General features: G+C 67.9%; 109 protein-coding genes and 2 pseudogenes (1 of these 111 running past the window's edge). 45 read left to right on the top strand and 66 right to left on the bottom strand.

What is annotated here, in order from left to right; all coding sequences use genetic code 11:
* Positions 1–40: 40 nt before the first annotated feature.
* Positions 41–2,413, bottom strand: a complete 2,373-nt coding sequence (locus M8859_RS16490) for a lysylphosphatidylglycerol synthase transmembrane domain-containing protein (RefSeq protein WP_159923442.1) — start codon at positions 2,411–2,413, stop codon at positions 41–43.
* Positions 2,414–2,651: 238 nt separating this feature from the next.
* Here M8859_RS16490 and M8859_RS16485 point away from each other — a divergent pair, with 238 nt between their 5' ends.
* The 3 genes and pseudogenes from M8859_RS16485 to M8859_RS16475 form a co-directional block, all read left to right on the top strand.
* Positions 2,652–3,551, top strand: coding sequence for a polysaccharide deacetylase family protein (locus M8859_RS16485; protein WP_159923440.1), 900 nt, complete (start codon positions 2,652–2,654; stop codon positions 3,549–3,551).
* Positions 3,552–3,571: 20 nt separating this feature from the next.
* Positions 3,572–3,706, top strand: coding sequence for an SDR family NAD(P)-dependent oxidoreductase (locus M8859_RS16480; RefSeq protein ID WP_249644492.1), 135 nt, complete (start codon positions 3,572–3,574; stop codon positions 3,704–3,706).
* A gap of 18 nt (positions 3,707–3,724) precedes the next feature.
* Positions 3,725–4,438, top strand: a pseudogene (locus M8859_RS16475) (SDR family NAD(P)-dependent oxidoreductase); the annotation flags it as partial.
* A gap of 12 nt (positions 4,439–4,450) precedes the next feature.
* Here M8859_RS16475 and M8859_RS16470 read toward each other — a convergent pair.
* Together M8859_RS16470 and M8859_RS16465 are read right to left on the bottom strand one after the other, a co-directional pair.
* Positions 4,451–5,221 (bottom strand): SDR family NAD(P)-dependent oxidoreductase, encoded by a 771-nt coding sequence (locus M8859_RS16470; RefSeq protein ID WP_249644490.1) that lies wholly within the window; start codon positions 5,219–5,221, stop codon positions 4,451–4,453.
* Positions 5,208–5,999 (bottom strand): 2OG-Fe(II) oxygenase family protein, encoded by a 792-nt coding sequence (locus tag M8859_RS16465; RefSeq protein WP_195069910.1) that lies wholly within the window; start codon positions 5,997–5,999, stop codon positions 5,208–5,210. The genes M8859_RS16470 and M8859_RS16465 overlap by 14 nt, the downstream gene beginning before the upstream one ends.
* An 83-nt stretch (positions 6,000–6,082) precedes the next feature.
* Between M8859_RS16465 and M8859_RS16460 the strand changes: the two genes are divergently transcribed.
* Entirely contained in the window at positions 6,083–6,682 is a 600-nt protein-coding gene (locus tag M8859_RS16460) for a GDSL-type esterase/lipase family protein (RefSeq protein ID WP_195069911.1), read from the top strand.
* Between the two features lie 141 nt (positions 6,683–6,823).
* Here M8859_RS16460 and M8859_RS16455 read toward each other — a convergent pair whose 3' ends face one another.
* Positions 6,824–8,314 (bottom strand): ABC1 kinase family protein, encoded by a 1,491-nt coding sequence (locus tag M8859_RS16455; RefSeq protein WP_249644489.1) that lies wholly within the window; start codon positions 8,312–8,314, stop codon positions 6,824–6,826.
* Between the two features lie 105 nt (positions 8,315–8,419).
* On the opposite strand from M8859_RS16455, the gene M8859_RS16450 reads away from it, so the two are divergent.
* Positions 8,420–9,196, top strand: coding sequence for a GntR family transcriptional regulator (locus M8859_RS16450; RefSeq protein ID WP_195069912.1), 777 nt, complete (start codon positions 8,420–8,422; stop codon positions 9,194–9,196).
* 340 nt (positions 9,197–9,536) lie between these two features.
* Here the strand turns inward: M8859_RS16450 and M8859_RS16445 are convergent, their stop codons facing one another.
* From M8859_RS16445 to M8859_RS16425, 5 genes are all read right to left on the bottom strand, one after another.
* Positions 9,537–10,661, bottom strand: coding sequence for an NAD(P)H-dependent flavin oxidoreductase (locus tag M8859_RS16445; protein WP_195069913.1), 1,125 nt, complete (start codon positions 10,659–10,661; stop codon positions 9,537–9,539).
* A gap of 218 nt (positions 10,662–10,879) precedes the next feature.
* Positions 10,880–12,220 (bottom strand): WS/DGAT/MGAT family O-acyltransferase, encoded by a 1,341-nt coding sequence (locus tag M8859_RS16440; RefSeq protein ID WP_249644488.1) that lies wholly within the window; start codon positions 12,218–12,220, stop codon positions 10,880–10,882.
* Between the two features lie 133 nt (positions 12,221–12,353).
* The gene (locus M8859_RS16435; RefSeq protein ID WP_249644487.1) at positions 12,354–13,019 is read right to left on the bottom strand and encodes a class I SAM-dependent methyltransferase; all 666 of its coding nucleotides are present in this window, start codon (positions 13,017–13,019) and stop codon (positions 12,354–12,356) included.
* 21 nt (positions 13,020–13,040) lie between these two features.
* A complete protein-coding gene (locus M8859_RS16430) occupies positions 13,041–13,478 on the bottom strand; it encodes a nuclear transport factor 2 family protein (RefSeq protein ID WP_249644486.1) in 438 nt (145 codons plus the stop codon).
* Positions 13,479–13,554: 76 nt separating this feature from the next.
* On the bottom strand, positions 13,555–14,472 hold the full coding sequence (locus M8859_RS16425) for a DMT family transporter (protein ID WP_249644485.1): 918 nt from the start codon (positions 14,470–14,472) through the stop codon (positions 13,555–13,557).
* 236 nt (positions 14,473–14,708) lie between these two features.
* On the opposite strand from M8859_RS16425, the gene M8859_RS37270 reads away from it, so the two are divergent.
* Positions 14,709–15,938, top strand: a complete 1,230-nt coding sequence (locus tag M8859_RS37270) for a phthiocerol/phthiodiolone dimycocerosyl transferase family protein (RefSeq protein WP_223519571.1) — start codon at positions 14,709–14,711, stop codon at positions 15,936–15,938.
* A gap of 175 nt (positions 15,939–16,113) precedes the next feature.
* On the opposite strand, the gene M8859_RS16415 is transcribed toward M8859_RS37270, so the two are convergent.
* The 7 genes from M8859_RS16415 to rpsF all read right to left on the bottom strand — a co-directional run bounded on the left by M8859_RS16415 (position 16,114) and on the right by rpsF (position 23,426).
* Positions 16,114–17,784: a cutinase family protein gene (locus M8859_RS16415; protein WP_195069918.1), complete on the bottom strand. Its 1,671-nt coding sequence runs from the start codon at positions 17,782–17,784 to the stop codon at positions 16,114–16,116.
* Between the two features lie 202 nt (positions 17,785–17,986).
* The gene (locus tag M8859_RS16410) at positions 17,987–19,594 is read right to left on the bottom strand and encodes an L-type lectin family protein (RefSeq protein WP_195069919.1); all 1,608 of its coding nucleotides are present in this window, start codon (positions 19,592–19,594) and stop codon (positions 17,987–17,989) included.
* Between the two features lie 123 nt (positions 19,595–19,717).
* Positions 19,718–21,100: a replicative DNA helicase gene (gene dnaB, locus M8859_RS16405; RefSeq protein ID WP_159923420.1), complete on the bottom strand. Its 1,383-nt coding sequence runs from the start codon at positions 21,098–21,100 to the stop codon at positions 19,718–19,720.
* Between the two features lie 628 nt (positions 21,101–21,728).
* Positions 21,729–22,181, bottom strand: coding sequence for a 50S ribosomal protein L9 (gene rplI, locus M8859_RS16400; protein ID WP_159923418.1), 453 nt, complete (start codon positions 22,179–22,181; stop codon positions 21,729–21,731).
* 17 nt (positions 22,182–22,198) lie between these two features.
* Positions 22,199–22,450, bottom strand: a complete 252-nt coding sequence (gene rpsR / locus M8859_RS16395; RefSeq protein WP_043700357.1) for a 30S ribosomal protein S18 — start codon at positions 22,448–22,450, stop codon at positions 22,199–22,201.
* Between the two features lie 57 nt (positions 22,451–22,507).
* Entirely contained in the window at positions 22,508–23,050 is a 543-nt protein-coding gene (locus M8859_RS16390) for a single-stranded DNA-binding protein (protein ID WP_159923416.1), read from the bottom strand.
* An 88-nt stretch (positions 23,051–23,138) separates the two neighbouring features.
* The gene (gene rpsF / locus M8859_RS16385) at positions 23,139–23,426 is read right to left on the bottom strand and encodes a 30S ribosomal protein S6 (RefSeq protein ID WP_039803204.1); all 288 of its coding nucleotides are present in this window, start codon (positions 23,424–23,426) and stop codon (positions 23,139–23,141) included.
* Between the two features lie 216 nt (positions 23,427–23,642).
* On the opposite strand from rpsF, the gene M8859_RS16380 reads away from it, so the two are divergent.
* On the top strand, positions 23,643–25,034 hold the full coding sequence (locus tag M8859_RS16380; protein WP_195069920.1) for a glycosyltransferase family protein: 1,392 nt from the start codon (positions 23,643–23,645) through the stop codon (positions 25,032–25,034).
* Here the strand turns inward: M8859_RS16380 and M8859_RS16375 are convergent.
* Positions 25,031–25,564 carry a CGNR zinc finger domain-containing protein gene (locus M8859_RS16375; protein ID WP_159923412.1) on the bottom strand — a complete coding sequence of 178 codons (534 nt, stop codon included), beginning with the start codon at positions 25,562–25,564 and terminating at the stop codon, positions 25,031–25,033. The genes M8859_RS16380 and M8859_RS16375 overlap by 4 nt on opposite strands.
* Positions 25,565–25,647: 83 nt before the next feature.
* Here M8859_RS16375 and M8859_RS16370 point away from each other — a divergent pair, with 83 nt between their 5' ends.
* Positions 25,648–26,547: a DMT family transporter gene (locus tag M8859_RS16370; RefSeq protein ID WP_249644484.1), complete on the top strand. Its 900-nt coding sequence runs from the start codon at positions 25,648–25,650 to the stop codon at positions 26,545–26,547.
* A gap of 1 nt (position 26,548) precedes the next feature.
* On the opposite strand, the gene M8859_RS16365 is transcribed toward M8859_RS16370, so the two are convergent.
* From M8859_RS16365 to M8859_RS16355, 3 genes are all read right to left on the bottom strand, one after another.
* Positions 26,549–27,172, bottom strand: coding sequence for a TerD family protein (locus M8859_RS16365; RefSeq protein WP_159923410.1), 624 nt, complete (start codon positions 27,170–27,172; stop codon positions 26,549–26,551).
* A gap of 92 nt (positions 27,173–27,264) precedes the next feature.
* A complete protein-coding gene (locus M8859_RS16360; RefSeq protein WP_159923618.1) occupies positions 27,265–28,365 on the bottom strand; it encodes a DUF475 domain-containing protein in 1,101 nt (366 codons plus the stop codon).
* Between the two features lie 158 nt (positions 28,366–28,523).
* Positions 28,524–29,099: a TerD family protein gene (locus M8859_RS16355; RefSeq protein ID WP_159923408.1), complete on the bottom strand. Its 576-nt coding sequence runs from the start codon at positions 29,097–29,099 to the stop codon at positions 28,524–28,526.
* Positions 29,100–29,244: 145 nt separating this feature from the next.
* Between M8859_RS16355 and M8859_RS16350 the strand changes: the two genes are divergently transcribed.
* Genes M8859_RS16350 through M8859_RS16330 form a run of 5 tightly spaced genes read left to right on the top strand, consistent with a single transcriptional unit; the run spans position 29,245 to position 35,119 of the window.
* Complete coding sequence (locus tag M8859_RS16350) at positions 29,245–30,462, top strand: hypothetical protein (RefSeq protein WP_223519557.1); 1,218 nt, start codon at positions 29,245–29,247, stop codon at positions 30,460–30,462.
* Between the two features lie 13 nt (positions 30,463–30,475).
* Complete coding sequence (locus M8859_RS16345; protein ID WP_195069922.1) at positions 30,476–31,690, top strand: HpcH/HpaI aldolase/citrate lyase family protein; 1,215 nt, start codon at positions 30,476–30,478, stop codon at positions 31,688–31,690.
* Positions 31,687–33,135, top strand: coding sequence for a phosphoribosyltransferase domain-containing protein (locus M8859_RS16340; RefSeq protein ID WP_249644483.1), 1,449 nt, complete (start codon positions 31,687–31,689; stop codon positions 33,133–33,135). Before M8859_RS16345 ends, M8859_RS16340 begins: the two co-directional genes overlap by 4 nt.
* 20 nt (positions 33,136–33,155) lie before the next feature.
* A complete protein-coding gene (locus M8859_RS16335; protein ID WP_283779763.1) occupies positions 33,156–34,271 on the top strand; it encodes a cysteine protease StiP family protein in 1,116 nt (371 codons plus the stop codon).
* A 59-nt stretch (positions 34,272–34,330) separates the two neighbouring features.
* A complete protein-coding gene (locus M8859_RS16330; protein WP_159923402.1) occupies positions 34,331–35,119 on the top strand; it encodes an HAD family hydrolase in 789 nt (262 codons plus the stop codon).
* Here the strand turns inward: M8859_RS16330 and M8859_RS16325 are convergent.
* The 3 genes from M8859_RS16325 to M8859_RS16315 form a co-directional block, all read right to left on the bottom strand.
* A complete protein-coding gene (locus M8859_RS16325) occupies positions 35,091–35,660 on the bottom strand; it encodes a class IV adenylate cyclase (RefSeq protein ID WP_249644481.1) in 570 nt (189 codons plus the stop codon). The two genes, M8859_RS16330 and M8859_RS16325, sit on opposite strands and share 29 nt — an antisense overlap.
* Positions 35,657–36,235, bottom strand: a complete 579-nt coding sequence (locus M8859_RS16320; protein ID WP_159923398.1) for an XRE family transcriptional regulator — start codon at positions 36,233–36,235, stop codon at positions 35,657–35,659. Before M8859_RS16320 ends, M8859_RS16325 begins: the two co-directional genes overlap by 4 nt.
* 590 nt (positions 36,236–36,825) lie before the next feature.
* On the bottom strand, positions 36,826–37,224 hold the full coding sequence (locus M8859_RS16315; RefSeq protein ID WP_159923396.1) for a MerR family transcriptional regulator: 399 nt from the start codon (positions 37,222–37,224) through the stop codon (positions 36,826–36,828).
* Positions 37,225–37,271: 47 nt separating this feature from the next.
* Here M8859_RS16315 and M8859_RS16310 point away from each other — a divergent pair, with 47 nt between their 5' ends.
* Complete coding sequence (locus M8859_RS16310; RefSeq protein WP_159923394.1) at positions 37,272–38,069, top strand: MBL fold metallo-hydrolase; 798 nt, start codon at positions 37,272–37,274, stop codon at positions 38,067–38,069.
* A 7-nt stretch (positions 38,070–38,076) separates the two neighbouring features.
* On the opposite strand, the gene M8859_RS16305 is transcribed toward M8859_RS16310, so the two are convergent.
* The 4 genes from M8859_RS16305 to M8859_RS16290 all read right to left on the bottom strand — a co-directional run bounded on the left by M8859_RS16305 (position 38,077) and on the right by M8859_RS16290 (position 41,219).
* Positions 38,077–38,925: a hypothetical protein gene (locus tag M8859_RS16305; protein WP_159923392.1), complete on the bottom strand. Its 849-nt coding sequence runs from the start codon at positions 38,923–38,925 to the stop codon at positions 38,077–38,079.
* 187 nt (positions 38,926–39,112) lie between these two features.
* Positions 39,113–39,877, bottom strand: a complete 765-nt coding sequence (locus M8859_RS16300) for an AIM24 family protein (protein ID WP_159923390.1) — start codon at positions 39,875–39,877, stop codon at positions 39,113–39,115.
* Between the two features lie 8 nt (positions 39,878–39,885).
* Positions 39,886–40,587: an AIM24 family protein gene (locus M8859_RS16295; RefSeq protein ID WP_159923388.1), complete on the bottom strand. Its 702-nt coding sequence runs from the start codon at positions 40,585–40,587 to the stop codon at positions 39,886–39,888.
* Positions 40,588–40,595: 8 nt separating this feature from the next.
* Complete coding sequence (locus M8859_RS16290; RefSeq protein ID WP_195069978.1) at positions 40,596–41,219, bottom strand: AIM24 family protein; 624 nt, start codon at positions 41,217–41,219, stop codon at positions 40,596–40,598.
* Between the two features lie 180 nt (positions 41,220–41,399).
* Here M8859_RS16290 and M8859_RS16285 point away from each other — a divergent pair, with 180 nt between their 5' ends.
* Together M8859_RS16285 and M8859_RS16280 are read left to right on the top strand one after the other, a co-directional pair.
* Positions 41,400–42,812, top strand: coding sequence for a TerD family protein (locus M8859_RS16285; protein WP_249644480.1), 1,413 nt, complete (start codon positions 41,400–41,402; stop codon positions 42,810–42,812).
* A gap of 28 nt (positions 42,813–42,840) precedes the next feature.
* Complete coding sequence (locus M8859_RS16280; protein WP_195069926.1) at positions 42,841–44,418, top strand: TerD family protein; 1,578 nt, start codon at positions 42,841–42,843, stop codon at positions 44,416–44,418.
* A gap of 25 nt (positions 44,419–44,443) precedes the next feature.
* On the opposite strand, the gene M8859_RS16275 is transcribed toward M8859_RS16280, so the two are convergent.
* From M8859_RS16275 to M8859_RS16265, 3 genes are all read right to left on the bottom strand, one after another.
* The gene (locus M8859_RS16275) at positions 44,444–46,132 is read right to left on the bottom strand and encodes a glycosyltransferase family 87 protein (RefSeq protein ID WP_195069927.1); all 1,689 of its coding nucleotides are present in this window, start codon (positions 46,130–46,132) and stop codon (positions 44,444–44,446) included.
* A gap of 150 nt (positions 46,133–46,282) precedes the next feature.
* Positions 46,283–48,475, bottom strand: a complete 2,193-nt coding sequence (locus M8859_RS16270; RefSeq protein WP_159923610.1) for a transglycosylase domain-containing protein — start codon at positions 48,473–48,475, stop codon at positions 46,283–46,285.
* Positions 48,476–49,187: 712 nt separating this feature from the next.
* Positions 49,188–49,607, bottom strand: coding sequence for a DUF5318 domain-containing protein (locus M8859_RS16265; protein WP_043734321.1), 420 nt, complete (start codon positions 49,605–49,607; stop codon positions 49,188–49,190).
* Positions 49,608–49,720: 113 nt separating this feature from the next.
* Here M8859_RS16265 and M8859_RS16255 point away from each other — a divergent pair, with 113 nt between their 5' ends.
* The 4 genes from M8859_RS16255 to M8859_RS16240 all read left to right on the top strand — a co-directional run bounded on the left by M8859_RS16255 (position 49,721) and on the right by M8859_RS16240 (position 53,396).
* Positions 49,721–50,833 carry a DUF1707 SHOCT-like domain-containing protein gene (locus tag M8859_RS16255; protein ID WP_308221204.1) on the top strand — a complete coding sequence of 371 codons (1,113 nt, stop codon included), beginning with the start codon at positions 49,721–49,723 and terminating at the stop codon, positions 50,831–50,833.
* Between the two features lie 4 nt (positions 50,834–50,837).
* Positions 50,838–51,635 (top strand): DUF1707 SHOCT-like domain-containing protein, encoded by a 798-nt coding sequence (locus M8859_RS16250; RefSeq protein WP_159923382.1) that lies wholly within the window; start codon positions 50,838–50,840, stop codon positions 51,633–51,635.
* Between the two features lie 110 nt (positions 51,636–51,745).
* A complete protein-coding gene (locus M8859_RS16245) occupies positions 51,746–52,303 on the top strand; it encodes a PadR family transcriptional regulator (RefSeq protein WP_039803160.1) in 558 nt (185 codons plus the stop codon).
* Positions 52,296–53,396 carry an inositol-3-phosphate synthase gene (locus M8859_RS16240; RefSeq protein WP_195069928.1) on the top strand — a complete coding sequence of 367 codons (1,101 nt, stop codon included), beginning with the start codon at positions 52,296–52,298 and terminating at the stop codon, positions 53,394–53,396. The genes M8859_RS16245 and M8859_RS16240 overlap by 8 nt, the downstream gene beginning before the upstream one ends.
* Positions 53,397–53,458: 62 nt before the next feature.
* Here the strand turns inward: M8859_RS16240 and M8859_RS16235 are convergent, their stop codons facing one another.
* The 8 genes from M8859_RS16235 to M8859_RS16200 all read right to left on the bottom strand — a co-directional run bounded on the left by M8859_RS16235 (position 53,459) and on the right by M8859_RS16200 (position 60,900).
* Positions 53,459–53,728: a type II toxin-antitoxin system RelE family toxin gene (locus M8859_RS16235; RefSeq protein WP_159923378.1), complete on the bottom strand. Its 270-nt coding sequence runs from the start codon at positions 53,726–53,728 to the stop codon at positions 53,459–53,461.
* A complete protein-coding gene (locus M8859_RS16230) occupies positions 53,725–53,982 on the bottom strand; it encodes a type II toxin-antitoxin system Phd/YefM family antitoxin (protein ID WP_159923376.1) in 258 nt (85 codons plus the stop codon). Before M8859_RS16230 ends, M8859_RS16235 begins: the two co-directional genes overlap by 4 nt.
* A 40-nt stretch (positions 53,983–54,022) precedes the next feature.
* Positions 54,023–54,448 carry a GyrI-like domain-containing protein gene (locus tag M8859_RS16225; RefSeq protein WP_159923374.1) on the bottom strand — a complete coding sequence of 142 codons (426 nt, stop codon included), beginning with the start codon at positions 54,446–54,448 and terminating at the stop codon, positions 54,023–54,025.
* A gap of 9 nt (positions 54,449–54,457) precedes the next feature.
* Entirely contained in the window at positions 54,458–54,916 is a 459-nt protein-coding gene (locus tag M8859_RS16220) for a GyrI-like domain-containing protein (RefSeq protein WP_043734309.1), read from the bottom strand.
* Positions 54,917–55,167: 251 nt separating this feature from the next.
* Positions 55,168–57,444 (bottom strand): transglycosylase domain-containing protein, encoded by a 2,277-nt coding sequence (locus M8859_RS16215; RefSeq protein ID WP_195069930.1) that lies wholly within the window; start codon positions 57,442–57,444, stop codon positions 55,168–55,170.
* A 186-nt stretch (positions 57,445–57,630) separates the two neighbouring features.
* Positions 57,631–58,524: a carbohydrate ABC transporter permease gene (locus M8859_RS16210; RefSeq protein WP_249644479.1), complete on the bottom strand. Its 894-nt coding sequence runs from the start codon at positions 58,522–58,524 to the stop codon at positions 57,631–57,633.
* Complete coding sequence (locus tag M8859_RS16205; protein WP_370523786.1) at positions 58,524–59,501, bottom strand: carbohydrate ABC transporter permease; 978 nt, start codon at positions 59,499–59,501, stop codon at positions 58,524–58,526. The genes M8859_RS16210 and M8859_RS16205 overlap by 1 nt, the downstream gene beginning before the upstream one ends.
* Positions 59,502–59,598: 97 nt before the next feature.
* Positions 59,599–60,900, bottom strand: a complete 1,302-nt coding sequence (locus tag M8859_RS16200) for an ABC transporter substrate-binding protein (protein WP_159923368.1) — start codon at positions 60,898–60,900, stop codon at positions 59,599–59,601.
* 121 nt (positions 60,901–61,021) lie between these two features.
* On the opposite strand from M8859_RS16200, the gene M8859_RS16195 reads away from it, so the two are divergent.
* Both M8859_RS16195 and M8859_RS16190 read left to right on the top strand, forming a co-directional pair.
* A complete protein-coding gene (locus M8859_RS16195) occupies positions 61,022–61,897 on the top strand; it encodes a DUF2786 domain-containing protein (protein ID WP_249644478.1) in 876 nt (291 codons plus the stop codon).
* Positions 61,898–62,006: 109 nt separating this feature from the next.
* Positions 62,007–62,519, top strand: coding sequence for a TIGR04338 family metallohydrolase (locus M8859_RS16190; RefSeq protein ID WP_159923366.1), 513 nt, complete (start codon positions 62,007–62,009; stop codon positions 62,517–62,519).
* 120 nt (positions 62,520–62,639) lie between these two features.
* Here M8859_RS16190 and M8859_RS16185 read toward each other — a convergent pair whose 3' ends face one another.
* Positions 62,640–63,623: an o-succinylbenzoate synthase gene (locus M8859_RS16185; protein WP_195069932.1), complete on the bottom strand. Its 984-nt coding sequence runs from the start codon at positions 63,621–63,623 to the stop codon at positions 62,640–62,642.
* Between the two features lie 104 nt (positions 63,624–63,727).
* On the opposite strand from M8859_RS16185, the gene M8859_RS16180 reads away from it, so the two are divergent.
* Positions 63,728–64,129, top strand: a complete 402-nt coding sequence (locus M8859_RS16180; RefSeq protein ID WP_195069933.1) for a hypothetical protein — start codon at positions 63,728–63,730, stop codon at positions 64,127–64,129.
* Between the two features lie 45 nt (positions 64,130–64,174).
* Positions 64,175–64,513 carry a hypothetical protein gene (locus M8859_RS16175; RefSeq protein WP_249644477.1) on the top strand — a complete coding sequence of 113 codons (339 nt, stop codon included), beginning with the start codon at positions 64,175–64,177 and terminating at the stop codon, positions 64,511–64,513.
* Between the two features lie 38 nt (positions 64,514–64,551).
* Here M8859_RS16175 and M8859_RS16170 read toward each other — a convergent pair whose 3' ends face one another.
* Entirely contained in the window at positions 64,552–65,721 is a 1,170-nt protein-coding gene (locus M8859_RS16170; RefSeq protein ID WP_195069935.1) for a thiolase family protein, read from the bottom strand.
* Between the two features lie 98 nt (positions 65,722–65,819).
* Between M8859_RS16170 and M8859_RS16165 the strand changes: the two genes are divergently transcribed.
* Positions 65,820–66,380, top strand: a complete 561-nt coding sequence (locus M8859_RS16165; RefSeq protein WP_195069936.1) for a winged helix-turn-helix transcriptional regulator — start codon at positions 65,820–65,822, stop codon at positions 66,378–66,380.
* 57 nt (positions 66,381–66,437) lie between these two features.
* On the opposite strand, the gene M8859_RS16160 is transcribed toward M8859_RS16165, so the two are convergent.
* The 3 genes from M8859_RS16160 to M8859_RS16150 form a co-directional block, all read right to left on the bottom strand.
* Positions 66,438–67,517: an ABC transporter ATP-binding protein gene (locus tag M8859_RS16160; RefSeq protein WP_249644476.1), complete on the bottom strand. Its 1,080-nt coding sequence runs from the start codon at positions 67,515–67,517 to the stop codon at positions 66,438–66,440.
* A gap of 91 nt (positions 67,518–67,608) precedes the next feature.
* Positions 67,609–68,595: a phosphotriesterase family protein gene (locus M8859_RS16155; RefSeq protein ID WP_195069937.1), complete on the bottom strand. Its 987-nt coding sequence runs from the start codon at positions 68,593–68,595 to the stop codon at positions 67,609–67,611.
* Positions 68,596–68,726: 131 nt separating this feature from the next.
* Positions 68,727–69,980, bottom strand: coding sequence for a PucR family transcriptional regulator (locus tag M8859_RS16150; RefSeq protein WP_159923350.1), 1,254 nt, complete (start codon positions 69,978–69,980; stop codon positions 68,727–68,729).
* Positions 69,981–70,135: 155 nt separating this feature from the next.
* On the opposite strand from M8859_RS16150, the gene M8859_RS16145 reads away from it, so the two are divergent.
* The 6 genes from M8859_RS16145 to M8859_RS16120 all read left to right on the top strand — a co-directional run bounded on the left by M8859_RS16145 (position 70,136) and on the right by M8859_RS16120 (position 75,373).
* Positions 70,136–70,930 (top strand): LLM class F420-dependent oxidoreductase, encoded by a 795-nt coding sequence (locus tag M8859_RS16145; RefSeq protein WP_195069749.1) that lies wholly within the window; start codon positions 70,136–70,138, stop codon positions 70,928–70,930.
* A 149-nt stretch (positions 70,931–71,079) separates the two neighbouring features.
* A complete protein-coding gene (locus M8859_RS16140; RefSeq protein ID WP_159923346.1) occupies positions 71,080–72,876 on the top strand; it encodes an ABC transporter substrate-binding protein/permease in 1,797 nt (598 codons plus the stop codon).
* Positions 72,877–73,602: an amino acid ABC transporter ATP-binding protein gene (locus M8859_RS16135; RefSeq protein WP_159923344.1), complete on the top strand. Its 726-nt coding sequence runs from the start codon at positions 72,877–72,879 to the stop codon at positions 73,600–73,602. It abuts the gene before it with no gap.
* 100 nt (positions 73,603–73,702) lie between these two features.
* A complete protein-coding gene (locus M8859_RS16130) occupies positions 73,703–73,999 on the top strand; it encodes a hypothetical protein (protein WP_159923342.1) in 297 nt (98 codons plus the stop codon).
* A 33-nt stretch (positions 74,000–74,032) separates the two neighbouring features.
* The gene (locus M8859_RS16125) at positions 74,033–74,872 is read left to right on the top strand and encodes an alpha/beta fold hydrolase (protein ID WP_249644475.1); all 840 of its coding nucleotides are present in this window, start codon (positions 74,033–74,035) and stop codon (positions 74,870–74,872) included.
* A gap of 96 nt (positions 74,873–74,968) precedes the next feature.
* A complete protein-coding gene (locus tag M8859_RS16120; protein WP_159923338.1) occupies positions 74,969–75,373 on the top strand; it encodes a nitroreductase family deazaflavin-dependent oxidoreductase in 405 nt (134 codons plus the stop codon).
* A 35-nt stretch (positions 75,374–75,408) separates the two neighbouring features.
* Here M8859_RS16120 and M8859_RS16115 read toward each other — a convergent pair whose 3' ends face one another.
* The 5 genes from M8859_RS16115 to M8859_RS16095 form a co-directional block, all read right to left on the bottom strand.
* The gene (locus M8859_RS16115) at positions 75,409–75,666 is read right to left on the bottom strand and encodes a hypothetical protein (protein WP_159923336.1); all 258 of its coding nucleotides are present in this window, start codon (positions 75,664–75,666) and stop codon (positions 75,409–75,411) included.
* 219 nt (positions 75,667–75,885) lie between these two features.
* Entirely contained in the window at positions 75,886–77,142 is a 1,257-nt protein-coding gene (locus M8859_RS16110) for a CHAT domain-containing protein (RefSeq protein ID WP_249644474.1), read from the bottom strand.
* Positions 77,139–78,665 (bottom strand): tetratricopeptide repeat protein, encoded by a 1,527-nt coding sequence (locus tag M8859_RS16105; RefSeq protein ID WP_249644473.1) that lies wholly within the window; start codon positions 78,663–78,665, stop codon positions 77,139–77,141. Before M8859_RS16105 ends, M8859_RS16110 begins: the two co-directional genes overlap by 4 nt.
* Position 78,666: 1 nt before the next feature.
* The gene (locus M8859_RS16100; RefSeq protein ID WP_236565404.1) at positions 78,667–79,689 is read right to left on the bottom strand and encodes a hypothetical protein; all 1,023 of its coding nucleotides are present in this window, start codon (positions 79,687–79,689) and stop codon (positions 78,667–78,669) included.
* Complete coding sequence (locus M8859_RS16095; RefSeq protein WP_249644507.1) at positions 79,689–81,056, bottom strand: hypothetical protein; 1,368 nt, start codon at positions 81,054–81,056, stop codon at positions 79,689–79,691. The genes M8859_RS16100 and M8859_RS16095 overlap by 1 nt, the downstream gene beginning before the upstream one ends.
* A 240-nt stretch (positions 81,057–81,296) precedes the next feature.
* Here M8859_RS16095 and M8859_RS16090 point away from each other — a divergent pair, with 240 nt between their 5' ends.
* Positions 81,297–81,800: a DUF8020 domain-containing protein gene (locus M8859_RS16090; protein WP_159923331.1), complete on the top strand. Its 504-nt coding sequence runs from the start codon at positions 81,297–81,299 to the stop codon at positions 81,798–81,800.
* A 327-nt stretch (positions 81,801–82,127) separates the two neighbouring features.
* Here the strand turns inward: M8859_RS16090 and M8859_RS16085 are convergent, their stop codons facing one another.
* Positions 82,128–83,522 carry an MFS transporter gene (locus tag M8859_RS16085; protein ID WP_249644472.1) on the bottom strand — a complete coding sequence of 465 codons (1,395 nt, stop codon included), beginning with the start codon at positions 83,520–83,522 and terminating at the stop codon, positions 82,128–82,130.
* 398 nt (positions 83,523–83,920) lie between these two features.
* Between M8859_RS16085 and M8859_RS16080 the strand changes: the two genes are divergently transcribed.
* The 3 genes from M8859_RS16080 to M8859_RS16070 all read left to right on the top strand — a co-directional run bounded on the left by M8859_RS16080 (position 83,921) and on the right by M8859_RS16070 (position 87,649).
* Positions 83,921–84,451, top strand: a complete 531-nt coding sequence (locus tag M8859_RS16080) for a lipoprotein LpqH (RefSeq protein WP_159923329.1) — start codon at positions 83,921–83,923, stop codon at positions 84,449–84,451.
* A gap of 97 nt (positions 84,452–84,548) precedes the next feature.
* The gene (locus M8859_RS16075) at positions 84,549–85,349 is read left to right on the top strand and encodes a hypothetical protein (RefSeq protein WP_159923327.1); all 801 of its coding nucleotides are present in this window, start codon (positions 84,549–84,551) and stop codon (positions 85,347–85,349) included.
* A 233-nt stretch (positions 85,350–85,582) separates the two neighbouring features.
* Complete coding sequence (locus tag M8859_RS16070) at positions 85,583–87,649, top strand: PhoX family protein (protein WP_249644471.1); 2,067 nt, start codon at positions 85,583–85,585, stop codon at positions 87,647–87,649.
* A gap of 77 nt (positions 87,650–87,726) precedes the next feature.
* Here the strand turns inward: M8859_RS16070 and M8859_RS16065 are convergent, their stop codons facing one another.
* Both M8859_RS16065 and ggh read right to left on the bottom strand, forming a co-directional pair.
* Entirely contained in the window at positions 87,727–88,476 is a 750-nt protein-coding gene (locus M8859_RS16065; RefSeq protein ID WP_159923323.1) for a glycoside hydrolase family 25 protein, read from the bottom strand.
* 83 nt (positions 88,477–88,559) lie between these two features.
* On the bottom strand, positions 88,560–89,897 hold the full coding sequence (gene ggh / locus M8859_RS16060; RefSeq protein WP_249644470.1) for a glucosylglycerate hydrolase: 1,338 nt from the start codon (positions 89,895–89,897) through the stop codon (positions 88,560–88,562).
* Positions 89,898–90,124: 227 nt separating this feature from the next.
* Here ggh and M8859_RS16055 point away from each other — a divergent pair, with 227 nt between their 5' ends.
* Positions 90,125–90,814, top strand: a complete 690-nt coding sequence (locus tag M8859_RS16055; protein WP_159923319.1) for an SDR family oxidoreductase — start codon at positions 90,125–90,127, stop codon at positions 90,812–90,814.
* A 213-nt stretch (positions 90,815–91,027) separates the two neighbouring features.
* Here M8859_RS16055 and leuS read toward each other — a convergent pair whose 3' ends face one another.
* A complete protein-coding gene (gene leuS, locus M8859_RS16050; protein ID WP_249644469.1) occupies positions 91,028–93,874 on the bottom strand; it encodes a leucine--tRNA ligase in 2,847 nt (948 codons plus the stop codon).
* A gap of 162 nt (positions 93,875–94,036) precedes the next feature.
* Between leuS and M8859_RS16045 the strand changes: the two genes are divergently transcribed.
* Positions 94,037–94,444: an SdpI family protein gene (locus tag M8859_RS16045; RefSeq protein ID WP_159923315.1), complete on the top strand. Its 408-nt coding sequence runs from the start codon at positions 94,037–94,039 to the stop codon at positions 94,442–94,444.
* 42 nt (positions 94,445–94,486) lie between these two features.
* Here the strand turns inward: M8859_RS16045 and M8859_RS16040 are convergent, their stop codons facing one another.
* The 5 genes from M8859_RS16040 to M8859_RS16020 all read right to left on the bottom strand — a co-directional run bounded on the left by M8859_RS16040 (position 94,487) and on the right by M8859_RS16020 (position 99,468).
* On the bottom strand, positions 94,487–94,876 hold the full coding sequence (locus M8859_RS16040) for a cupin domain-containing protein (RefSeq protein WP_236565402.1): 390 nt from the start codon (positions 94,874–94,876) through the stop codon (positions 94,487–94,489).
* Positions 94,877–94,978: 102 nt separating this feature from the next.
* On the bottom strand, positions 94,979–96,013 hold the full coding sequence (locus M8859_RS16035; RefSeq protein ID WP_159923313.1) for an aminotransferase class I/II-fold pyridoxal phosphate-dependent enzyme: 1,035 nt from the start codon (positions 96,011–96,013) through the stop codon (positions 94,979–94,981).
* The gene (locus tag M8859_RS16030) at positions 96,010–97,032 is read right to left on the bottom strand and encodes a 3-oxoacyl-ACP synthase III family protein (protein WP_159923594.1); all 1,023 of its coding nucleotides are present in this window, start codon (positions 97,030–97,032) and stop codon (positions 96,010–96,012) included. Before M8859_RS16030 ends, M8859_RS16035 begins: the two co-directional genes overlap by 4 nt.
* A 31-nt stretch (positions 97,033–97,063) precedes the next feature.
* Positions 97,064–97,723 carry an SRPBCC family protein gene (locus tag M8859_RS16025; RefSeq protein WP_159923311.1) on the bottom strand — a complete coding sequence of 220 codons (660 nt, stop codon included), beginning with the start codon at positions 97,721–97,723 and terminating at the stop codon, positions 97,064–97,066.
* Between the two features lie 56 nt (positions 97,724–97,779).
* Positions 97,780–99,468, bottom strand: a complete 1,689-nt coding sequence (locus tag M8859_RS16020; protein WP_159923309.1) for a thiamine pyrophosphate-binding protein — start codon at positions 99,466–99,468, stop codon at positions 97,780–97,782.
* Between the two features lie 138 nt (positions 99,469–99,606).
* On the opposite strand from M8859_RS16020, the gene M8859_RS16015 reads away from it, so the two are divergent.
* A complete protein-coding gene (locus M8859_RS16015) occupies positions 99,607–100,137 on the top strand; it encodes an EXLDI protein (RefSeq protein WP_159923307.1) in 531 nt (176 codons plus the stop codon).
* Between the two features lie 76 nt (positions 100,138–100,213).
* On the opposite strand, the gene M8859_RS16010 is transcribed toward M8859_RS16015, so the two are convergent.
* The 3 genes from M8859_RS16010 to M8859_RS16000 all read right to left on the bottom strand — a co-directional run bounded on the left by M8859_RS16010 (position 100,214) and on the right by M8859_RS16000 (position 102,261).
* On the bottom strand, positions 100,214–100,951 hold the full coding sequence (locus tag M8859_RS16010) for an anti-sigma factor family protein (protein WP_159923305.1): 738 nt from the start codon (positions 100,949–100,951) through the stop codon (positions 100,214–100,216).
* A complete protein-coding gene (locus M8859_RS16005; RefSeq protein WP_159923592.1) occupies positions 100,948–101,463 on the bottom strand; it encodes a sigma-70 family RNA polymerase sigma factor in 516 nt (171 codons plus the stop codon). Before M8859_RS16005 ends, M8859_RS16010 begins: the two co-directional genes overlap by 4 nt.
* Before the next feature lie 153 nt (positions 101,464–101,616).
* Complete coding sequence (locus M8859_RS16000) at positions 101,617–102,261, bottom strand: YqgE/AlgH family protein (RefSeq protein WP_195069742.1); 645 nt, start codon at positions 102,259–102,261, stop codon at positions 101,617–101,619.
* Between the two features lie 136 nt (positions 102,262–102,397).
* Here M8859_RS16000 and M8859_RS15995 point away from each other — a divergent pair, with 136 nt between their 5' ends.
* Complete coding sequence (locus M8859_RS15995; protein ID WP_159923301.1) at positions 102,398–103,159, top strand: lysophospholipid acyltransferase family protein; 762 nt, start codon at positions 102,398–102,400, stop codon at positions 103,157–103,159.
* A gap of 4 nt (positions 103,160–103,163) precedes the next feature.
* On the opposite strand, the gene M8859_RS15990 is transcribed toward M8859_RS15995, so the two are convergent.
* Positions 103,164–103,475: a GNAT family N-acetyltransferase gene (locus M8859_RS15990; RefSeq protein WP_159923299.1), complete on the bottom strand. Its 312-nt coding sequence runs from the start codon at positions 103,473–103,475 to the stop codon at positions 103,164–103,166.
* A 157-nt stretch (positions 103,476–103,632) separates the two neighbouring features.
* Here M8859_RS15990 and M8859_RS15985 point away from each other — a divergent pair, with 157 nt between their 5' ends.
* Positions 103,633–105,222, top strand: coding sequence for an alpha/beta fold hydrolase (locus tag M8859_RS15985; RefSeq protein ID WP_249644468.1), 1,590 nt, complete (start codon positions 103,633–103,635; stop codon positions 105,220–105,222).
* A 269-nt stretch (positions 105,223–105,491) separates the two neighbouring features.
* Entirely contained in the window at positions 105,492–106,616 is a 1,125-nt protein-coding gene (locus M8859_RS15980; RefSeq protein WP_195069741.1) for a glycerate kinase, read from the top strand.
* Here the strand turns inward: M8859_RS15980 and M8859_RS15975 are convergent.
* Complete coding sequence (locus M8859_RS15975; RefSeq protein ID WP_195069740.1) at positions 106,613–106,969, bottom strand: winged helix-turn-helix transcriptional regulator; 357 nt, start codon at positions 106,967–106,969, stop codon at positions 106,613–106,615. The genes M8859_RS15980 and M8859_RS15975 overlap by 4 nt on opposite strands.
* Positions 106,970–107,076: 107 nt before the next feature.
* Here M8859_RS15975 and M8859_RS15970 point away from each other — a divergent pair.
* The 3 genes and pseudogenes from M8859_RS15970 to M8859_RS15960 all read left to right on the top strand — a co-directional run.
* Positions 107,077–107,985 (top strand): annotated as a pseudogene (locus M8859_RS15970) (NAD(P)-dependent oxidoreductase); the annotation flags it as partial.
* Positions 107,986–108,135: 150 nt separating this feature from the next.
* Positions 108,136–108,945 (top strand): ArsR/SmtB family transcription factor, encoded by an 810-nt coding sequence (locus M8859_RS15965; protein ID WP_195069738.1) that lies wholly within the window; start codon positions 108,136–108,138, stop codon positions 108,943–108,945.
* Positions 108,946–109,061: 116 nt separating this feature from the next.
* A complete protein-coding gene (locus M8859_RS15960) occupies positions 109,062–109,508 on the top strand; it encodes a nitroreductase family deazaflavin-dependent oxidoreductase (RefSeq protein ID WP_159923287.1) in 447 nt (148 codons plus the stop codon).
* Positions 109,509–109,510: 2 nt separating this feature from the next.
* On the opposite strand, the gene aroQ is transcribed toward M8859_RS15960, so the two are convergent.
* Positions 109,511–109,966: a type II 3-dehydroquinate dehydratase gene (aroQ, locus tag M8859_RS15955; RefSeq protein WP_159923285.1), complete on the bottom strand. Its 456-nt coding sequence runs from the start codon at positions 109,964–109,966 to the stop codon at positions 109,511–109,513.
* 24 nt (positions 109,967–109,990) lie between these two features.
* Positions 109,991–110,641, bottom strand: a complete 651-nt coding sequence (abmR, locus tag M8859_RS15950) for an ATP-binding transcription factor AbmR (protein ID WP_249644467.1) — start codon at positions 110,639–110,641, stop codon at positions 109,991–109,993.
* A 418-nt stretch (positions 110,642–111,059) separates the two neighbouring features.
* Here abmR and M8859_RS15945 point away from each other — a divergent pair, with 418 nt between their 5' ends.
* Positions 111,060–112,697, top strand: a complete 1,638-nt coding sequence (locus M8859_RS15945; protein ID WP_159923590.1) for an NTF2-like N-terminal transpeptidase domain-containing protein — start codon at positions 111,060–111,062, stop codon at positions 112,695–112,697.
* On the opposite strand, the gene M8859_RS15940 is transcribed toward M8859_RS15945, so the two are convergent.
* The gene (locus tag M8859_RS15940) at positions 112,698–113,069 is read right to left on the bottom strand and encodes a DUF3054 domain-containing protein (RefSeq protein ID WP_159923281.1); all 372 of its coding nucleotides are present in this window, start codon (positions 113,067–113,069) and stop codon (positions 112,698–112,700) included.
* A 60-nt stretch (positions 113,070–113,129) separates the two neighbouring features.
* On the bottom strand, positions 113,130–113,827 hold the 3' portion of the coding sequence (locus M8859_RS15935) for a lysylphosphatidylglycerol synthase transmembrane domain-containing protein (protein WP_159923279.1). 391 nt of this gene lie beyond the right edge of the window; the window shows 698 of its 1,089 coding nt (coding positions 392–1,089); its start codon lies off the right edge, out of view — the gene reads right to left on this strand; the stop codon is at positions 113,130–113,132.

The following is a 113,827-nucleotide window of genomic DNA, read 5'->3' as shown; positions in this document are numbered from 1 at the left end:
GCGTGGTCGGGCGAGCCCGTCCACGCGCGGGGCGGCTCGCTCAGATCAGATCCTTCTTCGCCATCCAGCGCATGGTGGCCCAGCCGCAGAACACCGGAAGCCAGCAGGTCAGCACGCGATACAGCAGCACGGAGGGCACCGCGATGTTCGCCGGCAGGCCGAAGGCGGCCAGACCACCGATCAGCGCGGCCTCGACCGCGCCGACGCCGCCCGGGGTCGGCGCAGCCGAGGCCAGGGTGCCGCCGATCATGGTGACGATGGTGACGGTGATGAAGGTGGTACCGCCGCCGAACGCCTCCACACTCGCCCACAACGCGCCGGCCATGCCGAGGGTGATCGCCGCGCAGCCGAGCACGATCACCGCCGACCGTTTGGGGTCGCGGGCGAGGTCGGCGAGCTCGCCGAGCACTTCCTGCAGTTGCGGCCGCACCGCGTTGTTCAGCCAGCGGCGCAGTTTCGGCACGAACATGAACGTGCCGACGATGCCGACGCCGACACCGGCCGCCAGATACAGCACCGTGGCGTCGGGGACGAAGTGCGAGAGATCCGTCGAGGTACCGGCCAGGATGCTGAACGCGAGGAGCAGGCTGACGTGGGTGATCACCTGTACGGCCTGTTGCAGCGCCACCGCGGCCGTGGCACGCACCGCGCCCACGCCTGCCTTCTGCAGGAAGCGCACGCTCAGCGCCAGCCCTCCGACCCGCGCGGGGGTGGTCGTCGCGGCGAAGGTGTTGGCGACCTGCATGATCACCAGGTTGCGGAAGCTCACCGCACCGGAGGCACAGGCCCACAGCGCCGCCGCCGCGCCGACATAGGTCAACGCCGAGACCGCGAGCCCGAACCACGCCCACCACCAGTTCGCCGTTCGCAACTGGGTGAAGAAGGTCGGCACCGCGCTGATGAACGGGTAGGCGACATACACCAGCGCGATCAGCAGCACCAGCTGGATGATCTGGTTCCGGGAGAACCGGGTGATCTGCTCGGCTTCGATCCGATCCTGCCCGGTCTGCTTGCGTACCTCGTCGCGTGCGTCCGACAGCGCGGCCTTCCATCCGGGGACCGCCTTGCGGATCCCGGTCGGTATGGCCGACTTGGTCAATCGGCTCGCCGCGGCGAGCACCCGCGCGGCGCCGAGGGTTTCGATAGCCGCGCGCACCGCGGGCTCCTTGCCGAACGTCGCGGTGGTCGTCACCAGCAGCTGGGCGATATCGGATTGCAGCTGCGGGTCCGAGGCTCCGTACTCGGCGTTGCCGAAGCCGCAGAACAGCGTGACCCCGTCCTCGACGCGGATGTCGATCGGTCGCAGGTCGCCGTGCGAGATCTGTTTCCGGTGCAAGGTGTCGAGCGCTCGCCACACGCCCGGCAGCACCTCGGCGGGCTGTTCGGTGAGGGGCTTGCCCCGGGGCCGGGTGCGCGCGTACAACATCCAGCCACGGGAGAGCGCGGCTACCGCGACGGGGCTACCGCTGCCCAGACCGAGTTCGCCGACCGCGATCGCCATGAGTGCGCGGTGCTCGACCACCCGGTACATGGAGCCGTGAATGGCAGCGGTCTCACTGGAGCGGAACGTCAGCCAGCGCCACAACTGTCGCAGCGCGCCGAAGCTGCGCTGGTTCTTACCGAACATCTCGATGACCAGCTCACGCTCCGGGCCCTCGGTGGCGGCGGCGAGCAGCAACGGCCCGCGCCCCGCCGGATGCACCACGGTGAACGCGGTGACCGTGTGGCCGCGTCCGGCCAGCACCCGAACGGCGGCGTCGAGTGGCACCTCCAGCGCGGGCGTGCCGACCACCAGCACGATCACCGCGCCGACCAGCCAGCCGACCGCCAGGCCGAACATCGCCCGCGCGGGCACGACGGTGCTGACCACGAGGTGGATCGGCGCGAAGGCCAGCAGCAGGAACCACAGCCAGCGGCGCGGCCGGATGGGCAGCCACGGGCTGGCGACGGTGAGCATCGCGGCGATCATCGCGATCCAGCGCGGATCGTCCAGGAACTGGGACAGGAAGGTGTCCAGCCGGTCCGGCACCTGCAGATGCCATTTCGGCGCGGACAGCCCGGTGCCGGTGATGGATAGCAGCAGTCCGGCGACGGCCCCGGCCGCGGCATAGCCGGCGAGCAGCTTCCACTGCCTGCCGATGATCAGCTCGATCAAGATCGCGAACGGCAACGCGAGAATCGCCATGCCGTAGACCAGATACACCAGGTTCGACTGGTCCGGATTGAGGAAACCGACGATGTTGGAGACCGAGCGCTCCAAATCCAGCCACTCCGGGCGGGTGATCAGCGACGCCGCGATCACGACCGCCACCCAGATCGCCGCCAGGACGACGCGGACGATATCGCTCGTCCGGCGGATCAGCGGCTGCAGCAAGCTCCCCGTGACCGGGATCTCCCGCCCGTCCACTCGCATGCTTCCCAGCCTCTCCGGGTTTCAGGCCGTACCGGTTAGGGTGGCGCGGGACCCGCGTTCCGGTGCTCCTCCGCCTCTCCGGCACTTCAGGCCGTACCGGTTTGTAGGTTCGCTGCACGATACCGGCCGATAGACACGACGACGCGCCGGTGGTGGCGTGTATCGCTCAGCGGATGTGCCCTATATCACTATCTTCCAGGTTGATCCTCACACCAGTGTCAAGTTCGAGCATGAGGGCATGGACAACGAACTTTTCCACTACAGCCCGATCGTCGACCGCCCGCCGCTGCGGTGGCCCGGCGACGCTCGTGTCGCGTTCTATGTGGGGCTCAACGTCGAGCACTATCAGGTGGACCGTCCGTCGACGAGCATCTTTCCCGGCACCGCCGGGCTCGCGCCCGACCCGCTGAACTACGGCTGGCGGGATTACGGACCGCGAGTCGGCATCTGGCGGGTGATCGAAGTCCTCGACCGGCACGGCGTCCGTGCCAGCGCGCTGCTCAATTCCGATGTCGTCGAACACAATCCGCAGATCGTGGCGGCCGGTGTGCGTCGGAACTGGGCGTGGGTCGCGCACGGGAAGAACAACTCGATCTTCCAGGCCGACCTTCCGGTGGACGAGGAGCGGGCGTATCTCACCGACGTGGTCGCGACCATCGAACAGGCGACCAGCAGCAGGCCGCGCGGCTGGATGGGGCCCGCGCTCACCGAGTCCTTCCAGACCCCGGCGCTGCTGGCCGAACTCGGCCTCGGCTACGTGCTCGACTGGACCAACGACGACCAGCCTTATCCGCTGTCGGTACCCGGCCTGCTCAGCGTCCCCTACTCGGTGGAACTCAACGACAACACGCTTTTCCTGGGCAAGGCCACCAGTGGACCGGACTTCGTGCGGATCGTCCGCGATCAACTCGACCAGCTCTACGCCGAGTCGGCCGACAGCGGCCGGGTCATGGCGTTGGCCCTGCACCCGTTCGTGATCGGGCAGGCGTTCCGGATCAAATACCTCGATCAGGCGCTCGACTACGTGGCGAATCACCCAGGGGTATGGCTGACGACCAGCGACGAGATCGCCGAGCACTGCTCGGGCGCGTCGGTGCTTGCCGAATACACGCGAGCCGAAGACGATCGGGTCAGGTAAACGATGCTCGGGAGGCAGGAATGGCAGCGCAGGACCAGCTACAGCAGGACCTGACCGGAAAGACAGTGGTGGTGACCGGCGCCAGCTCGGGCATCGGCGCGGCGGCGGCGCAGCGGCTCGCGGCGCGCGGGGCCACCGTCGCGGTCGTCGGCTGATCGCCGGAGCGGACGGCCGAGGTGGCGGCGAAGGCGGGCGCGCAGCCGTTCGTAGCAGACTTCGCCCGGCTCGACGACGTGCGCAAGCTGGCCGATCAGCTGCTCGACCGCTACCCCAGGATCGATGTGCTGGCCAACAACGCCGGCGGCGCGTGGCCCAAGCGCACCGTCACCGACGACGGCAACGAACTCACCTTCCAGGTCAACCACCTGGCGCCGTTCCTGCTGACCAACCTGCTGCTGGAGCGCTTGACCCAGGCGCAGGCCAGGGTGGTCAACACCGCGAGCATGACCTACCGGATGGCCGAGCTGAACCTCGACACGGCGAACGCGGCGACGGGCTCGTTCAGCCAGCTCGGCGCGTACGGCGCATCCAAACTGGCGAACATCCTGTTCACCAGGGAATTGGCCCGCCGCACGGAGGGCACCGGACTCACCACCGCGGCCTTCCATCCCGGTGTGGTCGCCACCCACGTCTACGACAACGCCCCCTTCGGCCTCGGCTGGTTCATCCGGTCTCCCCTGGCGCGCCCGTTCTTCATCCGCCCGGACAAGGGCGCCGAGCCGCTGGTGCACCTGGCCACCACCGCCGACGGCGCGGCGATCAACGGCCGGTACTTCCACCGCTTCGAACTGGAGGCGCCGAGCAACAAGCAGGCGGTCGACGCCGATCTCGCGCGGCGATTGTGGACGCTGTCCGAGCAGGCCACCGGGCTCGCGTCGAGCGAATAATCGGCATACGGCTTACGTTTCGGCGTCGGCGAGCCGCAGGGAGACGCTGTCGGCTCGGTCCGGGTCGACGCCGACCCCGTACACGCCGCCGGACCGGTCGCCCGCGTCGAGCTCGACGATCGCGCGGGCGACTCGCTCGGTGGGGACCAGCACGGGAAAAGTGGTGGGCGCGATCGCGTTCACGCGCACGCCGAACTCGGCGAACTCGGCGGCGAGGTTGCGGGTGAGCTGATCGAGCGCGGCTTTCGACGCGGAGTACAAGGTCTGCCCCGGATAGACCTCCGACCCGGAAATGCTCGATACGTTGACGATGTTGCGGTTGCGCGCGCGATTCTCCTGGCCCGCGTGCAACCAGCACCGCTGCGCCAGCCGTGTCGAAAAACGCAGCGGCACGGCGACGTTCAGGGTGAAGTGAGGATCGAAGTCGTCCAGCGCCGCGTCGCCGTCGACGATGCCGCGCGGATGCAGCCGGACGTGCGCGGCGTTGTTCACCAGCAAGTCGACCCGGCCGAACCGGGCCAGTGCCAGGTCAACCACCCGTTCCACCTCGCCGGGCTGGGTCAGATCCGACCGGACCACGAAGACGCGCGAATCGTTCTCTGGAACGGGCGCGTCCGGCGCGAGCGGATCGACGTACCACTCCAGCTGTGACGGCACCGCGGGTGTGCGCGTGCGGCACACGGCGACGATGTCGTAGTCGCGATAGTAGGCCTGGCAGAAGGCGTCGCCCAGGGTGCCGCTCGCCCCGGTCAGCAGGCAGACGCGGCGTTCACCAGTGGACAATCTTGTCTCCTCCCCAGCGCCGTTCGGCGTCCGCCCTGGTGCGATGCACCCACATCACCACACTGTTGCGATCTCGGACATTGTTACCCGCGAAGGTGTGCCAGCTGCGCGGGGTGACTTCGAACAGCACGAGCGAATTGTCCAGCGGTGGCACGAGGGTTACCGACGGCAGCGCGGCCGCCTCGGCGACGTGGTCGTACAGCGCGGTCTCGCCGCCATCGCCCGGCTGCCATCCCGGATTGCCCAGATAGAACAGCACCGCGACGGCCCGCACGGTCTCGCGCGCGCGGACGCCGGGCGCTCGCGCTCCGGTCTTGGTGTCGACCGTGCCGTCGGGCAGGCGCACTTCGTCCCGGCCTGGTGGCGGCCCGGGGAACCAGGCCGGATTGAGGTCGTTGTGCGACCAGCCGAACGGGCTGCCCGGCCCGTGATGGTGCACCGACCCCTCGACGTCGCCGGTCGTGTCGACTCCGCCGAGCCGGGCGACCAGGTCGTGCCATTCACGCGAGCTGAACAGCGCCATCGGGCCGTCGCGCAGGTCGGCCAATCGGATGCCGTCGGCGCTGTAACCGTCGGCGACGGAACCGAACAGCTGCGGGCTCTCCCGGCGAACCCGCTCCAGCTCGTCGGCCAACCGCTGATAGAACTCGGGAACGAATACGTCGCGGGCGTACACGTGCGGAAACGGTCGGCTGCGGCGAATCCAACGTCGATGGGCGAACAACTCCGCGAACCACTGCGGAACCGGCGCTGCGCGCTCCGAGTCGGTTGTCACCATTGCTCCCTCCCGGTCGAACCTCGTGATCATATTGGCCGCACCCGGTACGCGCGGGCCGGTCTCCGCGTTGCGAGGATCGTGCGATGAGCCGTGATCTGCGTGTGTGTTTCGTCGGGGATTCGTTCGTCGCCGGTGTCGGCGACCCGCGCTGCCTGGGCTGGGCAGGCCGGCTCGCGTCCGCGGCGCACGCGGAGGGCGTGCCGCTGACCGCCTACAACTTGGGGGTGCGCAGGCAGACCTCGAGCGAGATCCTGGAGCGCTTCGGCGCAGAATGCGCGTCCCGGCTGCCGGAGGGCACGGACGGCAGGGTCGTGCTGTCGTTCGGCGTGAACGACGCAATATACGAAAACGGCGGCCCGCGGGTGAGCCCCGAGGAGTCGGTGGCCAACCTGCTCGCGCTGCACGGGCAGGCGGCCGAGCGGCACTGGCCCATCTTGATGGTCGCCCCGCCGCCGATCGCGGACGACGAGCACAACGCCCGCACCGCCGCGCTGGAGGAGCGGTTCTCGCGGGCATGCGCCGTTTCGGACGTGCCCTTTGTGCGCGTGCACGAGGCGTTGCGCGACAACACGGTGTGGGCCGCCGAGGTACGCGCGGGCGACGGTGCACATCCCGGGGCCAGGGGCTACGACGAGATCACCGCGCTGATCGCGCCACACTGGCGTGAGTGGTTGTCTCGGTGACGTGCCTGTTTCCGGGTGCCTCACGGATTCGTTCGAGCCAGAACGTGACTTCTGTCTGGGACAGCGAGCTGCCTACGGCTGGGTTCGCAGGAGTCCGATGGTCAGCATATCGAATGAGCTTGCGGGCCTGGCGGATCGGGCTCAACTGACCGGCATGCCGCCGTTGCCCGCCTCGGCCCGCCGCTTGCGCGCTGTGTCCAGGTCTACCGTCACCGGAAGGGTCGCCGGTGCTTCGTCCGGGGTGAACGCCTCGCCCAATTCCGGTAGCCAGCGGACGATCTCGTCGCGAAAAGGCCCTTCGGTCTCCAGTTGACCGAGCACTCCCACCAGGGTGAGGAACGAGCGAGCGAACGGCGTGAAGTAGGCGGGCATGGTCATCTGACGGACCACATTGGTCAGGCGAGGGTTCGTGGTGCGCAACACTTGCCGGCGCAGCCAGCGCGTGGTGAGCCGGTAGGTGGCGTGCCGTAGCGGTTCACCGCAGGGTGTGATCGCGGCGTAGAGCGCCTCGCTGTCGAGGTCCCGTCCGGTTTCCACGAAACCGTGCCTGCGCGTGGCCGCGGCCAATTCGCCGGGCCCGCCTCGGAAGATCGCCTTGCAGCATTCGAGCGTCAGCTCGTCGAAGCCCGCGGGCGGCCAAGCGCAGCACGCGCCGAAATCGACTACGCCGAGCCGTCCGTCGGGCAGCACCCGGAAGTTGCCCGGGTGCGGATCGGCGTACAGCAGACCGTGACGGCCCCATCCGGAGGTCACGAAACGGACCATGAGCATGCCGACCCGGTCGCGCTCTGCCCGTGTGCCGGAAGCGACGATGCGCGGCACCGGGGTGCCGTCGATCCATTCGCTGATCAGTACGTCGCCCTGCTGTGCGACGACATTCGGGACGAAGAAGTCCGGATCGTCGGCGTAGGCGGCGGCGAAAGCTCGCTGATGGGTTGCCTCCGCCGCGTAGTCGAGCTCGCCGGTCACCGACGCGCAGATCGCCTCGGTCACCGCCTTCACGTCCGCGCCGGGCAGGAATACCGCTGCCAGATAGGAGATCCGGCGCAGCTGATCCAGATCGCGCGCCACCGCCTGCCTGCCGCCGGGGTACATCACCTTGACCGCGACCGGCCTGCCGTCGTGCCAGACCGCGCGGTGCACCTGCCCGAGCGAGGCCGCGGCGGCGCGCCGATCGTCGAATTCGCGGAAGCGGGAACGCCAATCCGCGCCCATGCTTTCGGCCATGGCGGCATGCACCATGTGCGGCAGCATGGCGGGCGCGGCGTCCTGCAGCCTGCTGAGCGCGATCCGGTACGGCTCCGCAACGTCCGGCGGCAGGGCCAGCTCGTAGATGGCCAGTAGCTGCCCCAGCTTCGCGGCACACCCTTTCAGCTCGCCGAGCACCTCGAAAATGTGCTGGGCGGTGCGGAGCTGGATGTCGCGATTGACTTCTTCGGCCGATCTGCCGAGTGCCCTCTTGCCGACCCCCGCGGCCTGTCGCCCGGCCAACGCCATCGGCAGCGCGGCGAGTTTCGCGCCGCGAACAGCGCTGTGAACAGGAGGTTTGCCATGAGAACGCGACGCGAAAAGCCGGGATCGCTTGCCCGTGGACCCCTCCTCGGGGCGCTCTCCGATGGGCCGGATGGTCATGCCTCACCTCACAGTCGCGCGCACAAGTGTGACACAGATGCAGTACCGGACAGTAGGGCTTAGACTGTCTGGGACGTATTCGAAAGTAGTCGAAAGGTGACTTCGATGGGTTCCCAGACGGTGGTCGCCGACGTTGCCGACGAGCTGGCGCGCCGGGTTGCCGCGGGGGAATATCAGCCAGGGGATCTCATGCCGTCGGTGCGTCAGGTCGCCGAGGAATTCGACATGAACCGCGCGACCGCGCAGCTGACTCTCGGCCGGCTGGAGTCGTACGGCTTCGTCGAAGCCCGGCGCGGCAAGGGATTCACGATTCGTGACGTCCGGGAGACCGGCGGGATGGACGTGTACCGCCACCTGTTCCGTTTCTCGATTCCCATGCCGGACATCGCGATAGAGATGTTCCGCGACATCGTGGACGTCGAGCGCAATCTCGTGCTCGAAACGCTGCTCGCCTACACCGGTGGCGAACAACGGATCGATTCGGCCGAACTGAAGGCCGCCATCGATGAACTCGAATCGATTGCTCGGCAAGATGTTCCCGACTTGCGGCAGCTTTTGGCGCTCGAGGTCGCGCTGGTGCGCAGATTGCTGACCGTGCTCGGTCTCCCTATGCAGCGCGCGATCTTGAACTCGATCGGCGAGATGGTGCTCGAGGTGCCGGAAGCGGTCGATGCGTATTTCGCGGGCGCACCAGACCTGCACGTTTTGATCTGGCGGGCGCTGGCCGCCGTGTGGGATTCCGGCGCCGGGCCCAGCGATGCTCAGCTGGCGCTGTTCGAGGATCTGTTCGGCATGTACCACGAGAAGGTCATCGCGCGGTTCGAGGAATCGGTGGCAGGGATCGGGGACCGCGCCGCCGAATCCCACGCCGCCACCGCCTAGTTTTCGTACACTGCACAATTCGTCTGGGACAGATGTGGGAGCTCGTTCTCGGTCAGGTCTCCTCAGCGCGCCGAAGCGCGAGAGTGCGCAGCCTCGGCCGCAGCAGCCTGCCCCAGACAGTTTGGGTCTCCAGTGTGTGATGTGGTGGGCATGCGTATAGCGGAGACGGACTGCCGAGGCCGATACCGGTCGAGATGAATCCGACTCAGAGGCAAGCAATCACAGCGCGCGCCGCACGACGATGCGGCGTACGCTCGTGTGCCTTCCGAGTGACCGGGATCCGGCCGGTGGGATGCCGCGCGGCCGATCCGCACGGCATCATCGACGTGCGAGCGCGAGCTCAGGCCCCGCCGTTGAGCTTGTCGAGGCGCTCGCACGCCTCGACATACTCCTGGATCAGCCGGTTCACCACGTCGGCGGAGCGTTCCACCCGGTTCATCATGCCGACGATCTGGCCGACCGGATTGAAGTTGACGTCCTTGGCGGCCTCGGGATAACGATGGCCGCGCTTCACGCCGTCCAACGCGACCATCATCTGCAACGGCATCGGCAGCGGGTCGGGAGTGTCGGCCTGCTCCCACGCGTCGGTCCAATCGTTGCGCAGCATGCGGGCGGGCTTACCCGTCCAGGCGCGCGAGCGAACGGTGTCGTGGCTGGTGGCTTCGATGTAGCTCTGCATCTGCGCGGGGGGGACGTTGGCCTCCTCGACGGTCAACCACACCGAACCGGTCCACGCGCCCGCGGCGCCCATCGCCATCGCGGCGGCCACCTGACGACCGTTGCCGATACCACCGGCGGCGAGCACCGGTAGATCGCCGACGGCATCTATGACCTGCGGCCACAGCACCAGCGAGGACACCTCGCCGCAGTGGCCGCCGCCCTCGGTGCCCTGGCAGACCACGAAGTCCAGACCCGCGCGCTTGTGGTTGAGCGCGTGCTTGACCGATCCGCACAGCGCGCCGATCAGCCTGCCGGAATCCTGCACCTGCTTGACGACGTCCTCGGGCGGTGTGCCCAGGGCGTTGGCGACCAGCTTGGCCTTCGGATGCCGGAGAATCACCTCCACCTGCGGCCCCGCCGTGGTGGCGGTCCAGCCGAGCAGTTGGTTGTGGTGCTCGCCGTCCGGCAGCTTGGGCACGCCGTGGTCGGCGAGGATCTTCTCCGCGAAGTCGCGATGATCCTGCGGGACCATCTCGGCGAGTTTGGCTTCCAGTTCCTCGGGAGTCAGGCCATCGATGCCCTTGCCTTCGTACTTGGAGGGGATCACCAGGTCGACGCCGTACACGCCCTGCACATGCTCGTCCAGCCAGGCCAGCTCGACCTCGAGCTGTTCGGCGGTAAAGCCGACGGCGCCGAGCACGCCGAGTCCGCCCGCGTTGCTGACCGCAGCCGCCACGTCGCGGCAGTGGGTGAAGGCGAAGATGGGGAATTCGATCCCGAGCCGTTCGCAGATTTCGGTTCGCATGGCGTGCTGGTCTCCCTAACTGCTCCGCCGCGAACGGCGCGGCGCAGATGTACTAGAACGAGTTGCATAAGTGACGCTCGGCGCGGCGCGGCCGCTGCGCGTCGAGTCCACCGCGAGCCGCAGATATCGCCATGAAGCGGCCGCGGCTTCCTCGACTGGCCTTCGCACCATGCATCGACAGTAACACGTTCTAGTTTTCTGCGGAATGCGCTGCTGAGTCAGGGGGTGGCCCGCTCCAGTTCGGCAAGGGACTGCTCCAGGTGATCGAGCAAGCGGGGCAGCTGCGGAACACTGCGGCGGCAGCCGACCAGGCCGAAATCGAGATTGCCCGCGTTGGAGGTCAGCGTGATGTTCACCGCCTGGCCGTCGAACGGGATGGACAGCGGGTAGCTCGCGTCGAGGCGCGCACCGTTCCAGTACATGGGTTCGCGCGGTCCCGGCACGTTCGAGATGACGAGGTTGAAGGTGGGATTCGTCCAGGGAATCAGCGCGGGCACGAGGTTGAGGGCCAGCGGGCTGAGCATCAGCGCGGACAGCGCCATCGTCTGGTTGCACGACAACGTGCGGTAGACGTCCTTCCCGTCCCGCATCGACGCGCTGACCACCTGCAGGCGCTCCAGCGGATCGGCGATATCGGTGCCGAGGTTGCACAGCACCGCCCCCACCTTCACGCCGTTGGTCTCGTCGTCCTCGGCGCGCAGCGACATCGGCACCATCGCGATCAACGGTTTGTCGGGCAACGCGTCCCGTTCGATCAGGTACCGCCGCAGTGCGCCCGCCGACATGGTGAGCACCACATCGTTGAGCGTCGAGCCGGTTGCCTTCTTGACCTGCTCCAGCCGCTCCAACGGCCAGGATCGGACGGCCGAGCGGCGCGCGCCGCCGATGGGCACGTTGAACATGGTGCGTGGGGCGGCGAACGGCAAGGTCAGCTGCTGGCGCACCAGGGCCGTACGCGCCGCGCGCAGCAGCGACGCGCCGGACGACGCCGCGGAGATCAGATTCCGCGCCGTACCGCCCGAGCCGGACCCGGCCCTGCGCTTTTCCCGTGGCAGGTGCCACGGCACCCGTGTCGCGGTGGAGGACGGATCGCTGGTCAGCGTGCGCCGCAGAAGGCGTTGCGCGGAGATGCCGTCGATCAAGGCGTGATGCATTTTGGAATACAGCGCGAACCTGCCATCGGCGAGGCCCTCGATCAGATGGAACTCCCACAGCGGGCGATGCCGGTCGAGCAAGTTGCTGTGCAACCCGGACGCCAGCTCGACGATTTGGTCCATGCGGCCCGGACCGGGCACGGCCAGCCGCCGCACGTGATAGGCGAGTTCCACGTCCTCGGCATACGTCCAAGCCATCTGCGGTGATCCGAAGATCGTCGCTGGATGCTTGCGAAAGACCCGATCCACGTCGGTGTTGCGCAATAGTTCCTCGTGGACTTGCGCGGCGAAGTCCTTCCCCGCCTGCTCCGGCGGCTCGAACAATTGCAGCGAACCGACGTGCATCGGCTGTTCGCGGGATTCGGCGAGCAAGAAGACGGAATCGACCGGCGCGATGAATTCCATGATGAGTCGCCCCCTGACGACATGGTGAAGAGTTCGGATTTCAGATCGACCACGTTGTCGGCGGGCCCGCGCAGCCATGAAACCGCCGCGACACGACAAACCTACCCGGACGGAATGAACCGCGTTCGGCGAATCACCGATCCTTCGAAGCCAGCAGGTAGGCCTGCCCGAACCGCTCCTCGGGACGCGGCTCGCGCACCATGCGAGCGATCATGGTGAACCCGGCGGCGCCGAGCAGACGCGCGAGGCATGTGGGCGCCCACCGATAGGCGCGAGTCACCTTGTGGTCGAAGGCTTCCACCGTGTCGGGCAAGTCGGCCGCCTGGAAAGCCAGCAACACGTGCCCTTTGCTCGCGAGTACCCGATGGAACTCGCCTAACACATGCGGCACGCGTTCCGGCGGGGTGTGGATCAACGAATACCAAGCCACTATGCCGCCGAGGGTTTCATTGCCCATCGGTAGCTGCTCGAGGGAACCTTGCTCGAACGAAAGCTGTGGGTATTGCGCGCGGGCCAGCTCGATCATGCGCGGCGAGAGATCGATGCCGAACACCTCCGCCCCCAGCGACGCCAGATGAGCGGTGATCCGACCCGGCCCGCAACCGAGATCGGCGATCGGTCCGGACCCGTTGTCGGCCACCGATTCCGCGAACACGGCCAGCATCGCCCGGTCGAGCGGTTGGCCGGCGAGTTGATGCCGGACAAGGTCGGTGTAGAGGTCGGCCACCTCGTCGTACGCGGTACGGGTGGCGGTCACATCGGCGAGTTCGTCTGCGAAGTCTTCGTTCGAGTCCAGCACTCCGAACAGCGTATTACGTACTCATCCCACCGGATCGAATGCCTGGGCGACGGCGAGACTGTCCTCGTAGACGTGGTGCCGGATGACCAGGCCATCCCGCACCGTCAGGTGCAGCGCGAACCGCGCGCGGTAAGCACGCCCGGTGCGGCGCGCGGTCTGCCGGATCTCCCCGAGCGCCACGGCGTCGGCGCCGTCGACGAGCACGCCGTCGACGGTGGTGGCCACCTCCTCCGGCACATGATGTTCGGCGATCGAGCGGAAATGCTCCGCGGCGTCGGCCCGGGTCGAACGGTGCCGGATCCAGGGCGTCGCCGCGCGGCCGTGCTCAGCCTCCGGCCAATCCAGCCGCCAATCGACTTCTTCGGCGTACATCTCGGCGATGGCTTCCGGATCGCCGGAACCGATCCGCCGCAACAACTCTTCGACCACCATTCGCGTGGTCGGCGTGGTGACTGACACTGCCGGGTCCTTTCGGGCAACGCCGCGCAATCGTGCGGCACGCATTCATTCTCAGCGCGCACGCGCTTCGTGGCGATTACCTCTCGGGTAATGGAACGGCTGCCTCCGGCGCGGCTGCCGCGGTCGATTCCTCGAGCGCCCGCCGGTCGCGCCCCCCTGCGGTGCCCAGCACCGAACCGAGGATGACCAGCGGAAAGCCGATCGCCATGCCCGCGGTCAGCGGCTCGTCGAGCGCCGTGACGCCGAGCAGGATCGCCACCGCGGGATTGAGGTAGGTGATCACCGTCGCGCGCGCCGGGCCGACCTCGGCGATCAGCGCGAAGAAGAACAGGAACGCCACGGCCGTGCAGATCACCGCGAGGCCGAGTACCGACCAGGCCGAATCGGCGGTGATGTGCGACGGCCACCGCAGGCCCGCGAACGGCGCGTAGATCACCGCGGCCAGCAGCAGCGAGCCGGTCACCACACCGAGCGGAGGCAGGTCGGCCAGCGCCCGGTCGATCACGATGGGGCCCACCGCGTATCCGATCGTGGTCAGGCCGATCGCGGCGATCGCCGCCGGATTCCCCAGGTCGACGTCCAGGCCGACGAGCGCGGCGACACCCGCGAACCCGACGAGCAGGCCGGTGATCCGGCGTGCGTCGAACCGGTCGTGGCCGAGCACGGTCACGATCACCACGGCGATCAGCGGCACCGCGGCGATCAGCAAGCCGACGGTCGAGCTGTTCAGCGTGGTCTCGGCGTACCCGATCAGCAACCACGGACCGCTGATCTCCACCAAGGTGTAGAGCAGCAGCGGCCGCCACCGCCGCAACACCGGGACCAGCACGCCGGAATACAGCGCGACCGGCGCGAGCAGCAGGCCGCCGATCAGCGTGCGGCCGAACGCGACCACGATCGGGTCGAGGTCCTCCACCGCGATGCGGATCATCGCGTACGGCACGCCCCAGATAACGCCCATCGCCAGGAACAGCGCCCACCCGCGGCGCGTCATCGCGCGACCGCCGTTCGGCGCGGGCCGACGACCGGCTCGGTGCCGGATCGAAGCCGCTCGGATCGCGACATACTCCCCTCCCTTTCGACCACTCGGAGCTTATCCACGGGACCGACAGATCCGGTTCCCGCTTGTGACAAGTCCGGTCGCTGTCCCGTTCGCCCGATTTCGGCGAATAGTGCGCGCGGGCAAGATGTTCGGGCTAGTCTCGCCGGGAGCGAAGGGAATGCATCATCGTGGTCGACGTCATCCGCCGGCTTGCCCCGAGCGAGGAAATGTTCGCCGCGGGCGAGGTCTTCATCGGTTATTCGGCACGGGTATGCGGCCGGTTGGACCTGCGGGCGTTGACGGCCGCCTTCGAGGCCGTCTCCCGGGCGCATCCCATCCTGCGCGCCCGCATCGAGTCCTCGGAACAAGGCGGTCACGTCTTCGCCGTAACGGATGCCACGCCCGAGATCTTCGTCGCCGACGCCGACCCCGAATTCGCGCTCACCGGCGCCAAATTCGACCAGCGCGGAGGCGTTTGCGGGCTGTGCGTGGTGCGCGACGGCGATACCGCGAGCGTCACGCTCATGATCCATCACAGCGTCGCCGACGCCTATCACGCGTTCGTCATCGTCACCGAGCTCTGGACCGGGTATCGGGACGCGGTCGGCGGTGGTACCCCCGAACTGCCGGTGCACGCCTTTCCCGACCCAGTGGAGCACCTGCTGGCGGCGCGAGGCATCGAGAAGATGGCTTTGCCCGGCTCTGTGCCGCCCGGCGAAGCCCCCGCCGCCGCGTCGGTTCCGCAGCCGCGCGACGACGACTACCCGATCCTGCGCACCACCCGGTGCCGACTCAGCCAGGAAGAGACCGCGGCGCTGGTCGCACTCGGACATCGAGAGAACGTCACGGTGCACGGCCTGGTGTCGGCGGCGCTGTTGCGTACCGAAGCCGAGATTCGCGAACTACCGCTGACGGGGCTGCTCTACCTGTACTCCGTCGACCTGCGCGGCAGGGTGAGCCCCGAAATCGACGCCACCGAAGGGACGAACGTCCTCGGCTTCGCCAACTACCTGTCACCGGAATCGGAGGTGACATTGGTGGAGTCGGCGCGCGGCATCAGCGAAGCTCTGCACGCCGGATTGGCCGCGGGCATCGTGCAACGCACGCCCTTGAGCATCCCCGACATGGCTGCCGCACCCAGGCCCGCCCTGCCCGGCGTCGTCATCGCGACCAACTGGGGCACCATCCCGCCGCTACCCGAGCACGACGGGCTGCGCGTCGACGACTTCCACTCCACCATGCTCGCGAAACCGGACCTGACCGGCCGCCGCCCCCAGCAACCGGGCGGCGGCACCTGCGTGATCAGCACCTTCGCCGGACGGCTGAGCGTGGAGATCCACCACCCAGAAGAATTCGCCGATCTCCAACAGCGCCGCGTCGAAGTGCTGGCCCGCCACCTGCGCGACGCCATCGCCTGACGTGTGACTCTGTCCGCCGTTCGGCAAGCACGGCGACGGCCCCAGTCGGATCACCACTCGCCGAAGCGATGGCGCGGCTGCGCTGTCGAGCAGTCAGAACACGCGCCGACTGCGGCTCGTCCGACCGAACGCCGTCGGCCGCGATCACGTTTCGCGATCGCGGCCGACGGGTCGATCAATTCGTTGTTCGCGCGGTCGTACTGGTGGTCGGTGCCGCGAATTGCGTGGTCGTCGTCGGCGGTTCGATGGTGGTGGTGGGCGCCGTGGTCTGCACCGGCGACGCGACCGGAGACGGAGCCGGCGGCGTGGTGACCACCGGTGACGAGGTAGCGCTCGGGGCGCTCGACGACGGGACCGTCGTCGTCGGCCGGTCAGCGGCATCGGTCGTCATGGGAGCGGTGCTGGTGGTCGTCGGTGACGTGGTCTTCACGGGTTCCGTCGTCGGGACCGCCGAGGAAGTCTCCACCGCCTTGTACACGGCCGCGAGATCCGCCTCTTGCGGCTTGGACGTCGGGTCGACCTGCTTACCGGCCTGCGCCTGCTTCGCCAGGTGGGTGAGCCAGGCAGCCGCGTACTCCGCGGACGTCAGCGGCTTGCCCGCGGCAGGGTCGGCGTCGTGCCAGTAGTCGAAGTGGTGACCGCTGTGGTTGGGTCCGAGCGTGAGGTTGTACGGGTCGCTCAGAATCACGGGAATCGTGTTCTGGTTCGTGACGATCAGACCGATGATCTCATTGAGCACCTTCTGCGGCAGGTAGGCCAGCGGTGACATTTCGCTGGTCGAAATCGAGTCCGCCTTCGCAGGGGTCTTCGTCTCACCCGGCTTGTACGCCGGATCCGACACTCGCAGCAGCACTTCCAAGAACGTCTCGTCACTCTGCATCCAGTTCGGCTGCGACTGGATATCGGCGAACGCCGCCAGCGCGATCCGGCTGAGCGCCACAGCGACGTCCTGCCCGGTCGCAGGCGTGAGCCCGTCTCGTTCCAGCGCGTCGACGTTCAACTGCCTGCCCACGTTGACCACCAACTGCAGAAGTGAGATGTTCTCCGGGGCCGCGCAGGTGAGGTCTCCGTCGGAGCAGAACGACGCGATCTTGCCGTTCAGTGCGCCGAAGTCACCGCTGGTCCCCTGCACCGCACCTTGTCCGGGTACCGGTTTCCTGCCGTTCTGATACTGCTGGTCGAAGCCATCGGGGTTGCCGAACGGGTCCTTGGATCCGGGGAACGGCCCGTCTCCGGCCGAGCGGCCCGAATCGGCGAGGATGACGACACCTACGACGTCGGCCGGATCGACGATTCCGTATGCACCGTCCTGACCGGCCTCCTGATGGCCGATCTTCATCGCGACACGGCGCACGACGTCGGCGCCCTCGCTGTATCCGACGATCGAGAACTTGGTGTCGGGGCAAGCCTGCGAGATCTCCCGCATCACCTGCTCGGTGTTCGCGACACCGGCGTTGACGGCGTCTTCGTAGGTGGCCATGTTCGCCGGATACGCGATGTACACCGCGGCGTACGCGCCGGGTTCGACATCGTCGGCCGGTGCGTTGACGACCGGATCCACCCATTCACTGCTGTGGTCACCCGACAGCGCGGCGGGCAACGGATCACCGTTGGCGTCCACGAGCATTTTCGTGGTCCCCGCCACAGGAGTGTCGTTGCGTCCGGCCACCGAGATGGTCACCATGTCGTGGCATTCCGTCACGGACGTGGTGAGCTGCGTATCCCTGGTTTCCGGCGTAGATGTCAGTGCCAACGAGGCGGCGACCACCGCCGCCACCCCCAGCACTGCCGGTGCGGCAGCAGCCGAAGCTATGCGATGCCGCGCGAAGAGCTCGCGAAGAGCCATGTCCTGATCCCCATTCCATACACGACAAAAGTGGACGGACAAGCCCCCCGACGGGCCATACGTCACCGAGGACGTCGTGGTCGGGTCCGCGAGCGTTACTGGGGACGGAATCGAGCCAGCGGACGGCGACTCTCCTGAGCACGCATTCCGCGCATGGCAAGACCGCTGCCTCATATGAGGCAGCGGTCTTGTGTGGCGTCTCCTATGGGCGGGTTACTTCGGTGGCGTGGAGGTTGCGCAGGGTGCCGTCACCGGCCTCGTACTGGGACGGGTAGAGCAGTTGCACGGACACAGGCAGCGGCGTGCCGGGCTCGATCGTGTGGGTGTCGTCCGGCGCAGCGATGACGACGGATCCGTCGGTTCCGTCCTTGATCACCTTGTACCACTGAGTCTGCTGAGGATTGATGCGGGTTCCGGGCGGTACGTCGAAGCGGATCTCCCACCACACCACCCGCTGCTCGTGGGCGGCCAGCGTGAGCTCGTAGCTGATGATCCACCCCTGCGCGTCCTCTGGCCACGTCTGGGCCCACTGCCCCATGATCACGGGCATGACGGTGACGGGAGGCCGATCGACCTCGGTGGTGACCGAGCCGGAGTGCTGCTTGGCGGTATTGGCCCGGGACGGGGAGGTGATCAGGCTGGTGCAGGTGAGCCTGCCCTCGTACTGCGGGTCGATGGTGCCTGCCAGGTTGATGATCGCCTTGCCACCCTTGGGCAGGTCGATCGGCACGTGCAAGCCGTTCCGGACCGAACCGGGGCCGCAGACGGCACCGTTCTCGGCCTGGCAGGTCAGCTCCAGGTCGGTCAGCTCCGTCGGGACAGCGCCCTGCAGCATGGCGTCGGGGGCGTCGTTGGGGCCGAGATTCTGTACGCCGATGGTGTAGGCGATCCGGTGGCCCGATTGCGCCGTCTGTGGGCCGCTCATCTGCAGCGGCATTTCCGCGGGCAGGGTCACCTTGAGGTTCTTGATCCGGTGAGACGCGGTCGCGCTGCCCGTTCCGGCCGCGAAGCCCAGCTTGAAGGTCTCCGGCACGGGTGGCTGACCGGCAGCGCCTGCGAGATCGAAGTTGTCGATCAACACGGTGCCGTTGGGGTTGGCTTTGTGGGCATGGCGAACGGTCAGTCGGCCGCCGATGATGGAGATCTGGATGTGAGCGCCGTGCTCCCACGACCCGCGGAATCCGCCCGGTACCTGAACGCCGGTGAGCCAGCGGAACCCCTCCCGCAGGCTGCCGGCTCCGCGTACCCCGACGGTATTGGGTCGTTGCGCGCCGCCTTCCGTACCGGCGAGCGGCGTGCCGAAATTCCCGAAGTTGTCGAAGCCGACGCCCACGAACCCGGCTGTGACTCCCGGCGCGACGATGTGCGTCGGTGACGACTTCGTGCAGGAGTAGCCGAGCGCAGCGCCGAGACCGCCGGGCTGCGTCGTGTGCGCGCCGTCGATCACGTAGACGCTGAAGCCGTCGCCGAACGTGGCTCCTCCCTCACAGGAGTAGTCGAAGTCGATGGTGACGCCGAGCGTGGACGAGAACGGCTGATCGAGAAACGCCGTCCCGGCCTGGGAATTGGCGTTGGGCGTGAGCTCCAGGCTGCCGCCGCTCAGCCGCGCGCTGCCCAGCAACTGCCAGTGCGGGTTGGTCACGGTGTCCTGGGTGAACGATTCGACGATCGGGAACTGTGCTTGCTGGATGGTGACAGGCGCATACGTCGTCATAGTCGAATCCTCCTCGGCCGATATGCCATGGATGGGTGATCGCGCCACGCAGATTTGACCGGTACTGCGCAATGGAGTTAACGCATTCGATCTCACCGAAACCAGGGTCCGGAATCCCGCGCATCTTGATGCGGAACCGCTACATAACTGCAGCTGAGATGAGTTGTGCGGAAATATGAAGGAGGATCGGACCCTACAATAGCTGCTTTGCTGCTGCCGTCAGCCGCGTGCCATATCCACGAAGCGCGACAAATGCAGCTGGTGTGCGACGGTGATCGTCGCGGTAGGGCCGTTACGGTGCTTCCCCAAGATCAGGTCGGCCTCACCGCCGCGCGGGTCGTCGCGCTCGAAGGCATCGGGCCGATGCAACAGGATGACCATATCGGCATCCTGTTCCAAACTCCCGGACTCGCGGAGATCGGACACCATGGGGCGCTTGTCGGTTCGCTGTTCGGGACCGCGGTTGAGCTGGCTGATCGCGACGACGGGAACTTCGAGTTCCTTGGCCAGGAGCTTCAAATTGCGGGAGAAATCCGAGACTTCCTGCTGGCGGGATTCGACCTTCTTACCGGAGGTCATCAGCTGGAGGTAGTCCACCACAACGAGTTTGAGGTCGTGGCGTTGCTTGAGACGCCGCGCTTTGGCCCGGATCTCCATCATGGTCAGGTTCGGCGAATCGTCCACGAACAACGGCGCCTCGCTGATCTCACTCATCCGCCGCGCCAGCTTGGTCCAGTCGTCGTCGCTCATCCGCCCGGAGCGCATATCCCCGAGCTTGATCTTCGCCTCCGCCGACAACAACCGCATGACGATCTCGGTACGACTCATCTCCAACGAGAAAATGACACTCGCCAAGCCATGCTTGATCGAGCAACTACGCATGAAATCCATTCCTAGGGTCGATTTGCCAACCCCAGGCCGGGCCGCGACGATGATCATCTGGCCCGGGTGCAGGCCGTTGGTGATCTCGTCGAGTTCGGTGAAACCGGTGGGGACGCCGAGGGAGATGCCGCCGCGGCTGGCGATGGAGTCGATCTCGTCCATCGTGGGCTGGAGCAGTTCTTCGAGGGGGAGGAAGTCTTCGCTGGTGCGGCGTTCGGTGACTTCGTAGACCTCGGCTTGCGCGCGGTCGACCACCTCGGCGATGTCATGGCCGTCGGCGCCCGCGTAGCCGTACTGGACGATGCGAGTGCCTGCCTCCACGAGGCGGCGCAGAATGGCTTTTTCCGCAACGATTTCCGCGTAGTAGCTGGCGTTGGCCGCGGTGGGCACAGTCTGTGTGAGGGTGACCAGATAGGGCGCGCCGCCGATGCGCTTGAGCTCGCCACGCCGGTCCAGGCCCGCGGCGACGGTTACCGGGTCGGCGGGCTCCCCGCGCCCGTAGAGATCGAGGATCGTGTCGTAGACAGCCTGGTGGGCGGGACGGTAGAAATCGCCGGGACGAATCACCTCGACGACGTCGGCGATGGCGTCCTTGCTCAACAGCATGCCGCCGAGCACCGACTGCTCGGCCGCCATGTCGTGCGGAGGCTGGCGGCCGAAGTCTTCGCCGGGGGGTTCGGGCGGGAATCCCGTATGCCCGCGGTCATCGGTGGTTGTCACCAGACTCGACCGTCCTCTCTACCCCACGACCGGGTTTCACCCCGTTGACTCGTTCTACTCCCGGGCACCGACACGTTCACCGAAGCCGCTGACCAGGGCTCCAGCTACCGACGTGGCACCCATCCGTGCACGCGGTCGGGACCGGTCCGCGCACGGCGATGCGACGAACCTAGGCGACTCAGCGGGCGTGTACCAAACCGAGGTGTGCACACAGCTGTGGATAACTTGGGGAGAGTTCACCCAACGGTGTGCACCCCCTGTGTACAACTTGGGGAAAACCCAGGTGGGCAGCCTCGAATACGCAGATAGATAGCGACTTCCGCGTTCATCCCCGTGTGGATTAATGAAGTACCGGCGTGTCGGCCAAGTTGAACAGCCGGGCGTGTTGGGTTAACAGCACGTGAGCCACTTATGGCTTGAATCACATTGCGGGCGGTCGGTTCGGTCGGTAGTCCACAGGCTGGGAAATGAAGTACCGGCGCGGAGTGTGGCGAGGCCCAGATTGTCCCGAATAGCGCCGTCTAATGTTTGGCAAACAATTGGCTATCAATCGGTTCCGGGTAGCAGGGCACAGCCGAAGACCACTCCCATCCGAAAGAGGGGAGCGGTCCTCGACGTAATGCCTGGATCAGGCGGCGGTGACCGTGAGGTCGAACTTCGCCACCACATCCGGGTGCAGGTGCACCACGATGGCGTGCTTGCCGGTCGTCTTGATGTGCGCCTTCGGCAGCTCGATGCTGCGCTTGTCGACGACGGGGCCACCCGCCGCCTTGACGGCCGCGGCGACGTCCGACTGGGTCACCGAGCCGAACAGCTTGCCGGTGCCCGCGGTCTTGACCGCCAGCGAGACCGACTCCAGGCCCTCGAGGGCCTGCTTCAGTTCGTTGGCGTGGTCCAGGTCGCGGACCCGACGGGCTTCCTGCGCCCGGCGGATGCCCTCGACCTGCTTCTGCGCGCCACGGCTGGCCACGATCGCCAGGCCGCGCGGCAGCAGGTAGTTGCGGCCGTAGCCGTCCTTGACCTCCACGGTGTCGCCGGGGGCACCGAGGTTGTCCACATCAGCAGTCAGAATCAACTTCATTTGCGTGCTCCCCTTTCTCAGCGAGCCGTCGACACGTAAGGCAGCAGCGCGACCTCACGCGAGTTCTTGACCGCAACCGCGACATCGCGCTGGTGCTGCACGCAGTTGCCGGTGACGCGGCGGGCGCGGATCTTGCCGCGGTCGCTGACGTACTTGCGCAGCAACGCCGTGTCCTTGTAATCGATCGTGACAGTTCCGGTCTTGCTCTCCTTGCAGAACGAGCAAGCCTTCTTCTTGAGCACCTTTTCGCGCGCGGGCGCTTTAGGCATGGTCTTGTACTCCGTAATCAGTGATGGCCCTATTCGAGCGGGCCGTTGTGGCCGTTCTCAGAACGGCGGTTCGTCATCCATGCGGCCGCCGCCCCCGAAGGAGCCGGCCGCGGGCGCACTGCCCCAAGGGTCGTCCTCGGCACCGCCGGAACGCCCACCGCTACCACCGGAGGAGGCGTAGTTGCCACCGCTGCCGGACCCGGACCCGGCCCCGAAGCCGCCGCCACCGCTGCCGCGACTGGTCTTGTTGACCTTCGCGGTGGCGTAGCGCAGCGAGGGACCGACCTCGTCGACCTCGAGCTCGACGACCGTGCGCTTCTCACCCTCGCGGGTTTCGTAGGAGCGCTGCTTGAGTCGTCCGCTCACGATGACACGGGAACCTCTGGTCAGGCTTTCGGCGACATTCTCGGCGGCCTCGCGCCAGATATTGCAGCGCAGGAACAGCGCTTCGCCGTCTTTCCATTCGTTCGAATTACGGTCGAACACCCGAGGGGTCGACGCGACGGTGAAATTCGCCACCGCCGCTCCCGCCGGTGTGAATCGAAGCTCCGGGTCGGCCGTCAGATTGCCGATGACCGTGATGACCGTGTCGCCTGCCATGTGGTTCCTCCTGCTCGGTGTGCAGTCCGCGTCTCGCTGTTGCGCTAGAGCCTAGGCACAGGCTCCGACGCAAACGAGGGTTGCCGGACTACTTGTCGTGGCGCAGAACCTTGGTGCGCAGCACCGACTCGTTGAGACCGAGCTGGCGGTCGAGTTCGCTCACGGTGGCGGGCTCGGCGGTCAGATCGACCACGGCATAGATGCCCTCGGCGTGCTTGGCGATCTCGTAGGCGAGCCGGCGGCGGCCCCAGATGTCGACCTTGTCGATCTTGCCGCCTTCGGTGCGAACGACACTGAGCAGGTTGTCCAGCGACGGACCAACAGTGCGCTCGTCCAGGCTCGGATCGAGAATGACCATCACTTCGTAATGACGCACGGACCAATCACCTCCTGTGGACTAGGAAACGGCCACGGACGGTCCGTGGCAGGAGGGTTCGTTGCGTCAGCAACCCGAACAGGCTACATGAGCGGCGCCTGAGCAGTGAAATCGCCCCGGGCCGGGCGCCCGTGGGCGCGTGAGGTCGGTCCTGGAGTTCGCATTCGTAGGGAGGGAATGGAGGCACGGCCGAGCGGGTCCGCTTAGGGTGGATCCATGCCGACCGGACCCGCCGCCAGCGACCTGCCCGCGGGCGGTGTGCGACGCCGCGCGGCGCTGGCCGCGGTGGTGGTCTTGCTCTGTGGTCTCGTTCTGGCGCTGGCGTACGCGAACAAGGCGCGGTGTGCGGGGGAGCCGTTCGATCGAGACGGTCGCAGCACGGCATTCGACGCCATCAAGGATTCGGACGTCTGCTACTCGGACATCCAGTACCTCTGGCTCGGCAGAGACATCAACGAGCACGTCTTCCCATATGTGAGTGGCGGCATCACCGGCGACGGCGCCCTGGTCGGCGGCGCGGTGGAATACCCGGTGCTCAGCGGCGTGCTGATGTGGCTCGGCGCGGTCGGAGCGGACAACGACGCCGATTTCCTGCGGTACTCCGCGCTGCTGCTGGCGCCCTTCGCGCTGCTGACCGCGTGGATGCTGGCTCGCCTGGCCGGAGGCGCCGCCCTGCTGTGGGCGGCCGGACCTCCGCTGGTGCTGTATGCCTTCCACAACTGGGAACTGCCGGTCGTCTGCACGGCGGTGGCGGCCGTCTACGTGATGGCGGCGCTGACGCGCTACTCCGTGCGTACCAGGGGAATCGTGGCCGCAGTGCTGCTCGGCCTCGGGTTCTGTCTCAAGCTGTACCCGGGAATCTTCGTGTTGCCGCTGCTGGCGTATGTGCTCACCGGAGGCGACGAACGCGACCCGGAACAGCCCGACGGCGGGCTCGACGTCCGTGGCGCTCTGCTCACCGCGGCCGCGGCGATCGGCACCGTCGTCGCGGTGAACCTGCCGTTCGCGGTGGTGGGTTACGAGGGCTGGCGCGCGTCGATCACCTTCCAGCAATTGCGTCAGGCCGATATCACCACGAATTCCATCTGGTATTGGGGACTGCGGCCGATGTTCGGGCCGGACGCGCACAGCGAGGCGGCGTTCCAGCAGGTGGTCTCGGTCGCCTCGCCGCTGCTGGTGCTCGCGGCGTTCGCGTTGGCCATGTGGCTGGGCTGGAAGCGTTACCTGAGGACCGGGGTGTTCGGGTGGGTCGGGGTGAGCGGGGCGATGCTGTGTGGGTTCCTGCTGTTCCACAAGGTGCATTCGCCGCAGTACACCTTGTGGCTGGTGCCGTTCCTGGTGCTGCTCGAGGTGCCCTGGTGGTTGATCGGCAGCTATCTCGTCGCCGACGCGGCCATCGGGGTGGGGGTCTTCCGCTACTTCTACTCGATGGGTTCGGGCACCTCGGTAGAGGTGATGGAGAACGTCGTCCAATTCGGTGTGTGGGGGCGCGCGAGCCTGCTGATCGTGCTGTTCTTCGTGTTCTTGTGGGCGTGGCCGCGCGGTTACCGCGCGAGGTCGCGCCCGGCGTCGCGGTCCGACCCGCGCAATCTGGTGCCGGTGGTCTAAGGGCCACCGTGCCGGGCCCGGAAGGCGGCGCTCTTGGCGCGGTTACCGCACAGCGTCATGTCGCACCAGCGGCGGGAGCCGCCCCGGGAGGTGTCCACGTACAGCCGGGTGCACGCGGGTCTGCCGCACTCCTTGATCAGTGCCGTGCTGCCCAGTAACTCGATCGCGGACCGGGCGACGGCGGCCAAGGCCGCGTCGGCGTCGCCGCGGCGGCTGACGCTGCCGTCGGCGCGCAGGCTGATCGAGGGCGGTGCGCCGTCGGCGAAATCGTTGACGGTCCGGCGGTCGGTGTCGGTGCAGGGGTTCCCCTGTGCGGCGGCGAGCGCTGCGCGATAGACCGCCTCGCGGAGGCGCACCGCCCGCGCGAGGGTGCCGGCGTCACTATGCGGGGGATGGTCGAGCAGGCCCGCGGCGACGATCCAGTCGGCGAGCGCGGCGGGAGCGACGAGGACGTCATCGAACGTGGTCGAGCGCGCCTTGACAGTGCCCGCGAAGTCCAAAGCGAGGTTGCCGCTCACGAAGGTGAACATCCTCTCATGCTAACCGCCTTGACAGGTTAGTCTGTCGACTGTCACCGTGATAACCACCCGAGGTGGTTATTCAGGGAGGCGCTGTGCAGAGTCGATTCGCGATGGTGGCAACGCAGCCGCTGTTCGTCGTGCTGTGGAGCAGTGCCTTCGTCGCCGGTGTGATCGGAGTCGGCGCCGCGCCGCCGCTACTGGTGTTGTTCGCACGCTTCGCCATCGCCGGAGTGCTGCTCGCGGCCTACGCTCTCGCGACCCGGGTCACCTGGCCGCGGGGCAACCAGCTGCGCCACGTGTTCGTCGCCGGGTTGTCGGTGCAGATGGTCCAGTTCGGCGCCTTCTACACGGCGATGGCCGAGCATGTCCCGGCGGCGGTGATCGCGTTGGTCCAGGGCTTGAATCCGGTGGTCATCGCGCTGTGCGCCGGACTGATCGGCGAGACCGTCACGATGCGGCAGTGGTTCGGCTTCGGCATCGGCGGAATCGGCGTAGCACTGGCCGTGTTCGACCAATCCCACTTCTCCGTGCTCGGGTTGCTGTTGTGCGTCGTGGGGCTGCTCGGCCTGAGCATCGGCACCGTGTACCAGAAGCGGTTCACGCCCACGGTCGATCCCCGCGCTTCCACGGCGCTGCACGTGGTGGTCAGCGCGCCGATCGCGGGAGCGCTGGCCTGGCTGTCGGGCCAAGTGCACGTGTCGGACGCGGGCCGGTTCGCCGGTTCGCTCACCTGGATGGTCCTGGTGAACTCCGTCGCCGCGTTCCTGCTGCTCAACGCCATGCTGCGCCGGTGGGACGCGACCAGGGTGGGCAAGCTGTTCTTCGCGACGCCGGCGGTGACCGCGATCCTCGCGTGGCTGCTGATCGATCAGCCGTTGCGTCTGCTGACGGTCGCCGGGCTCGGCATCGGCTTGATCGGCCTGGTGTTCGCCGCACGCACCCCAGTGCGGTCGAGGGTCGCGGCGGATGAGCCCGTGGCCGCGGCGCGCTGACCTATTTGCGCCCGCTCTGCCACTGCATGCCCCATTGGTAGGCCTGGTCGAGTTCGCGCTGGGCACCGTGTACGTAATGCACTTCCCGGTGCACGGTGATGCCTGCCCCCTGGTTCTGCAGCAGGGCGATCGCGCATGAGCGAGCGCCGTCCACCGGTGAATCGAGGCGGACCTCGATCTGCGGACCCGAGGTGGGGTAGAGCGTCACCACGCCGTCGGCTGCCGCCCAGTTGGGCACACCGTCGTAGATGAGGGCGAAGATCAGGATGCGCCGGAACAGTTCGGGCCGGGCGAGGTTGATGTGCATGTTCTCGCCCGTCGTGGCGGAACCGCTGCGATCGTCGCCGTCCAGCTCGATGTACGGCTCGACCTCCAGTGCGCCGAAATTCCGGCCGATCGCCTGGACGACGCCTTTGGCGCCGTTGGCGAGTTCGTAGAGACAGCCGAGGTCCAGGTCGACGGGCTTGGAGCGGCGAAAGAACCCTTTGGATCCGCTCGACCAGTTCAGGTTGACCCGCATGGTGCCCTGCTGCTCACCCGGCTTGGTCAGGTTGATGCTCGGCGTCGCCTTCGACAGGGTCACCTTGGACAGGTTCGCGCCGCCGGGGTTGTTGCCGATCGCCATGGCGATCCCCCTCCGTGGAAACGAGAGCGGCAGCGGCCATCCCTCGGGATGGGGCCGCTGCCGCAACGGGTCTTTCGGCTGCTTGCCGGGAATCAGCCTACCGGCGTCGGTTCCCGTTCGCTGTCCAGTTCTTCTTCCTCCGCACCACGGTTGCGGACGATGCTGGTGATGAACGCCGCACCGATGAACGCGACGCCGATGAGGCCGGTGACGAGCTCGTTGACGTGCACCCCGATCGAGATCAGCAGGATCGCCGCCAGCGCACCGATCGCCCAGTGCGCGCCGTGCTCGAGGTAGACGTACTCCGACAGGGTGCCCTTGCGGACCAGGTACACCGTGATGGACCGGACGAACATGGCGCCGATCAGGCCCAGGCCGAGCGCGATGATGATCGGGTCGGAGGTGATGGCGAACGCGCCGATCACGCCGTCGAAGGAGAACGACGCGTCGAGCACCTCGAGGTACAGGAACAGGAAGAAGCCCGCTTTACCGGTGGCCTTGGCCAGCTTGGAGGGACCGCCTTCGGTGTACTCCTCGGTGTGGAACATCGAGCCCAGACCGTCCACCGCGATGTAGGTGATCATGCCGAGCAGGCCCGCCGCCAGCACGGTCGAACGGTGCGCCTCGTCGGCGAGGAATTCCGCGGTGAGGATCAGGCCGCCGCCCGCGACGACCACCGAGAGCATGTCCAACTTGCCCGCCTTGGCCAGCGGCCGCTCCAGCCAGGACAGCCAGGTGACTTCGCGCTCCTCGAAGATGAAGTTGAGGAACAGCAGCGCCAGGAACATGCCGCCGAACGCCGCGATCTGCGGGTGCGCGTCGGTGAGCAGTTTCTCGTAGCTCGGGCTGCCGTCCGGGAAGGTGAGGGCGTCGTCCGGGGGCGGGTTGAGGGCCAGGTCGAAGGCTTCCACGGGATTCAGGCCCGCCGTGATCCACACGATGGCCAGCGGAAAGACCAGCCGCATGCCGAACACGGCGATCAACACGCCGATCGTGAGGAAGATCCGTTGCCAGAAGGCACTCATGCGTTCGAGCACGGTGGCGTTGATCACGGCGTTGTCGAACGACAGCGACACCTCGAGGATGCCGAGGATGACGACGAGCGCGAGGGCGGTCGGTCCGCCGTACAACACCGCCACGACCAGGGAGACCGCCGTGACGAGGAAGGACATGCCGAATATGCGCAGGACCACGCTGGGACCTTTCATGAAGTGAAAACGAGGCGGCGACGTTTGCTACCAGCGTGGCTGCTGGATCGCCGGTTGTCCAACGCTGCCCCCGGGCGCCGGCATGTCAGGGTCGCACGACGAAGGGGGCCCGTCGCCGGGCCCCCTGCGAACAGCGAGGTTCCTCAGACGTTCACACCGTAGTCACGGGCGATGCCGGCCAGCCCGGAGGCGTAGCCCTGGCCGATCGCGCGGAACTTCCACTCCGCACCGTTACGGTACAGCTCGCCGAAGACCATGGCGGTCTCGGTCGAGGCGTCTTCGGTGAGGTCGTAGCGGGCCAGTTCCTCGCCGTTGCTGCGGTCCACGACGCGGATGTAGGCGTTGCGGACCTGTCCGAAGGACTGCGACCGGGAGTCGGCGTCGTAGATCGAGACCGGGAAGAAGATGCTCTCGATCGTGGGCGGGGTGTTCGTCAGGTCGACGTTGATGACCTCGTCGTCGCCCTCACCTTCGCCCGTCCGGTTGTCGCCGACGTGCTCGATCGCGCCCTCGGGGGAACGCAGGTTGTTGAAGAAGACGAAGTGCTGGTCGGACAGGACCTTCTTGTCCGCGCCGGTCGCGATGGCGCTGGCGTCGAGGTCGAAGTCGGTGCCGGTGGTGGTCCGCACATCCCACCCGAGGCCGACTGCAACAGCAGTGAGGTTAGGCGCCGCCTTGGTCAGCGAGACATTGCCGCCCTTGGACAAACTGACACCCATGCGGGATTCCCTTTCAATAGTCCGTCATTGGTTCCCAGCATGTCCGAATCGCCGGGTACGCCTTACGACAGTAGTAGGTTTCCGCGAACTTGCGTAGGAACCGGCGTAACCCTCGCCGAACAGGAAGATCTCCTACCATCGGGGCGTGGCTGGCCGGAGGCGCGGATGGTTCCGTTCGTCGGGAAACGACGAGTGGATCGAGCACGCCCGCGCTAGGCTGGCCTCCGCGTTTCTCGACATGGACCGGCGCCAGAGCGCGTCCGACGCGGCGGTGCACGCAGCCGATCAGGTTTTCCCCCAGCGAGGGTCGGGCGCGCGCTGGGAACCGGTGCGCCGCGGATGCTATGCCGCCGGGGAGGCGTACCTGACGCTGAGCGCGGAATTGGAGACCGCGCAGCACGGCGGCCCGCCGATACCGCAGGGACAGCAGCGCGTCGACGCCGTGGTACGGCAACTGGCCGAGGCGGCGCGCGCGGTCGACGAGTTCTATCGCGGTGACCAGATCCGGCTGGAGGAGGCGGTCGCCGTGCTCGGGGCGGTGCCGCGGTTGGCTCAGCAGGTGAAGAGCGCCGCGGCCGGCGTGCGCGCCCAGGCCGCCGAATCGGAGTTCGCGAACTATCCCTCGGTGCGTGAACGTGCCACCGCGGTCGATGAGGCGCTGGTCACATTGGAGGCGACAAGTTCCGCCACGCCCGCGGGCACGGTGCGGGAGGCGGCGAATCGGCTGGAGGCGGCCACCAAGGAGTTGGCGGATGCGTTGGCGCAAGCTCCATCTCGCGCCGCGGCCGCAAACACCGCGATCTCCTCGGTGACAACCCGGCTTGCCGCCGTCCGGACCAGGGCGGAAGGAGTTCCGCCCGCGTTCTCGGCGCTGCTGCGCGAGTTCAATGCTGCGAGTTCGGCCGATCTGGCTAACAATGAGCGGGAAAGCCAGCGAGCCATCGAGGCCGCGGACGCGGCCCTGGGCAGGGCGCGTGCGGCGGCGGCAGAGAACAATCCGGAGTTTGCACTTGATCTGACCACCTCCGCGCGCGGGTTCCTCACCGAGGCCGAGCAGCGGGTCGACGCCGTCACCAAGCGGCTCACTTTGCTGCGTGCGATCCGGTCCGACCCGCAAGAACACGCCAAGGCCGTACGATTCCGGCTGCGGGACGCGCAGATGCTCGCGGTGAGCCGCGGGCTGGTCGCCGAATGGGGTTCGGTGCTCGACGCGCAAGCAGTACGGATCGACCGAATCAGCGAAACACTGTCGGGGCGTCACCCCGACTACTGGGCCTATGTGGCGGAATTGGATGCCGTCACCGACTTCATAGCCGGGGTAGTGGATCGAATGAGAAAACAAGCAGGACCACGACGAGAATGAGGATGGGGCAACGATGACCGCAGGCATCGCCGTCCAGCAGGAGGTTTCCCTGCGGAAGCGAATGCCGCTGCGCCACTTCCGGCAGTTGCACGGCCCAGAGGCGAGGCGACTCTTCCACCGGCAGCCCGAGCCGTTCGGCGACGACCACACCGACCGCGAGCTACTCGCGATCGGGCTCGGCGCGACGCTGTACGCGCCCGCGACCAGGCCGGACCTCGCGCTGACCATCGGCAGGCGCGCCGGGCACGGTGTGTGTTCGATGGTGATCGACCTCGAGGACGCGGTGGCCGATCACGAGGTGGAGTACGCCAAGCAGCAGACCGTCGCCGCGCTGGATCTGCTCGCCGACAGCCACGACGCCAACCCCCTGTTGTTCGTGCGGGTGCGCGACGCGGACACGATCACCGAGCTCATCGAGCAGCTCGGACGGGGCGCCAAGGTGTTGACCGGCTTCGTGTTCCCGAAGTTCGACAGCGTCACCGGACCGAAGTACCTCAACGCGCTGAACATCGCGGCCCAGCGGGTGGACCGACCGCTGTACGGGATGCCGGTGCTGGAGTCGCCGGGGCTGGTGCATCGGGAGACCCGCGATTACGAGCTCACCCAGATCGCGGCGCTGCTGGCCGCGCACCGGGAGCGGGTGCTCGCGGTGCGGGTCGGCGCGACCGACATGTGCTCGACGTTCGGCATCCGGCGCGACCGCGACCTGACCATCTACGACGTGCGCGTGGTCGCCGATGTCATCGCCGACATCGTGAACTACCTGGGACGTGCGGACGGAACGGGGTTCATCATCACCGGGCCGGTGTGGGAGTACTTCGCCGACCACGAACGGATGTTCCGGCCGCTGCTGCGGACCGCGCCGTTCGAGGAATCCGACGCGGTGCCGTTCCGGCAGTACCTGGTCAGCCGCGACCTCGACGGCTTGCTGCGGGAGATCACGCTGGACCGGGCCAACGGCATTCAGGGCAAGACGGTGATCCATCCGTCGCACGTGGCCGCCGTGCACGCGCTGTCGGTGGTGACGCACGAGGAGTACTCGGACGCGCTGGACATCCTCCGGGAGGACGCAGGGGGCGTGGCGGCCTCCGGCTACCGGAACAAGATGAACGAGATGCGGCCGCATCGCAGCTGGGCGCGCCAGACCCTGTTGCGCGCGCGAGTCTTCGGAGTGGCGAACAAGGGAGTGTCCTTCGTGGATCTGCTGACGGCGTTGGTCACCGTATGAGCCGGACCGGCACCGAACTGGGTAACAACGAGATACCTTGGGCGACAAGAAATTTGGGCATCGATCTGCATCACGATCCGGTGCGTGAACGTGATTCGGATCGGCTGCGTTCGGCGCGATTGCCGATCACGGCCCTGGTGCAGCCGGGCGTTCGCCGCAACAATCGGCGCCGGGCGCACCTGCTGGTGTCCACCGTGCTCGGCAAGCACCTGCCCACCGATCCGCGGGTCGTGCTCGGGGCGGGCGATCACCTGGGCGATCTGGTGCGCGCGGTGCTCGGGGACCGCGAAGCCGTCGTGCTCGGGTTCGCCGAGACCGCGACGGGGCTGGGTCACTGTGTGGCGGCCCGGATCGGCGCGAGCTGCTATCTCCATTCGACCCGGCGCGAGGTGCCGCACGCGCAGACGCTCGCCGGATTCGAGGAAGGGCATTCGCACGCCACCTCGCACCTGCTGCAACCCGCACCCGCGGAGGTCTTCGTCAACGATCTGCCGCTGGTGCTGGTCGACGACGAGATCTCGACCGGCGCCACCGCGCTCGATGCGGTGCGCGCGCTGCACGCCTTCTCGCCCCGCACCCATTACGTGCTCGCGTCGCTGGTCGATCTGCGCGATGGCGCCGACCGTGCCGAATTCGACGCCGCCGCCGAGCGACTCGGGGCCCGGATCGACACGGTCTGCCTCGCCACCGGCCGGGCGTCGCTGCCCGAAGGGCTGGTCGAAGCGGTCGGCGCACTTCCCGAACCACGGCTCAATCCGACAGCCGGGCATATCGGTTCGTTCCAGCGGGTCGAACTGCCCTGGCCCGCTTCGGTCCCGGAGGGCGGCAGGCACGGCATCCTCGCCTCCGACACCGAAGCGTTCGAGGCGGCGCTGCTGGAGGCGGGCGAGGTGCTCTCCGCCCGGCTCGGCGCCGAATTCCCGGGCCGGGCCGCCATCGTGCTCGGGCACGAAGAGCTGATGTATCTGCCACTTCGGTTGGCGGCGCTGCTCGCCGAGTCGGGGACACCCACGCGCTTCCAGACCACCACGCGATCACCCGCGTACGTGCTGGACGAGCCGGGGTATCCGCTGCGGCGGGGGTTCCGGTTCATCGCACCCGAGCCGGGTGATACCGCCCCCCGCTATCTGTACAACGCGCATTGGCCGGCGGATTCGCTCGACCTGTTCGAGGCGGACCTGGCGGGGCTCGACGAATCGTTCGCCGATCCGGCTCCGGAGGGTGGCGATGTCGTCGCCACGAGTGATGCGGTGGCGGGCGAGCGTGCGGCGAATCCGGTGCTCGTCGTCGTGGTCGATTCGCCTGCCGACACCGCGGCGTTGACGGCGGAGAACGGGCTGGTCGACGTGCTGACCGCCTCCGGGGCGGACGTGCTGCTCGCGGCACTGCGGGAGGCCGACCCGCGGCGGCTGCACGCCGAACGCGCGGAGGTGAGCCGGGCGTGACGAGTACCAGAGTAGGGGCGCTGCCCACTCCGCTACATGGCCCGGAATTCGGCTCCTACGCGGCCGATGAGGTTTCCTGGCTGCTGAAGAACTTGTCGAACGTCGATCTCGAGGCCGACGTCGCCGAGCGGGAACGGAAGATCCAGGCCGGGAAGGCGCACTACGCGGAGTCGCTGCCGATCGAGTATCAGCCGGACGAGTCGTATCGGTCGCTGTTCGACGAGGTGCTCGCCGAAAGCGCCGAACGGCTCGCGCTGGCCGTGGCGACCGTGTCCGAACTGGTCGTCGCCGAACGGGGCGATGACGTCGTCCTGGTGTCGCTGGCGCGAGCCGGCACGCCGGTCGGCATTCTGATGCGCCGTTGGCTGCGTGCGCGGCGCCCGGATCTCGAGGTGCCGCACTACGCGGTGTCGATCGTGCGAGATCGGGGCATCGACACGGTGGCGCTGGACTACCTGGCCGAACATCACGATCCGTCCTCCGTCGTGTTCGTGGACGGGTGGACGGGCAAGGGCGCGATCACCCGCGAGTTGACCGAGGCGCTGGAGGCCTACCACGCGGCCGGTGGTCCGCGCTTCGACGACGAGTTGGTTGTGCTGGCCGACCCTGGCCACTGCGTGCGCACCTACGGCACCCGCGACGATTTCCTGATCGCCTCGGCCTGCCTGAACTCGACGGTCTCCGGCTTGATCTCGCGCACCGTCCTCAACGACACCCTGATCGGCCCAGGCGATTTCCATGGCGCCAAGTTCTACCGTGAGTTGGCCGGTGACGACGTGTCCGCGCGTCTGCTGGACACCGTGAGCGGCGCTTTCGGTGCGATCCGCGATCGGGTGCCCGCCGAAGTGGCCGCGATCCGCGCGAGTGACCGCACGCCCACCTGGACCGGGTGGGCATCGGTGGAACAGGTGCGCGAGCAGTACGGCATTTCCAGCGTGAACTTCGTGAAGCCCGGCGTCGGCGAGACCACGCGGGTGCTGCTGCGGCGGGTGCCGTGGCGGGTGCTGGTGCGCGAGGCGGACGCACCGGAGCACGCGCACATCCGGATGCTGGCCGCCGCCCGGGGTGTCCCCGTCGAAGTCGTCGCCGACCTGGCATATTCATGCATGGGATTGATCAAGGACGTGCAGCAGTGAACCTATCTCCGAGAACACACCGAAGACGTGCGCTGATCGCCACCGACCTGGACCGGACGATGATCTACTCGCGTAACGCCTTCAGCACCACCGCCGAGGTGCCGACGGTCTGCGTGGAGCATCTGGAAGGCGCGCCGCTGTCGTTCATGACCACCACCGCGGCGCTGCGGATGCAGACCCTGACCGAACCCGCCGCCGTCATTCCCACCACCACCCGCACCATCAAACAATTCGGGCGCATTCGCCTGCCCGGGGCGCCGTGGCGTTACGCGATCACCAGCAACGGCGGAAACATCCTGGTCGACGGCGTCCCCGACCTGAGCTGGCGCATCGATATCGACGCCAAGGTGCGCGCGGGCGGCGCCACTCTCTCCGAGGTGAGCAAGGAACTGCACGCCCGCATCGATGACTCGTGGGTCACCAAGTTCCGCGTGGCCGACCACCTGTTCTGCTACCTGGTGGTGAAGCCCAAAGACATCCCCGAGGGATTCTTGGCCGAGTGGGACGACTGGTGCCGTCCACGCGGCTGGTCGGCCTCCCAACAGGGCCGCAAGATCTACACCATGCCGCAGGCGGTCTGCAAGAGCCGCGCGGTCTCCGAGGTGCGCAAACGTCTCTGGGACAGCGGGGAACTCGCCGACTCCGCGCGCACGCTCGCCGCGGGCGACGGCGCTCTCGACGCCGAAATGCTGCGCGCGGCCGACTCCGCCATCCGCCCCCGCCACGGCGAACTCGAACAACTCAACTGGACCCACCCCAACCTCACCATCACCCGAGCCACCGGCATCCTCGCGGGCGAGGAAATCATCAACTGGCTCATCAAGGCAGCTCCAGCGTCCCACGAGTAGCCAGGACGGCATCCGTGTACTGCTCGGTGGTGAGATCACTATCCGTGATTCCCAGCTGCCGGAGCGTGGTCCGAACCACCTCGAGTGCTTCCGCCAGCTCCGCTTCGGGCACCACGGTCTCGAGTTCGATGAACGTGCCGTCCAATTCGGGAACCGTCACCAGAGTTGCCAGCAGCTCGCGTCCCTCGGATGAGAATCGATAGTTGATGCAGTCTTTCTCGAAGCTGACAAGTTCTGACAGGCCGAGACCGCGCAGCACCGCATCGATCACCGCAGGGTCGGCCACTTCGGTTTCATATTCCGGTTTGGACCCGCTGGCCACATCGACCACGGGCTCCTTGTAGGTCAGCAGGGATCGGCGCTCGTCATACGCGGTGATCGTACGCACGCGCAACTCACGACCCTCCGACGACAGTCGCGCATCCGCCACGTCGTAGTAGGTGTCCTGATATCTGGAGCGCCGACCGTCACTTCGCGCGGATAGCGCAGCCTGCACGGACTCGACGTCATGGACTCGAGCCTTCAGTTCGGCCTCGATCATATGATCGATCCTCTCTCGACCGGACTGGCCTGACGCCACATCTGCTCGAAATACCGTAGAAATCCCGCATGCAAGACCCCGTTGGTCGCTGCTGTGAGCTTGTACATTCCTGAGCGATGGCCTTCCGCGGACGCGCCGAAAGCAGACAGATAGAGCGTCTGATCGAAGACCAGCATCCGCCATGTAGGGAGCGTGTCGTAGACAGCGACTTGCAGCTCGATAAAAGGATGATCGCGAAATTCTGATGTCCGTGCAAGGGCAAGCTCGATCCCAGCAGCGAAGCACTCCCTCGATTCGCCGATTTCAGCTGCCCGGATACTCGTGGCTTCGGAATCGGGATCCAGCAGCAGAGCGCGGACCCGAACACGTTCGGCCCGCTGCATCAACGCACCGCGCAGCAGCGAGTCGTTCAGCGCGAGCAGACCCAGGCCACGCACGGCCAGAAGATCGATGCGCTCCGCGACCAACGCACATCGGCGGAGTTCGGCGTCGGCTTCCGACTGGGTGGTGAACGCTTGCGCGATCTCCGCATGGCCGGTGAGTGTCTGTGCATGACGTGGAGCGAGGCCGAACAAGACCCGGTCTCCTGCTCGACGCGCTGGATGATCTCGTATGCATCGATCGATTCATCAGGCTCGACCTCGCGGTCGATGAGCCAAGGCAAGAGGTACCAAATGATCCACAGCCCGATGATCGAGGACCATCTCGCTTGCGGACGCCGAGCAATGGCGCGCGATGCACCGAAATTGCACGCGAGACAGATCATTTCGGTCACTCGAGCAAGCTCGTTTCGTCGCCGACGTCCACTCCGGGCACGGCGCCAGCTGCAAGCAGTATCTGTCCGCCGGGGCCTACAGCCTCGGGCTGGTGGAGGACCAGTTGTGAGCTGGCCGAGGGGAGACCAACAAGACACTCCCGCCGCATGGATGGAGCACCATGATGGGACATGGTCAACAGTCGATGAGTACGGATTCGCCGGCGAGCATTTTCCGGTCATCGATGGGAAGGCATTCCCGGTCGATTCGATCGGCGATTAGGCATCTCCGTCCATCAGTCGTTCCCGAAGTGGACTACAGCGCAGTCGGCGGTTCAGAACATGGCGGTCCTCTCGACGGAAACGGCGATCTCCGAGTTCGACTCCCGCCGTGACAATCAATTCGCGACCTCACGTCGAGTCGGCGGCGCTGTCGAAGGTGGATTTGAAGTTCGGGCATTCGACGAGGGGGTCGTGGGTGCAGGTGGAGGCGTGGCGGAGGCTGTCGCGCATGCGGATGAGGCGGGTGATGTCGTCGTCGAGTTGCTGTGCTTTCTGCGCCATGCGGGTGCGTAGTTCGGCGTCGGAGGGGGAGGCGCGCAGGAAGCGGGCGATCTCGGCGAGGGTGAAACCGGCGCCGCGGGCGCAGGCGATCAGGGCGAGGCGGCCGAGGATGTCGGGGTGGTAGGTGCGGCGCAGGCCATTGCGGCCGGTGGCGGCGATGAGCCCGCGCTTCTCGTAGAAACGCAGTGCGGAGGGCGCGAGGCCGGCGTGGTCGGCGACCTCGGCGATATCGAGCAGGTCGGTCATCGATTCTCCTTGACTTGAACCGCGCTTCAAGTCACAGACTAGCCCGCATGACAGTTCATCACCTCAATTGCGGATCGGTACGGCAGATCGAGCCCACCTACGACGGACCCGCGCCCGCCCACGCCGTGAACCACTGCTTGCTGGTCGAGACGGCATCCGCGGGTCTGGTGCTGGTCGAGACGGGCATCGGACTGGAGGACGTCCGCGACCCGGCGGGCACGCTCGGCGCCGACTGGGTCGCGCTGTCGCAGCCGGTCCTGTCCGAGGACGAGACCGCCGTCCGGCAGGTGCGGCGTCTCGGTTACGACCCCGAAGACGTGCGGCACGTCATCCTCACTCATCTCGACGTGGATCACTGCGGCGGATTGCCCGACTTCCCGCACGCGCGGGTCCATGTCCTCGCCGCCGAACTCGCGGCGGCGAAAGCGGAAGCTCCGAGCTTCCGTTACCGGCCCGCGCACTGGGCACACGATCCGCACTGGGTCACCTACCCCTCGGACCCGACCGGACAATGGTTCGGCTTCAACGCGATCCAGCCGAAAGACCTGCCCGATGACTTCCAGCTCATCCCGCTGGGCGGCCATACCGCGGGCCACACCGGGGTCGCCGTCCGCGACGGTGAACGTTGGCTGCTGCACTGTGGCGACGCCTACTACTACCACCGCGAACTCGACGCCCGGCCGCAGCCGCACCCGATCCTGGACATCGTGCAGACCTCCTCCGAGGTCCATCACGATCTGCGAGTGGGCACCCAGGCACGGTTGCGCGAACTACGCCGCGATCACGGTCACGAAGTCACCTTGATCAGCGCGCACGATCCCTGGGAATTCCAGCGCCTCCGCTGACGTGGGGTCACCGTCGCCGCTGCCAGCACTGTGCCGTGTCGCCGAGATTCCACCACGAGACGTAGTCCGGGTCCTGGTCGAGCAGGGTCCATCCGGCCTCCAACGTGTCGAAGAAGGCCTCGTCGGCCGTGCGCCCGCCGCGTGGTTCGCCGATGTAGAGCAGCAGTGAGCCACCTGCCTCCTGGTAGGCAGTGAGAGACGACGAGGCCATGGGGTTTTCCCAGCCGGGCGGCCAGCAGAGGAACAAGACGTCTTCGGCATGGGCGGCGACGAGATCCGCCGTGGAGGAAGGCGGCGTGGCGGTGGGATGCCACGTCGCGGTTTGCCCGGCGGCGGCAGGGAACGCCGCGTTGATCGCGCGATCCGGTGGGTGCGAGTCGAAAGCGCTTGTCGGAACGCCGATTCGGGAGAGCTGATGCGCCCAATAGCCGCGACCCGAACCTATTTCCAGCACGGGCCTGCCTTGCGCGACATCCGCTGCCCAGCGCAATGTCGCCGGAGAGGGAATCGCGTAGGCGTAGGCCGCTTGCAACACGATCTGCGCATAGGCCAGCCGCGCACTGCCTTTCGGGTTTCCGCCGTTCACCTCCGGACGGTTGGCACGCTCCCGCGGCCCGGGTGAGACCGCGGCGGCGACGATGTCCCAGTAGGGATTCGTGCTGGCGCCGCCGGTCAAGTAGTGCAGCAGGTGTAGGTCGAACGTGGCGTCGGCGATGTCGTCTCCGGTGCCGGGCAACCGGCATGCGGTGGACCAATAGTCGGCCACTCGCGGATACGCCGTCGCGAAGGTGGATTCGTCCTGGACCAGGTTCGTCAGCGCCGTGCGACGCTGCGGCGAGAGCGCCACGTCAGCCATGACCCGATTCTGCGCCGACCGTGGCCCGGCGCCGGTGCGGATCGGGACGAGTTCACCGTTCCGTCGCGAATCCTTTGCTGTCCGTATGTGATCCGCCTGCGAGCGCTGGTTGTTCTGACGCGGTTCGCCCGCTCGCGGAGATTCACCCGCCGTCGGACACGAGTCCGCCGCGCATGTTCTACGCGTTTCAGTACTGCTGCTGCCCGGCCAACTGCTGCGCGATGAGCCCTTGCAGTCGTTGCAGGCCACCGACGGTGATGCCGCTCTGGATCTGTCCCTCGATGGTGCGCACCAGCATCGAGTCGCTGAGCACCTTCTCGCTGGACTGGATCAGTACGGTGCCCGCGCCGGTGAACTCGAATTGACGCTCCTCACCGGAGTTGACGCCGAGGCGCGCCGCACCGGCGGCCAGGAAGTCGGTGACCCACCGCTGGTCGTAGTGATGGCTCGGGGAAGGGCAGTCCGCCCAGCCGACCAGCGATTCCGGGTCCACGCGCAGCGGCGGCTCGGCGAACATGACCGGCCCGTTGGACGAGGCGAGGAACTTGCCGGTGCCGATGAGGGTGAGGAACCCGGGCACGATGGATTGGTTGAGCGACAACCCCGGCTCGAAGGCCAGCAGGTTCGCCGCCCGGATGGTCAGGTTGCCGTTGTCCTCGAGGTCATAGGAATTGATGTCGTAGCCGCGGTCGCCGATGATCAGCTTGCCGTGGCCCTCGGCGACGACGTAGTCGCCGGTGAACAGCGGCGCCGAGAACTGTTGCGACACCATGTGCAGCAAGCCGCCCTGCAACCCGTGGGAGAGCACCTGGAACCGCATGTCGCCGTAGTAGGCGATCATCGCGCCCTTACGCATGAACCACGGCTTGTTCAGGTCGATGCAGTACGCGTAGCTGTTTCCCGGGATGTTGTCGCTCTCACCGAGATTCATGGGATTGAGGATCTGGGACATACCCCTGCTCACAACTTCTCTTCGGAGGCCTGCACGTAAACGACGCCCTGCCCGGTGCAATGCAACTGCATGGCCTCGCCGGAACCGCGGCCCACGGCGTCTCGCCAGCTCAGCGCCGTCTTGAGCTCGGTCTGCACGTTGCCGTAGGCGGCGACGAAAGCCTGCGGGTCGACCACGATCGGATTCGGGCCGCCCACTTGCAGTTCCAGGAATCCGCCGTGCGCGAGCAGCACCGCCGCGCCCTGCCCGGACAGCTGGGTGGTGAACATGCCCTGTCCGGTCAACGCCCCTGAGGCGGCGCCACGCAGCGCTCCCATCAGGCCGCCGCCACCACCGCCTCCACCGCCCGAACTCATCACCGAGACCACCGAACTCTGCAACCCGGCGGTGTTGGCCAGCAGGCGCGAAGCCTCGACCCGCAACGCGGCGCCCGGCTGCATGTGCACCACCTGGACCTCCAGCCCAGCGAATCCGTAGTGCACCTCGCCGTTGCCCTGCGCCAACATGGTGCGCTCGTGCTCGCCTGCCATGGCGCGGCCCGCGAGACCCATCAGCCCGCCCATGCCGCCCATACCCTGCGCTCCCGGAATCTGGTGGGGCGCAAACGAAATATCGCCGGTGTAGAACAGCATCGCGCCGTTGCGCGCGACCACCCCGCCCGCCATTCCGACGTTTACTTTGACGACTTTGCTGTTGACCTTTTCGAACACCGCTCGCCCTACCGTTCCGCCGGTTGGATCAACACCACGCCCTGACCGTCCCAGCGCAGCGAGAACGCCTCACCCGCGTCCTGGCCGACGAAACTGCGCCACGACACGTCCGAGACGAAGGACTGGTTGAGGTTGCCGCGCGCCGCGACGAACGCGTCCGGATCCACGATCAGCGGGTACTGCGGGGAAACCTCCAGGTGGATGAGCGGACCGCCCGCGGAGAGCAGCGCGACCTGCCCCTGGCCGGACACGGTCGTCGTGAACAGGCCCTGCCCGCTGGACGCACCGCGCAATCCGGCGAAACGCACGTCGGTGCGCAGGTTTCCGGCGAACGCGAGCAGTTGTTGCGACTCCACCTGCAACGTCTCGTTGTTCAAGTCGACGACGGTGACGTTCTGGCCGTTGACCGCGAAGAACACCCGACCGTGACCGCCGCACTCCATCAGCGACAATTTCTCACCGGTGGCCTTGCGCTTCAGCCCGGCGACCACACCATCGCCTCCGCCGAAACCGGCCGCCTTGAACTGCACGTTTCCTTCGTAGGCAATCATCGAACCGGAGATCGCGCGGAGGCTGGTTCCGGCCAGATGAGCCTCGATCACCTTCTTCGATTGCTCGAACAGTTGCGCCATGGAGTGTTTGCCTGCTGTCTTGATCGGGAACACGGGCGATCGCCGCATTCCATTTGCGTGCCGTCACCCTAACCGATGCTCACGGGGGTGTCGGGGCAGCGCGTCCGTTCAGTACAAGCGGCGCGCGGCGCGTTTCTCGTAGAGTGTCAGGCGAACGCACCGACAAGCGAAGGGTCGAACTTGTCCGCAACACTCGCCAAGGGTCAGAACGGTCCACTGGCCACCAATGACGTGGTGATCTCCATCCAGCTCTCGGCGCCGGCGGATCTGTCGGCGCTATTGGTCACCGAGCGGGGCAAGGTCCGTTCCGACGCCGACTTCGTCTTCTTCAACCAGCCCAGCGGCCCCGGCGTCAACCTTCAGCCCGCACCCGCCGGCCAGCCCGCGTCGCTGGCGGTGTCGTTGAACGCGGTGCCCGCCGACATCGACCAGATTCGCGCGGTGATCACGCTGGACGACGCGAACAGCAATTTCGGCAGGTTCCCCGCCCCCACGGCGATCGTGTCGGACGCGGCCGGTAACCAGCTGTACGAGTACCGGATCGAAGGGCTGAACACCGAGTCGATCGTGATCGCGCTCGAGCTCTACCGTCGCCAGGGCTCGTGGAAGGTGCGTGCGGTCGGACAGGGCTACGCGGGCGGTTTCGCCGCGCTGGTCACCGATCACGGCGTCACCGTCGACGATTCCCCCGCCCAGGCTCCGCAGCCCGCGCAGGCCCCGCCGCCTCCGCCGCCGGTACAGCAGCCGCCGGTGCAGCAGCCGCCGACCACCCCGGCGTACCCGACCCAGCCGCAGGCATCGCAGTACGCGCCGACCGGTGGATACCCGCCGCCGCCCGGTCCCGGGTATCCGCCGCAGGGTGGGCCGGGTCAACCGCCACAAGGCGGCCCGGGTTACCCACCGCCCGGTCCGGGTTACCCGCCGCCCGGCCCCGGCCCCGGTTACCCGCCGCCCGGCCAGCCCGCGCCGCCGCAGCCGCAGCAGGCGCCCGCCGAGGTCAGCCTGAGCAAGGACCGCCCGGTCAGCCTGGTCAAGGGTCAGCGGGTCACGCTGCGCAAGGAAGGCGCCGCGCTCACCTTCGTCAAGATGGGTCTCGGCTGGGACCCGGTGCGCAGCCGCGGCATGTTCGGCAACCGCACGGTCGACATCGACCTCGACGCCTCGGTCATCATGTTCGCCGACATGAACCCGGTGGACGTCGCCTACTACGGTCAGCTGACGTCCAAGGACGGCTCCATCCGCCACCAGGGCGACAACCTCACCGGCGAGGGCGCGGGCGACGACGAGATGATCCTGGTCGACCTGACCCGCATCCCCCCGCACATCACCACGCTGGTGTTCGTCGTGACCTCCTACAAGGGCCACACCTTCGAGCAGGTGCAGAACGCGTTCTGCCGCCTGGTCGACGGGACGAACAACGGCGAGTTGGCCAGATACACGCTGGCCGGTGGCATGCCGTTCACCGCGATGGCGATGTCCAAGTTGTACCGGGTGGGCAGCGACTGGAAATTGCAGGCGCTCGGCGAGGGTTTCCAGGCAAAGCATCCGGGCGAGGCGGTGCCGCAGCTCGGCCGGTTCCTCGTCAACGGTTGACCCGCAGCGCGACAGCAGGGCAGACAACGTGATTCAACTGAGAGCCGGTCAGAACATCCCGCTGACCGGTGAGGTCGTTCGTTTCAGCGCGAAAGCCGAGGCGGCCCTCGATGTTTCCGCGCTGGTGGTCGCGGAGAACCTGAAGGTGTTCTCCAGCGACGATTTCGTCTTCTACAACCAGCCCGCCACGCCGGGGGTCGCCTTGGCGGCCGACGGGGTCACGATCACGCTCACCGAGGTGCGCGCCGACGCGAAGGCCGTGCTCTTGGTGGTCAGCGCCGACCCGGCCGCGCCCGCGCGGGCCGAGGGACTCGGGCCGGTTACGGCGGCCCTGTCCGAGAACGACAGTGTGACCGCCGAATTCGCGATCACCCCGTCGTCCGGTGAGACGGCGTTGATCTGCCTCGAGGTGTACCGGCGCGGCCCCGCCTGGAAGCTGCGGGCCGTCGGCCAGGGTTACGCGGGTGGGTTGGCCGTGCTGCTCACGGCCCACGGTGTGGAGATCGACGATGCGTCCCCGGAGCCGGAGCAATCCGACCAGCCCGGTACGCACACCATGGCCGGTCCCCTGGCGGGTGACGCGCAGATCGCCACCGCCGGTGTGCCGCTGGAAGTCGGTCACGGGTTGGAACGGTTGTGGATGGTGTTCGAGGACGCGGCGCGGTCGGCCGCCGCGCTGACCTCGGCGCGCGAGTACGCGGCCAAGCGGTTGGATCACGAACTGTCGCTGGCGGTGTCCGATCCGGCGACCAGGAACACTCCGGCAGCCGAGCAGGCACGTCGTGACGCGCAGCAACGCCACGACGAATTGATCGACATCGCCGAGCGCAACCACCAGCGCGACGCCGAGCAGCTGATGCGTGAGCTCGCCGAGGCCGACCAGGTACTGCCGCCCGCTCTGGCCTCCTGGGACTCGCCCGCCTGGGACAAGCCGTCCGCGCCGAGCGACGGCATCCGTCTCGGCGAGTTGTACGCGCTCGACCGGGGGCCGCTGCGCATTCCGTATTGCGTTCCGATTCCACTGAATCGGCCGCTGTGGATCGATACCGAATCGACCCGTGCGGTCGCGCCCGTCGTGGGCGCGTTGCTGGCGCGGTTGCTGGCCACGGCGCCGCAGCGGCGGACGCTGCTGGACATCATCGACCTGACCGACGCGTTCAGCGGCTTCACCGGACTGCTCGCTCCCGTGCTGAACGGCCCGCCGATCACCGACCACGCCGACATCTCGGCGCGGTTGCAAGCGCTGGTGGATGCGGCCGAGCTGGCCGAGTTGGCCTACACGAGTGGTGCGTTCACGCCGCCCAGCGAGCATCGGGTCCTGTTGGCCGCGGATTTCCCGCACGGCTACCAGAGCTCGGACGCACAGCGGATCGGCGCGTTGATCACGCGCGGCGAGCTGATCGGATTGTCCGTGGTGATCGTCGGCGCCAACGAATCCGATTCGGCCGACACCACCGTGGCGATGGTGTCACAGTCGTGCCGTCATCTGCCGACGGTCGGCGGCACACCGCTGTTCGATCCGTGGACCGGCAGCGCGTGGCAGCTCGATCTGGACATGTTGCCGCAGGAGCCGGAACGTCAGGCGCATTTCCTGCGCACCAAATGAACGCCTGATCCGCCGCGGCCGCCGGTCAGCCGCGTGCGACCGCCACTCGCGGCCGCAGCGGCTCCGGCAGCCAGGGCAGCAGCGGGTCCGGCGTGCGATCGACGACCCCGCCGACGGGATCGTCGACGAAGTCGCGTCGCACCAAGTCCTCCTCCGGGCGGTAGATCTGGCGCACGATCAGGGCGCACAGCCCGACCACCGCGAGGTCCCGCAGCGCCACGGTGCCGGTGAACCACTGTTCGGGCAGGCCTTTGCGGTCCAAGCCGAGGTAGTAGAACATGCGCGGCACCCAGACCAGCGCGTCGACGGTCATCCAGGCCAGCAGGACGCGCCGGTGCGGCAGCGCCAGGACGGCGAGCGGCACCAGCCACAGTGAGTACTGCGGACTCCACACCTTGTTCGTCAGCAGGAACGCCGCGACCACGAGGAAGCACAGCTGCGCCAGCCGCGGGCGCTGCGGCGCGGTGAGACCGATGTAGGCGATCACCGCGCAGGCCGCGACGAACGCCAGCAGCGAGACGGCGTTCAGGACGGCGGGCTGCTCCCCGTGCGCGAGCACGCCGTCGAAGCCGCGCCAGCCGGTGAACGAGGAGATCACGTTGTAGATGGAGTCCGGGTCGGCGTGCCGGGTGGTGTTGAGCCGGAAGAACTCTCGCCAGCCGTTGGGAAACAGCGCGGCGATCGGCAGGTTCACCGCCAGCCAGGTCGCCAGGGTCGCGCCCACCGTGACAGCCGCGGCGCCGAGCGGACGGGCGCTGAGGAACTGGACGCGGTAGGGCGTCTCACGCACCCACGCCAGGAAGGTCGGCCAGCCGTCGATGTCGCGGATGCGCAGGCCCAGGTGCGTGCGCGGCGTGCGCTGCATCGTCTCGGTGCGCAGGCACAGCACGACGATGGGGCCCAGCAGCAGTAGCGGATAGAGTTTGGCCGCGCCGCCCAGACCGAGCAGTATCCCCGCCAGCACGGGTTTGCGCCGGGCCCAGGCGAGCAAGCCGGTCGCGGCGAAGGCTGTTGCGAGCGCGTCGAAATTCGTGAACGCGTGCACGAGCACCAAAGGCGAACAGGCGATCAATGCCGCGTCCCAGACCCGGCGGCCGGCCAGCAAGGCGGACGCCCACACCGTGATCAGCCAGGCGACCGCGAGACCGAGCGCGACGACGTTGAAGTAGATCACCACCTGGAGCGCGCCGGGCAGCGGCGACGCGTCCCAGCTCTTGGCGATCCGCATCGCGAGGTACTGGTACAGGCCCGAGAGCACCGGATACTCCATGTATCGGGTCTCGCGGCCACCGTCGGGGGTCTGCTCGGTCCACTGCTTCTTGTACGGAAAGGCGCCCTCGTTCAGTCGTTCCGCGCCGTAGAGCGGCACGGTGTCCGAGTAGCACATCGCGACGTACTGGCGACCGTTGTTCCAGTCGAGCGTGGGACCGTCCGGGCCCGTGGTCTGCTGGATGCAACCTGCCTTGCCGAACCAGCCGAGCGCTAGGAACACCACCGCGAAGGCCAGCAGCACCCGCATGGGCGTCCAGAACCGCACCCGCCCGATCAGGGCGTGATCACCGACCGGACCGCCGATCACCGTGGACAATTGCGCGGTGAGGGAGTCGTTGCGACTCGGCCGGTCCCGCGCGTCCGCCGACCGGAGATCAGAGGCGAGCGGCGCCGGGGCGGCGTAATACGCCCCGCCGAACCCCGCCTGGTCCGATAGTGGCACCCTCCGGTTCCTCCGCGGCTCCACCAGCTGCTGATCGGTCACGGAACCCGAGGCTACCTGGGCTGTGGGACCGGTAGGAGATCGAGTCGACCCGGGCTCGAACGAGATCGGGCCGGCCACGATGTGACCGGCCCGATCTTCGGATGTCGACTATCTGCTACGTGTCGGCGGTGTCTCGTTCTCTTGACCGGAGTCGTCATCACTGCGCTGGTTGCCCGGCCGGGGTTGCCCGGTGGCCGTCGGTGACGCGCCATCCGTCGGTGCGACCGGCTGGCCGGGCATCGGACCCGAATCCTGCTGACGCTGCTGCGGCCGCTGCTGCTGCGGAGCGGGCTGCACGCCGGGGACCGGGATGGTGATGCCGGGCAGGATCTCCACCTGCGTCGGCGCGACCACCACCGGGGGCAGGAGCGGAGTATCAACCGTGGACGGCGGGGTATACGGCGCCGACCACTCCGGCACACCGGCTTGCCCCTTGATCGGCGCGGGCTTCGGGAAGGTCTCGTTGGAGCTGCCCTTCAGCGCACCGTCCATGGTGGCTTTCCAGATATCGGACGGCAGGCCCGATCCGTAGATCATGCCGCCACTGGCGTTGCGCAGTCGATCGCCCTGCTCGGTGCCGACCCAGACCGCGGTCGACAAAGACGGGGTGTAACCGACCATCCACGCGTCTTTGTTCTCACCCGTGTCGCCGAGCTGCGCGGTGCCCGTCTTGGCTGCCGACTCGCGGCCGCCCGCCAAGCCGTGGTTGCGCGAGTAGCCGGCGATGGGCTTCATCGCGGCGGTGACGTTGTCGGCCACCGCGGCGGAGACGCGCTGCTCGCCGGCCACCTCACCGCGGTCGAGCAGAACCTGACCGTCGGCGGTCACCACCTTCGACACGAAATGCGGCGCATGGTAGACGCCGGAGGCCGCAAGCGTCGCGTACGCGGAGGCCATGTCCAGCGGTCGGGCCTGGTACTGACCGAGCACGATGCCGTTGTTCGGGCCGGAGCCGTCCGGCTCGGTGAGCGTCTTGCCCACACCCGGGATGGTCTCCGGAATGCCCAGCTTGTGACCCATGTCGGCGATCTTGCGCGGACCGTTCTGCATGTCCAGCTGCATCCGGTAGAAGCTGGTGTTCAGCGAACGCTTCAGCGCCTCGGCGATGGTGCACATGCCGCACTGCTCACCTTCGACGTTGGTGATCTTGATGCCGTTCACCGTCAGCGGTGAGCTGTCGTACAGCTGCGACAGCGGGATACCCATCTCCAGGTTGGCCGCGAGGCCGATGACCTTGAACGAGGAACCGGTCTGCAGGCCGGCGTTCGCGAAGTCGTACCCCTGGCCGTCGTTGCCGCCGTAGTACGCCCGCACGGCGCCCGTGCGCGGATCAACGGAGACCACGGCGGTGCGCAGGTTCTCCGGCTCGCCGTCCATGTTCTTGGTGACCGCGTCGATGGCCGCCTGCTGCGCCTTCGGGTCGATCGTGGTGGTGATCTGCAGACCCGAGGTGTTCAGCTGCTGCTCGCTGATGCCGGCCGCGGCGAGTTCCTTGAGCACCTGAGTCTTGATCAAGCCCTCGGGGCCGGAGTCCTGTTCCTTGTCCCGGGTCGATGCGAGCGGGACGACCTGCGGGTACTGCAAGCCCTGCCGCTCGCCCGCGCTCAGGTTGCCGCCGGAGACCATGCCGTCGAGCACGTAGCTCCACCGGGTCTTCGCGCCCTCGGGGTTCTTCTCCGGGTCCAGGCTGGAGGGCAGCTGGATGGTGGCGGCCAGCACCGCGCCCTCGGCGACGGTCAGCTCCTGCACCGGCTTGCCGAAGTACGCCTTGGACGCCGCGTCGATCCCATAGGCGCCACGACCGAAGTAGATGGTGTTGAGGTAGGCCGCGAGGATCTCGTCCTTGCTCCACTGCCGCGCCATCTTGGCCGAGATGACCAGCTCGTGCATCTTGCGCGTCAGCGAGCGCTCGTCACCGACCAGCGCGTTCTTCACGTACTGCTGGGTGATCGTCGAGCCACCGCCCGCGCTCTCCTTGCCGAGGATGTTGTCCCTGGCCGCGCGCGCGAAGCCGGAGATCGAGAAGCCGGGATTGGTGTAGAAGTCCCGGTCCTCGGCCGCCATGACCGCGTTGCGCACGTGTGGCGGGATCTGCTCGATGGTGACGTCTGTCCGGTTGCCTTCCGGCGGCACTACTTTGCTGAGCACCGTGGTGCCGTCGGAGGCGAGAATGGTCGCCACCTGGTTGGTCTTCAGGTCGCCCGGCTGCGGCACCGACACCGTGGTGTACGCGGCCAGGAAGATGCCGCTGGGCACGAGGATGGCCAACGCGACCAGGACGTAGAGGGTGCGGCGCACGATGCGCCATGGCGACTTCTTCTTCTGCGGGGCGGGCCGCCGCCTGCCCGGCCCGTCGGAGCCGTCACCACTGCCGCCGCCACGGCGCGGTGGCGGGCCGGAGGGGGGACCGCCCGCAGTGCGCCTGCGTTCGCCGGTGGTGGGTCCGTTGCCGGGGATGCGACGCCCGTCGCGGTCCAGCGCCGGACGCGCACCGGTGACCGGCCGCGGCCCGGTGGCGGGGCCGCGGCGGTTGCGTTCGGCCACTGCCTCGGTCGACGAGCCGGGGTGCTGGATCTTCTTGGTCGGCTGCGGCCCGGGAGCGCCGCCATTGGGCACGCCGCGATCAGGTTGCGGCGGTCGGCCGGGTTGAGGTGGACGACCGCCCTGCGGCGGCCGCCCCTGCGGCGGAGGACCGGGTCGGCGCGGCGGTTGCGGACCGCGCGGCTCACCGGGCAAGGGGGGACCGGCGGGACGTCTACCGGGCGGCGGACCCGGACGTGCGCCGGGCGGGGGCCCGGGTCGGGGATTCTGATACGGGTTGGGACTTGGTTGTGAACTCCGTGGAGGACGGCCGCCATGTGGCTCATCGCCGTAGGGGGAAGTCTCGTAGGGCGAATTCACTGACAAGATCTCCATAACTCGTAGCGGTCCAGGTGGCTATCAGCGGTAGTCGACACCGCGGCGGACGCAGGCCGGCTGCGCGAGTCACCCGAGGGACAGATGACCAGGCACTTCATTCGGCGGCAGTGCGCCGGTTCGCGCGTGTCCCGGTGCGGCGGCGCGGCGGCGCCGGCGCGGAACCGAGCACATAGGACTGCACCAGATGATTCCAGCTGCAGGTCCGGCATACCTCGACGACATGGACCGAGAACTCCTCGCGAGTCTCGGCGAGGCGCACCAGCTCCTCGGGTGTGCGAGCCGACCCGGCGACCGGGCCGAGGCCGTCGCCGAAGACCCAGGATACGAGGGTCAGTTGTTCTTTCCGGCAGATGGGGCATGTGACCTCGCTCCCCCGGCCATGGAACTTCGCCGCACGTAGGAGATAAGGATTCGCATCACACACCTCGGCGACATCGACCCGGCCCGCATAGACGTCAGCCAGCAGCGACCGGCGCCGGAGGGCGTAGTCGACCACTTGCCGCTGAATTCGCACGAGAACCAGAGTAGCGGTGTTGGAATCGGGCCGCCCCTGGCTGTGCGGATTGACCGCTTCGGATCGAGCCGCGAAGCGGCGCGTCGCGCCGTTGCTAGGACTACCATCCGACTGTGTCCACCGCAGCATCCGGGCGCACGCGAGCGCGTGACCTCGACCGCGCAGGCGCGTCCAGTCTGCTGGATGCCGCCTACGCCGAGGGACAGCTCGGCGCCGACGAGTACCACGACCGAATCGCGCAGGCCGCAGGGGCGAAAACGCTCGGCGAACTGGCCGCGCTCACCGCCGACCTGCAAACCCCCGCCGCCGCCGGGGGGTTCGCCGTGGATCGCTCATCGCCCACGCGAAAAACGTTGCGCCCCCAGGGATCCAAAGGAAGTTATCCCGGTCACACCAGGGCGCGCGATGCCGATCGCGCCACTACTCGCGAGCTGCTCGACCTCGCCCGCGCCGACGGCCAGCTGTCCGAGGAAGAGCACGACACGCTGACCGAACTCGCCGCGGAGGCGCGCACCCTGGGGGACCTGGCGGATCTGGTCGCCGACCTGCAGCGACCCGGCAAGGTCGCTCCCGTGCCCCGTCCGCCGCGTTCACGCCGCCGCCAGTGGTACCTGGGCACGGTCACGGTGGCCGCGGTCCTGGCGGCCTGCGCCGGATTTCTCGCCGTCACCCGGGCGGCGGAGGAACCGAGCCACGCCGCGCAAGCCGTGCCCGCGATGAACCTCGGGGCGGTAGAGCCGCTGGTGATCGAAACGCCGAGTTTGGTCACCGCCGACGGGGTCGCCGTCTTCCTGCGTAACTACCAGCGGAAGTTCGGGGACCTCCGAGTAGACGAACTGACCATGCACCCCCAGCACGCCTCGTTCGCCCGGGCGGTGCCCGGCCAACCCAACCGGAAGGTCGAGTACGACTATCGCGGAGGTTTCACGCAGTCCCGCGAGATCACCACGCGCAAGGCCGACACCCCGTCGGTGGATCTGGGCCTGTTGAACGTGGAGGCGATCGGTCGAGCGCTCGCGGACGCGGCCGCCATCACCCGGGTTCCCGGCGGCGCCGTATCGCATTTCGCGGTGAGCGTGAACGACGTCAGGTACTACGGCCAGTACGGCATTCCCGCCGGGCAACCCATCATCGAGGTCTTTGTGAGCAACTCCGTCAAGGAGAACGGCCACTTCATGATGACCCCGGCGGGCGAGGTTCGCCGCGTCTGGCCGTTCGAGGGATAGGGCAATGGCGACAACCCGATACAGCGGCATCCGCGCCCGCGACACCGACCGCGCCGACGTGTGCGGACTGCTCGACACGGCGCTGGCCGAGGGACAGCTCACCGCCGACGAGCACGCGGCGCGGACTGCCGAGGCCATGCGCGCCAAGTCCTTCGGCGACCTCGACGCGTTGATCGGTGATCTGCAGATTCCGGACGAACTGGCGAACGCCCCGGTGGTCCGCGTGGACCGGCGTCGTCCGCGGCGCTGGATGGCGCCGGTCTCGATGATCACCGCCGCCTTGGTGGCGGGAGCGATGGTCGGGGCGATCAGCCGTTGCGGCGTCGGTCTGCCCGGGTCCTCGGAGAACGTTCCCGATCTGACCACCGGGGCCGGTCTGGCGCATTTCCTCGCGGAGTACCGAGCCGAGTTCGGCGATCTGGTCGCCGACGAGGTCACGCTGTATCCGGAGTACGCGCTGGTGGATCGGCAGACACCCGGCCGCGCCTCCGAGACCAGCGACTATCGTTACAACGGCGGCTTTCGCGCCTCGTCGACCTCCGAGCGCAAACCGGGGACTCGCACTTTCGACCTCGCCACCGTCGACGTGCCGATGATCGCCCGGCTGCTGGCGGGCGCGCCGCAGACGGTGAAGTCCCCGGACGGCGTGATCACCCACATCATCGTGGAATTCGACTCGCTCGGCACGATCGACCACGGTCCTGTGCTGAATATCTACGTCAAAGACAAAGGCGGCGTATCCGGGTACGTGGAGGTCGACTTCGCGGGCGAGCCGCTCGGAGTCTTTCCGCCCTCTCGCTGACCCGAACGGCGTCCACCCGTGGACGACGACTGTGCACAGATGTATCGCTCCGATATAGTGGGAAGTCGTATCCATCGGTTAGGTCTGAACACAGTCAGGGGGTGAAGCCCGTGCTCGAATTGGCAATCCTCGGGCTGCTCCTCGAGGCGCCCATGCACGGGTACGAGCTGCGCAAGCGGCTGACCGGCCTGCTCGGGGCGTTTCGGGCCTTCTCCTACGGATCGCTCTATCCGACGCTGCGGCGGATGCAGGCGGACGGGCTGATCGCCGAGGAGATCCCCGCGGGCGCGACGACACGCCGTGCGCGACGGGTCTACCAACTGACTCCGGCCGGGCGGGAGCGGTTCAGCGAGCTGCTCGCCGACACCGGACCGCAGAACTACACCGACGACGGCTTCGGCGTTCATCTGGCTTTCTTCAGCCGCACTCCCGCGGAAGCGCGGATGCGGATCCTGGAGGGCAGGCGGCGTCAAGTCGAGGAGCGCCGAGAGGGGCTCCGGGAGGCGATAAAGAAAGCCAGCGGGTCGCTGGATCGCTACACCCGGCAGCTTCATCAACTCGGGCTCGAATCAAGCGAGCGCGAAGTGCGCTGGCTCAACGAGTTGATTGCGGCGGAGCAATCGACGAAGGCGGCACCACAGAAAGAGGGAAATATCGGCCATGAGTGACATCGAGAAGGCTGACAACGCCACAGAGGTTCGCGTCGCCATCGTAGGTGTGGGTAACTGCGCCTCTTCGCTGGTCCAGGGCGTGCAGTACTACCGGGACGCGGACGAGTCCGCGACCGTTCCCGGCCTGATGCACGTGAAGTTCGGGCCCTACCACGTCCGCGACGTCAAGTTCGTCGCCGCGTTCGACGTGGACGCGAAGAAGGTCGGCTTCGACCTGGCCGAGGCGATCTTCGCCAGCGAGAACAACACGATCAAGATCTCCGACGTGCCGCCCAGCGACGTCGTCGTGCAGCGCGGTCCGACCCTCGACGGCATCGGCAAGTACTACGCGGAGACCATCGAGCTGTCGGAGGCCGAGCCGGTCGACGTGGTGCGGGTGCTGAAGGACAACAACGTCGACGTGCTGGTGTCCTACCTGCCGGTGGGTTCGGAGGAGGCCGACAAGTTCTACGCGCAGTGCGCCATCGACGCGGGCGTCGCGTTCGTCAACGCGCTGCCGGTGTTCATCGCCTCCGACCCGGTCTGGGCGCAGAAGTTCACCGATGCCGGTGTGCCGATCGTCGGTGACGACATCAAGAGCCAGGTCGGCGCGACCATCACCCACCGCGTGATGGCCAAGTTGTTCGAGGATCGCGGTGTGCAGCTCGACCGCACCATGCAGCTCAACGTCGGCGGCAACATGGACTTCAAGAACATGCTCGAGCGTGAGCGCTTGGAGTCGAAGAAGATCTCCAAGACTCAGGCCGTCACCAGCAACCTGAAGAAGGAACTCGGCGCCAACGACGTGCACATCGGCCCGTCCGACCACGTCGGCTGGCTCGACGACCGCAAGTGGGCATACGTCCGCCTCGAGGGCCGCGCCTTCGGCGACGTGCCGCTGAACCTGGAGTACAAGCTCGAGGTGTGGGACTCGCCCAACTCCGCTGGCATCATCATCGACGCCGTGCGCGCGGCGAAGATCGCCAAGGACCGCGGCATCGGCGGACCGGTCATCCCGGCCTCGGCCTACCTGATGAAGTCCCCGCCCCAGCAGCTCGCCGACGACATCGCGCGCACCCAACTGGAAGCGTTCATCATCGGCGCGGAATAAGCACCGCACCAGGGCACGAGGTCGGCCGAAGGCGAAATGCTCTCGGCCGACCTCCCGTTGATCTACAGGCCGCGGTAGACGTCTTTTCGCCAGCCGACCTTCACCACGAGGATCACGAGCACGCCGTTGTCCACCCGGTAGGCGACCCGATATCTGCCGACCCGCAGGCGGAACAGGTCATCGTGGCCCGACAACTTCTTCACGTCCAGCCCGGGAGCGTAGGGGTCATCGCCCAGTGCTGTGAGCGCGGTCAGGATCCGCATCGCGTCCGGACGCTCGATGGCGCGGAGTTCTCGGCGCGCGGACTCCAGGAAGCGGAAGCGGTACTTCACCTCGGGTCGTCCTCGAAGAGCTCGGCCAGCACCTCCGCCATGGTGAAGGTCCGCTCGTCGGCCGCGAGCCTGACCTCGGCTTCACGCGCGAGAAGTTCGTCCTCGGCCGCATCGAACGCCTCGACCATGGACAACGGCACCAGCGCCGCGGCGGGCGCGCCGTCTCGCAAGATGATCACCTGCTCGCCGGATTCGGCTTCACGGATGTGAGCGGCGAGGTTGGCGCGCAGCTCCCGGATACTGATCTCCGACATACCTGAAGTGTACACGTGATCGTGTACACATCAGTGTGCGTCAGTCCAGCGAGACGTAGACCTCCACCGAGGCGGGGCCTGTGTAGCGCTCGACCTCGGCGGTGTGCGAGCGGGTGATGGTTCCCGCGTTCTCGGCCTTCGCCACCTGCGCCCAGGCGGTGCGCAGCAGGTCGTAGGGCTTGTCGGCGACGACGAACTTGGCGTAGCGGCCCTGCGGGATGATGGTGAGCACGTCGCCGTCGTCCAGCTCCTCCATCGAGCCGATCTCGTAGCCGAGTACCGCGACGGCGTGATCGTTCTGGCCGATGTAGGCGGCCACCCGCGGCACGTTCTTCTCCCGTGCCAGATACCGATCCCAGGTGAAGTTCACCAGGTCGAGGTCACGCGCGGTCACCTCACGGCCTGCCAACGGCACGGTCAGGCCCGCGACCATGCTCTGCGGCAATGTGACGATCTCGAAGTCCACTGTCTGTTCCTACCCGTTGCCCTGATCGTCTGCCAATGCCACGAAGACTTCCACCGTCCGTGCGTCGGGATAGTGTTCCCAGTCGCCGGTGTAGGCGCGCACGAGCCGCCCCGCGGCCTCCGCGTCCCACACCGCTCGCCAGATGCTCACGATGGTGTCGCCGAGATTGTCGCCGCTGGCGATGAACCGGGCGAAGCGCCCGGCGGGCACCCGGGCGAGCACGTCGCCGGGCAGCAGGTCGGCCAGGCTGTGGCAGCGGTAGCCGACGATATGGGTCAGGTACGAATTGATCTCCGGCGCGTGGTCGACATACGCCGTGGTCGGCGGTCCGGGCAGCTTGCGGGCCAGGTTGCGCTTCCACGCCTCTTCGACTTTCGCGCGGCGCGGCCCCTCGACCGCGAGCGCGGGGCTGCGAAGCACTGTTCCCGCCACCAGCGTCTCGGGTTGGTCAACGACATTGAAATCCACCGGCGTAGCCCCTATGTCTCGTCTGTCTTCAATCGGCGTCGCTCCCGGTGCCCTCCATGGTGACGCAGGCTACCGCCTCCGGGCCCGTCGCTCGCGCCGCGCTGTCGTCGCTCGAGCGCATATCCTTCCGCATCGTTTGCGCGGTTTCGGCGTCGGCCCGTGCCGACACACTCGCTGTTCGCTCTCACTCTGGCAAACGATGCTGCCACGTCATGCGTTCCACCGGGCGACGGAAGGTCACAGCATTGTCGCTATCCAGGAACCGGAATGCTCAGTCCCGGAAAAATCTCCACCTCTCTAGGCGGTTGCGCGCTGGGCGGGATGTCGACTCCGGGCTCACGCTGCGGTGACCGCTGCGGAGGATTGAGGATGTCGTAGGGCCCGCCGGAAGGCGTCTTGCTCTGATTCGGCCGGGCCGGGGCCTGCGTCCCAGCGAATTGTTCGATGGGTGTGCCGTCGAGTGCGTCGTCCATGACCTGCTTCCAGATGTCGGCGGGCAGGCCGGAGCCGTAGATGTCGGCGCCGCGTGCGGTGCGGATCGGTTGCGAGCGCTCGGTTCCGATCCACACCGCCGTGGACAGCGACGGGGTGAAACCGATCATCCACGCGTCTTTGTTCAGGTCGCTCTCGCCGAGCTGCGTGGTACCGGTCTTGGCGGCCGAGGGCCGGTTGTTCTTCAGCGCGTGCCCGTTGGAGTACGCCGCGATCGGGAGCATCGCCTCGACGGTTTTCTCCGCGATCGTCCGGGGGATGCGCTGTTCGCCGCCGGGAAGCTGCTCGCCGACCTGTTGATCACCGCGATCCAGGAGCACTCGTCCGTCGCCGGTCACCACCCGCTGCACGAAATAGGGGCGGTGGTACACACCTGAGGCGCCGATCGTGGCGTAGGCCGAGGCCATGTCGATGGGCCGGACCAGATACTGCCCGAGGACGATCCCGTTCAGCGGTTTCCCGCCGTCCTCGGTAAGCGTCTTACCAGGCACGCCCGGCAGTTCTTCCGGGATACCGGCCGCGTGCGCCGCGTCCGCGATGGCCTGCGGCCCGTCGAACATCGTCATGGTCAACCGGTAGAAGCTGGTGTTCAGCGACCGCTTCAGCGCCTCGGCCATGGTGCATTTGCCGCAGGATTCGCCGTCCACGTTGGTGATCCGGGTACCGCGGTCGCTCACCGGCGAGCTGTCGAGTACACGCGACAGCGGAATGCTCTGCTGCTGCGCGGCGATCGCCGCGAAGACCTTGAACGCCGAGCCGGTCTGCAACGGCGCCTGGGCGAAGTCGAAGCCGATGCCGTCGTAGCCGCCGAAGTAGGCGCGCACCGCACCGGAGCGCGGATCGATCGACACCACCGCGGCGCGCAATTCCGGTGGCTGCGGACCGAGCCGGTCGCGCACCGCGCCCAGGACCGCCTGCTGAACCTTCGCGTCGATGGTGGTGGTGATGTGTAAAGCGCCCTTGTTCAACTCGCGTTCGCTGATGCCCGAGTCGCGCAGCTCGCGCACCACCTGGTTGCGGATCAGGCCCTCCGGTCCGCGGGCCACGTCGTCGTCCGGGATCTGCGTCAGCGGGATGATCGGCGGAAAGGTGGTCGCGTCTCGATCACCCGGCGCGAGCACGTCCATCTCCACCATCCCGTCGAGCACGTACCGCCAGCGCTCCTTCAACTGCGGGAGATGGGTTTCCGGGTCCAGGATCGAGGGCGTACGGATCAGCGCCGCGAGCACCGCGCCGTCGGCGAGGGTCAGCTGGTTCACCTGTTTGTCGAAGTAGACCTTGGCCGCCGCGGCGATGCCGTAGGCCCCCCGGCCGTAGTAGATGGTGTTGAGGTAGGCGGCGAGGATGTCGTCTTTGCTCCACTGCCGCGCCATCTTCGCCGCGATGATCAGCTCGCGCATCTTGCGTGTGACCGTGCGCTCCGAGCCGAGGAACGCGTTCTTCACGTACTGCTGGGTGATCGTGGAGCCGCCGCCCGCGTTGTCCTTGCCGAGCAGATTGTCTCGCACGGCGCGCAGAAAACCGGAAGTCGAATAACCGGGATTGGTGTAGAAATTGCGGTCCTCCGCGGACAGCACCGCGTCGCGCACGGGCTGCGGCACGTCGGACAACGGCACCGGTGTCCGGTTCCCGTCCGGCGGCACGATTTTCGCGATCACCGTGCTGCCGTCGGCGGCGAAGATGGTCGCGGTCTGATTCGTCTGTACCGCATCGGGATCGGGGATCTCCGCGCTCCAGTACGCCAGGACCGACAGCAGTGCGGGCAGCACCCCGAAGATGATGAACAAAGCGAGCAGCAGGCGGCGCACACGTTCGGCCCTGCTGCGCGGCGGCCGATTCGGCGGCGCCGCCGGGCGCGCGGTGGGCGCGTTCGCCTTCCGGCGGGCCGCCATGCGTTCGCGCCGAGTCCGCGCGGTCGGTCTCGCCGCATTCGGCCGCTCGGTCCAGCCGGCGATCGAGGCATACGGTGCGGTAGGGGGTGTCCCCTTGGCGCCGCGTCTACGTTCTCGCGGTTTGCGGAACGAGCTCACGATCATCTCCTCCCGGAGCGTCGGACGAACTCACCTGCACGAACGAACGGAAAAGAGCATCGAGAAGGGAAGTTTACCCCGTTCATCACAAGCGGACTTTCCACTTTCCGGGCTGTTGACACGCCCCGAGAACAGTCGTTGCGCGCCGACACTCACTCGCGTCGAACCCGCCGCGCCCGCGCGGCCGAAAACTCAGCTCTTGACGCCGCCCGCGGTGAGCCCCGAGATGATCCGGCGCTGGAAGAGCAGCACCATGATGACCAGCGGGATGGTGACCATGGTGCCCGCCGCCATGATCGCGGCGTACGGCTGCACCAGCGGATTGTTGCCGGAGAAGCGGGCGATCGCGACGGTGACCGGTTCGGTCTTGTCGCTGGAAAGCAGACGTGCCAGCAGGTATTCGTTGACCGCCGCGATGAACGCGAGGATCGCGGTGGTGAATACGGCGGGGGCGGCCAAAGGCAGCATGACCAGACGGAACGCCTGCATCTTGGTGGCGCCGTCGATTCGCGCGGCTTCTTCGAGTTCCCACGGCAGTTCGGCGAAGAAGGAGGCGAGGATGTAGACCGTCATCGGCAGCACGAACGAGATGTTCGGAATGATCATCGCCTGGTACTCGCCGATCCAGCCGAGACTGGTGAAGAGCTGGAACAGCGGGGTCACCAGCACGACGACCGGGAACATCGAGGCGCTGAGGATCAGTCCGGACACCACGTACTTGCCGCGGAAGGTGAGGCGGGCCAGCGCGTAGGCGGCGAACACGCCGATCACCAGCGCGATCACCGTGGTGATCGAGCCGAGGATCATGCTGTTGACCAGCGCCTTGCCGAAGTTGTTGCCGCGACTGGTGTCGAACGCGTTGCGGAAGTTCTCCAACGTGATGTGCGTCGGCCATGGGGTGTTGTCGAAGGTGTAGTCGGGGTCGCGGAAGGCGGTCACCGCCATCCAGTAGAACGGCGCGAGCCCCCAGACGAGCACGATCAGCGCGCCGAGATACAGCCGCACCGAGCCGAAGCGCTTGGTCCATGAAACCGGCTGCGCGGCGGGCTTGTCGGTCACGGGCTTCTCCGCCGTCTGCACGGACATCAGTGCGCCTCCCGCTGTTCTTCCTGGGTGCGAACCGCGTTGGCGCCCAGAATCTTCACCAGCACGAACGCCACGGCGAAAATCAAAAGGAAGGTGATCGTCGACAACGCGGCCGCGCTGTTGGGGCCTTGCCGGACCTGATCGACCACAAGAATCGACACCGTGCGGGTGGACGGGTTGCCCAGCGTCATGATCGCGGGCAGGTCGTACATCCGCAGCGCGTCCATGGTCCGGAACAGCACCGCGACCAGCAGCGCGGGCTTCAGCAGCGGCAGCGTGATCTGGGTGAACCGCTGCCAGGCCGACGCGCCGTCGACGCGAGCCGCCTCGTACACGTCGGCCGGGATCACTTGCAGACCGGCCAGCAGCAACAACGCCATGAACGGCGTGGTCTTCCATACGTCGGCCGCGATCACCGCGAATCGGGCCGGCCACGCGTCGGAGGTCCACAGGATGTGCGTGCCGAGCACGCGGTTCACCACGCCGTCGTACTGGAACATGAACTCCCACAACCGCGCGGTGACGGCGGTCGGGATGGCCCACGGGATCAGCACGGCGGCGCGCAGCAGCGCCCTGCCGCGGAAGGTCTTGCCCATCACCATGGCCATGCCCAGGCCCAGTGTCGCTTCCAGTGCGACGGTCACGACCGTGAAGAACAGCGTGATCCCGATGGCCATCCAGAATTGCGAGCCGAGGTTGCCGGTCGGGCACGGCACGGTCCCGCCCGTGACGACCTGGCACTGTTGCAGCAGCCAGTGCGTGTAGTTGGAGAACCCGGCGTTGCCGCCTTCGACGAACATGCCGGTCGCGGGGTCGAGCCCGGCGTCCTTCTGGAAGGACATCCACAGCGCCCGGAACACGGGATATCCGATGACGACCGCCAGCGCGATCAGCACGGGCGTGACGAAGAGCCAGGCTTTCCCGGAACGCCGCAACTCCGAGGCTATCGTCGCGGCTCGGCCACGCTCGGCCGGAATGAACTCGTCTTTCGGCACGCTGGCCGCCGTTCCCGAAGGATCCGACACCGTTCTCTCTCCTGCGGGTTCGTTCGTCGGGTCCGTTGTGCTCAACGGCTCACGATCCGGCGGTCTCGATGCCCTTTTGCATACCCGTGATCGCGTCGTCGACGGACTTGGTTCCGTTCAACGCAGCATAAGCGTTGTCCTGGATGGCCTTGGACACCGCGGGATAGAACGGGGTGACCGGGCGCGGCACCGCGCTGGCGATGGAGTCCTTGAGCGCGGGCAGGTACGGCATCTTCGCGATCAGCGCCGGATCGTCGTACATGGACGCGCGCACCGAGGGCAGCGCGCCGGAGGCGACGATGTGCTGGGCGTCCTCGCTGATCAGGAAGCGCAGGAAGTCCAGCGCGGTGGCCTTGTTCTTGGAGTACGCGCTGATCCCCGCGTTGTAGCCGCCGAGGGTGGAGGCGCCGACGCCGTTCTCGCCGGGCAGCGGAGCGACCGCGAACTTGTCCTTCACGGCGGAGGCCTCGCCGCCGACGTCACCGAAGGTGGACGGCCACGAGCGCAGGAACAGTAGCTTGCCCTGCGCGAAGGCGTTGCTGGATTCCGGCTCCTTGAACGTGATGGCCTCTTTGGGGATGTCGCCGTTGTTGTACGCGTCGACCAGGACCTTCAGTCCGGCGCGGGACTGCGGGCTGTTCACCGTGGGGGTCTTGCCGTCGGCGCCGACGAAGCTGCCGCCGTAGGCGTTGATGACCTCGGCCGCGTTCACGGTCAGGCCCTCGTAGGGTGCGAACTGGCCCGCGTAGCACCCGATGTTCTGCTGGCGCGCGATGGGGCACTGGGCCAGCAGTTCGTTCCAGGTCTTGGGCGGGTTCGGCACCAGGTCCTTGCGGTAGAACAGCAGGCCGCCGTTGGTGTTGCGCGGCGCGGCGTAGAGCGTGTTGTTGTAGGTGGCGCTGGCGACCGGCGGGGACAGCAGCGCGCTGGTGTCGATGGCGAAGGAGTCCTTCAGCGGCTGGAGCCAGCCCTTGGCGGCGAACTCGGCGGTCCACGGCACGTCCAGGGCGACCACGTCGTAGTTGGACTGCTTGGAGCGCATGTGCTCGACCAGGTCGTCGTACTGCTGTGAGGCGTCGTTCGACTGCTCCTTGAACGTCACCGGCTCGTCCGGGTGCGCGGCGTTCCAGCGCTCGATCAGCTGCTTGACCGCGCCGGTCTCAGTGGTGTCCTTGCCCTCGACGTAGGTGATCGGGCCGCGCCCGGTCAGGTTCTGGCTGGTCGGGCTGCCGCCGCTGTCGCTGGAGCAGGCACTGGTGAACGTCGCGGTCAGCAGCCCGACCGATGCGACCGCGACCGCGGCCCGTGGCACGAGCGACGAACGTAGAGACGACACCTTCTTCACAGCCATCGCAAACACTCCAGAATCATTCGTGAGCGGCAGCACACCCTGCCGGTGCACAAGGCAAGATACATGGTGTCGATACGGCGTGCGGGAGAGTGGCGGGAAGTGCTCGCTACGCTTGGCCGTGATGACTTCGCCGAACGCGGTACCCGACCGGCTGCTCACACGCATCGGCGGGCTGCTGCGCAAGGCCGAGTCCACCGACAACGAGCACGAGGCCGAAGCGTTCCTCGCCGCGGCTCAGCGACTGGCCACGAAGTCGTCCATCGACCTCGCGGTGGCGCGGGCGCATTTCGTGGGACGCGAGCGCAGGCCCACCCCGGTGCAGCGGATCATCCCGATCGGCGAGCCGGGCAAGCGCGGCTTGCGCACCTACGTGCAGTTGTTCGTCGCGATCGCGGCGGCCAACGACGTGCGTTGTGATGTCGCCAGGACTTCGACGCAGGTCTACGCCTATGGATTCGACTCCGACATCGATACTTGCGAGGCGCTCTACGCCAGTCTGCTCGTGCAGATGGTGCGCGCGTCCGACCAGTACATCAAGTCCGGCGCCTACCGATCGGCCACCGTCGAGAAGATCGTGGTGGAGAAGCGGTGGGGTCGCCAGGTCCGGCGCCGGGTGCAGGCGCCGGTCGCGGGCGTGACGGCGCGGCTGAACTTCCAGATGGCGTTCGCGGCGCGGATCGGGCGGCGGCTGGCCGAGGTGAAGGCGGAGGTCGAAAAGGCGGAGGTCGAAAAGGCGGGGGTCGAAGCGGAGGTATTGCCGGGCGACACCGAAGTGGTCGGCACCGCGCTCGCGTTGCGCGACAAAGAGATCGAGCTCACAGATTTCTACGCCCGGACGTCGGAGGCGCGCGGCACCTGGCGCGGGCCGCAGACGTCGGCGGGACATTCGGCGGCGGCGCGGGCGGCGGGGGATCGCGCGGGCCGGGCCGCCCGAATCGGGACCGCGCCCGAGCTTCCGGCCGCCCGTAGGAAGTTGACCTCCTCCGAGGGCGGTTGACCAGCGTGGATATCACGAGCTGGACTGGGCGATCGGGTGGCCCGCACGCGGCGCGGTCGGCGCAGCTCGGCAACCGGCTGATGCTCGCCGCGAGAGCGGCGTCGCGGCGATGACCGTGCGCGACAGCCAGCGCGCCAAGGTCTACGACGCCGAGCAGCTGGTCCGCGGGGTGTTCGATCGGGCAGACGAGCACGGTGTGCGCACCGTCGAGCTCTACGGCTCGCAGCTCACCTTGCCGATCGAGCGCCGTTTCGCGTCGGTGGAATCCGTGCAGAGCTATACCGACAAGGTGCTGGCGCTCAATTGGGTGCGGGCGCGCTGGGAACGGGCCGCGGTGGCCGTGCGCGTCCGCTCGCGTGCGGGGAGCACCGCTGCGCACTACGAGGCGGCCGAGGGCGTCCTCGCGGTTCCGCTGCACACCGGCGGCACCGCCTGGGCGCTGCGGGAATTGGTCATCCTGCACGAACTGGCGCACCACCTGGAATCGGTCCCCGGGTCGGCGGCCGCGCACGGCCCCGAATTCTGCGACCGATACGTGGAACTGGTGGACGGCGTCGTCGGCCCGGAGGCGGCGTTGCTCTTGCGGACGACGATGCTCGGCTGCGGCGTCCGAATCGGGTGAGCGACCGCCGGTGCATCGCCGAGTCTCGGACCGATGGTGTGTGGCGCGACGCGCTGACCGGAACGACGACCGGCGTCACAGGCCGGCGTGTGTTGCCGTTGGTGGGCGATTCTCGCGCTGTCAGGGAGGCGGGGCCGGTGCGACCAAGGCGGTGACGCGGGCCAACCGCTCCCGCCACCACGCCGTGCGCGCGGGGTCGGGATGACGGTGATGTTCCATCAGTTCGGGGTCAGGCTGGGGCGGGGTGCGCAGGACCGGGAGATAACCGTCCGAGGGGCGCAGCAATCCCGGCGTCACGTCACCGGTGAGCAGACTCGAAGTCCCCAGACCGCAGGCGAAATCGAGTTCGGGAAGCGCGCCGGCCAGCGCCAGTTGCGCGGCGAGGCCGACGCTGGTCTCCAAGGCGGAGGAGACCACGCAGGGCAGTCCCGCCGCCTCCGCCACCTGGAGGGCGCGGCGGACGCCGCCCAGCGGCGTGCACTTGAGGACGGCGATGTCCGCAGCCCCGGCGACCGCGACCCGCAGCGGGTCTTCGGCGCGGCGGATGGATTCGTCGGCGGCGATGCGGACGTCGACGCGGCGGCGCACCGCGGCGAGTTCCTCGATGGTCCGGCACGGCTGTTCGACGTACTCCAGCCCGCCCGCGGCCTTATCGATCCGCTGGATGTGGCGCACGGCGGTGTCGACATCCCAGACCGCGTTGGCGTCGACCCGGATGGCGCCGCCGGAGCCGAGCGCGTCGCGCACCGCCTCCACCCGGGCCAGATCCTCCGTGAGCGATTCGGGGTGGTCGGCGACCTTCACCTTGGCGGTGCGGCAGCCGGAGCGGGCCACGATCGCGTGCGCCTGCTCCGCGTCCACGGCAGGCACGGTGCAGTTGATCGGGATCCGATCCCGCACCGGCTCGGGCCAGCCTGTCGTCACCTGCTCCAAGGCGGTGGACAACCAGGCGGCGGCCTCCCGATCGTCGTATTCGGGAAACGGGCAGAATTCACCCCACCCGAGCGGTCCCCGGATCAGCATTCCCTCGCGCACCGTGATGCCACGGAAACGGGTGCGCATCGGAATGGCGTAGACGATGTTCTGCGCTGCGGAGTCGCTCATCGCCACCCAGCCTATTCGGCCGCTGCCGCGGATCGGGGATTGCGCATGCGGACTCGAGTACTTTCCCGCAGGCGCCATCGCGTGCTGAGCGGGATCGTCAGAGCATGATTCAGACCGGTACCCCGCAGCCCTGGCCGCCGCAGCACGGCATGCCCGCGCACCCCGGCGCGCGGCAGCCGGTGCGGACCTGGGATGTCGTGCTCGCGGTCTCGCTGTACTGCGTCGCGGCGGCGCTCGGCCTGGCCGCCGCCTACTTCACCGTCTTCTTCGCCTTCGCCACCGATCCGTGCGGTCCGGACAACTGTCGCACCGACTACCTCGGCTGGGCGTTCGCGGTGTCCTGGGGCGGCACCGCGTTCGCGATTGTCGGCGTGACCGCGATGCTCATCGTGGCCGCGGTCAAGCGCTGGTACATGTGGTATTGGCCGATGCTCGCGATGGCGCTGATCGTCGCCTCGTTCTGCGGTGGCCTGGCGCTGGCGTCCCAGGTGCACACGGGACACTGAGCCTGTCGAGATGCCATGCGGGCGAAGGCCCGTCATGCTGAAGGTATGGCGCGGCAGTTCCGGCGGCGAATGACCGATGCCCTGCGCGTGGCGCTGGGTTGGGTGATCGTCTTCGGACTCGCCTGGCTGATCGCGTCTTTCGTTCCGCTCTACGATGTGCTCGGCCGCGACGGCCGCGACGGCCGCGGCGTCGGGTATCTGCCCTGGGCGCAGGTCCTCGCCTGGGCAGGCATAGCGGCATCGGTTCTCGCGGCGGTCGTCTCGGCGCTGGAGAAAGTGCGCCACGGCAGGCCCATCGCCTGGACCCCGCTCATCGCCGTACCGCTGATCCTCGAATCCTGGCTGCTCGGCTTCCTGATCGCCATAGTGCTCGTATCGATTTGAGCGTGGTACCCGTCCCGGGACGGGTACCACGCGACCACTCAGATTCGTTCGATGATGGTGGCGTTCGCCAGACCGCCTGCCTCGCACATGGTTTGCAGACCGTAGCGGGCGCCGCGGTCCTGCATGGCGTGCACCAGGGTGGTCATCAGGCGGGCGCCGGACGCTCCGAGCGGGTGTCCGATGGCGATCGCGCCGCCGTTGACGTTGACTTTCGCCAGGTCTGCGCCGGTGTCGTGCGCCCAGGCCAGCACTACCGGGGAGAAAGCTTCATTGATCTCGAACAGGTCGATGTCGGACAGTCGCAGACCGGCGCGTCGCAACACTTTCTCGGTCGCCGGGATCACCGCGGTGAGCATGAACAGCGGGTCGTCACCGGCCACCGCGAAGCTGTGCAGCCGGGCGAGCGGCTTCAGCCCGAGTTGCTCGGCGCGCTCGCTGGTCATGATGAGCACCGCCGCGCTGCCGTCGCTGACCTGACTGGCGGAGGCGGCCGTGATCTCCCAGCCGATCTGCGGGAAGCGGGCGGCCATGGCCGGGTCGTAATACGCCGGGCGGAGTGCGGCCAGCGTCTCCAAGGTGCTGCCGACCCGGATGCCCTCGTCGGTGGCGAGTCCGTTGATCGGCGCGAGTTCTTCGGCGAACAGCCCGTTCTTGGTGGCCAGCGCCGCCTTCTCGTGGCTGGCGAGCGCGAACTCGTCCAGTTGGCCGCGGGTCAGGCCCCACTTGGCGGCGATCAGCTCGGCGCTGATGCCCTGCGACACCAGGCCCTCCGGGTATCGCTCGGCGAAACCGACCCCGGAGATGTCCTGCGCGCCGACCAGGTTGGCGCCCATGGGAATCCGGCCCATCGACTCCACGCCCGCCGCGACCACGATGTCGTAAGCGCCCGCGATCACGCCTTGCGCGGCGAAGTGGATCGCCTGCTGGCTGCTGCCGCACTGCCGGTCGACCGTGGTCGCCGGGACGGATTCGGGATAGCCGGCGGCCAGCGCGGCCCGCCTGGTCATATTCGCGCCCTGCTCACCGAACTGTGTGACCACGCCGCCGATCACGTCGTCGATGAGTGCGGGATCGATGCCGCTGCGGTCCACCACCTCGCGCAGGCTGTGGGCCAGCAGATCCACCGCGTTAACGTTGTGCAGTGCGCCGTTCGGCTTGCCTTTGCCGATCGGGGTGCGTACCGCCTCGACAATCACCGCGTCTCTCATGGTGCTTCCTTCCGGAGGAGAGCCCGGCCACCATGCCTGGCTCTATCAACACATAGTCAGAGTACACCTGGCAATAGTTGAAGCAAGTCAGCTCGGTTATGATGTTCGTCATGGCAGCAGTGATGGAAGGACCGTTGGCCGATCTGAGTTCGTGGAAAGCCGAGGAATGCTCGATCGCCAAAGCGCTCGACATCGTCGGCACCCGTTCGGCGGTGCTAATCCTGCGCGAGGCGTACTACGGGACCCGGCGGTTCGACGGTTTCGCCAGCCGGGTCGGAATCACGGACGCGGCCGCCGCCGCCCAGTTGCGCAACCTCACCGAGGCGGGTGTGCTGGCGAAACAGCCGTACCAAGAGGAAGGCAAGCGCACTAGGCACGAATACGTGCTCACCCGGATGGGACGGGATCTGCTACCCGCCGTGCTCGCGCTCATGCAGTGGGGCGATGCCTACTTGCAGCCGGGGCCGGCGCCGCTGCTCTTGGTCGAGGAGGCGACCGGCGCTCCGGTGCGGGTTCAGGTGCGCAGCGAATCCGGCCGCGAACTCGAACTCGAGGAACTGGGCGTGCGGCTCAACCAGGAGTACGTCCAGCAGTCGCGCGAACGTCGCTCGGGCGATGCCGAAGCGGAGAAAGGCCGCCGAACGGACGCGACGCCCTGATCGCCGCGGGCCCGCTCACCGCGCTTCGGCTGAGGAGCGGGCCTCTCGGCGGCGTGCTCAGTTGAGCCGGCGCCCGTCGGTGTCGAAGAAGTAGATGTGCTCCGGGTCGGTGGACAGCCGCAGCCGGGCGCCCTTCGCGGGCGGATTGCGCCAATCCGCGCGCGCCACAATGGTTTCCCCGCCGCCGGAGCCGCCATCGACGATGGTGCGGCCGTAGATGTAGGCGTCGGATCCGAGTTCCTCCACCACGTCGACCTCCATCTCGATGCCGGAGCCGTCGCCCAGCTCGAAGTGCTCCGGCCGGATACCGACCGTCACGGTGGCTCCGGCCTCGTCCGCGACCGATCGCGGCAGCGCGAGCGCGTGCCCGCCCAGCTCGACCCGGCCGTCGGCGACCGGGAGCGTGAACAGGTTCATGGCCGGTGAGCCCATGAATCCCGCGACGAACACGTTGGCCGGATCGCGGTAGAGGTCGCGCGGCGTGGCGCACTGCTGCAACAGGCCGTCCTTCAGTACGGCTACCCGGTCGCCCATCGTCATGGCCTCGACCTGGTCGTGGGTGACGTACACCGTGGTGGTGGCGAGCCTGCGCTGCAACTGGGCGATCTGGGTGCGGGTTTGCACGCGCAGCTTGGCGTCCAGGTTGGACAGCGGCTCGTCCATCAGGAACACCTGCGGCTGGCGCACGATCGCGCGGCCCATCGCGACCCGCTGTCGCTGGCCGCCGGACAGAGCCTTCGGCTTGCGATCCAGGTAGGGCTCCAGATCGAGCAGCTTGGCCGCCTCCAGGACCCTCTTCTGCTTCTCCGCCTTGGCGACCTTGGCCAGCTTCAACGCGAATCCCATGTTCTCCGCGACGGTCATGTGCGGGTAGAGCGCGTAGTTCTGGAACACCATGGCGATGTCGCGCTCCTTCGGCTCGGCGTGCGTCACGTCCTTGTCGCCGATCAGGATGCGGCCGCCGTTGACGTCCTCCAGTCCGGCGAGCATGCGCAGCGAAGTCGACTTCCCGCAGCCGGAGGGACCGACCAGAACGAGGAACTCACCGTCCTCGATCTCCAGGTTCAACCGATCCACCGCGGGTTTGGCGGAACTCGGGTAGAGCCGCGTCGCGTTCTCGAAGGTCACAGTGGCCATGACGAATTCACATCCCATCCCGGCAGGAACGTGCCGGACGATCCGAGTAAGGGTCCGGCGATACTATCCGGCCGGTCGGGGACGGGCCATGTCAGCGTGTTCGCGCCTCGAAGAACGCGCGCGGGACGTCGACGAGCATGGTGTCGATCTGTTTCTCGGTGACGCCGCGTTCGAGCACGTAGGGGAACACGTCGTCGAACAGGTGGGTGTAGTGCCATTGCGGCAGGGCGGCCATGGCGGCGGGCTCGATCCAGTCGAGGTAGCAGCTGGCGTCCTGGGAGAGCACCATTCGGTCGGTGTAGCCGCGGCGCACCATCTCGATCAGGGTGTCCGCGCGGGCTTCGAAGGTGGTGTCGAGGTTGATGCCGAAGCGGTCCATGCCGAGGACGAAGCCCGCATCGGCCAACTCGGCGAGGTGATCGCAATCGGTGGTGTCGCCGCTGTGACCGAGCACGATGCGGCCCGGGTCGACGCCTTCCTCGTCGCACATCACGCGCTTGACGTCGAGCCCGGTCCGCGACTCCGGATGGGTGTGCACGGTGATCGGAACGCCGGTCTCGAGATGGGCCCTGGCGATCGCGCGCATCACCCGTTCGACGCCCGCGGTCAGCCCTTGCCGATCGATCGCGCACTTCAGCATGCCCGCCTTCACCCCCGTGCCCGCGATGCCGTCGCGGATGTCGCCGACGAACATGTCGACCATCGGGTCGGGGACCTGCGCGCCGACTATCTCGTTCAACGCGGGCCCGCGGTAGTGGAAGAAGAAGGGGACATCGTCATAGGTGTAGACCCCGGTCGCGACCACGAGGTTCAGCGGCAACTGCTCGGCGATCCGCTGAATCCGCGGAATGTAGCGACCCAGCCCGACCACCGTCAGATCGACGACCGTGCGGACGCCCGCGTCGTACGCGGCCCGCAACCGCCGCACGGCGTCGGCGATACGTTCTTCTTCCGAGCCCCATTCGGCCGGATAGTTCTGGTGGATATCCCCCGTGAGCACGAAGACATGCTCATGCATCAACGTCACCCCGAGGTCGGTGGTGTCGATCGGCCCGCGCGCGGTTTCCAGCGTTGACACAGCGGTTTCTCCTCATCTCAGCTGCCTGTTCGGAGGAATGCTACGAACCGGAATGTGAGGCAGGCCATATTCGCTGACGCTGAAACTATGTACAACTTTCGTGCGCAGCGCACAGAGCGGCGCGGCTCGGATCAATGAGCTCGGTGCAGTACCGCCGGCCCGAGCCAGCGCGCGGCCTGCAACGCCAGGTGCAGATGGAGCGTGCGGTCGTGATCGTCGAAGGTGTGACCGATCAGGTCGAGCGCCTGCCGCACCCGGTACTGAATGGTGTTGCGGTGCACGGCCAATTCCTGGGCCGCCGCGGCGTAACTGCGGTTGTTGGCGAGGAACACACGCAGGGTTTCGCGCAGCCAGAGATTGCGTTGGTCGTCGGTGACCAGCTCGCCCAGGCAGTCGGCCACGAATCGACGCAGTTCCTCTATGTCGCCGCTCATCAGCGCGACGGCTGCCACCTGATCGTGTGACACCGCCCGGGGCGCCCCCGGACCGGCGAGCAGCACGAGTTCGCGAACTCGGTCGGCTTGGCGCAGGCTGCGACGGAAACCCGCCACGCCTGCGCCGAGCCCGCCTACCGCCACCCGGACCGGCAGCGACATGGCCGCCAGCGAGCTCTCGATGGCGTCGGCATCGATCGTCAGGTCACGGGAAGCCGAGAACCACAGCCGAACTTCCCGTTCGTCGGTCGGCACCAGCAACGCCCTGCGCGGGTTGCCGAACAGCGGAGCCAGCGCCGCGCGAACGGCATCGAGGACATCCAACGCGGTCCGTGCCGACAGCTGCGGATCGGTCCAGGCGTTCACCGCGACGTGGTGGCCGGTGAGGGGATAGCGCAGCACTTGCTCGGCCTGGCCGATGTCGTCGGCCGAGCCGTCGAGTACCCGGGCCACCCATTCCTGTCGCAGTCCGCTGCGACTGCCCACCCACCGGTCGCGTTCCTGTTCGTACGCCACCCCGACGTGCTCGCAGACCCGGTCGATGTACACCGCCGTGCGGTTGACGATCCGGATGATGGCCGCCGCGCTGTCGGGACCGCCCAGGTCCACGGCGTAGCGCATCGCGAGATCGAGAAAACCGGCCTGCCCAACGCGGTACGCGCGAATCAGCGCCGACAACGGGACATCACGCTGGGCGAGGGTCCGCGCGTACACCAGCGCTCGGGCCGGGGCGTGCACCTCGTGCTCGGCGGCGTCGTTCTGGACGAAGTCGAGAACAGAAATCAAATTGTCGGTGGTGCCCGCTTCGAACAGATCGCGGAGCCGGGCGTCCAGGTCGAGCGCCTCGACCTGTGCGCGGATGATCGCCGACAACTCGGCGATCAGCTGCTCGCGATCACGCAGAATCGCCGAGACGACCGCGCGAACCACCTCGTCATCGCGGTCGGCCACCCCGACACCTCCTCCGCAGGCTGGGCATCGCCTCCCCAACCTAGCCCGCGCCGGGCGCGTCGTCGCGTGCCGGAGGCAGCGGGCGCCTGCCTGCGGGAACCAGACCGCGCCGGTAGCCTCGGGACGGGGGCAGGCCGAGCGACGAGGAGCATGTGATGAGTCGTCCAGTTCGTATCGGAGTCCAGCTCCAGCCGCAGCACGCGCCCGAATACTGGCTCATCCGCGACGCGGTGTTGCGCTGCGAGGACGCGGGTGTCGACATCGTGTTCAACTGGGACCACTTCTACCCGCTCACCGGCGATCCCGACGGCGCGCACTTCGAGTGCTGGACGATGCTGGGCGCGTTCGCCGAGCAGACCGAGCGCGTGGAGATCGGCGCGCTGGTCACCGGCGGCGGTTACCGCAATCCGGACCTGCTGGCCGATATGGCGCGCACGGTCGACCACATCAGCGGCGGCCGGCTGATTCTGGGGCTCGGCGCGGGCTGGTTCCAAAAGGACTACGACGAGTACGGCTACGACTTCGGCACCCCGGGTAGCAGGCTGGCGCTGTTGAAGGAGACCTTGGCCCGGGTCAGCGCCCGGCTCCCGAAACTCGAGCCGCGCCCGATCCGCGACCTGCCGATCCTGATCGGGGGAGGCGGTGAGAAGAAGACGTTGCGGCTGGTCGCGCAGTACGCCGATATGTGGCACACCTTCGCCGACCTGGATGTGCTCGCGCGCAAGAACAAGGTGCTCGCCGAGCACTGCGCCGCCGTCGGCACCGACCAGGCGCGCATCGAGCGCTCCGTGCAGTGGCCCGGCTTGGAGAAGGCGCCCGCCTTCGTAGACGCGGGCGTGACGACGTTCACCATCGGGATCAGCGGACCGGCCTACGACCTGGCCGAGGTCCAGACCGCCGTCCGGTGGCGCGACGAGGTCAATCCGGAACCGCTCAGTGGACTGGCCTGAGCGGATTGCCGCCGACCGGGGCGGGGCCCGCATGGAGTTCGGCTCAGGATGATCGAAACCGGCGACCCACCGCGCGGGCATGGCTGATCGTGGCCCGACCCCAGGGGTAGCTGTGGATTAGCAGATTTTCACGGCTAGGGTTGTCCGTCATGGCTGTTGTGCCCGTTGTGCGTTCTCGTGCGTTGATCGCCGTGATATTGCTTGCCGTCGGTCTCAGCGCGACGGCGTGCGGCTCCGGCTCCGAGGACTCGGCGACGGAGCGCAATCTCTGCGCACCGCCCGGCCTGGCCGCCGCCTCGGCCGCGCCCACCAACCTGGCCTCCTCGGCCGCCGCGGGCAGCGACCGCTACACCACGGCGAGCACCGTGCCGCTGAACTCGATCGATGTCTCGAAGCTCGGCTTGATCACGCCCGGAAAGCTCAGCGTCGGCACGCTGTCGGACGCCCCGCCGAGCATCTGCGTCGACCGGCAGGGCGCGTTCACCGGTTTCGACAACGAGTTGCTGAAGGCGATCGGCGCCAAGCTCGGTCTCCAGGTGGAGTTCTCCGGCACGGAGTTCGCCGGGCTGCTCGCCCAGGTGTCCGGCGGCCGCTTCGACGTCGGCTCCTCCAACATCACCACCACCGACGCGCGGCGGCAGCTGGTCGGTTTCACCAACGGCTACGACTTCGGTTACTTCTCCCTGGTGGTGGCGAACGGCAGCCCGATCAAGGAGTTCTCCGATCTCGATCGGGGCACTCGGGTCGCCGTGGTCCAGGGCACGGTGCAGGACGAGTTCGTGGTGAACCAGCTGGGGCTGGATCCGGTGAAGTTCCCGGACTACAACACCGCCTATGCGAACTTGAAGTCCGGTCAGGTGGACGCATGGGTCGCACCGTCCGCCCAAGCGGAAGGCGCGATCGAGCCGGGTGACGGAACGTCGGTGTCGCAGAACACCTTCAGCCTGGACAACTTCGTCGGATACGCGGTCGCCAAGAACAACCAACCGCTGATCGATGCGCTCAACAGCGGCCTGGACGCGGTGATCGCGGACGGAACCTACGCCAAGCTCTACAGCGACTGGGTGCCACGGCAGCTGCCTCCGGGCTGGAAGCCCGGTTCCAAGGCCGCACCCGCACCGCAGCTGCCGGACTTCGCCGCGCTCGCCGCGGACGAGCAACCGGGACGGATCGAGCAGAACGCGCCGAAATCCACCTTGCGGCAGCTGAAGGACACGTTCTTCGACTGGTCGCTGTACCGCAAGGCCTTCCCCGAACTGATCAAGACCGGCCTGCCGAACACGCTGATCCTGGCGGTGGTCTCGGGTGCGCTCGGCACCGCCATCGGCATGCTGCTCGCGGTCGCCGGTATCTCGCGAACCCGGTGGCTGCGCTGGCCCGCACGGGTGTACACCGACATCTTCCGCGGCCTGCCCGCCGTGGTGATCATCCTGCTGATCGGTCTCGGTGTCGGCCCGGTGGTGCGCAACCTCACCGGCAACAATCCGTACTGGCTCGGTGCGGTCGCGCTCGCGTTGCTCGCCTCGGCGTATATCGGCGAGATCTTCCGCTCCGGCATCCAATCCGTCGAGGCCGGTCAGCTGGAGGCGGCGCGCGCCATCGGTTTCGGTTACCGCCAGTCGATGACGCTGGTGGTGATCCCGCAAGGGGTGCGCCGAGTGCTGCCGGCCTTGATGAACCAGTTCATCGCCCTCATCAAGGATTCCTCGCTGATCTACTTCCTCGGCCTGCTCGCCACCCAGCGCGAGCTGTTCGCCGTCGGCCGCGATCTCAACGCGCAGACCGGGAATCTCTCGCCACTGGTGGCCGCCGGACTGGTCTATCTGGTCCTGACCGTCCCGCTCACCCACTTGGTGAACTACATCGACCGCCGAATGCGGACCGGCCGACCCGACCGGCCGCTGGACCAGGTCGAGGCGGCCACGATCACGGAAGGGCGCGGATAGATGAGTGCCTCCCTCACCGGTACCGGACTGCATCTGACGTTGGGGCACAACCACGTGCTGCGCGGGATCGACATCCACGTCGACGCGGGCAAGACCGCCACCGTCATCGGGCCGTCCGGGTCGGGGAAGTCGACCCTGCTGCGCGTGCTGAACCGGCTGTACGAGCCGGACCAGGGCGACGTGCTGCTGGACGGCAAGTCGGTGCTCACCGAGAACCCGGACCGGCTGCGTCAGCGCATCGGCATGGTGTTCCAGCAATTCAACCTGTTTCCGCACAAGACCGTCGCGGAGAACGTCGCGCTCGGTCCACGCAAGTTGCGCGGCCTGTCCAAGGACCAGGCGCGGGCGTTGGCGGTCGAGCAACTGGAGATCGTCGGCTTGGCCGACAAGGCCGATACCCGGCCCGCCAATCTGTCGGGCGGGCAACAGCAGCGTGTCGCCATCGCGCGGGCGCTGGCGATGCGGCCGGAGATCATGTTCTTCGACGAGGCCACCTCGGCCCTGGACCCCGAGCTGGTGAAGGGGGTGCTCGCCCTGATGGCCGACCTCGCTTCCGGCGGCATGTCGATGGTCGTGGTGACGCACGAGATGGGCTTCGCCCGCACCGTGTCCGACAGCGTCGTCTTCATGGATCAAGGGCAGGTCGTGGAAACCGGCTCGCCCGACGCCCTGTTCGACGACGCGCAGACGCCGAGACTGCAGAGGTTTCTGTCCCAGGTGCTCTGAGGCGTGTCAGCACTCGCAAGGCAATCGCTATTGATGCGCATCTGCTAATGTATTCCTCATCACGATTCCAGCTGTCCGCGCCAGGAAAGAGGGGAATTCGATGACCACAGCACATGCGCAGCACACCGGCCACGATCATGTCCACGGCCCCGACTGCGGGCACACGGCGTTCCAGCACGGCGATCACATCGACTACGCCCACGATGGTCATCTGCACCGCGAACACCAAGGTCACTACGACGAATGCGAGCGGTCCGGGCATACCGAGTGCTCCGATCATCCGCATCAGCACGGCCCCAACTGCGGTCACGAGGCCGTCCAGCACGGGGATCATGTCGACTACGTGCACGACGGCCACCGCCACGCCCCCCACGACGGACACTTCGACGAGCACTGACGACCGTCGGTACCCGGTTCTAGAGTCGGGCGGGTGATCGACGAACTCGAGATTCGCACCGCGGCGGGAACCTTCGACGTACTGGCCGCCGGCGCCCCCGGTGGCCGGGAGGTGCTGTTGCTGCACGGGTTTCCCGAGGGCGCGCGCGAGTGGGAGTTCCAGCTCGGCGCACTGGGCGGCGGCGGGTGCCACGCCGTAGCGCCCGATCAGCGTGGATACTCACCCGGGGTGCGACCCGAGCGAGCCGCCGAGTACCGGCTGGAGGAACTGGTCGGTGACGTGGTGGCGATCGCCGACGCGCTGGGGTGGGAGCGTTTCGACCTGATCGGGCACGACTGCGGCGCGCAGGTCGGATGGGCGACGGCGGCCGAGCTGCCGGAGCGGGTCCGTACGTTCAGCGCGGTGTCGCATCCGCACCCGGCCGCGCTCCAGCAGGCGATCGCCGAGGACGAGGACCAAGCGCAGCGGTCCCACCACCTGACGACGCTGCGTCAGCCGCGCACCGCGGAGCGCGGCTTACTCGCCGACGACGGTGCCGCGCTGCGCCGGATCTTCGAGTGGAAGATCCCGGAGGAACGCGTCGAGGAGTATGTACGCAGGTTGGCGCTGCCGGGCGCCCTCACCGCGGCACTGAACTGGTATCGCGCCATGCCTCTCGCGGGTTCGATCGGCCCGGCGTGCGTTCCCACCCTGTACGTGTGGGGCACCGAGGACGCTGTCTTCGGGTCCACCGCGGCACTGGCCACCAGGAAATACGTGTCCGGTCCGTACCGATTCGAAATGCTCGAGGACGTCTCGCACTGGGTTCCGGAGGAAGCGTCCGAGGCGCTGACCCGGCTGCTGATGCAGCACCTGCTCGCCCATCGCGACTGAACGCGCAGGCGGCGCCGTTGATCCCGGCGTTCCCCGGACAGCGCGCGCGGCCGGAGGGAAAGCTGAGCCTCGTCCCCACAGCAAGGGAGGTGAACCGTGGACGTCAAAGAGATCAATCGGCGAACCATCGCTCAATTCCGAGCGGGCGGCGAGATCGACGGCATGCGCCGCGACCGTCTCATCCTGCTGACCACGATCGGCCGCAGAACCGGCGCCCCGTACACCACCCCGATGATGTTCCACCGCGAGAGTGATCGCCTGTTGGTCGTCGGTTCGAACATCGGTGCCCCCCGACACCCCGACTGGTACTTGAACCTGCGAAAAGACCCGCACGTCACCGTCGAGGTGGACGACGAGACCTATTCGGCGCTGGCCACACCACTCACCGGCGACGACCGGGCCCGCACCTGGGCCATGCTGAAGAACGCCTATCCGTTCTTCGCCGAACACGAGATGAAGACTTCGCGCGTCATCCCGGTGGTCGCTCTCACGCGGGCGTGACCAGGCGGCGAGGCCGCGCGTCTATCGGCCCGCGATCAGCGGGCGCCCATGTCGGTAGGGGTGCGGGAAGGCCGGTGCGAAGCCGTCGCCTCGGCTCGGCGGTCCGCGACCAGGGCGAGCAGGGCGGTCAGGTTGTCCGGGTCGGCGGGGTCCAGGACCCCTTCCGGTAGAACCAGTTCGGTGATCCGCTGTCCCCGGTCGAAGGCGGCGGGGCGCAGGGGCGGCGCGTCGTCGGGTTGGCCGAGGATGGTGGCGATGTTTCCGTCGTTGTCGTAGACGGCGTAGTAGCGCATTGGTGGGCTCCTCAGAGGCCGGTCGAAACGGTCATCCGACTGGTGTAGCTACTTCTCCTGATCAGAACTCGTGATGGGCGACGGCGTTCGAGCTTATCCACACGTTCGATGCTGAGTGTCGGTTTGCGCAGTAGTAGCGTTACCCGATTTCGATCGGCTTTCACGGCATCGCCGCACGTAGAGAGGTATATGGAAGCGGTGGGGCGCGGTTTGCCCGGGTCAGGCGCACACGGTGGCGAATGCCGCCCAGAGCACGGGGGAGTATTCGATTTCGCCGGTGTCACGCCACGCCGCAAGCCGTCCGCGCTGCCACTGGGCGAGCGCGGTGACCGGGTCGGGTTGTTCGTGCGATCCGTCGATGGCGCAGACCGCCTCCTGGAGCGGCTGCGCTTGCGGCGGTGCGCCCGCGATGCGCTGGAAGGCGAAATCGGTAGGCAGTGCCCATCTGCTGGCCGTGACCAGTTCCGCGCCGCCGGTGATCATCGCGGCAGTCAGGCCCAGCGCCTCGCTGAAGCGCAGGTCGCCGCCGCTCTCGCAGGCGATCAGCGCGACCCGGCTCGGCATCGGCCACAGTTGTGCTCCTGCCACGGGATCGGTGTCGAGGGTGTACGTGCCGAGCAGCAGGTCCTTGGCCGAGAGCGGGCGGTGCGTGCGGGATGGCTCGGCGAAGCCGATGGCGTCGGCGGTGCAGGCGAGGTGCAATTCGGCGTCCTCGCTACGGCCGGATTCGGGCGTGGCGGCGGTGACATGCCCGACGTAGATCAAGCGACTCGCGCCGGCGCGCAGGGCGGCGCCGAGCCAGACGCGGTCGACATCGGTGCGCCGGAAGGCGTCCACCGGGCTTCGCACCGCGGGCCGCAGTCGATCGTTCGCGGCGTAACCGGCCATCCGTTGCGCGAGTGGCGCCTCGGCGGTCATCCGGCCGAGTACCGAGCCGAGCGTGGAATCGGCGCGGAAGCCGGGAACTCGCGGATCCAGCACCGCGACGACCGGGCTCGCGGCGGTCTCGGCCCATGTGCGCGCGATCCGTCCCGGCGCCTGCACGACACTCGCCGGAGCGAGCAAGCTGACGTCGGCGATGTCGATCAGCCGGACGTCGCGGTCCGGCGCGATGAGTTCCCACGGCACCTGGGCAAGACGCGGTGCCGGTTGCAACCGGATGTGCGGGCGCACGCCGCGCTGCCACAGTTCGTAGAGCTGCGCGGCCAGGCCGTAGGGCAGCAGCGCGCGGGAAAGCGCCTGTGCCATCGAGTACTCACGCTCGTAGTCGGCGAATGCGCCGGAGGCGAGAGCCTGCTCGAGACCACCGGACTCGGCGGGTCGTGGAAGCGCGTCGGCGAGCAGTCCGACCGCCCGCACGACCGCCTCCTCCGGCAGCACGCCCACGCCGCGGGGCGCGCTGTCATGGGTCCACCGCCACGACACGTAGACGTCGCCCGCGTCCGCCATGCGGATGTGCACGGTCGGTCGCGTCATACCGTCAGCACCCGATCGTCGCGGATCACCCGGCCGTAACGCTGTTCGGCGGCGGCGATGAACGGTTCGAGTGCGATCCGTCCCTCCGCGGCCAGTGCCAGGCGCGGCGGCGGCGCGACCGGCAGGCCCACCTCGGCGGCGACCTCGGCCAGGGCGGCGCCCAGTTGGAGTGCGGCGCTGCCGGGATGATCGGTGAAGTCCTCGGGCGGGTCCGGCAATTCGAGCGGTAGCCGCGCAGGGGTCACCCGCTCGGCCCGATCGAGCGCTAAAGCCGTTCCAGCACTCTGTGTCTCGATCAGATCGGCGACAAGGAGCCCGTTGCCGGACAGATAGGCGAAGCGGAAGGCCAACCGCATCGCCGGGTCGGCGATCCGGCGTTTCCACTGTTCGCGCTGCGTGCCGTTCGGCAGCGTGTAGCGCACGGCGTCGATGGCCAGCGCGGCCGGAACGGCGATGCCGACCGCTTGCGTGAGCAGCTGTGCCGTCGGCGCTTCGGCCGCTTCGATCGCGCCTTCCAGCAGCGTCGCGTGCCAGAAATCGAGCTGGGCGCAGTGCAGTCCGAGGCCGCGCTCGGCGTAGATCGCGAACGCTTCCGCCAGCAGTTGCTCGCATTCGCCTACTCGGCCCGTCTTGAAAGCCGCGGTGGCCGAACGGATGCGCAGATCGGCCGCGTCGAGCACGGCGCCCGACTCGATGAAATACGCCAGGCTCCGCGCGTAGAGATCCCGCGCATCCGTCAGTTCGCCGCGGCCCTCAGCCAGAAATCCGATGGTCTTGAGACCGATTCCGGCTCGGTGCGCGAGCCCCGCCTGTTCGAAATATCGCTGACTGGATCGCAGCGGGGCCTGTGCCTCGTCGTACCGCTCGAGGCGCACGAGCATGGTGGCGAGATTCTGTTCGGTCTCGGCGACCGCGTTGCGATCGCCCGCCGACTCGAACGCGGCAAGCGCCTGCCGCGCGAAATCAACGGCCAAGTCGTGGCGTCCGGTTTCGAAGTAGGTGGCCGCGAGATTCATCAGCGGATGGCCGGCCAGTTGCGGCGCGAAACGACGCGCCGCCTCCAGCGATTCGGTGGCCAGTTCGGCGGCGTAGGCCCAGTTCTGCCGGTGCAACGCGACGGCGGTCAGGGAGAGCGAACAAGCAACGCGCAGCACGCCCAGGTCGGCGTCGGTGTTATCGGCGAGCAAGGCCCGCGCCTGCTCCAGCGCCGCCTGCGCTTGGTGGAGTTCACCGAGGTGTTGTAGCGCCTGGGACATGTTGACCAGGGCGTTGGGCCGCAATCGCGGTGCGTGCTCCGGCATTTCGGCCAGCGCCGTGCGGTAGAGGGCGAGCGAGGCGGCGTGGTCGCCGAGTTCGTCGGCCATGCTCGCGGCGTTGATGATCGCGCCGAGCCGGATGTCGCCGGTGGTTCGCTCGGCGGCGTCCTCGAACAGGCGTTGGGCCTCGGCCGTGTCCCCGCGGGTGTAGGCGGCCGCGCCCGCGGCGAGCAGTTCGCGGCCGTCGTCGGGGGTCTCGTCGGCCATGTCAGAAATCCGAATCCGATGCTGCTGCGGCGATTTCCGCCAGCAGAAGCGTGTCGACGGGGTTGCCGGGTGCGTCGGCCGTCCGGCGCAGCCGCGCCGTGACCAGCTCGCGAATCCGTGCCCGGCGGGACGCGGCATCCGGCTCCGGCTCGTCCACGCCGACGCCCGGCACGTAGACGCGTACGGTGACGCCCGCTTCCGCACCGGCCGGAGCCGCGGTCTCGGCCTGCCAGAGATCGCCATCGCGGAGCAATGGCACGTCGACGGCGTCGGCCGCGGTGCGGATTCCGGCCCGGGGGTGCAGGTGCGCGGGGACGTCCGCGACCGAGAACGGTGCGGCGACCGCGCTCACCCGCACGATCGTCGCACCGGCCTCGCGCACCACTTCCCAGGACACGGCGCGTTCCGAGGCGTCGAGCAGACCTGGCGGGCAGCGATTCCAGTCCCACCCCGCGGTGCCTCTGGCCACGACCAGCGCGCCGGGCGCGACGGCCGTGGCCGGTCCGGCGGCCAGCGCGTAGTCCTCCGCGCGCCCGAGCGTCTCGACGAATGTGCGCTCCTCGGCCACGGCGTCGGCCCCGTCGACGATCAAGTCGCATTCCTCGCTCAAGGCGGCGATCTCGTCTTCCAGCAGGCGCTCGTCCAGCGGGGCGATGCCGTCCAATGTCGATGCGGGCCACCAGCGCGCCGCCCAACGGGCGTAGCCGAGCCGCCAAGCGCGCGCGGTGATGTCCGGCAGCGCGGGTTCGGCCGGGTATTCCCCTTCATCGCCCGGTGTTTCGTCGAGTGCGAGGGACACCTCCGGGCCGTACACCGCCCAGATCCACTCCTGTGCGAGGACGAGATCATCGATCACCGCCGCCGGGGTCGGCTGCCCGGCGAGCAGGCTCCAGGTCAAATGCCCGCCCGCCACTTCGAGGACGAGTACGTCCATCCCGGCCGTGTCGTCCACGACGGTAGGAGCGTCGTCCGGCGCGATGATCCACATGTCGTTTCGACGGCGGATGCGTACGGTGGTGCTCATCAGCTCGCCTTCGATTCCGCCGCGTCCGGCTCACCCGCGTTCACCCGGACGCTCAGCGCCCGCTTGACTCGCGTGCGATGGTCCAGGATGACCGACCGCGCCACGCCGTCGAGCAGATCCCACAGCTCGTCCGGATCGTAGATCGCGAATTCCCGGACATCCCTGCCGTGCAGGCGAACCCACAACCGGCGCAGATATGGCCGCCACGGCGTGATCAGCTCGGCGGCGATGGCGGCCAGCGGACCCGTCGGCGGCTCGGCGGCGTCGGCGCACACCACCAGTCGCCGGGCCTGTAGGACGTACGCCTCCCGCTGCCAGCGGCTGTTGACCGCCTGGTGCGCCGTGGATCGTGCCGCGCCCGATTCCGTTTCGGCCGGACGCAGCCGCGGTCGGCTCGTCGGCTCGCGGTGGTGATCGATGGGCGCCAAGCCGGTCGCCAGCGCGGTTCCCGCCGTCGCGGCCACGCGCAGCGACTCGTCCAGCAGCGCCCACGGTGCACAGCTCCGGGCGATCTCGGCGTCGACCAGCTCGGGGATCGGCGGCAGCTCCGCGCGGTCGGTGGAGGCTTGCAGCACGGTGAACACGCGCTCGTACACGGTGCGATCGAAGGGGAGCCCGAGGGTCGATTTGGAGGCCGAGGAGCCGATCGCCGGGCGCAGCGGCACCGGATGCGCGGTCAGACCCAGTTCCTGAGCCGAATGGCCGGAGGTGTCCTGCCACAGCCGGATTCCGGTGTGTGTACCGGCATGGTCGGCCACCAGCCGGTCCAGTGCGGGCTGTCCGTCGGCGGCGTCCCGGCCCAGGCGTGCCGTCGCGCAGGCCTCCAGCAGGGCGTCCACCTCGGCGGCGTGGTCGGCGCCCTGCGGCACGGTCGGTGGGCGCCGCCGCCAGGCCAGCTCGAGTAACCCGGCCAACTCGCGCTCCCGTGCGCGGTCGGTCAGGTACTCCTTCAGCGCCTGCGTGGTGCGTCCCGCGGTGTACTCGTGGATCTCGCGCAACGCGTCCTCCGCGACCGCGCGTGCCCGCGCCGGATCCGGCATTCCCATGGTGGTCGCCAACTCGAAACAACGCTGGAAATACAGATCCTGCGGATGCCCCTCGGTGATCCGCAGCGTGCGCCGCACCTGCTTGAGCACGGTGAACCAGGCCGCCGTCGCCCGCAACACATCGGCCGCCGCCTGGATGCGCGCCTCCAGCAACACCGCGCCGTCGGCGGTCAGGATCGGCCCCGCGCACAGTGGATTCTGCACGGGACGGATCACCAGCGGGTCGAGCAGAAGCTTCACGGTCCGGCGCAGCGGACCACCGTGCGGGCCGCTGAGCGGTTCGACACCGCCGAGCTTGCGCCACACCTCATCGAGCACCATGGCGCGCGGTCGTCGCATGCGTGCAGTGTATTTGCCGCGACTCGGTCCCGGCGGGTTCACGGCCCGCTCATGGCGGATTCTTCGGCGCTGTCGCACTGCATGCGCGGAGTACTGCTCCAGCCGGTCACAGGAATGCAGTGACTCCGAACCGTGTGTGGCGTACCACACACCATCGGATTCGACGCCTAAGGTCTGAATCGGTCCGCCCATCAGGGGCAGCTGAGTGGAGGGATTCGAAGAATGAAGTTCGAGAGAATCACTGCTGCCGCTTTCATGGCCATCGCGGCCGTGGGTATCACTGCGGCAAGCGCCCATGCGGAGCCGAGCGTAACGACGCAGCCGACTGCGGTGACCGAGAACGGTGTGGTGGTGCTCGAGTCCGGCGACGGAGCGGCGGTGGCCGCAGTGCCGCAAGGGGATGCCGTCGACGGGAGTTCACTCGCGATTGCGCAGCACATCGATGCGGACGGCGGCACCCTGACCTCGACCCCGACGGCAGACGATATCGCGCAGCTGGAAGACATCAGCTCCTACGACCGGCTGAAGGAGCAGATCAACAAGAACATGCCCGGCGTCGTCGGAGGTGCCATCGTGGGCGGCCTCCTCGGGGCGTGCCTGCCCCTGATATGGGGCGTCAGCATCCCCGTGGGTGTGCTGATCGGTGGAACCGTCGGCGGATACGCCGCGGGCGGCCCGGAGTTCCTCGATGCCGTCCAGGCGTTCGTCACCAACCAGGGCAGGTGAAATACGCTGGTCTTCCAGCGAACCCCGCACATCGCCAGAGCGCGTGAAAGTGTATGTCAGGGGTGATTTTGGCGGATCACCTATTCGCGAGTCGTGTCGAGCGGTCGCGACCCGCGCTCCTGCGGGCAGCGATGATAGCCGAACAGGGTGCACGGGATGAGTTCTTCACCGCCCGGGCCGCGGCGGGATCGCCGCAGGCGGGATTACCCCGGATAACAGCACGTTATCCGGGGTAACAAAATCGCTCGCTGCCGAACGAGTTATGCACGTCGGCAGGGCAAGAAACCAACCGATGCGCTGAATCTTAAGTACAGTTTCGTGCTGGCGCTATACCGCAGTGGTGTCTTTGCGGGGGTCCGGTATATGTGTCGTGTGGTTCACGCGAAGAGCTGTCAGGATGCCGAGTGCGGCGATGGCGGTGAATCCCACCAGTAGGTAGCGGGCCGAGTCGACCAGCGAGGATCCACCGAGGTTGACCAGCAGACCGGCGACGGCGGCTCCGAAGGCTGTCGACATGGTCAGGATCGTTGCAATCGCTGCCGCGGCCTTCTGGCCTTCTTCTGGGTCCGGAGCGCTGGTCATCGCGGCCACCGACAAGTGTGGCCAGGCAATGCCGATGCCGGCCCCGGCCAGGAAAAGCAGCGGCAACCAGGCCAGAATCATCGGCAGGGAGACATGGCTGCGTTGTAGCAACGCCAGGCCCAGGAATCCGGTCGCCAGCAGCAGCGGACCGGCAACTCGAAGTCGCCGGATCGTGGCTTCCTGCTGCACCGATGCGACGAGCATCTGACTCACCGGCCAGGCCAGAGACAAGGCGGCACCGAAGAATCCGGCCACGACCGGAGGCAAGCCGGCCAGGCGTTGCCCGAACAAGGGCAGGAACATCTCCACACCCACACCGGCCGACAGCACGACGATCGTCAGATACACCCACCGCAACGGACTGCCCGAGCGGTACGTCGCGACCGGGAGAATCCGTTGCCCCGCACGCCTTTCCCATGCCAGGAACACGAGCACGGAAGCGACGGCCACCGCGAGCGCGAGCGTCATCACCGCGACACCTGAGACAACACCGGCCACGCTCACCGCCGTGGCGGCACCGACCACCAGCGCCAGCGATCCGATCGGAACCGGTGCTGGGGTCTGGCGGTCGTCACTCTTGGGCAGGACCCGTGGCGCGGAACCTGCTGCCGCCACACCCACAACGGCGAGGACGACGAACGCGGCTCGCCACAAACCGACCTGGGCGAACAATCCCCCCATAGCCGGGCCGACGATGGTGCCGACGCCGAACATGGCCGAGATCAATGCGGTCCCGCGTACCCACAGCGACTGTGGCAGTGCGACATACACTGCCGCGAAACCCAATCCGGTGAGCAGTCCCGCGCCCAGCCCCTGGACCCCGCGGCCGATCAGGAACACCGCCATGACAGGACTCACCGCACACACCACCGAACCCGCCGCGAAGACCCCGAATCCGATCAGATACGAGCCGACCGTGCCGCGAAGAGACAGCATCCGGCTCACCGCCAGTGTGCCGGCCACCTGCGCGACCGAGAAGATCGTCGTACTCCACGCGTACAGCCTGTCGCCGCCGATGTCGGCGACCGCGCTCGGCAACAAGCTCCCTACCAGATAGATGTTGATCGCACCGACGAGCACTCCGCCCGCCAGCACGATCGCCACGCCGAGGTGGTCTCGGAATTCTCTCCAGGACGTCACTTCTCGCTCCGTCGTCACATGTCCTCCGTTTCGTGGATCGAATACGTGAGGCATCATCACTGACCCGCGAGCACCGGTAATCGGACAAATCGGACGTGATTTGCATCACATTTGAGCCGGGCCGTCCTCGGTGTGTCTGTCGAGTGAACCCAGAGGGCCGGTCCGAGCGGCCGGTCCTTCTGCGTTCTGACCCGGCCCCGCGAGCGGCAGGTGTCGCCGCGTTCGGGACGCGGGGTCCAGGTTGTGTCAGGTGCAGCCGCAAGTCATCTACCTGCGTAAATGCCGGAAACCTGGGATCGGTAGAGCGCGAATCGTTCCTACCTTTCTCTCATCGGCCCAACACGAAGGGCCGGGAAAAAGAACCAGGGGCGCCGCCCCACCGACGACAAGGACGCATCATGAACGCCACTTCGCTCCGCTTCGCCGCAGCCGCTTTCGCCGCCACCGCCGCCGTCGCGGTGCTCACCGGATGCGGTGACAGCAAGGGCAGCTCCCCGGCCGCGCCCGCGCCCTCTTCGGCGCAGCCGGCCGCCCCGGCGGGGAAGTCGGTCGCCTCGGTCGACGGCAAGGCCTTCGACGCGAAGTTCACCACCACCTGCGCCAAGCAGGGCGGCACCCTGGCGCTGGCGCTGACCGACGCCGAGAACCCCGCCTACGGCAACCTCTCGGTGAGCGCGACCATCACCGACGCCGACACCGTGCAGGCGGTCGGGATCGCGGGCAGCAAGGGCGGCGACAACGGCCTGCCCTACGCGGTCGGCTTCGGCAACGGCATGCCGGGCGGCTCCGCCGCGGTCGTGAAGGACGGCAACACCTACAAGATCACCGGCGAGGGCGTGGGCGCCCCCGACCTGACCAACCCGCTGGCGGGGCCGAAGACGTCGAAGTTCGACATCACCTTCGCCTGCTCGTCCATCGTCGGCGCCTGATCACCGCATGTCCCCCGATCCGCCCCCGTCATCCCGGTCAGCTACCGGGATGACGGGGCGCGGCGAACCCCGAATCTCGCACCGAAAAGGAAATGTCATGAACAAGATCCGTCTCGCCGCCCTCGCTATCGCCGCCGCGGCGATCGGCCTCTACGTCTACCGCGCCGTAACCTACGTCCCCACCAGTGCATACGAGCCCTCCGGGATGGGCTGGCTCGGCATCGAGATGGCGCTGCCGATTCTCGCGGTCACCCTGGTCATCATGGTCTTCGCCTTCACCGGGGAAGGCATCATGATCGCACTGACCGGCCGCAACAGCGCGGAGTTCCGTGCCGGTCTCACCGGTCTCGGCACGGTCCGATCGGTGCGGCAGACCGGCGTCACCGTCAACGACCAGCCGCAGGTGCACATCGAGTTCAGCGTCGAAGGCGCGGACGGCAAGATCTTCCACTCCTCCGCGAAGATGATCGTGCCGTTCACCGAACTGGCCCTGCTGCGCGCCGGGGTGGTGCTTCCGGTGCGCTACCTGCCCGGGCGGACCGACAAGGTCGAGGTCGACCTGTCCGGCGACGCGTCCGCCGCGCAGCACGCGATCAACGAGTCCCTGATCCGCAAGGGCATGACCACCCGGCACAAGCTCGACATCGCCGAGCGCGGCATCGCCACCCAGGCGGTGGTGCAGTCGCTGTCGGTCACCGGCACGATCCGCGAGGGGCACTCCGAGGTCGAGCTCGGCTTGGTGGTCACCCGGCCGGACGGATCGACCTTCGCCACCCGGGTGACGAAGTTCCTCGCACCCGCCGGGGTCGGCCAAGTGCAGGTGGGCCGCGTGCTCCGGGCGCACTACCTGCCGGAGAAAGAGAGCGAGGTCGTCATTGCCCTTCCGGTCAACGCCTGATGGGCGAGCCGGATGAATTCCGCGGCCGGGCCGATCGAACTCGAGGCAGCCGCCTGGAGAGACGAATGCCGCGTCGATTCGAGATCATCGAGTCGGCGCGGCATTCGTTGTTCCCAGCTCTGGCGGCCCGGCAATCTGAGGGTTACCTAATTGGGCGGCTGTTCACTTTGTCGTCTATTCGGGATTGTCCGGATGGTTTACCGTGCGGCCGTCGGCCCAACCCAGGAGTCACCGTGAGTCTTCAGCCACTCGCCCTATTCGTTCAGCACGACGGACAATCGTCGCGCGCCGCGGTCACCTGTGAGTACAAGTGCGCGAACGCGTGCTTCCACGAAGCGCCGAACACGTCCGCGGGAGCCTACTTCGGTGACATCGTCAGCTCGCTGAACCGGCGCGGGCTGATCAAGGGCGGTGCGGCCGCCGTGCTCGCGGTCGGTGCGGGCAGCGTCCTGGCGGCCTGCGGTGACGACGACGAGCCGACCGCCGCGGTGTCCACAAAGCCTGCGGGCCCGCCCGGAACCGGCACCGACTTCACTGCCGTCGCGCCTAACACCGAAGACGCGGTGGTGATCCCGGACGGCTACGAGCAGTCCGTCGTGATCCGCTGGGGCGATCCGTTGTTCCCGGACGCGCCCGCCTTCGACTTCGACAAGCAGACCGCCGCCGCGCAGGCGAAACAGTTCGGCTACAACAACGATTTCGCCGCTCTGCTGCCGATCGAGGGCCAGGCCAACAAATACCTGCTCGTGGTCAATCACGAGTACACCACCAGCCCGCATATGTTCCGGGGTTACAACAAGGACGCGCCGACCGACGAGCAGCTCGCGGTCACCATGGCAGCCCATGGCTTGACCGTCGTCGAGGTCCAGGGTGAACCCGGCTCGGGCAAGCTGGTCCCCGCCTTCGGCAGGTACAACCGCAGGATCACCGCGACCACCGAGTTCAAGCTGACCGGTCCCGCCGCGGGCAGCGGCTTCGTGAAGACTTCGGCCGACCCCACCGGCACCAAGGTGCTGGGCACGTTCGCCAACTGCTCCGGTGGCATGACGCCCTGGGGCACCGTGCTTTCCGGCGAGGAGAACTTCAACGGCTACTTCGCCAACGGCGACAAGGTGACCGACCCCGTCGCCGCCGCGCGGATCAAGCGCTACGGGTTCCCCACCGGCAAGACCGCCAACTTGTGGGAGCGTGCGGACAAGCGTTTCGACCTGGCCCAGGAACCCAACGAGGCCAACCGATTCGGTTACGTGGTCGAGGTCGACCCGTGGGATCCGAACTCGACGCCGATCAAGCACTCCGCGATGGGGCGGCTCAAGCACGAGGGCGCCAACATCTACGTCACGAAGAACGGTGACGTCGTCTCCTATACCGGGGACGACGAGAAGTTCGACTACATGTACAAGTTCGTGTCCTCGCGCAAGATCCAGCCGGGCACCGGCGCGGCCAGCATGCGGCACAACCTGACCATCCTGGACGCGGGCACCCTGTACGTCGCCAAGCTCACCGGCGACCATCCGGACAAGATCGACGGCACCGGCGCGAAGCCGTCGGACAAGGGCTTCACCGGTACCGGCCAGTGGATCCCGCTGCTGGAAACCGGCGCGGACGGCAAGGGCAAGTCGCTGGTCGAGGGGATGAGCGCGGAAGAGGTCGCGGTCTTCACCCGCCTGGCCGCCGACAAGGTGGGCGCGACCAAGATGGACCGCCCGGAGGACTTCGAGGCCAACCCCTACACCGGGAAGGTGTACGTGGCGCTGACCAACAACGACAACCGCGGCGCGGAAGGCAAGCAGGGGCCGGACGAGGCGAACCCGCGCAAGCTCAACAAGAACGGCCAGATCCTGGAGATCGACGACGACCACACCGGTACCGCGTTCACCTGGTCGCTGCTGCTGGTCTGCGGCGATCCGGCGGCCGCCGATACCTACTTCGCGGGATACGACAAGTCCGCAGTCAGCCCGATCTCCTGCCCGGACAACCTGGCCTTCGACCCGTACGGCAACCTGTGGATCTCCACCGACGGCAACGCGCTGAAGTCGAACGACGGCTTGTTCGCGGTGGTGCTCGACGGGCCGAACCGCGGCCAGACCAAACAGTTCCTCACTGTCCCCCGTGGTGCGGAGACCTGCGGCCCGGTGGTCACCGAATCGCGAGTGATCGTGTGCGTGCAGCACCCCGGCGAGGCCGACGACGCCACGCCCGACAACCCCCTGTCGCACTGGCCCGACGGCGGCACAGCCCAGCCCCGCCCCTCGGTCGTGGCGGTGTGGAAGAAGGCGGGCGGCCGCATCGGGGCCTGAGACCGCAGCCGCCGCGCCACCGGCCTCCTGTAACCAGGCCCGACCACCACCCGCGGCTCTCCCCACGGGTGGAGCCGCTACTCGACTGGGCGGGTAGCGGCTCCACTCCCTCCCATGTTCGCGTATCGGGCGAAATCGCCCTGGGCTCCGCTGTAGACGTTGAGGTCGACGCGGCCCGCTATGCCGGGGATGGCGCCGCGGTCGGTGGTCTGCCAGAACGTCCAGGTGCTCCAGCCGCCGGGGACTTCGGGTCGGTCGTTGCCGCGATAGTCGGCGATCCACAGGGGATATCCGGCGAACTCGGCGGTGTCGGCCATCGCGGTGCGCCAGAAGTTGGGATAGGTGTAGACGATCGGGACACGGCCGGTGAGTGCTTGCACGGTGCTGAGATAGCGGCGGGTCCAGTCGATCAGGGCGGCCGGCCCGAGTCCCCCGGAGTCCTCCAGGTCCAGCACCGGCGGCAGGTCGAGCGGCCCGTTCTGCCCGAGCGCCACCGCCGCGTACATCGCGGCCTGCGGTTCCGGCGGCAGGTTGGGCCGGGCGTAGTGGTAGGTGCCGCGCGCCATGCCCGCCGCGCGCATCAACAGGCTGTCGGGCACGAAGTAGGGATTGATGTAGCCGAGCCCTTCGGTGGCCTTGACCATGGCGAAGTCGTGGCCGGAACGCTTGACCGCGAACCAGTCGATCAGGCGTCCGTCGGTGTGCTGCCAGGAGGAGACGTCCGGTCCGGTCGGCGCGGCGTTCGCGGGCAGCGTGGCGGTGAGGATGCCGGACAGCGTGATCAGCGACAGCGCCGTGCCGCGGAGGGTCGATCGCCAGGTGTCCATGCCGAACGACGATAGCTTTTTGCTCTAACTGTGACCAGTGTGACCCGTGTGGTCGACGGGGTGTCAGAACTGTCCGGAGTCCGTCACCCGAGCCAATCCAGGACCGACGCCGCCGTCCACGACTGCTGCATGCTGCCGAGTGGTTCGCCGGTGAACGGCTCGTAGTACTCGGCGAAGCTGCCGTCGCTGGCCTGGCGCAGGCCCTCGGCACGCAGCATGAACGAGCGCTCGGCCCAACCGCGCCTGGCGAAGACCCAGGAGAACAGCCAGCTCATCACCGGCCATACCGGGCCGCGCCAGTACTCCCGGGAACGGAAGTCCTTGGACACCGGCGAAGTCGAAGGCGGCAGCGCATAGCGCAGATCCGGGTGCCCGCAGAAGCGCGGGCCTTCGAACAATCGCAGCAAGCTGCGCTCGGTGTCGCGGGGCAGGCCGCCACACAGCAGCGGCGCGAACATCGAGAGCGTCTCGGTGTTGATCCACCGCTGTAACCGCACGTCGAAGTCACGGGCAGCGCCCGTGCGGGCGTCGGCCGTCGCGACGACGCCCGCGCGGAACCGGTCGGCCCACGCGTGGAGATCGCGTACGTCGGCGTGGGGCTGCTTGTACTCTTCACCGATATTGGCCAGGACTTCGCAGGCCAGCGCGAAGATCCCGGTGACGAACACGTCCTCGACCGCGAAGCTCATGGTGGAGGCGAGCTGATAGTCGTCGTAGCCGGCGCGACGCATCTGCTCGACCAGCCACAGGTAGCGGTCGTACTCGCGATCGGTGGGCCGCTGGCTCGGATCGGAGACCACCAGCACGTCCTCGCGGCGATAAGGCGGCAGGTCGCCGGGGACCACGTGCTCGTAGGCGCGATCCCAGCGCGGCGAGTTGTCCATCCCGGACTCCCAGCCGTGATACAGCGTGATGCGGCCGGTCTCCTTGGGATCGCGGGCGTGCGCCAGCCAGCGGTGCCAGCGCACCAGGTCCGGCCAGCGCCGGTTGAGGAACTCCTCGGCCACCGCCCTGGTACTGCGGCCGTGCCTGCGCGAGTGGTCGAGAATCCGCTGTACCGCGATGGCGTGCACCGGCGGCTGGGTGATCCCCGAGGTGTCCGGGCCGCCCGGCGCGTTGATCGCCAGCTTCCGGCATTCCCACCGGGCCGGGCCGGGAAAGTAACCGTCCACGCCGTTGGCGAAGACGATGTGCGGGATCATGCCGTTCTTCCACTGCGCCGAGAGCAGAGTGTCCAGCTCGACCACCGCCCGCTCCACGCTCAGCGGCGCCAGCCCGACCGCGACGAAGGCCGCGTCCCAGCTCCACATGTGCGGGTACAGCCGTGGCGCCGCGCTGGTCATCGTGCCCAGGTCGTTGCCGCGCAGCAGGTAGGCAGCACGGGCCGCGAGCTGGGTGGGGGTGAAGCCCGGATGCGCCATCCCCCTATTCTGCGATGTCACCCGCAGATATGCCCGCTCAGCGGTGTCCGTTTCGGCCCCATCCCCTCGGCCCGTGGCCGGATCGTGTTCGGCGGTTCTCACTCTCGAATGCCCCGTCCCTGATTGGTTGCTCGAGATTCTCGGTCGATTTAGCCCGCATCGCTAGTCATTCGTCCAGTGCTACCGGTTTTTACGCCTTACTCACGCACCTGGTTACGGTGGGGCCCATGACTTCCGCCGCGACCCCGAAACCGACCGCGTTGATCACCGGCGCCAGCCGCGGCCTCGGCGCCGCGATCGCCCGCGAACTCGCACCCACGCACGACCTGCTGCTCGGTGCGCGATCGGGGGAGTCGCTGCGCGGCGTCCTGGCGGAGTTGCCCGGTGCGCAGGGCTGGCCGGTCGAGTTGACCGATTACCAGGCCCTGGCCGATGCGGTCGCGCCGATTCGCAACCTGAACGTGCTGGTGCACAACGCGGGCATCGCCGACCTCGGCACCATCGCGGAATCCACCGTCGAGCAGTGGCGGAATACGTTGGAAGCCAATCTGATCGCGGTCGCCGAGCTCACCAGGTTGCTGCTGCCCGCGCTGCGGGCGGGCGATGGCCACGTGGTGCTGATCAACTCCGGCGCGGGGTTGCGCGCGAACGCGGGCTGGGCCTCGTACGCGGCGAGCAAGTTCGGGCTGCGCGCTTTCGGTGACGCGTTGCGGCTCGAGGAGCCGCGACTGCGGGTGACCTCGATCCATCCGGGGCGCATCGACACCGACATGCAGCGGGAGATCATCGCGGGCGAGGGGCGTGAGTACCGGGCCGAGGAGTTCCTCACACCGGAGACGGTGGCTTACGCGGTGCGTTGCGCCATCGACACCCCGCGCGACGCGCACCCCACCGAGGTCGTACTCCGGCCGTACTGACAACCGACGCCACCAGGCTTCCGTCCACGGGCGCGCGCCGAACTGGGCGGCGGTGCGAGGTCGGCTCACCGTCGCGGCCTGTGAACGCCCGATGCGAGTCCGGGTTCCGCCGCTCCCCGTTGCGGAGGTTCGAGCGGACAAGCGGGTTCGCGTGCGGACGAACGCTGCCGATCCGGTCACCGCGGGCACGCCGCTCACGGTGACCGGAACGCCTCAGGCGACGATATTGATCAGCCGCCCGGGCACCACGATCAGCTTGCGCGGCGCCGCACCGTTGAGCAGCGCGGCGATCTTCTCGTCCGCCAGCGCGGCGGCCTCGATGGCCGCGTTGTCGGCATCCGCGGGCACTCGGACCCGGCTGCGCACCTTGCCGTTCACCTGAATCGGGTACTCCACCGATTCCTCCACCAGCAGCGCGGGATCCGCGACCGGGAACGGGCCGTGCGCCAGAGATTCGGTGTGCCCCAGGCGTTCCCACAGTTCCTCGGCGATGTGCGGGGCCAACGGCGCCAACATCAGCACCAGCGGCTCCACCACCGAGCGGGGCGCGCCGTCCGGGTAGCTCTTGGTCAGGTGGTTGGTCAGCTCGATCAGTTTGGCGCCGGCCGTGTTGTCGCGCAGTGCGGCGAGATCCTCGTCCACACCCGCGATCGTCTTGTGCAGCAGGCGCAGCGTCTCCTCGGCCGGCGCGGCGTCGGTGACCCGCAGCGCGCCGGTCTCCTCCTGCACCACCAGACGCCATATCCGCTGCAGGAACCGGTGCGCGCCGACGACGTCCTTGGTGGCCCACGGCCGCGAGGTGTCCAGCGGCCCCATCGCCATCTCGTAGAAGCGGAAGGTGTCCGCGCCGTACAGATCGCACATCTCGTCCGGGGAGATGGCGTTCTTCAGCGACTTCCCGATCTTGCCGTACTCCTGGAACACCTCGATCTCGGTTCCGGTGGCGTCGGTCCAGAAGAACTTGCCCTCGCGCTCCACCACCTCCGCGGCGGGCACGTACGCGCCACGTGAGTCGGTGTAGGCGTGCGCCTGGATGTAACCCTGGTTGAACAGCCGCCGGTACGGCTCGGACGCGCTGACGTCACCCAGGTCGAACAGCACTTTTTGCCAGAACCGGGCGTACAGCAGGTGCAGCACCGCGTGCTCGACGCCGCCGACGTACAGGTCGACGCCGCCCGGGTCGTTCGGGCCGTGTTCGGCGGGACGCGGACCCAGCCAGTAGGCCTCGTTCTCCTCCGCGCAGAACTTCTCCGCGTTCGTCGGATCGGCGTAGCGGATCTCGTACCAGGAGCTGCCCGCCCACTGCGGCATGACGTTGGTGTCGCGGCGGTACCGCTTCGGCCCGTCGCCCAGATCCAGCTCGACTTCGACCCAGTCGGTGGCCTTGGCCAGCGGCGGGGACGGTTCGGAGTTCGCGTCGTCCGGATCGAAGGTCACCGGCGCGAAGTCGTCCAGCTCCGGAAGCCGCACCGGCAGCATGGATTCCGGCAGCGCGTGGGGTGCGCCGTGCTCGTCGTACACGATCGGGAACGGCTCGCCCCAGTAGCGCTGGCGGGCGAACAGCCAATCGCGCAGCTTGTACTGGATGGTGCCGGTGCCGTGCCCGTCGGTTTGCAGCCGGGCGATCATCGCCGCCTTGGCATCCTCGACGGACATCCCGTCGAGGTAGTCCGAGTTCACCAGCGTGCCTTCGCCGGCGTGCGCCCCGCTGTCCAGGTCGCCGCCGCTGATCACCTCGACGATCGGCAGCCCGAGAGCGGAGGCGAACTCCCAGTCACGGTGGTCGTGTCCGGGCACGGCCATGATGGCGCCGGTGCCGTAGCCGCTGAGCACGTAGTCGGCGATGAAGATCGGCACCGCCTTGCCGTTGGCCGGGTTGGTCGCGTAGGTGCCGAGGAAGACGCCGGTCTTCTCCTTGTTCTCCTGACGCTCCAGATCCGATTTGGCGGCGATCGACTTGCGGTAGGCCGCGACCGCGTCTGCCGGTGTGGCGGCGCCGTGATTGGTCCAGCGGGAGTCGGTGCTCTCCGGCCACGCGGCCGCGGTCAGCTTGTCGACCAGCGCGTGTTCCGGGGCGAGCACGACATAGGTGGCGCCGAAGAGGGTGTCGGGCCGGGTGGTGAAGACCTCGATCTGCTCGCCGTCGGCGTCGAACTTCACCTGCGCGCCGCGGGATCGCCCGATCCAGTTGCGCTGCATGGCCTTCACATTGTCCGGCCAGTCCAATCGGTCCAGGTCGTCGACCAGCCGATCGGAATAGGCGGTGATGCGCATCATCCACTGCCGCAGCCGCTTACGGAACACCGGGAAGTTGCCGCGTTCGCTGCGGCCGTCGGCGGTGACTTCTTCGTTGGCCAGCACGGTGCCCAGACCGGGACACCAATTGACGACCGAATCGGTCTGGTACACCAGTCGATACGAGTCCAGCAACGCGCCACGCTCGGCCGTGCTCAGCGTTGCCCAGTCCCGGCCGTCCGGAACCGGCCGCGCCCCGGAGGCGAATTGGGCCTCCAGCTCGGTGATCGGGCGGGCGCGATCGGCTTCCTGGTCGTACCAGGCGTTGTAGATGCGCAGGAAGATCCATTGGGTCCAGCGGTAGTACTCGGGATCGGTGGTCGCGAACGAGCGGCGCCGGTCGTGCCCGAGCCCCAGCCGGTCGAGCTGGCGCTGCATCGTGGCGATGTTCGACTCGGTGGTGTCGCGCGGGTGCGCGCCGGTCTGCACCGCGTACTGCTCGGCGGGCAGGCCGAAGGCGTCGTAGCCGAGAGCGTGCAGCACGTTGCGGCCGTGCATGCGGTGATAGCGCGCGAAGACGTCGGTGGCGATGTAGCCGAGCGGGTGCCCGACGTGCAGGCCCGCGCCGGACGGGTACGGGAACATGTCCTGGATGAACAGCTTGTCCGGGGGAGTCGGGCCGGCCAGCGGGCCCACCGGGTTCGGTGCGTGGAAGGTTCCGCGTTCGTCCCACGTCCGCTGCCACCGGCGCTCGATGCGGCCGGCAAGCTCCGCGTTGTACCGGTGCTCTGGTACATCGCTTTCGGTTACGCGTGTGTCTTGCACGGTCCTGCCTTCTTGTGGTCGCCGATCCCCGACAAACTTCGTCTATCAGGGTAGAACGTCCCCTCGGCTGGACCGGAAATCGGGCTGGCCTGGACTTCCGGCCGGTTCGCCGACGGGCCGCCTGTCGGTGGCCGGTCGGCACCGATGCGCTAGCCTGCATGGGTGTTCGTCGTCGCTCTCGTCCTGTTCGTGTCGGCTGTCGTGGCCGTCACAACCGGCGCACTCGGACTGATCGGCCGGTTGCCCCGCAATCGTTTCTTCGGGGTCCACACCGAGGCCGCGTTGTCCACCGACGAGACGTTCCGCGTCGCCAACCGTGTCGCCGCTCCCACCTCGATCGGGGCGGGGGCGCTGCTGTTCGCCGGTGGCCTCGTCGCGCTGGTCGCGGGCGGGATCGCCGGACTCGTGGTCGCGGCTGGAGCCGCCGTGATAGCGCTGTTCACCCTCGGCGCGGGCGCGAATGCCGCCGCGCAGGCGGCCGAAGCCATCGCCCCGCCGCCCGCTACCGGCGGATGCGGTAACTCTTGTGGCGCCTGCTCACTCCGCGACGCCTGCCAGCCCGCGGGCTGACGCTGATCGGCCGGGCCTGGTCCGGTTCGAGCGCGCGGGCGTTCACTCCGCGTCTCGCGCGCACTCCGGCGGCGTGACACCGCGTGACAGCGGGCTGCCGACCGGGGTGACGTAGAGCACGCAAAGCAGTACCGGCACCGGCCCGAGGTTGCGCGCCACGTGTGGATAGCGCGGACCACTCGGTTCACGGAAGACTCGCAGGTGCCGGTAGGTGACCGGCGCGCAATCCGCGCCCGGATGATCGAGGGTCCCCCGTGCGACCAGCACGAACAGTGTCCCGTCGTGATAGTGCCATCCGCTGCTGCCGCCGGGCTCGATGACCGTTTGACGCAGGATGAACGCCCACCGCCCCACGGCGAACCGGAACAGCACACGACTCGCCGTCCCTCGGGCAGGCGCCGCGTTGGCCTCGAATTCGCGCCACACCTTCACGATCGAACCACCTCATGCCTGGCTGCTCAAACGGCGAACGCGCGCGCACGGGAGTCTGGCGCATATGCGCCTGGAGTGTGAAGAACTGTCGTCCAACCCCGGTCAAGGAGTGCGTGTCGAGAGGGCTTGGAGGACCGCATGGTCGGCGGAGAGGTCACCGACGGCGATCCGGGCACTGCCGTCGGGATAGGACTTCGCGGCTATGCCCGCGCGGCGCAGGGCGGTGGTAGCGCCGGGGCCGGGGACGTACAGGAAGTTGGCGTGGCTCTCCGGTATCGCGTACCCGCGAGCCAGTAGCGCGCCGCGGAGCGCGTCTCGCTGCTCGGTGATGCGAAGGGTTCGTGCGGCGAGTTCTGGTTCGGCGGCGTAGGAAGCCGCGACCGCGGCCACCGCCGCCGCGCCCACCCCGAAAGGAAGTTGCAGCCGGTTGACGCGCGCGATCAGCTCGGCTCGGCCGACGGCGTAGCCGATGCGCAGACCTGCCAAGCCATACGCCTTCGAGAAGGTGCGCACAATCAGCAGATCGGGATGCTTCGCGATCAGCGCCAGCGGGTCGGCGTGTTCTGCGGCGCCGAGGAATTCGACGTATGCCTCGTCCAGGATCACCGGAACGCGGGTCGGCACGTCGGACAGGAATGCTTTCAGCTCGTCCGCCGGAATCACCGTTCCGGTGGGGTTGTGCGGACGGCACACCACTACCAGGGCGGTTCGCCGGTTGATGGCGCGGCGCATCGCCCGCAGGTCCTGCTTGCCTGTCGGGTCCAGCGGCACCGGCACGGCCGTGAGGCCGGTCATCTCGGCCATGATCGGGTACCCGTCGAATGTCGGCGAGCTGTAGACGATCTCCGCTCCCGGCGTGGTCAACGTCTGCATGATCTGCAGCGCCACGCCGGTCGCGCCCGAACCGACCACGATCTGCTCCGCCCGCACGCCCACGTGGCCCGCGATCAGCGTCGGCAGCCGCCGCGGGAGGAACTCCGGGTACCGGTTGGCCTGAGCGAGCGTCATGTGCACGGCCCGCAGCACCGAAGGCAGCGGTGGGAACGGATTTTCGCTCAGGGAGAGGTCGAATCGGGGCGGCACCCGGGTCGTCCGGCGGGTGGAGGGCCGGGTGCCGTCGATGACGTGCACGCTCATCGCGCCGCTCCCCAGCGGACGGCGGCCGCGCCCGCGAAGTCGCCCGCGTGCGCGAACGCCGCCATCAAAACCAGCGATCCGTTGGGTAGCCGTCCCGCCCGGTTCTCCACGTCCAGGGTCACCGGGATACCGGCGGCGAACAGATTCCCGCAGGAGTCGAAGGTGTCGGGATGCCGCTGCGGCGGAAGCTCCAGCGCGTCGTGCCAGTTGCGCAGGAACAGCCGGTTGGGTTGGTTGGTGACGAACGTGTCGACGTCACGTCCCCGCACGCCGATCCGATCGCACACCGCGAGAGCCACTTCCGGAACCAGCCGGTTGCCGCGGGAGAACACCTTGGCGACCTTGGACTCGGTGAAGCTGACGCTGGCCTGGCCCTCGCCCGGCTCCCAGTACTTGCGCACGCCATGGGTGGAAAACGCCATGTCGCCGGCGAATTCGGGATAGGTACGGCATTCGATGTCGAGAATCGGCGCGCTGTCGTCCTTGCGGAGCAGTCCCACACCGCAGCCGTCGCCGGGTACCGGCGCCTGGGCCAGCTTGCGGATCTCGGTCTGGGTGAACACCGATCCCGCGCAGTTCTGGGTCGCCGCGATCAGCGCGGTGCGGGCGGAGGTGCTCTGCAGGATCATCCGGGCCATCGCCATCATGTGCACGAACGCCGCGCACCCGCTGTTGTGCACGTCGTAGACGAACGAGGGACGGATACCGAGCCGTCGCGCGACCTCGGGCCCGCAGCCGAGCACCGGATTGTCCGGCAGCTGGGTGTGGGTGATCAGAACGTCGACCTCGGCGATGGCGTCGGCGCCGTTGCGTTCGATCAGCGGCGCGACAGCGCGTTCGACCATGTCCACCGCGGTCTCGTCGCGCGCCGCGTGATGGCGGCCTTTGGGTGCGCGGAACATGACGTTCTTCGCCATCCGGTCCGAGCGCGCGAACTGAGTGAAGTACTCGGTGCCGACCGGCTCGCCGGGCAGGTAGCTCGCCACGTCGACGAGACTGACCGGCGGCAGGCCGGGCATGTTCTGGTGCATGGGGGTGTTCACGGGCGTCTCACTTCATCCAGTCGGGCTTGACGGGCAGGCCGTGCGCGGCCCGGTACTCGCAGATGGCCTTGAGGTTGTCCATCTCCAGCTGGTGACCCGCCGAGAACATCTCCCAGAAGTCGCCGACCCACTCCGGCCGCTCCGGTGGCGCGGTCTCGGGGAAGGGGTTGTTGTCATAGAAGGGGTGCTTGCAGTTCACCCAGAGCACCACCGAACCCGGCCTGTCGAACACCACCTGCGCATCGATCACGCGCAGCAGGTAGATCATCCACAGGTGTTTCGACTGGTCCCACGCGCAGTGGTAGTCGACCGTCATCGCGTCGGGGTTCGCGACGGTACGGGTGTAGATCTTGGTCTCCGCGCCGAGCCGGTCGTAGGCCAGCCACAGTCCTGGTTCGTCGGTCTCGACAAACCCGCGCAGGCCGTAGGTCCACTCCTCCATCGACCGGGGGTCGGCGAGGTATTCGTAGACCTCTCGCGGCGGCGCCTCGATGTATCCCTGCACCGGACAGTATTCGCCGTAGATCTGGTCGTGCGGATACACCGACCGAAGCATGTCGATGATGATCGGCTCGGTCGCGTCCTTGTCGGAGTTCTCGATGCGCAGCACACCCGGCAACCCTCCTTCCGGAATGTCACCGAGGGCGGGGGCAGAACTGGTGGTCATAGTGATACTCCTCTTGGCTGGCATGGGCGCGGCACCGTTGCCGGCGAAGCGGGTGTTCATCCGGGGTTCCTGGATTGCTCGATGGTGGTCAGGAACGGCAGGAACGGAGGGACCTCGTCGGGGTCGCATTCGATCGAAAGGAACGACGGCCCTTCGATCTCCAGGCAGTGGTGTAGCGCGGCGGCGAGATCGCCGACGGTGTGCACCGAGAACGCGGGCAGTTCGGGGAACATCGCGGCGACGCCCGCCCCGAGATAGGCCGGACGGAATCGGTTGAAGCTGTAGCGGTCCCGGTAGTACAGCTGCTCCCTGGTCACGCACATCGCATGCGCGTTGTTGTTCAGCACGACGAAGGTGACCGGCAGGGCATGCTCGATCGCGGTGTGCAGCTCCATGCCGTGCATGTAGAACGCGCCGTCCCCGGCGATGACCACCGTGCGCCGTACGCCGTCCGTCCGCGCGTGCCGCGCGAACGCGGATCCGATGCCCGCGCCGAACGCGTAACCCATCCCGCCCATGCCGAGCGCGACCACGAACCGTCCGTCCCGTGGGACTTGGAGATGGTGCACGACGGCCGCGCCGGTATTGCCTGCGTCGGCGAAGACGTCGGTGCCTTCCGGCAACGCGGCGTCGATCGTCTCGACGAGATCCCGGTAACGCAGGCCGGGACCGGAGGAGGTCGGCACGCGGAGGACAGTCGGCGGTCGCGCCGCGCGGACGCGTTCGGATCCGGCGCTGTCGTCATCCAGTTCGTCGGCGAGGCCGGCGAGCGTGCGGGAGAGATCGGTACTGGTCGCGTGGATGGCGGGCAGGTACGGCGGCGCCACGCCGATGCTCGCCACCGTGCACTCGGCGAGCGAAGTCTCCAAGCCGGCGCGGGTGGGGACCGGCAATCGGGTGCCGATCAGCAGGCACAGCGCCGAGGACCGGATGGCCGCGGCCAGTTCGGGATGACCCATGCTGCCCGTGACACCGCAGAAAGCGGGATCGGTGTTGTCATAGGTGTCCTTAGCGTCCGGCGCGACACCCACGGCGGCGTCCAGTGCGGCGGCCAGGCGAGCCAGCTCGGCGCGAGCGTCGTCGCGCGCGACCTGATCGCCCGCGACGATCACGATCTTCCCGGTGTGCCGGGCAGTGGTGAGCGCGGCGCGCACGCGGGCGATTCCCGCGTGATCGGACCGATGCGTCCTAGGGCTGGGACGGAATGGCTCCACCTCGCCCATATCGGCTTGCTGTACGTCTTTGGGCAGCAGCAGTACCGCCGGCCCGCCGCGCCGAGCCGCAGTCACCGCCCTGTCGAGCTGATCGGGCAGGTCGGCGGCGTTCTCCACCCGCGCGCAATAGGTGCTGACCGCACCGAAGAGGCGGACGGCGTCGATGGCGCCCGCGCGTCCGCTGGTGTCCTGGAACGCGCCGCTGCCCTCCAAGGCGGTCGGGGGCTGCCCGACCAACGCGAGTACGGGCACTCGCGATGCGAACGATTCGGCGAGTCCGGCGACCAGATTCATCGCGCCACCGCCGGAGGTCGCCGCGACCACGCCGAATCCGCCGGTGGTGCGGGCGTAGCCGTCGGCCATCGTGGCCGCGGAGAACTCGTGTTTGGCGACCACCCCCGTCACGTCGCCCGGCGCGTCGAAGATCGCGTCGTACAGATCCTCGATATTGGCGCCGTCCACCCCGAAGATGTGCCGCACCCCCAGCGTCGAAGCCGCTCGCACCAGATAATCCACGACCCGAGTCCGCATCGGCACTCCTTCCCCGCTGACGAAAACTCGACTGCGTATATGAGTGATACGGAGTCGGCCGCCGAACGGTTCAACGGGTGATCATCGGGCGAGACTGCCGTGCTTGCGTGTACGTATACATCTACGTATAGTTGGGGCATGCCCAACAAGACGATCTATGTTGCCGATGACGACCTGCCGCTCTTCCAGCGTGCGCAGGAACTCGTCGGCGGCAACCTCTCGGGGGCGGTGGTCACGGCACTGCGCCGGTTCATCGAACTCGAGGAGGGCCGGCTGGAAGGCTACGACGAGGTCGTGCTCGGGGTCGGTCGCGATGGTGTCCGACAGGTGCGCTTCTCCGGCACCCTGCTCGGAGAGTGGCGCGATGTCAACGATACGCGGATCGAGCATGTCCGGGTCTATCGCACGCGCAAGGGCAAGTACGTGATGCACGCTCAGTATTCGAATTGGGACGAATACCCCGCCGACGCCGGTACGAGCTGGCTCAAGGACTGGAAGGACCCGAAAAGCTGGCGGCGCCTGCTCGGTCTCGGGCAGCAGGACTGGGGTGAGTTCATCTTCGTCGTCGTGGATTCGCTCGACGAGTTGAAGGGGCAGTTGCCCGACATGCTCTATCGGCGGGTGGTGGACCTGGCCGAGGGGCCGAAGATCGAGGACTTGGACATCTAGCCGCCGCGCGCGCCCCGAGCGTCAGGTGCCGGACCGACGACCCCCGCGGACAATGCCCCGGAGGTCGTTCAACCGGTCAGACCGTGCCGACGAGCAGCACCTTCCCGGAGTTCGCCGCGCGGATCTCGACCGAGCGGACCTGGTCGGGCGGGCCGTCGATGGTCCGGTCGATGGTCAGCTCGGTGCCGGGGCCCGCGGGCCATTGGTCGAGTTGCTGCTGCTGCCCGTCGGCGCGGGTGACGTACAGCGCGAGGTTCCAGTCGTAGCGCAACTGCTCGCCCGGCGGATAGCTGCAGGACATCACGACGCGGGTCCGGTCGCCGTCGGCCGGAAGGAGTTTGAAGCTCGCCGAGACCGGCGTCGGCTCCAGCGGATTCATCTGACGTTCGACGAACGCCTGCTCACTCGTGCCCGGGTCCGGTGCGCCGTCCGACCCGGACACCGAGACCGCGATGGGGACCGCGATCGCCGCCGCCGCCGCGGCCGAGGCCACCGCGATGCCGACCGAGGTCCACCCGCTGCGGCGGCGCCTCCGTTCGGCCGCGTCGGCGAGCCGCGGTGGTGGCGGGAGCGGCGGCATCGGCGGTGGAGCCGAATCCGGGACCTCGCCCGCCCGCGACTCGATCATCGCGGTCGCGACTTCGGTCTCCACGAGAGCGAGCATGCCCGGCAGGCCCGCGAGTTCTCCCACGGCCGCCCGGCAGTCGGGGCAGCTGGCGAGATGGCTCTCGTATCGCAGGCGCTCGTCGCGGGTGAGGGAGCCGAGCACGTACGGGGCGTCCCACGTGGTGTAGTCGTCGGTGATGTCCGTCATTGATTCGTCACCCCCATCTCCTGTAGTGCCAGGCGCAACGCGCGCATACCGTAGTGCATCCGTGACTTCACCGTGCCCGCCGGGACGTCGAGTTCCTCGGCGATCTGGTGGGTGGACAGCCCCCGGTAGTAGGCCCGCACGATCACCTCGCGGTGGTCGGCGCTGAGCCTGCCGAGAGCGTCGGCGACCAGCCAGCCGTCCAGTGCGCGGTCGGACTGGTCCGGAGCCGCCCGTTCGGGCGGATTGTCGGTGCGGAACTCGCGCCTGCTGCGGGCGCTGCGGTGCTCATCCACGGCGAGATTGCGCGCCACGGTGAACAGCCACGCCCGCGCCGACATGGTGGACTGATCCAAGACGTTGGGGCGTTGCCAGGCCCGCAGCAATGTTTCCTGCACGATGTCCTCTGCCCGTCCCGGATCTCGCACCAAGCCGAGCGTGTACCGCCACAGTGGGGTGGCGTGTTCGCGATAGAGAGTCCGCATCAATTCGGACTGGTCGTCAGGCTGGCTCATCCCGCCGCGTGTCTTGCGCACAACTGGATACCTCTCCGCTCGGATTGCGGGGCCGGCGTGTGGGTGCACCCGATGAGTCACCCATGCGCTTGCCGGTTCAGTTGTCGTATCCCATGTCGTGTCTCCTTTTGGTCCTACGAGGAGTACACGTTCTCAGTTGCGTTCGAGTTCAATCGGGTGTGTCGCCAGCAGGGACAGCGGAAGCGGCTGGCGGCGCAGCACGTGCGCCCACAGATCGGGACGGCCGGTGCTGATCGGATCGGACGGCAACGCCGACACCACGATCCAGTCGTTGTTCTCCAGCTCGCCTTCCAGCTGGCCGAAGGTCCAGCCCGCGTAGCCCGCGAAGATCCGGATGCCCTCGACGAGCGGGCCGACCCGCTCGGGATCGGCGTCCAGGTCGACCAGGACGACGCGCCCGTCGATGCGGCGCAGTCCGGGGACGCCCTCGATCTGCGCGCCGACCCGGACGGTGCCCAGGCACAGCGCGGCATCCCGTTTCACGGGGCCGCCGATGAACAGTGTGCGCGGCGCCGCGGCCGCCTCCGTCCAGCGCGGCAGCACCTCGTGCACAGCCGTGTCGCTCGGGCGGTTGAGCACGACGCCGAGACTGCCCGCCTCGTTGTGCTCGATGATGTAGACGACGGTGCGCCGGAAGGTCGGCTCGACCAGTTCGGTGGCCGATACCAGCAGCGTTCCGGCACGAACCACCTGCTCGCCGTGCCGGGAATCGCGTCGTCTACGGTCGCCGTGCTCGCCGCGAGTCTTCCGATCGTCCGGGTCTTCTGCGCGTGCCACTCGGACATCATCGCAGCTGTTCGCCCACAATGCGCCTTCTGCGGCCGACTTCTGTCTTATCGATTTGCCGAGCCGGGCCGGGACCGATGCCGGACGGCGCGTCGCGCTACCGGGGCGACATCGTAGAGTCCAGGCCATGGAACCGCCCGAGGTGCGCCTCGAGAATAGCGACACCGTGTACGACTTCTACCGCGATCATCGCCAGAACCGCCTGAAGGCATGGGGGGCCTACGCCATTCTCGGCCGCCGCTACCATCCGCGCGTCACCTACGCCGGCGGCGCCCGCGAAGCGCTCCGTGCGGTGGTCAGGCAGGGCAGGCCGCTGCTGATCGCGATCAACCATCTCTCCGAGAACGACCCCTACACCGTGGCCGCGGCGGCGTGGCGCAGCGGCCTACGGCGGGTGATCGGCCGGGTGCGCGTACTGGCCAAGGACGAACTGTTCGTCGATCCCGATCAGCGGCGCAAGATCGACATGATGGGCGGCATCCCGGTGTTCCGCGGCAAGGACCACGGCATCCGCGCGGTGAACGCCGCGGGTCAGCGCATGATGGACGTCTGCGCGGAGCGGATGGCCCGCGGCGACGGCGTCGCGGTCTTCCCGGAGGGCACTTGCAACGACGTGGACCCGGCCCGGGTGCAGGCGGTCGGCAGCGGCATCGGGCACATCGCGTTCCGTGCGATGAAGCTCGGCGCCGAGCCCGTGCTGGTGTCCATGGCGCTGAGCTACGGACCGCGCCGGGACCCCGCGGTGCGGCCGACGAAGGAGGAGGTCAAGGGGGCCAGCTTCTACTTCAATGTCCCGGTGCTCGACCTGCCGACCCGGCCCGGCGACATCGCCCGGTTGGTGCGCACCGATCTGCAGGAGGCGCTCGACGGCGCCGTCGCGGCGTACTGAACGCCTACTGCGGCAGGTTGAGCCGGTCGCGCGCCCAATGCGGCACCATCGTGAGGTATTCGGGGCGGGTCTCGATGAAATGGTGGACCGTCCGGCACATGGGCAGCGCGCCGAGCTTGTCCTCGCGGGTGTTGTTCAGCGCGGTCTCCACCAGCAGTCGCGCATAGCCCTGGCCCTCGTACCGCGGGTAGATCTCGGTGTGCACGAACGCGCGCTCGGAGGCCGTGTCCTGGTATTCGGCGTAGCCGGCGATCGCACCGTCGACGTAGATCTCGAAACGTTCCAGTGCGGTGTTATTGCTGACCTCGGTCGACATGGCTCGACGCTACTCTGTGCGCCCGTGTCCGGGTAAATCACACACCGGACCGGGCGGAATCCCGCCACCGACTTGTCTGTCCCGCCGGGCCTGCGCAGAATGCTCTTGGTCGGGTCCGTCGTCGCACGCGATGGGCACGCCCGGGGAGGTACGGAAAATGTTGAGGACACTGCGTGTTTCGCGGGCCGCGGCCACCGTCGTCGCCGTGGGCCTGCTCGGGGGATCGATCGCCACCGGCGTTGCGAGCGCCGCGCCGGGAGTCGCGTTCGGCAAGTGTCCCGACGGGGCTGTGCCCGCCGATCGGGGCGTGCAGTGCGCCGTCGTCAGTGTTCCGATGAGCTACGCCGACCCGGACGGGACGAAGATCGAGCTGACCGTCAGCCGGATCGCCGCCACCGGCGAACGGCAGGGAGTCCTGTTCGCCAACCCTGGCGGACCCGGTGCGGACGCGCTGGACTATTGGGCGCGCCGGTTGAACGTGTTCCCCGCCGAACTCGCCGAGCGCTACGACCGGATCGCCGTCCAGCCGCGCGGACTGCGATGGGCGACACCGCTGGAATGCGGCGCGAGCGCGAAAAATGGTGAGGGGCAACAGGTATCGTTGGGCGGCGGCAACCGCGACGCCATCAAGAAGGCGTGCGACGCGGCGCAGCCCGGATATCTGGCCACCATCACCACCGAGAACACCGCGCGTGACATCGACGCCGTGCGCGCGGCGCTCGGGCTGGAACGGATCGGCTACCTCGGCACCTCCTACGGCACCTACCTCGGCGCGGTCTACGCCGCGTTGTTCGGCGACCGGGTGGACCGCATGATCCTGGATTCCAACGTCCACCCGGATTGGGTGTGGACCGAGGAATTCGCCCAACAGCAGGTCGCGGGGAAACAGCGCCTGGACGATCTGTTCACTTGGATCGCCGAACACGACGACGAATACCACCTCGGCGACACCGCCTTGCAGGTCTACCGCAACTGGGTCTGGCTGGCGGCCGCGCAAGGGGGCGGCTGGTACGCCAACCTGACCCCACCGCCCGCGAGTGTCGCAGACCTGCCCGGTGCGCTGCCCGAGCCGCTGGCCGAGATCGCGAGGGACGGCTACAACGGCAGCGTCGAGCAACTCGGCAAAGTGCAGAACCTGTTGCGCACTCTGGTGACCGGCGGTGTCTCCGCGCAAGTGCCGTTGCTGGGCGCGACCACCGTGGCCACCTACACCCGCACCTTCTGGCCGACCTTCGCCCGCGCGATGGCCGACGCGGCGGCCGATCCGGCGAACGTGCAGCGCCTGCGGGCCATCGAGGGCGCCACCTCGACCGACCCCACCGGGCGTTTCGTGTTCAGCGCGATCACCTGCAACGAGAATGCCGTGAGCGGCAGGCCGGAGTTGCTCGGCGCAGCGGTCGGCACCATAGCTTCCGGCGGCAACGCGATGGACGCGCGCGCCGACCTGGTGCGCTCCGGAATGGCCTGTGGGTCATGGAAGCCCGTGACGAAACCGGTGCCGATCACCGGTGCCGGCCTGCGCACCGCGCCGCTGGTGCTGCAGAGCCGCCACGACGCGCTGACCAAGTACGAAGGCGGCCCGGCCATGGCCGCGGCGCTGGGCGGTGCGCTGGTGGTCGTCGAGGGCGGTGACCACGGCACGTTCGGTCGCGGCAATCCCGCGGTGGACGAGGCCGTGCTCACCTATCTGCGCACCGGGAAGGTCGACATCACCCGAGCCGATCAGGCGCCACTGCCCGCGACTTGAGCGGGCGCACGGCATCGCGGCCCGAGTCGAGCCGTGTCCCCGGACCTGTGTGCCGCTGCGAGATGCGGCACACGCGCGTGGCTGGTCGGCGGTTCTTGGCCGGGCGGATTCGCGCAGCACGCGACCGGCACCTCCGTGCAGAGGTGCGAGTAGCAGGTCCGGATAACCGGCGTGTCGGGTCGGACGTTCGGCACTGCGGCTTGACGGCGTTCCTCTCGGCGGTCGCGCCGTGTGGTGCGGCCGGTCCGGCCGGGTCCGAGAATGTGGGGATGACACGAGCATCCGCCACGCGAGTGATCGTCGCTCCGGACAAGTTCAAGGGGTCGCTCACCGCGCCGGAAGTGGCGGCGGCACTGGCCGCGGGGTTGCGGCGTGCCGCGCCGGATGCCGAGGTCCGGCAGGTGCCGGTCGCAGACGGCGGTGACGGCACGGTCGAGGCGTTCCTCGCGGCCGGTTGGACGCGTGTGGAACTGACCGCTCCGGGACCTACCGGCGTGCCCACCCGTACGGCCTATGCTCGGCGCGGTGCGACCGCGGTCGTCGAACTGGCCGCGGTCGTCGGTCTCGCGACCCTGCCCGAGGGGCGGCTCGATCCGTTGCACGCGAGCACGTTCGGGCTCGGGGTCGTGCTGGCACACGCGATGGACCATGGGGTCGCAGAGATCACGCTCGGGCTGGGCGGCAGCGCGTCCACCGACGGCGGCGCGGGCATGCTGCAGGCACTCGGCGTGCGCGTCCTGGACGCCGAGGGCCGGGAACTGCCGCGCGGCGCGGCGGTGCTGACCCGGGCTGCACGGCTGGACTGCTCCGGCCTGCATTCCGGTGTGGCGAGCACGTCGTTCACGCTCGCTTGCGATGTCGACAATCCGCTGCTCGGGCCCACCGGCGCCGCCGCGGTCTACGCACCGCAGAAGGGAGCGGGCCCCGCCGAAGTCGAGGTTCTCGAATCCGCGCTCGCCACCTGGGCCGAACTCGTCGGATCCGGCTTCGCCCGGCAACCGGGCGCGGGCGCGGCGGGCGGGACCGGTTTCGGTGCGCTCGCCGTGCTGGGCGCGCGGGTGCGCAGCGGCATCGAGGTCGTTCTGGAACTGCTCGAGTTCCCCGATCTGCTCGCGGACGTCGCTTTGGTCATCACCGGTGAAGGCTCACTCGATCGACAGACTCTGCACGGCAAAGCCCCGGTCGGCGTGTGCGCGGCTGCCCGGAAGGCGAACGTCCCGGTGGTCGCTGTCGTCGGTCGCACGCTGCTCGAACCCGACGAGATCCGGGCCGCGGGCTTCGCGGATTGCCATGCGCTCGCCGATCTGGAACCCGACCCGGACCGTTCGATGGCCGAGGCGGCGATGCTGCTCGAACGCGTCGGCGCGCGGATCGCCGTCGAGCGATCGGTCTAACTCGCCGACGCCAGCAGTTTCGCGGCCAGTTCGTGCCGGTGCCGTTCGCCCCACTCCTCGAGCGGACGCAGCGCCACGGCCAGCTCCTTGCCCAGCGGGGTGAGCGAGTACTCGACTCGGGGCGGGACCTCGGGGTAGACCTCGCGATGCACCACGCCCGTCGACTCGAGCTGGCGCAGGTTCTCGGCGAGCACCTTCTCGCTGACCCCCTCGAGCATCCTGCGGATCTGGCCGAAGCGCTGGGGGCCGGTGCCGAGCACCCACATCAGGTGCAGTTTCCACTTGCCGCCGACAACGTCGATCGCGACCGTCATACCGCAAACATCGTGATCCGCGTCACTGTTCATGCCCATCGCGCTCCTTTGACCTCGATTCGAACCTCGAAGTAAGCAACCGCACCTCGACGTTCGGTCTTCCCGACTCTACCTGCGGGAACGACCATGGATCCCGGCGCCGACGCAAATCCGAACGAGAATCGAAGGAACACATCATGTCCGAGCAGACCCCCGCCCGCGCTGTCTCCGTCGTCGGCTTGGGGCCGATGGGTCAGGCGATGGTCCGGGCTTTCCTGGAAGCCGGCGTCGAGGTGACGGTGTGGAACCGCAGCCCCGAGAAGGTCGACGCCATGGTGGAACTCGGTGCGAAGCGCGCCGCCACCGTCGCCGACGCGCTCGACGCCAACGAGGTGACCGTGCTCAGCCTCACCCACTACGCGGCCATGTACGACGTGCTGGGCCAGGCGGCCGGTCATCTGAAGGGCAAGGTGATCGCGAATCTGTCCTCCGATTCGCCGGAGAAGGCGCGAAAGGGCGCGCAGTGGGTTCGCTCGCACGGCGCGGAGTTCATCTCCGGCGGCGTCATGTCGGCGGGGGACAACATCGTGCACCCGGCGTCCTACATCTTCTACAGCGGTCCTCGCGAGGTGTTCGACGCGCACGCCGAGCTGCTGCGCCCGCTGAGCCCGCAGGAGTACCTCGGCACGGACGACGGCTTGGCGCAGGTCTTCTACCAGGGGCTGCTGACCATCTTCCATCCGTGGTTGCTCGCCTTCGACCAGGCCACCGCCATGATCGACCGCTCCGGCCACGACATCGCCGCGTTCGTCCCGTTCGCGATTCGCTCGGCCGCCGCTTTTCCCTACTTCATGGAGGAGTTCTCGGTCGCCAACCAGAACGGCGGCTGGGCCTCCCTGGCCAGCCTGAAGATGATGGACGCGGGCGCGCAGCACATCATCGACGCGAGTGAGGAAGTCGGCGTGGACGCCATCCTCTCGCACACTGCCCAAGGCCTCTGGCGTAAAGCCATCGCTGCCAGCGAGAAGGCCGGCACCCCTGTCTCCACCTACGCCCTGCTCCGCGATCCCTCCTGATACCCCGACCTCGCAGAGTCGGTCGGTTCCTCGCCCAGCCGGGCGAGAAACCCGACCGACTCTGCGAGGTTTTTCGTGGCTTGATATGCAGCTATAAGGCTGCCTATAGTAAATGGGCAGCCTACCGGCTGCATGTTGGGAAGGTGGACGATGGACGAGGTGTTCCGGGCGTTGGCCGATCCGAGTCGGCGGCGGCTGCTCGACAGCCTGAATGCCCGCAACGGGCAGACGCTGCGGGAGTTGTGCGCCGGACTGGCGATGGCCCGCCAGTCGGTGAGCAAGCATCTCGCGATGCTGGAGGCGGCCAACCTCATCACGACCCGGCGCAGCGGCCGGGAGAAATTGCACTACCTCAATGCCGAGCCCATCAACGCCATCGCCGAACGCTGGATCAACCGGTACGACCGCGCGCGGGTCGGCATCCTCGCCGACCTGAAGAGAGCACTGGAGGAACAACCCATGGGCGACAACGCATTCGTCTACACGACCTACATCAAGACCACTCCCGAAAAGCTGTGGCAGGCGCTCACCGACCCGGTGTTCACCGATCGTTACTGGGGCACCGGCTTCGACACGGATTGGCGTCCGGGCTCGGTGATGGAGTGGCGGCAGCGGGGCTGGGCCCACAAGGACCCCGAGCAAGTGGTGCTCGAATCCGAGCCGTACCGCCGCCTGTCCTACACCTGGCACACGTTCGACCCCGCCTTGGCCGAGGCCTTCGAGCTGAACCCGGACGATGTCGCCGCGTGGGCGCGTGAGCCCCGTTCCAAGGTGGCGTTCGAGATAGAGCCCAAGGGCGAGGTCGTCAAGCTGACCGTCGTGCACGACGGCTTCGAACCGGGCAGTGCGGTCCTGGAAGCGATCCGCGGCGGCTGGCCGAGCATTTTGTCCAACCTCAAGACGTTGTTGGAGACGGGAGACGTTCTGTCGGAGCCGGAGACTGCCGCGCAGTCGCAGTAGGCCTCGTGCGTGGAGCGGCGATGCCGAAGCAATAGAGAGCAGTGCTCTTGACTCCGTGGCGCCCATCGTGGAACACTTCTCTCCATAGAGAGCAGTGCTCACAAAGAGGAGTAGTCATGGACCACAGCACCCGCTACATCGGCCCCGCCGGACTCGAGGCGTTCTTCAGCCGGATCTTCAATCTGCTGCCCAAGCTGGGCATCAGTGTCATGGGTTCGCGACTGCTCGCGGTGCGTGGGCGCAAGAGCGGCGAGTGGCGCACCACGATGGTCAACCTCATGGTGCGGGAGGACGGCGAGCGCTTCCTCGTCGCACCCCGTGGGCACACGCAGTGGGTGCGCAACCTTCGCGTGGCGGGCGGGGGCGAGCTGCGGCTCGGCCGCAAGGTCGAAGCGTTCACCGCCGCCGAGGTGGCCGATGCCGACAAGGTGCCCCTGCTGCGGCTCTACCTGCGGAAGTGGGGCTGGGAGGTCGGCAGATTCTTCGAGGGCGTGACCAAGGACGCCACCGACGAGGAACTCGCCGCCATCGCGCCCGGGTTTCCGGTATTCCAGCTGAAGTGAACTCAGGCCGAGCGGGCCAGGAATTCGATAGCGGCGGCGTAACCCTGTATGCCCATTCCCGCGACCACCGCGGTCGCGATCGGAGAGATGTAGGAGTGGTGCCGGAACTCTTCACGTGCGTGCACATTGCTGATGTGCACCTCGACGATGGGGAGTTCCGGAATCACCAGCGCGTCCCGTAGCGCCACCGAGGTGTGGGTCAGGCCGCCGGGATTGATCACGATGCCCGACTCCACGCCCCGCGCCTGATGGATCCGGTCGATGAGCGCGCCTTCGGAATTGGACTGGAAGGCGACGATCTCCCGATCGAACTTCGTCGCGGTCCGCTTGCACAACTCCACGACATCCTCCAGCGTCGCCGACCCGTAGACCTCCGGTTGCCGGATGCCGAGCATGTTCAGGTTCGGACCGTTCAGAACGAGGATCGGGCCCGGTGTCGCGTCAGCGGTCACAGCCATGCACGCAACACTAGACCCGACCGCCTACAGCCCCTGCGGACCTTCCGAGCGCAGGTCATCGACCTTGCGCATGGCTTCGCGCAATTCCTCCAGCCACGCCTCCGCGTGCTTGCCCGCCAGCTTCACCGTCCAGGCCAGCGCGTCGGCACGGGAACGGGCGACACCGGCGTCGACCAAGGTGTCGAGAACCTTGCGTTCCGGCTGGCGCAGCCGCGTCATCACGGGGACGGCCAAGTGGGTGAACAGGATGCGTTCCCCGTCCACCGAGACGCCCCAGGCCACATTGCGCCGATAGCGGTGCTGCGCTTCGTTCGCGATCTGCATGCGGGCAGGCCGGGTGGATTCGCGGAAGCGGGCTATCGCGCCCTCCTTGGTCGCGCGCGGTACCTCCCCTGTCGGGGCCGCGTTGTCGTCGTCGGCAGCGTCGGCAGCGTCGGCAGCGTCGGCAGGGTCGGCAGGGTCGTTGGTGGTGTCCGGTTTCTCCGGTCGCGGGATCGGCAGCTCACCGATGACGACGATCTCGTCGCGATCCACCTCGATCACCGGCGGACCGGTGAACCACTCACTGGGCAACCTCCCGGCGAACCAGTCGGGAACGTCCGAGGGGTCCGGCAGGTCGGCTTGCTGCCAACCGCCTGTCCGTCCGAAACCCCGGCCGCGGTGTGCGTTTCTCATGACGGTTCACCTACTTACTGTGGTGTGGTGCTTTCAGTGATTACAAGATTACTGCGCAAACAGGCCAAAGAGTTCCGCTCTGTGCGAACCCCGGATCCGGTTGCTTCGCTCTGCACCGTTTGGGGTATTTATTGATTCGAAACGTCCAGTCCGGGGGTAACCGCGCGACTTTTCCGGAAGGCCGGTACGGTAACGGCGCCGGTTGCCCCCGACCGGCTGGACGATGATCATGAAAGACCTCCCGAGGTGCGAGATCTCGGGGCACAATTGGGATGCTGAGCATGGGTAACGTCCGCGCTACGGAGGCATCGCGGTCTGGTCTTTTTCGGGTACGGTGGTCTTGTTACTGGAGTGACAAGAGTGAAGAGTGGGCGACATGGACGTGTGGGGATCCCGCCGCTTTCGTGTTCGCGGCGCAATGGCACTCATGGGGGTGGCGGCGCTCGCGCTCGGGATCGGGTCGTGCGGGATACACGAGAAGCAGAATGAAGCCGAAGCGGTCGTGGAGCGCTTCACGGATCTGCTCGACGATCAGGACTACACCAAAGCGGCGGACCTGACGTCGTACCCCACTGCGGCTTCGGCAACCTTGAAGCAAATGTTCAACGGGCTTCAGGGCGGCAAGGTCGACTACCGCAAGACCCAGTTCATCGGGCTGGACGCGGAGTCGGGGATCTTCAGCATGGACGTCGAGTGGAGCTTCGGCGAGCGCAAGAACTGGAACTACAGCGTGCAGGGCAATGTCCGCAAGCTGGCCATCGGCTGGCGGGTCTCCTGGGAGCCCGCGGTAGTGATGCCGCAGCTCGCGCACAACCGGAGCGTGCGGCTGGTGCGCACCTATCCGACGCCGGCGCCGCGGGTCAACGACATCGCCGGTGAGCCGTTGATGACCGAGCAGATCATCAATGTCGTCAAGCTCGATCCCACCAAGATGCCCGATCCGGTCGCGTCGACCAACGCGCTGGCCGAGGCCATCGAACCGGTCGCGCCGCTGATCACCGGGCCGTCGCTGATGCAGCAGCTGGCCACCTCGCAGGGCAAGCCGGTCGTCGCGGTGAACCTGCGCGAGGGTGACTTCGCGATCCTGGAACCGCGGATGGCTCCGATCCCCGGTGTGGTGATGGAGAAGCAGCCTCGGTTGATCTCCGCCGACCGCCGGGTCTGGTCGCCGATGCTGGACGCGTTGCGCAAGGTGCAGCAGGAGAGCCAGGAGGCGCATTCCGGGTGGGGCGTCCAGCTGTTCGAGCAGGACGGGCGCTTCATCACCCAGCTCGCCGGTCAGCAGGGTCCGCCCGGACCGGACATCGCGGGCACGATGGACCAGCGCTTGCAACGCGCCGCCGAGGACGCGGTGGTCAGTGTGGGCACGCCCGCCTCGATCGTGGCGATCCAGCCGTCCAGCGGGGCGGTGGTGGCGGTCGCGCAGAACAGCCAGGCCAGCGAGCACGGCCCGGTGGCGTTCACCGGGCTGTACCCGGTGGGCGGCAATATGGAGCTGTTCCGCGCCGTCGCGGCGTCGGCGAAGGGCAAGGCGCCGCAGGACATCCCCGTACAGGACGCGGCCGAGGCGGCGACCGCGCTGGGCGTCGGCATCGACTTCAAGGTGCCGGGCCTCGATGAGGTGACCGGACGCCTGGCCATCGCGGGACGCAGCGCCGAGCAGGTACTCCAGGGCGGTGGTTCGGACGCGGTGCTGGCCAGTCCCTTCGGTATGGCCATCGCCGCGGCGACGATCGTGCGCGGTACGGTGCCGCCGCCGATGATCGAGGCCGGACGGCTCAGCGCCACCGACGCCCGGCTCGAGCCGCTGCCGCAGCAGACCGCCGACCGGCTGCGTGCCATGCTGCGCGACGCCACGAACGCGCCCGAGCTGGCGAGCGTGCGGCGCTACCGGGACGTGGACGCCTTCGCCGCGACCGCGGGCGGCGATGGATGGCTGATCGGGTCGATGGGCGATCTGGTCTTCGCGATCCACATCAACGATGTGGACAGCAAGGACGCGACCCCGCGGATGGCGGCCAGGATGCTGCAGGCGCTGGCTACTCCGGAACCGTGATCACCGCACGGCTTTGTACACCGCGCGCCAGCCGAGCAGGAACACGGCGAGCACCACACCGGCCACCAGCACGAAGCTGACCGCCGTGCCCTGACCGCTCACCACGCGCAGCAGCATGCCCCCGGCCAGGGTGCAGGCCCAGACCACGACGCCCGTCGGCCACAGCGCGGTGGCGTCGAATCGTGCGGCGGCATCGGAGGCGCGTGACCCGAGCGCCGCGGCGACGACCCAGCCCGCGGCGAGCCCGGCCGCGAACGGCCACAGGGTGCGCAGCAAGCCCGCGAGCACCGCTTCGTCGTGGCTGCGCCTGCCGATCGCGCAGAAGACGACGACGAGCAGCGCATCCGCGACGAAGGGCAGCAGTTTCCTCACGCGAGCCAGCGTAACGGGGTAGCTGCGGACCAGGTCGCGCCCCCGGCGCGCGGCGAACGGTCACAGCCGCCGCTGCTCGAATTCCTTCTCGAACTCCGCGTCGTCGGCCTGCCGTGTGCGGAACATGAACAAGAAGACGATCCAGCCGACGACAGCGACCAGGATGAAGCTCACCATCCGATAGACGAACGCCGCGGCGACCGCCTGCGCCGCGGGCAGGCCCGCGGCGGCGGTGAGACCGTAGATCAGCGTCGCGTCGACATAGACGATGCCGCCGGGCGCGAAGGGGATGGACCCCACCGCCTTGCCGACGGCGAACGCGAGCAGCAGACCGGCGACGCGCGGATCGGCGCCGACCGCGTAGCAGGCCGCGCCGAGACAGGCCACGTCGGCGAAGCGGTGGACCAGCGCCCACAGCGCGACCAAGACGCCGTCGCGCTTACCGAGCTGCACCGATTCCAGCTGATCGAGCACGTCGGCGATCTTGTTCGCGCCGTGGTCGGGTGGGCGTTTGCGCAGCCGGTTGGCCAGCGCGAGCAGTTGGCGCAGCAGCGCCGCCAGCGAACCGGGATTGCGTGAGACGTAATTGCCTGCCCACACCAGCGCGACGACGGCGGCAGGCGCGAGGATCAGCTGCAGCGGGCCGACTCGCCCGCCCGCCAGCAGCGTGCCGCCGACACCGAGCAGCGCCAGCCCCACCGCGGCGACCACGCCGGAGAACACCAGCTGCCAGGAGGCGACGATCGGACTCGCGCCCC

The sequence above is a fragment of the Nocardia sputi genome (genome assembly GCF_023501985.1).
Note: the sequence above shows the minus strand (reverse complement) of the source record. Positions and strands in the feature narration are given on the sequence as shown.

Excerpts from the sequence above, each read along its gene's own strand:
- M8859_RS16180 (WP_195069933.1), top strand. The coding sequence starts at position 63,728 with ATGATTCAGACCGGTACCCCGCAGCCCTGGCCGCCGCAGCACGGCATG.
- M8859_RS16490 (WP_159923442.1), bottom strand. The coding sequence starts at position 2,413 with ATGCGAGTGGACGGGCGGGAGATCCCGGTCACGGGGAGCTTGCTGCAG.
- M8859_RS15990 (WP_159923299.1), bottom strand. The coding sequence starts at position 103,475 with ATGTCGACCGAGGTCAGCAATAACACCGCACTGGAACGTTTCGAGATC.
- M8859_RS16380 (WP_195069920.1), top strand. The coding sequence starts at position 23,643 with ATGCCGACCGGACCCGCCGCCAGCGACCTGCCCGCGGGCGGTGTGCGA.
- M8859_RS16010 (WP_159923305.1), bottom strand. The coding sequence starts at position 100,951 with ATGACGGACATCACCGACGACTACACCACGTGGGACGCCCCGTACGTG.
- M8859_RS16290 (WP_195069978.1), bottom strand. The coding sequence starts at position 41,219 with ATGGCGCAACTGTTCGAGCAATCGAAGAAGGTGATCGAGGCTCATCTG.
- M8859_RS16215 (WP_195069930.1), bottom strand. The coding sequence starts at position 57,444 with ATGATCGTGAGCTCGTTCCGCAAACCGCGAGAACGTAGACGCGGCGCC.
- rpsR (WP_043700357.1), bottom strand. The coding sequence starts at position 22,450 with ATGCCTAAAGCGCCCGCGCGCGAAAAGGTGCTCAAGAAGAAGGCTTGC.
- M8859_RS16425 (WP_249644485.1), bottom strand. The coding sequence starts at position 14,472 with ATGACGCGCCGCGGGTGGGCGCTGTTCCTGGCGATGGGCGTTATCTGG.
- M8859_RS16230 (WP_159923376.1), bottom strand. The coding sequence starts at position 53,982 with ATGTCGGAGATCAGTATCCGGGAGCTGCGCGCCAACCTCGCCGCTCAC.
- M8859_RS15960 (WP_159923287.1), top strand. The coding sequence starts at position 109,062 with ATGGACCACAGCACCCGCTACATCGGCCCCGCCGGACTCGAGGCGTTC.
- M8859_RS16315 (WP_159923396.1), bottom strand. The coding sequence starts at position 37,224 with ATGACCGACCTGCTCGATATCGCCGAGGTCGCCGACCACGCCGGCCTC.
- M8859_RS16330 (WP_159923402.1), top strand. The coding sequence starts at position 34,331 with ATGATCTACTCGCGTAACGCCTTCAGCACCACCGCCGAGGTGCCGACG.
- M8859_RS16375 (WP_159923412.1), bottom strand. The coding sequence starts at position 25,564 with ATGTTCACCTTCGTGAGCGGCAACCTCGCTTTGGACTTCGCGGGCACT.
- M8859_RS16095 (WP_249644507.1), bottom strand. The coding sequence starts at position 81,056 with ATGGTGCTCGATGAGGTGTGGCGCAAGCTCGGCGGTGTCGAACCGCTC.
- M8859_RS16065 (WP_159923323.1), bottom strand. The coding sequence starts at position 88,476 with ATGGACACCTGGCGATCGACCCTCCGCGGCACGGCGCTGTCGCTGATC.
- M8859_RS16020 (WP_159923309.1), bottom strand. The coding sequence starts at position 99,468 with ATGCGGACTCGGGTCGTGGATTATCTGGTGCGAGCGGCTTCGACGCTG.
- M8859_RS15985 (WP_249644468.1), top strand. The coding sequence starts at position 103,633 with ATGTTGAGGACACTGCGTGTTTCGCGGGCCGCGGCCACCGTCGTCGCC.
- M8859_RS15965 (WP_195069738.1), top strand. The coding sequence starts at position 108,136 with ATGGACGAGGTGTTCCGGGCGTTGGCCGATCCGAGTCGGCGGCGGCTG.
- M8859_RS16030 (WP_159923594.1), bottom strand. The coding sequence starts at position 97,032 with ATGCCCGGCCTGCCGCCGGTCAGTCTCGTCGACGTGGCGAGCTACCTG.
- M8859_RS16190 (WP_159923366.1), top strand. The coding sequence starts at position 62,007 with ATGACCGTGCGCGACAGCCAGCGCGCCAAGGTCTACGACGCCGAGCAG.
- abmR (WP_249644467.1), bottom strand. The coding sequence starts at position 110,641 with ATGAGAAACGCACACCGCGGCCGGGGTTTCGGACGGACAGGCGGTTGG.
- M8859_RS16250 (WP_159923382.1), top strand. The coding sequence starts at position 50,838 with ATGGCGACAACCCGATACAGCGGCATCCGCGCCCGCGACACCGACCGC.
- M8859_RS16310 (WP_159923394.1), top strand. The coding sequence starts at position 37,272 with ATGACAGTTCATCACCTCAATTGCGGATCGGTACGGCAGATCGAGCCC.
- M8859_RS16455 (WP_249644489.1), bottom strand. The coding sequence starts at position 8,314 with ATGACCATCCGGCCCATCGGAGAGCGCCCCGAGGAGGGGTCCACGGGC.
- M8859_RS16195 (WP_249644478.1), top strand. The coding sequence starts at position 61,022 with ATGACTTCGCCGAACGCGGTACCCGACCGGCTGCTCACACGCATCGGC.
- M8859_RS15975 (WP_195069740.1), bottom strand. The coding sequence starts at position 106,969 with ATGGGCATGAACAGTGACGCGGATCACGATGTTTGCGGTATGACGGTC.
- M8859_RS16035 (WP_159923313.1), bottom strand. The coding sequence starts at position 96,013 with ATGAGCGTGCACGTCATCGACGGCACCCGGCCCTCCACCCGCCGGACG.
- M8859_RS16100 (WP_236565404.1), bottom strand. The coding sequence starts at position 79,689 with ATGAGCACCACCGTACGCATCCGCCGTCGAAACGACATGTGGATCATC.
- M8859_RS16055 (WP_159923319.1), top strand. The coding sequence starts at position 90,125 with ATGACTTCCGCCGCGACCCCGAAACCGACCGCGTTGATCACCGGCGCC.
- aroQ (WP_159923285.1), bottom strand. The coding sequence starts at position 109,966 with ATGGCTGTGACCGCTGACGCGACACCGGGCCCGATCCTCGTTCTGAAC.
- M8859_RS16110 (WP_249644474.1), bottom strand. The coding sequence starts at position 77,142 with ATGACGCGACCGACCGTGCACATCCGCATGGCGGACGCGGGCGACGTC.
- M8859_RS16130 (WP_159923342.1), top strand. The coding sequence starts at position 73,703 with ATGACCACAGCACATGCGCAGCACACCGGCCACGATCATGTCCACGGC.
- M8859_RS16300 (WP_159923390.1), bottom strand. The coding sequence starts at position 39,877 with ATGTCCCAGATCCTCAATCCCATGAATCTCGGTGAGAGCGACAACATC.
- M8859_RS16415 (WP_195069918.1), bottom strand. The coding sequence starts at position 17,784 with ATGGCTCTTCGCGAGCTCTTCGCGCGGCATCGCATAGCTTCGGCTGCT.
- M8859_RS16015 (WP_159923307.1), top strand. The coding sequence starts at position 99,607 with ATGCCCAACAAGACGATCTATGTTGCCGATGACGACCTGCCGCTCTTC.
- M8859_RS16135 (WP_159923344.1), top strand. The coding sequence starts at position 72,877 with ATGAGTGCCTCCCTCACCGGTACCGGACTGCATCTGACGTTGGGGCAC.
- M8859_RS16075 (WP_159923327.1), top strand. The coding sequence starts at position 84,549 with ATGAACAAGATCCGTCTCGCCGCCCTCGCTATCGCCGCCGCGGCGATC.
- M8859_RS16080 (WP_159923329.1), top strand. The coding sequence starts at position 83,921 with ATGAACGCCACTTCGCTCCGCTTCGCCGCAGCCGCTTTCGCCGCCACC.
- M8859_RS16025 (WP_159923311.1), bottom strand. The coding sequence starts at position 97,723 with ATGACCACCAGTTCTGCCCCCGCCCTCGGTGACATTCCGGAAGGAGGG.
- M8859_RS16115 (WP_159923336.1), bottom strand. The coding sequence starts at position 75,666 with ATGCGCTACTACGCCGTCTACGACAACGACGGAAACATCGCCACCATC.
- M8859_RS16450 (WP_195069912.1), top strand. The coding sequence starts at position 8,420 with ATGGGTTCCCAGACGGTGGTCGCCGACGTTGCCGACGAGCTGGCGCGC.
- M8859_RS16460 (WP_195069911.1), top strand. The coding sequence starts at position 6,083 with ATGAGCCGTGATCTGCGTGTGTGTTTCGTCGGGGATTCGTTCGTCGCC.
- M8859_RS16465 (WP_195069910.1), bottom strand. The coding sequence starts at position 5,999 with ATGGTGACAACCGACTCGGAGCGCGCAGCGCCGGTTCCGCAGTGGTTC.
- M8859_RS16240 (WP_195069928.1), top strand. The coding sequence starts at position 52,296 with ATGAGTGACATCGAGAAGGCTGACAACGCCACAGAGGTTCGCGTCGCC.
- ggh (WP_249644470.1), bottom strand. The coding sequence starts at position 89,897 with ATGGCGCATCCGGGCTTCACCCCCACCCAGCTCGCGGCCCGTGCTGCC.
- M8859_RS16105 (WP_249644473.1), bottom strand. The coding sequence starts at position 78,665 with ATGGCCGACGAGACCCCCGACGACGGCCGCGAACTGCTCGCCGCGGGC.
- M8859_RS16175 (WP_249644477.1), top strand. The coding sequence starts at position 64,175 with ATGGCGCGGCAGTTCCGGCGGCGAATGACCGATGCCCTGCGCGTGGCG.
- M8859_RS16440 (WP_249644488.1), bottom strand. The coding sequence starts at position 12,220 with ATGGAATTCATCGCGCCGGTCGATTCCGTCTTCTTGCTCGCCGAATCC.
- M8859_RS16445 (WP_195069913.1), bottom strand. The coding sequence starts at position 10,661 with ATGCGAACCGAAATCTGCGAACGGCTCGGGATCGAATTCCCCATCTTC.
- M8859_RS15980 (WP_195069741.1), top strand. The coding sequence starts at position 105,492 with ATGACACGAGCATCCGCCACGCGAGTGATCGTCGCTCCGGACAAGTTC.
- M8859_RS16210 (WP_249644479.1), bottom strand. The coding sequence starts at position 58,524 with ATGTCCGTGCAGACGGCGGAGAAGCCCGTGACCGACAAGCCCGCCGCG.
- M8859_RS16305 (WP_159923392.1), bottom strand. The coding sequence starts at position 38,925 with ATGGCTGACGTGGCGCTCTCGCCGCAGCGTCGCACGGCGCTGACGAAC.
- M8859_RS16005 (WP_159923592.1), bottom strand. The coding sequence starts at position 101,463 with ATGAGCCAGCCTGACGACCAGTCCGAATTGATGCGGACTCTCTATCGC.
- M8859_RS15945 (WP_159923590.1), top strand. The coding sequence starts at position 111,060 with ATGGCACTCATGGGGGTGGCGGCGCTCGCGCTCGGGATCGGGTCGTGC.
- M8859_RS16140 (WP_159923346.1), top strand. The coding sequence starts at position 71,080 with ATGGCTGTTGTGCCCGTTGTGCGTTCTCGTGCGTTGATCGCCGTGATA.
- M8859_RS16200 (WP_159923368.1), bottom strand. The coding sequence starts at position 60,900 with ATGGCTGTGAAGAAGGTGTCGTCTCTACGTTCGTCGCTCGTGCCACGG.
- M8859_RS16325 (WP_249644481.1), bottom strand. The coding sequence starts at position 35,660 with ATGATCGAGGCCGAACTGAAGGCTCGAGTCCATGACGTCGAGTCCGTG.
- M8859_RS16160 (WP_249644476.1), bottom strand. The coding sequence starts at position 67,517 with ATGGCCACTGTGACCTTCGAGAACGCGACGCGGCTCTACCCGAGTTCC.
- M8859_RS16355 (WP_159923408.1), bottom strand. The coding sequence starts at position 29,099 with ATGGGTGTCAGTTTGTCCAAGGGCGGCAATGTCTCGCTGACCAAGGCG.
- M8859_RS16185 (WP_195069932.1), bottom strand. The coding sequence starts at position 63,623 with ATGAGCGACTCCGCAGCGCAGAACATCGTCTACGCCATTCCGATGCGC.
- M8859_RS16345 (WP_195069922.1), top strand. The coding sequence starts at position 30,476 with ATGACCGCAGGCATCGCCGTCCAGCAGGAGGTTTCCCTGCGGAAGCGA.
- M8859_RS15995 (WP_159923301.1), top strand. The coding sequence starts at position 102,398 with ATGGAACCGCCCGAGGTGCGCCTCGAGAATAGCGACACCGTGTACGAC.
- M8859_RS16485 (WP_159923440.1), top strand. The coding sequence starts at position 2,652 with ATGGACAACGAACTTTTCCACTACAGCCCGATCGTCGACCGCCCGCCG.
- M8859_RS16480 (WP_249644492.1), top strand. The coding sequence starts at position 3,572 with ATGGCAGCGCAGGACCAGCTACAGCAGGACCTGACCGGAAAGACAGTG.
- M8859_RS16340 (WP_249644483.1), top strand. The coding sequence starts at position 31,687 with ATGAGCCGGACCGGCACCGAACTGGGTAACAACGAGATACCTTGGGCG.
- M8859_RS16170 (WP_195069935.1), bottom strand. The coding sequence starts at position 65,721 with ATGAGAGACGCGGTGATTGTCGAGGCGGTACGCACCCCGATCGGCAAA.
- M8859_RS16390 (WP_159923416.1), bottom strand. The coding sequence starts at position 23,050 with ATGGCAGGCGACACGGTCATCACGGTCATCGGCAATCTGACGGCCGAC.
- M8859_RS16145 (WP_195069749.1), top strand. The coding sequence starts at position 70,136 with ATGAGTCGTCCAGTTCGTATCGGAGTCCAGCTCCAGCCGCAGCACGCG.
- rplI (WP_159923418.1), bottom strand. The coding sequence starts at position 22,181 with ATGAAGTTGATTCTGACTGCTGATGTGGACAACCTCGGTGCCCCCGGC.
- M8859_RS16365 (WP_159923410.1), bottom strand. The coding sequence starts at position 27,172 with ATGGCGATCGGCAACAACCCCGGCGGCGCGAACCTGTCCAAGGTGACC.
- M8859_RS16165 (WP_195069936.1), top strand. The coding sequence starts at position 65,820 with ATGATGTTCGTCATGGCAGCAGTGATGGAAGGACCGTTGGCCGATCTG.
- M8859_RS16090 (WP_159923331.1), top strand. The coding sequence starts at position 81,297 with ATGAAGTTCGAGAGAATCACTGCTGCCGCTTTCATGGCCATCGCGGCC.